This window comes from Luteibacter sp. OK325 (assembly GCF_003050935.1).
Taxonomy (GTDB): domain Bacteria; phylum Pseudomonadota; class Gammaproteobacteria; order Xanthomonadales; family Rhodanobacteraceae; genus Luteibacter.
In genome coordinates, this window is the sequence record NZ_QAOX01000001.1 from 690,088 (window position 1) to 805,430 (window position 115,343).

The 115,343-nt window shown below is 63.0% G+C and carries 95 protein-coding genes, 1 tRNA gene, 2 pseudogenes and 1 riboswitch (1 of these 99 running past the window's edge); of the genes and pseudogenes, 49 read left to right on the plus strand and 49 right to left on the minus strand.

The window, feature by feature from the left end; all coding sequences use genetic code 11:
- The 4 genes from fmt to C8J98_RS03045 form a co-directional block, all read left to right on the plus strand.
- A protein-coding gene (fmt, locus tag C8J98_RS03030; RefSeq protein ID WP_107911143.1) for a methionyl-tRNA formyltransferase crosses the window boundary here: on the plus strand, positions 1-313 show its end. The gene continues 617 nt to the left of window position 1, outside the view; the window shows 313 of its 930 coding nt (coding positions 618-930); its start codon lies beyond the left edge, outside the window; the stop codon is at positions 311-313.
- Complete coding sequence (rsmB, locus tag C8J98_RS03035) at positions 310-1,614, plus strand: 16S rRNA (cytosine(967)-C(5))-methyltransferase RsmB (protein WP_233260081.1); 1,305 nt, start codon at positions 310-312, stop codon at positions 1,612-1,614. The genes fmt and rsmB overlap by 4 nt, the downstream gene beginning before the upstream one ends.
- Before the next feature lie 95 nt (positions 1,615-1,709).
- Entirely contained in the window at positions 1,710-2,984 is a 1,275-nt protein-coding gene (locus C8J98_RS03040; protein ID WP_107910749.1) for an O-antigen ligase family protein, read from the plus strand.
- 2 nt (positions 2,985-2,986) lie between these two features.
- A complete protein-coding gene (locus C8J98_RS03045; RefSeq protein ID WP_233260082.1) occupies positions 2,987-3,955 on the plus strand; it encodes a glycosyltransferase in 969 nt (322 codons plus the stop codon).
- Here the strand turns inward: C8J98_RS03045 and C8J98_RS03050 are convergent.
- The gene (locus C8J98_RS03050) at positions 3,947-4,777 is read right to left on the minus strand and encodes a glycosyltransferase family 2 protein (RefSeq protein WP_107910751.1); all 831 of its coding nucleotides are present in this window, start codon (positions 4,775-4,777) and stop codon (positions 3,947-3,949) included. The two genes, C8J98_RS03045 and C8J98_RS03050, sit on opposite strands and share 9 nt — an antisense overlap.
- 44 nt (positions 4,778-4,821) lie before the next feature.
- On the opposite strand from C8J98_RS03050, the gene C8J98_RS03055 reads away from it, so the two are divergent.
- From C8J98_RS03055 to C8J98_RS03070, 4 genes are all read left to right on the plus strand, one after another.
- The gene (locus C8J98_RS03055) at positions 4,822-5,655 is read left to right on the plus strand and encodes a glycosyltransferase family 2 protein (RefSeq protein WP_107910753.1); all 834 of its coding nucleotides are present in this window, start codon (positions 4,822-4,824) and stop codon (positions 5,653-5,655) included.
- A complete protein-coding gene (locus tag C8J98_RS03060) occupies positions 5,652-6,683 on the plus strand; it encodes a CDP-glycerol glycerophosphotransferase family protein (protein ID WP_107910755.1) in 1,032 nt (343 codons plus the stop codon). The genes C8J98_RS03055 and C8J98_RS03060 overlap by 4 nt, the downstream gene beginning before the upstream one ends.
- A gap of 109 nt (positions 6,684-6,792) precedes the next feature.
- On the plus strand, positions 6,793-8,760 hold the full coding sequence (locus tag C8J98_RS03065; RefSeq protein ID WP_107911147.1) for a glycosyltransferase family 39 protein: 1,968 nt from the start codon (positions 6,793-6,795) through the stop codon (positions 8,758-8,760).
- A complete protein-coding gene (locus C8J98_RS03070) occupies positions 8,757-9,080 on the plus strand; it encodes a tetratricopeptide repeat protein (RefSeq protein ID WP_107910757.1) in 324 nt (107 codons plus the stop codon). Before C8J98_RS03065 ends, C8J98_RS03070 begins: the two co-directional genes overlap by 4 nt.
- Here C8J98_RS03070 and C8J98_RS03075 read toward each other — a convergent pair.
- Complete coding sequence (locus tag C8J98_RS03075) at positions 9,055-9,957, minus strand: lipid A biosynthesis acyltransferase (RefSeq protein WP_107910759.1); 903 nt, start codon at positions 9,955-9,957, stop codon at positions 9,055-9,057. The two genes, C8J98_RS03070 and C8J98_RS03075, sit on opposite strands and share 26 nt — an antisense overlap.
- Positions 9,958-10,024: 67 nt before the next feature.
- Between C8J98_RS03075 and dtd the strand changes: the two genes are divergently transcribed.
- The 3 genes from dtd to C8J98_RS03090 all read left to right on the plus strand — a co-directional run bounded on the left by dtd (position 10,025) and on the right by C8J98_RS03090 (position 13,063).
- Positions 10,025-10,468 carry a D-aminoacyl-tRNA deacylase gene (gene dtd / locus C8J98_RS03080; RefSeq protein WP_107910761.1) on the plus strand — a complete coding sequence of 148 codons (444 nt, stop codon included), beginning with the start codon at positions 10,025-10,027 and terminating at the stop codon, positions 10,466-10,468.
- 178 nt (positions 10,469-10,646) lie between these two features.
- Positions 10,647-12,518, plus strand: coding sequence for an RNA polymerase sigma factor RpoD (gene rpoD / locus C8J98_RS03085; RefSeq protein WP_107910763.1), 1,872 nt, complete (start codon positions 10,647-10,649; stop codon positions 12,516-12,518).
- Positions 12,519-12,700: 182 nt separating this feature from the next.
- Complete coding sequence (locus tag C8J98_RS03090; RefSeq protein ID WP_107910764.1) at positions 12,701-13,063, plus strand: hypothetical protein; 363 nt, start codon at positions 12,701-12,703, stop codon at positions 13,061-13,063.
- Between the two features lie 159 nt (positions 13,064-13,222).
- Here the strand turns inward: C8J98_RS03090 and C8J98_RS03095 are convergent, their stop codons facing one another.
- The 3 genes from C8J98_RS03095 to C8J98_RS03105 all read right to left on the minus strand — a co-directional run bounded on the left by C8J98_RS03095 (position 13,223) and on the right by C8J98_RS03105 (position 15,245).
- Complete coding sequence (locus C8J98_RS03095) at positions 13,223-13,546, minus strand: helix-turn-helix transcriptional regulator (protein ID WP_107910766.1); 324 nt, start codon at positions 13,544-13,546, stop codon at positions 13,223-13,225.
- Between the two features lie 2 nt (positions 13,547-13,548).
- Positions 13,549-14,838, minus strand: a complete 1,290-nt coding sequence (locus C8J98_RS03100; RefSeq protein WP_107910768.1) for a HipA domain-containing protein — start codon at positions 14,836-14,838, stop codon at positions 13,549-13,551.
- A gap of 197 nt (positions 14,839-15,035) precedes the next feature.
- The gene (locus tag C8J98_RS03105) at positions 15,036-15,245 is read right to left on the minus strand and encodes a hypothetical protein (RefSeq protein ID WP_107910770.1); all 210 of its coding nucleotides are present in this window, start codon (positions 15,243-15,245) and stop codon (positions 15,036-15,038) included.
- A 159-nt stretch (positions 15,246-15,404) separates the two neighbouring features.
- On the opposite strand from C8J98_RS03105, the gene C8J98_RS03110 reads away from it, so the two are divergent.
- Positions 15,405-15,480: transfer RNA gene (locus C8J98_RS03110), tRNA-Ile, on the plus strand.
- Positions 15,481-15,613: 133 nt separating this feature from the next.
- Here the strand turns inward: C8J98_RS03110 and C8J98_RS03115 are convergent.
- From C8J98_RS03115 to C8J98_RS03125, 3 genes are all read right to left on the minus strand, one after another.
- A complete protein-coding gene (locus tag C8J98_RS03115; protein ID WP_107910772.1) occupies positions 15,614-17,569 on the minus strand; it encodes a UvrD-helicase domain-containing protein in 1,956 nt (651 codons plus the stop codon).
- Entirely contained in the window at positions 17,562-19,655 is a 2,094-nt protein-coding gene (locus tag C8J98_RS03120) for an AAA family ATPase (RefSeq protein WP_233260083.1), read from the minus strand. The genes C8J98_RS03115 and C8J98_RS03120 overlap by 8 nt, the downstream gene beginning before the upstream one ends.
- Before the next feature lie 662 nt (positions 19,656-20,317).
- Complete coding sequence (locus C8J98_RS03125) at positions 20,318-20,887, minus strand: DUF6119 family protein (protein WP_158272579.1); 570 nt, start codon at positions 20,885-20,887, stop codon at positions 20,318-20,320.
- Positions 20,888-21,448: 561 nt separating this feature from the next.
- Here C8J98_RS03125 and C8J98_RS03130 point away from each other — a divergent pair.
- The 5 genes from C8J98_RS03130 to C8J98_RS03155 all read left to right on the plus strand — a co-directional run bounded on the left by C8J98_RS03130 (position 21,449) and on the right by C8J98_RS03155 (position 30,111).
- Positions 21,449-23,152 carry an AAA family ATPase gene (locus C8J98_RS03130; RefSeq protein ID WP_158272580.1) on the plus strand — a complete coding sequence of 568 codons (1,704 nt, stop codon included), beginning with the start codon at positions 21,449-21,451 and terminating at the stop codon, positions 23,150-23,152.
- Positions 23,149-24,000, plus strand: coding sequence for an HNH endonuclease (locus tag C8J98_RS03135; RefSeq protein ID WP_107910779.1), 852 nt, complete (start codon positions 23,149-23,151; stop codon positions 23,998-24,000). The genes C8J98_RS03130 and C8J98_RS03135 overlap by 4 nt, the downstream gene beginning before the upstream one ends.
- Positions 24,001-25,149: 1,149 nt before the next feature.
- Positions 25,150-26,793, plus strand: a complete 1,644-nt coding sequence (locus tag C8J98_RS03145) for a multicopper oxidase domain-containing protein (RefSeq protein ID WP_107910783.1) — start codon at positions 25,150-25,152, stop codon at positions 26,791-26,793.
- 774 nt (positions 26,794-27,567) lie between these two features.
- Positions 27,568-29,604, plus strand: coding sequence for an alkaline phosphatase family protein (locus C8J98_RS03150; RefSeq protein ID WP_107910785.1), 2,037 nt, complete (start codon positions 27,568-27,570; stop codon positions 29,602-29,604).
- 75 nt (positions 29,605-29,679) lie between these two features.
- Complete coding sequence (locus C8J98_RS03155; protein ID WP_146171496.1) at positions 29,680-30,111, plus strand: DUF3617 family protein; 432 nt, start codon at positions 29,680-29,682, stop codon at positions 30,109-30,111.
- Positions 30,112-30,203: 92 nt separating this feature from the next.
- Here the strand turns inward: C8J98_RS03155 and C8J98_RS03160 are convergent, their stop codons facing one another.
- A complete protein-coding gene (locus tag C8J98_RS03160; RefSeq protein ID WP_233260084.1) occupies positions 30,204-31,289 on the minus strand; it encodes a LacI family DNA-binding transcriptional regulator in 1,086 nt (361 codons plus the stop codon).
- A gap of 342 nt (positions 31,290-31,631) precedes the next feature.
- On the opposite strand from C8J98_RS03160, the gene C8J98_RS03165 reads away from it, so the two are divergent.
- The 8 genes from C8J98_RS03165 to C8J98_RS03200 are packed head-to-tail and all read left to right on the plus strand — an operon-like array spanning position 31,632 to position 40,008.
- Positions 31,632-32,828 carry a Gfo/Idh/MocA family oxidoreductase gene (locus tag C8J98_RS03165; protein ID WP_107910789.1) on the plus strand — a complete coding sequence of 399 codons (1,197 nt, stop codon included), beginning with the start codon at positions 31,632-31,634 and terminating at the stop codon, positions 32,826-32,828.
- Positions 32,825-34,042, plus strand: coding sequence for a nucleoside permease (locus C8J98_RS03170; RefSeq protein WP_107910791.1), 1,218 nt, complete (start codon positions 32,825-32,827; stop codon positions 34,040-34,042). The genes C8J98_RS03165 and C8J98_RS03170 overlap by 4 nt, the downstream gene beginning before the upstream one ends.
- An 18-nt stretch (positions 34,043-34,060) precedes the next feature.
- Entirely contained in the window at positions 34,061-34,948 is an 888-nt protein-coding gene (locus C8J98_RS03175; RefSeq protein WP_107910793.1) for a sugar phosphate isomerase/epimerase, read from the plus strand.
- A 16-nt stretch (positions 34,949-34,964) separates the two neighbouring features.
- The gene (locus tag C8J98_RS03180; RefSeq protein WP_107910794.1) at positions 34,965-36,656 is read left to right on the plus strand and encodes a GMC family oxidoreductase; all 1,692 of its coding nucleotides are present in this window, start codon (positions 34,965-34,967) and stop codon (positions 36,654-36,656) included.
- Positions 36,657-36,666: 10 nt separating this feature from the next.
- Positions 36,667-37,257 (plus strand): gluconate 2-dehydrogenase subunit 3 family protein, encoded by a 591-nt coding sequence (locus tag C8J98_RS03185; RefSeq protein WP_107910795.1) that lies wholly within the window; start codon positions 36,667-36,669, stop codon positions 37,255-37,257.
- A 29-nt stretch (positions 37,258-37,286) separates the two neighbouring features.
- A complete protein-coding gene (locus C8J98_RS03190; protein WP_107910796.1) occupies positions 37,287-38,342 on the plus strand; it encodes a sugar phosphate isomerase/epimerase in 1,056 nt (351 codons plus the stop codon).
- A gap of 2 nt (positions 38,343-38,344) precedes the next feature.
- The gene (locus tag C8J98_RS03195; RefSeq protein WP_107910797.1) at positions 38,345-39,247 is read left to right on the plus strand and encodes a TIM barrel protein; all 903 of its coding nucleotides are present in this window, start codon (positions 38,345-38,347) and stop codon (positions 39,245-39,247) included.
- Positions 39,244-40,008 (plus strand): DUF1080 domain-containing protein, encoded by a 765-nt coding sequence (locus C8J98_RS03200; RefSeq protein ID WP_107910798.1) that lies wholly within the window; start codon positions 39,244-39,246, stop codon positions 40,006-40,008. Before C8J98_RS03195 ends, C8J98_RS03200 begins: the two co-directional genes overlap by 4 nt.
- A gap of 9 nt (positions 40,009-40,017) precedes the next feature.
- Here C8J98_RS03200 and C8J98_RS03205 read toward each other — a convergent pair whose 3' ends face one another.
- The gene (locus C8J98_RS03205) at positions 40,018-40,869 is read right to left on the minus strand and encodes a methyltransferase domain-containing protein (RefSeq protein WP_107910799.1); all 852 of its coding nucleotides are present in this window, start codon (positions 40,867-40,869) and stop codon (positions 40,018-40,020) included.
- A 234-nt stretch (positions 40,870-41,103) separates the two neighbouring features.
- Complete coding sequence (locus tag C8J98_RS03210) at positions 41,104-42,207, minus strand: J domain-containing protein (RefSeq protein ID WP_107910800.1); 1,104 nt, start codon at positions 42,205-42,207, stop codon at positions 41,104-41,106.
- Between C8J98_RS03210 and C8J98_RS03215 the strand changes: the two genes are divergently transcribed.
- Together C8J98_RS03215 and C8J98_RS03220 are read left to right on the plus strand one after the other, a co-directional pair.
- Entirely contained in the window at positions 42,161-43,750 is a 1,590-nt protein-coding gene (locus C8J98_RS03215; RefSeq protein WP_199229783.1) for an aspartate aminotransferase family protein, read from the plus strand. The two genes, C8J98_RS03210 and C8J98_RS03215, sit on opposite strands and share 47 nt — an antisense overlap.
- 24 nt (positions 43,751-43,774) lie before the next feature.
- Positions 43,775-44,638, plus strand: a complete 864-nt coding sequence (locus C8J98_RS03220; RefSeq protein WP_107910801.1) for a type II CAAX endopeptidase family protein — start codon at positions 43,775-43,777, stop codon at positions 44,636-44,638.
- Positions 44,639-44,656: 18 nt separating this feature from the next.
- Here the strand turns inward: C8J98_RS03220 and C8J98_RS03225 are convergent, their stop codons facing one another.
- Entirely contained in the window at positions 44,657-46,588 is a 1,932-nt protein-coding gene (locus C8J98_RS03225; protein ID WP_107910803.1) for a CocE/NonD family hydrolase, read from the minus strand.
- Between the two features lie 200 nt (positions 46,589-46,788).
- Between C8J98_RS03225 and C8J98_RS03230 the strand changes: the two genes are divergently transcribed.
- On the plus strand, positions 46,789-47,646 hold the full coding sequence (locus C8J98_RS03230) for a LysR substrate-binding domain-containing protein (protein WP_107910805.1): 858 nt from the start codon (positions 46,789-46,791) through the stop codon (positions 47,644-47,646).
- Here C8J98_RS03230 and C8J98_RS03235 read toward each other — a convergent pair.
- Both C8J98_RS03235 and C8J98_RS03240 read right to left on the minus strand, forming a co-directional pair.
- The gene (locus tag C8J98_RS03235) at positions 47,643-50,351 is read right to left on the minus strand and encodes an alpha-L-rhamnosidase (RefSeq protein WP_107910807.1); all 2,709 of its coding nucleotides are present in this window, start codon (positions 50,349-50,351) and stop codon (positions 47,643-47,645) included. The two genes, C8J98_RS03230 and C8J98_RS03235, sit on opposite strands and share 4 nt — an antisense overlap.
- A 64-nt stretch (positions 50,352-50,415) precedes the next feature.
- Complete coding sequence (locus C8J98_RS03240; protein ID WP_158272581.1) at positions 50,416-51,600, minus strand: M23 family metallopeptidase; 1,185 nt, start codon at positions 51,598-51,600, stop codon at positions 50,416-50,418.
- Between the two features lie 265 nt (positions 51,601-51,865).
- Here C8J98_RS03240 and C8J98_RS03245 point away from each other — a divergent pair, with 265 nt between their 5' ends.
- Positions 51,866-52,267 (plus strand): hypothetical protein, encoded by a 402-nt coding sequence (locus C8J98_RS03245; protein ID WP_107910810.1) that lies wholly within the window; start codon positions 51,866-51,868, stop codon positions 52,265-52,267.
- A 58-nt stretch (positions 52,268-52,325) separates the two neighbouring features.
- Here the strand turns inward: C8J98_RS03245 and C8J98_RS03250 are convergent, their stop codons facing one another.
- From C8J98_RS03250 to C8J98_RS03260, 3 genes are all read right to left on the minus strand, one after another.
- Positions 52,326-53,897: a glycoside hydrolase family 30 beta sandwich domain-containing protein gene (locus C8J98_RS03250; RefSeq protein WP_107910812.1), complete on the minus strand. Its 1,572-nt coding sequence runs from the start codon at positions 53,895-53,897 to the stop codon at positions 52,326-52,328.
- Between the two features lie 129 nt (positions 53,898-54,026).
- A complete protein-coding gene (locus tag C8J98_RS03255; RefSeq protein ID WP_107910814.1) occupies positions 54,027-54,263 on the minus strand; it encodes a hypothetical protein in 237 nt (78 codons plus the stop codon).
- Positions 54,264-54,392: 129 nt separating this feature from the next.
- Positions 54,393-54,974, minus strand: a complete 582-nt coding sequence (locus C8J98_RS03260) for a glutathione S-transferase family protein (protein ID WP_199229784.1) — start codon at positions 54,972-54,974, stop codon at positions 54,393-54,395.
- A 619-nt stretch (positions 54,975-55,593) separates the two neighbouring features.
- Between C8J98_RS03260 and C8J98_RS03265 the strand changes: the two genes are divergently transcribed.
- Together C8J98_RS03265 and C8J98_RS03270 are read left to right on the plus strand one after the other, a co-directional pair.
- A complete protein-coding gene (locus C8J98_RS03265; protein WP_107910818.1) occupies positions 55,594-55,866 on the plus strand; it encodes a hypothetical protein in 273 nt (90 codons plus the stop codon).
- Positions 55,867-56,003: 137 nt separating this feature from the next.
- The gene (locus tag C8J98_RS03270) at positions 56,004-57,632 is read left to right on the plus strand and encodes an alpha/beta hydrolase-fold protein (RefSeq protein ID WP_107910820.1); all 1,629 of its coding nucleotides are present in this window, start codon (positions 56,004-56,006) and stop codon (positions 57,630-57,632) included.
- Positions 57,633-57,637: 5 nt separating this feature from the next.
- On the opposite strand, the pseudogene C8J98_RS03275 reads toward C8J98_RS03270, so the two are convergent.
- The 5 genes and pseudogenes from C8J98_RS03275 to C8J98_RS03295 all read right to left on the minus strand — a co-directional run.
- A pseudogene (locus C8J98_RS03275) lies at positions 57,638-57,952 on the minus strand (DUF2894 domain-containing protein); the annotation flags it as partial.
- A 52-nt stretch (positions 57,953-58,004) separates the two neighbouring features.
- Positions 58,005-58,655, minus strand: a complete 651-nt coding sequence (locus C8J98_RS03280) for an OmpA family protein (RefSeq protein ID WP_107910823.1) — start codon at positions 58,653-58,655, stop codon at positions 58,005-58,007.
- On the minus strand, positions 58,652-60,715 hold the full coding sequence (locus tag C8J98_RS03285) for a DUF802 domain-containing protein (protein WP_107910825.1): 2,064 nt from the start codon (positions 60,713-60,715) through the stop codon (positions 58,652-58,654). The genes C8J98_RS03280 and C8J98_RS03285 overlap by 4 nt, the downstream gene beginning before the upstream one ends.
- Positions 60,716-60,725: 10 nt before the next feature.
- On the minus strand, positions 60,726-61,376 hold the full coding sequence (locus C8J98_RS03290; RefSeq protein WP_233260085.1) for a DUF3348 domain-containing protein: 651 nt from the start codon (positions 61,374-61,376) through the stop codon (positions 60,726-60,728).
- 189 nt (positions 61,377-61,565) lie between these two features.
- Positions 61,566-62,084 carry a DUF2127 domain-containing protein gene (locus C8J98_RS03295; RefSeq protein WP_107910829.1) on the minus strand — a complete coding sequence of 173 codons (519 nt, stop codon included), beginning with the start codon at positions 62,082-62,084 and terminating at the stop codon, positions 61,566-61,568.
- A 126-nt stretch (positions 62,085-62,210) separates the two neighbouring features.
- Between C8J98_RS03295 and C8J98_RS03300 the strand changes: the two genes are divergently transcribed.
- Together C8J98_RS03300 and C8J98_RS03305 are read left to right on the plus strand one after the other, a co-directional pair.
- A complete protein-coding gene (locus C8J98_RS03300; RefSeq protein WP_107910830.1) occupies positions 62,211-62,654 on the plus strand; it encodes a DUF2231 domain-containing protein in 444 nt (147 codons plus the stop codon).
- Positions 62,655-62,679: 25 nt separating this feature from the next.
- On the plus strand, positions 62,680-63,963 hold the full coding sequence (locus tag C8J98_RS03305; protein ID WP_233260104.1) for a sorbosone dehydrogenase family protein: 1,284 nt from the start codon (positions 62,680-62,682) through the stop codon (positions 63,961-63,963).
- A 264-nt stretch (positions 63,964-64,227) separates the two neighbouring features.
- Here C8J98_RS03305 and C8J98_RS03315 read toward each other — a convergent pair whose 3' ends face one another.
- A complete protein-coding gene (locus C8J98_RS03315) occupies positions 64,228-65,124 on the minus strand; it encodes a LysR family transcriptional regulator (protein ID WP_107910834.1) in 897 nt (298 codons plus the stop codon).
- Positions 65,125-65,324: 200 nt separating this feature from the next.
- Between C8J98_RS03315 and C8J98_RS03320 the strand changes: the two genes are divergently transcribed.
- The 10 genes from C8J98_RS03320 (at position 65,325) to C8J98_RS03365 (ending at position 76,157) form a co-directional block, all read left to right on the plus strand.
- The gene (locus tag C8J98_RS03320) at positions 65,325-66,308 is read left to right on the plus strand and encodes an aldo/keto reductase (RefSeq protein WP_107910835.1); all 984 of its coding nucleotides are present in this window, start codon (positions 65,325-65,327) and stop codon (positions 66,306-66,308) included.
- 40 nt (positions 66,309-66,348) lie between these two features.
- Positions 66,349-66,570, plus strand: a riboswitch (cobalamin riboswitch).
- A gap of 125 nt (positions 66,571-66,695) precedes the next feature.
- The gene (locus C8J98_RS03325; RefSeq protein WP_107910837.1) at positions 66,696-68,219 is read left to right on the plus strand and encodes a CoA-acylating methylmalonate-semialdehyde dehydrogenase; all 1,524 of its coding nucleotides are present in this window, start codon (positions 66,696-66,698) and stop codon (positions 68,217-68,219) included.
- An 11-nt stretch (positions 68,220-68,230) separates the two neighbouring features.
- Entirely contained in the window at positions 68,231-69,409 is a 1,179-nt protein-coding gene (locus tag C8J98_RS03330) for an acyl-CoA dehydrogenase family protein (protein WP_199229785.1), read from the plus strand.
- Positions 69,406-70,200 (plus strand): enoyl-CoA hydratase, encoded by a 795-nt coding sequence (locus C8J98_RS03335; RefSeq protein ID WP_107910841.1) that lies wholly within the window; start codon positions 69,406-69,408, stop codon positions 70,198-70,200. The genes C8J98_RS03330 and C8J98_RS03335 overlap by 4 nt, the downstream gene beginning before the upstream one ends.
- On the plus strand, positions 70,197-71,378 hold the full coding sequence (locus C8J98_RS03340; protein WP_107911153.1) for an enoyl-CoA hydratase/isomerase family protein: 1,182 nt from the start codon (positions 70,197-70,199) through the stop codon (positions 71,376-71,378). Before C8J98_RS03335 ends, C8J98_RS03340 begins: the two co-directional genes overlap by 4 nt.
- Entirely contained in the window at positions 71,375-72,265 is an 891-nt protein-coding gene (gene mmsB, locus C8J98_RS03345) for a 3-hydroxyisobutyrate dehydrogenase (protein WP_107910842.1), read from the plus strand. The genes C8J98_RS03340 and mmsB overlap by 4 nt, the downstream gene beginning before the upstream one ends.
- A 91-nt stretch (positions 72,266-72,356) precedes the next feature.
- The gene (locus tag C8J98_RS03350) at positions 72,357-73,505 is read left to right on the plus strand and encodes a Fic family protein (RefSeq protein WP_107911155.1); all 1,149 of its coding nucleotides are present in this window, start codon (positions 72,357-72,359) and stop codon (positions 73,503-73,505) included.
- Entirely contained in the window at positions 73,502-74,506 is a 1,005-nt protein-coding gene (locus C8J98_RS03355; RefSeq protein WP_199229787.1) for an iron ABC transporter permease, read from the plus strand. Before C8J98_RS03350 ends, C8J98_RS03355 begins: the two co-directional genes overlap by 4 nt.
- The gene (locus C8J98_RS03360; RefSeq protein ID WP_107910844.1) at positions 74,503-75,291 is read left to right on the plus strand and encodes an ABC transporter ATP-binding protein; all 789 of its coding nucleotides are present in this window, start codon (positions 74,503-74,505) and stop codon (positions 75,289-75,291) included. Before C8J98_RS03355 ends, C8J98_RS03360 begins: the two co-directional genes overlap by 4 nt.
- Positions 75,288-76,157: a cobalamin-binding protein gene (locus tag C8J98_RS03365; RefSeq protein WP_107910846.1), complete on the plus strand. Its 870-nt coding sequence runs from the start codon at positions 75,288-75,290 to the stop codon at positions 76,155-76,157. Before C8J98_RS03360 ends, C8J98_RS03365 begins: the two co-directional genes overlap by 4 nt.
- Before the next feature lie 20 nt (positions 76,158-76,177).
- Here C8J98_RS03365 and C8J98_RS03370 read toward each other — a convergent pair whose 3' ends face one another.
- Positions 76,178-78,088, minus strand: coding sequence for an LTA synthase family protein (locus C8J98_RS03370; RefSeq protein WP_107910848.1), 1,911 nt, complete (start codon positions 78,086-78,088; stop codon positions 76,178-76,180).
- A gap of 96 nt (positions 78,089-78,184) precedes the next feature.
- Between C8J98_RS03370 and C8J98_RS03375 the strand changes: the two genes are divergently transcribed.
- Positions 78,185-78,805: a YrbL family protein gene (locus C8J98_RS03375; protein WP_107910850.1), complete on the plus strand. Its 621-nt coding sequence runs from the start codon at positions 78,185-78,187 to the stop codon at positions 78,803-78,805.
- A gap of 341 nt (positions 78,806-79,146) precedes the next feature.
- On the opposite strand, the gene C8J98_RS03380 is transcribed toward C8J98_RS03375, so the two are convergent.
- Positions 79,147-80,856 carry a glycosyltransferase family 39 protein gene (locus tag C8J98_RS03380; RefSeq protein ID WP_107910852.1) on the minus strand — a complete coding sequence of 570 codons (1,710 nt, stop codon included), beginning with the start codon at positions 80,854-80,856 and terminating at the stop codon, positions 79,147-79,149.
- A 215-nt stretch (positions 80,857-81,071) separates the two neighbouring features.
- On the opposite strand from C8J98_RS03380, the gene C8J98_RS03385 reads away from it, so the two are divergent.
- Genes C8J98_RS03385 through C8J98_RS03395 form a run of 3 tightly spaced genes read left to right on the plus strand, consistent with a single transcriptional unit; the run spans position 81,072 to position 85,148 of the window.
- Positions 81,072-81,638 (plus strand): RNA polymerase sigma factor, encoded by a 567-nt coding sequence (locus C8J98_RS03385; RefSeq protein ID WP_233260086.1) that lies wholly within the window; start codon positions 81,072-81,074, stop codon positions 81,636-81,638.
- Entirely contained in the window at positions 81,635-82,645 is a 1,011-nt protein-coding gene (locus C8J98_RS03390; protein ID WP_107910855.1) for a FecR domain-containing protein, read from the plus strand. Before C8J98_RS03385 ends, C8J98_RS03390 begins: the two co-directional genes overlap by 4 nt.
- Positions 82,646-82,655: 10 nt before the next feature.
- Entirely contained in the window at positions 82,656-85,148 is a 2,493-nt protein-coding gene (locus C8J98_RS03395; protein WP_233260087.1) for a TonB-dependent receptor, read from the plus strand.
- Here C8J98_RS03395 and C8J98_RS03400 read toward each other — a convergent pair.
- The 6 genes from C8J98_RS03400 to cyoA all read right to left on the minus strand — a co-directional run bounded on the left by C8J98_RS03400 (position 85,145) and on the right by cyoA (position 91,120).
- On the minus strand, positions 85,145-86,074 hold the full coding sequence (locus C8J98_RS03400; protein WP_107910857.1) for a DUF535 family protein: 930 nt from the start codon (positions 86,072-86,074) through the stop codon (positions 85,145-85,147). The two genes, C8J98_RS03395 and C8J98_RS03400, sit on opposite strands and share 4 nt — an antisense overlap.
- 123 nt (positions 86,075-86,197) lie before the next feature.
- Complete coding sequence (locus tag C8J98_RS03405; RefSeq protein WP_107910858.1) at positions 86,198-86,971, minus strand: SURF1 family protein; 774 nt, start codon at positions 86,969-86,971, stop codon at positions 86,198-86,200.
- A gap of 2 nt (positions 86,972-86,973) precedes the next feature.
- Complete coding sequence (gene cyoD, locus C8J98_RS03410) at positions 86,974-87,378, minus strand: cytochrome o ubiquinol oxidase subunit IV (RefSeq protein WP_107910860.1); 405 nt, start codon at positions 87,376-87,378, stop codon at positions 86,974-86,976.
- Positions 87,375-88,013, minus strand: coding sequence for a cytochrome o ubiquinol oxidase subunit III (gene cyoC / locus C8J98_RS03415; RefSeq protein ID WP_107910862.1), 639 nt, complete (start codon positions 88,011-88,013; stop codon positions 87,375-87,377). Before cyoC ends, cyoD begins: the two co-directional genes overlap by 4 nt.
- Positions 88,006-89,979 carry a cytochrome o ubiquinol oxidase subunit I gene (cyoB, locus tag C8J98_RS03420; RefSeq protein ID WP_199229802.1) on the minus strand — a complete coding sequence of 658 codons (1,974 nt, stop codon included), beginning with the start codon at positions 89,977-89,979 and terminating at the stop codon, positions 88,006-88,008. The genes cyoC and cyoB overlap by 8 nt, the downstream gene beginning before the upstream one ends.
- Before the next feature lie 67 nt (positions 89,980-90,046).
- A complete protein-coding gene (gene cyoA, locus C8J98_RS03425) occupies positions 90,047-91,120 on the minus strand; it encodes a ubiquinol oxidase subunit II (protein WP_233260088.1) in 1,074 nt (357 codons plus the stop codon).
- 142 nt (positions 91,121-91,262) lie between these two features.
- Here cyoA and C8J98_RS03430 point away from each other — a divergent pair, with 142 nt between their 5' ends.
- Positions 91,263-92,615, plus strand: a complete 1,353-nt coding sequence (locus C8J98_RS03430) for an MFS transporter (RefSeq protein WP_107910865.1) — start codon at positions 91,263-91,265, stop codon at positions 92,613-92,615.
- 151 nt (positions 92,616-92,766) lie between these two features.
- Here the strand turns inward: C8J98_RS03430 and C8J98_RS03435 are convergent, their stop codons facing one another.
- Positions 92,767-93,753, minus strand: coding sequence for an NAD(P)-dependent oxidoreductase (locus tag C8J98_RS03435; RefSeq protein WP_107910867.1), 987 nt, complete (start codon positions 93,751-93,753; stop codon positions 92,767-92,769).
- Positions 93,754-93,766: 13 nt separating this feature from the next.
- Positions 93,767-94,309 carry a DUF2058 domain-containing protein gene (locus C8J98_RS03440; RefSeq protein ID WP_107910869.1) on the minus strand — a complete coding sequence of 181 codons (543 nt, stop codon included), beginning with the start codon at positions 94,307-94,309 and terminating at the stop codon, positions 93,767-93,769.
- Between the two features lie 105 nt (positions 94,310-94,414).
- Here C8J98_RS03440 and C8J98_RS03445 point away from each other — a divergent pair, with 105 nt between their 5' ends.
- Complete coding sequence (locus C8J98_RS03445) at positions 94,415-97,528, plus strand: discoidin domain-containing protein (RefSeq protein WP_107910870.1); 3,114 nt, start codon at positions 94,415-94,417, stop codon at positions 97,526-97,528.
- A gap of 43 nt (positions 97,529-97,571) precedes the next feature.
- Here C8J98_RS03445 and C8J98_RS03450 read toward each other — a convergent pair whose 3' ends face one another.
- The 16 genes and pseudogenes from C8J98_RS03450 to hmpA form a co-directional block, all read right to left on the minus strand.
- Entirely contained in the window at positions 97,572-98,597 is a 1,026-nt protein-coding gene (locus C8J98_RS03450) for a fimbrial protein (protein WP_146171500.1), read from the minus strand.
- A 33-nt stretch (positions 98,598-98,630) separates the two neighbouring features.
- Positions 98,631-99,077 (minus strand): annotated as a pseudogene (locus C8J98_RS03455) (hypothetical protein); the annotation flags it as partial.
- On the minus strand, positions 99,074-101,137 hold the full coding sequence (gene trbL, locus C8J98_RS03460; RefSeq protein WP_158272583.1) for a P-type conjugative transfer protein TrbL: 2,064 nt from the start codon (positions 101,135-101,137) through the stop codon (positions 99,074-99,076). The gene trbL and the pseudogene C8J98_RS03455, both read right to left, overlap by 4 nt.
- Before the next feature lie 184 nt (positions 101,138-101,321).
- Positions 101,322-102,116 carry a hypothetical protein gene (locus C8J98_RS03465; protein ID WP_107910878.1) on the minus strand — a complete coding sequence of 265 codons (795 nt, stop codon included), beginning with the start codon at positions 102,114-102,116 and terminating at the stop codon, positions 101,322-101,324.
- A gap of 71 nt (positions 102,117-102,187) precedes the next feature.
- Entirely contained in the window at positions 102,188-103,444 is a 1,257-nt protein-coding gene (locus tag C8J98_RS03470; protein ID WP_233260089.1) for a TrbI/VirB10 family protein, read from the minus strand.
- A gap of 5 nt (positions 103,445-103,449) precedes the next feature.
- Positions 103,450-103,779 carry a hypothetical protein gene (locus tag C8J98_RS03475; RefSeq protein ID WP_158272584.1) on the minus strand — a complete coding sequence of 110 codons (330 nt, stop codon included), beginning with the start codon at positions 103,777-103,779 and terminating at the stop codon, positions 103,450-103,452.
- Between the two features lie 74 nt (positions 103,780-103,853).
- On the minus strand, positions 103,854-104,747 hold the full coding sequence (gene trbG, locus C8J98_RS03480; protein ID WP_107910881.1) for a P-type conjugative transfer protein TrbG: 894 nt from the start codon (positions 104,745-104,747) through the stop codon (positions 103,854-103,856).
- 13 nt (positions 104,748-104,760) lie between these two features.
- Positions 104,761-105,480: a VirB8/TrbF family protein gene (locus tag C8J98_RS03485; protein WP_107910883.1), complete on the minus strand. Its 720-nt coding sequence runs from the start codon at positions 105,478-105,480 to the stop codon at positions 104,761-104,763.
- Positions 105,481-105,483: 3 nt separating this feature from the next.
- Positions 105,484-108,015, minus strand: coding sequence for a VirB4 family type IV secretion/conjugal transfer ATPase (locus C8J98_RS03490; RefSeq protein ID WP_233260090.1), 2,532 nt, complete (start codon positions 108,013-108,015; stop codon positions 105,484-105,486).
- The gene (locus tag C8J98_RS03495) at positions 108,012-108,323 is read right to left on the minus strand and encodes a conjugal transfer protein TrbD (protein ID WP_107910884.1); all 312 of its coding nucleotides are present in this window, start codon (positions 108,321-108,323) and stop codon (positions 108,012-108,014) included. The genes C8J98_RS03490 and C8J98_RS03495 overlap by 4 nt, the downstream gene beginning before the upstream one ends.
- Positions 108,323-108,724, minus strand: a complete 402-nt coding sequence (locus C8J98_RS03500) for a TrbC/VirB2 family protein (protein ID WP_107910886.1) — start codon at positions 108,722-108,724, stop codon at positions 108,323-108,325. The genes C8J98_RS03495 and C8J98_RS03500 overlap by 1 nt, the downstream gene beginning before the upstream one ends.
- A 21-nt stretch (positions 108,725-108,745) precedes the next feature.
- A complete protein-coding gene (gene trbB, locus C8J98_RS03505) occupies positions 108,746-109,714 on the minus strand; it encodes a P-type conjugative transfer ATPase TrbB (protein WP_107911167.1) in 969 nt (322 codons plus the stop codon).
- 104 nt (positions 109,715-109,818) lie between these two features.
- On the minus strand, positions 109,819-112,464 hold the full coding sequence (locus tag C8J98_RS03510) for a fimbria/pilus outer membrane usher protein (protein ID WP_146171502.1): 2,646 nt from the start codon (positions 112,462-112,464) through the stop codon (positions 109,819-109,821).
- The gene (locus tag C8J98_RS03515; protein ID WP_107910890.1) at positions 112,461-113,186 is read right to left on the minus strand and encodes a fimbria/pilus periplasmic chaperone; all 726 of its coding nucleotides are present in this window, start codon (positions 113,184-113,186) and stop codon (positions 112,461-112,463) included. The genes C8J98_RS03510 and C8J98_RS03515 overlap by 4 nt, the downstream gene beginning before the upstream one ends.
- A gap of 101 nt (positions 113,187-113,287) precedes the next feature.
- Complete coding sequence (locus C8J98_RS03520) at positions 113,288-113,848, minus strand: fimbrial protein (RefSeq protein WP_107910891.1); 561 nt, start codon at positions 113,846-113,848, stop codon at positions 113,288-113,290.
- A gap of 257 nt (positions 113,849-114,105) precedes the next feature.
- A complete protein-coding gene (gene hmpA / locus C8J98_RS03525) occupies positions 114,106-115,287 on the minus strand; it encodes an NO-inducible flavohemoprotein (protein ID WP_107910893.1) in 1,182 nt (393 codons plus the stop codon).
- Positions 115,288-115,343: the final 56 nt, after the last annotated feature.

Genomic DNA, 115,343 nt, shown 5'->3' on the forward strand with positions numbered 1-115,343 from the left:
TAAGGCCGAGGCCCGGCTGGACTTCCAGCTTCCCGCCATCGCCCTTGAACGCAAGGTCCGCGCGTTCAATCCCTGGCCCGTTGCCGAGGCCGATGTCGCCGGCGAGCGCCTGCGCATCTGGTCCGCGCGCGCGATCGATATCACCTCTGGTGCCGAGCTCGGCCAGGTCATCGCCGCGACACGGGAAGGCATCGACATCGCATGCGCCGGTGGCACGCTGCGCCTGACCTCCGTTCAGCGCCCGGGCGGACGCCCGATCGGCGCGGCCGACTACCTGAATGCCCGGCCGGAACTGAAGCAGGCCGCCTCGTGAACAAGCCCATCTCGGTCCGTGCCCTGGCTGCCCAAGCGCTGGCCGATATCGCCCTGTCTGGACACTCGCTGCGCGACGTGGCCGACCGGGCGTTCCCGCGCCTTCCCGATTCGCGCGACCGCGCCCTGCTCACCGCCCTTCTTAATGAGGGTGCGCGCTGGTGGCCCAGGTTCGACGCGGCAATCGACCAGCTGCTGGACAAGCCGATCCGGCGCAACGCGCCGGTCATCCACGCGCTGCTCGTCATCGGCCTGGTCCAGCTGGAAGTGCTCGAGTTGCCAGCCTACGCCGCCGTCGCGGCCACCGTGGAGGCCGTGCGTGAGTTGGGCCGCCCGCGACTCGCGGGGATGGCCAATGCGGTACTGCGGCGCTGGCAGCGTGAACGCGAGACGCTGAATGTGGCGCTGGACGCCACGCCGTCAACGCGCCATGCGCACCCGGCCTGGCTCGCCGCCGCGATCGCCCGCGACTGGCCCGGACAAGCAGAGGAGATCATGGCCGCGGCCAACCAAGAGCCGCCGCTCATGCTTCGCGTCAATCGCAACCGCGCGACCCGCGAGGAAGTCATCGAGCGCCTGACGGGCGCCGGCCTGACGGTCGCACTGCACCCCTGGCTGGCCGATGGCCTGGTGCTGCCGCACAGCACCGAAGTCACCCGGCTACCCGGCTTCGCCCAAGGCGACTTCGCGGTCCAGGACGGCGCCGCCCAGGTGCCCGCGGATCTTCTCGGCCTTGTCGACGGCCAACGTGTGCTCGATGCCTGCGCCGCACCCGGCGGCAAGGCCTGCCACGCACTGGAGCGGGCCAATGTCCATCTGGTCGCCGTCGAATCCGAAGCAAAGCGGGTTCCACGGATTCGCCAGAACCTCGAGCGCCTCGGCCTGAGGGCCGACGTGGTCACAGGCGATGCGGGCGACGCCTCCGCCTGGTGGGACGGCAAGCCGTTCGACCGGGTCATGATCGACGCGCCGTGCTCGGCCACGGGTGTGATCCGACGCCGGCCGGATGTACGCCTGCATCGTCGCGACGCGGATATGGCGGCACTGGTCGTGCAGCAGGGACGCATCCTGGCCGCCTGCTGGGACCTCCTCGCACCCGGTGGCAGTCTTCTCTACGTGACCTGTTCGATCCTGCGGAGCGAGAACGACGGCGTCGTGGGCGCGTTCGTGGCTGGCAGGTCGGATGTCATGGCCATGCCGCTCACGCTGCCGGTGGGTCAGCCGACCGGCAGCGGATGGCAGATCCTCCCGGGCGACGGCGATCTCGACGGCATGTATTACGCCTTGCTCCGCAAGCTGTAACATCTTGGGCAATTCGCGTGCCCATGCGAACCCGAACCGCAGCCTGGCATTGCCGTGGCCGCGGCGTCCCTTACGGGCGCTTATGGAAGTTATGCATGACCGCAGCCACCCCGGCCGCTGATCCAACACGCTCCTGGCGAGCGCTTCTGCTGAGTGCGCTCGTGGCGATCATACCGATCGCCGTGTCCGTTCCCTGGAAGATCAAGGCCCTGCCGATCCTGGTGCTGGTCATCACCGGCATCGTCATGCTCATCACGCGTGCGGAAACCCGCCTCCGTTACCGGGTCGCCTGGGCGATCGTGGTCATCTGCGTTCTGCGCTTCGCCTACGCCGTGTTCAATATCGCCTTCCATCGACTGGGCTGGAACGAACTCGACCTTCCCGCGCAGACCCTGGTGTTCCTCGTCACCGCCGCGGTGTTTACCGGGCGGCTGCACTGGCGTGGCATCTGGACCTTCTTCGCGGTAACCACCCTCGTGCTCGGCGGCTCCTGCATCGTCCAGCGCCACATCATGGGGGTGGACCGGGCGTATGGCATCAACGGCGGCGACTGGAGCGCCATCGAGTTCACCATGGTCACGCTGTGCATGACCCTGTTCTCGATCATCCGGCTGATCCAGCCGCGCATTGCCCAAGGCGAGCGCTGGCTGCACGGCGTCGCCGTCGCGGTGGGCGCCTACGGCGCCATCCTGACGCACAGCCGCGGGCCCATGCTGGCCTTCATACCGGCCCTGCTCATCGTCATCGCGGTGCACATCCGCCGCACCGGCAAGTGGCGTGGCGCGCTGGTCTTCGTGGGCGTGCTGGTCGTCGGCGTCGTGACCGCCACGACCGCCCTGGACCACGAGGTGGTGCGGCGCTTCAGCGAAGTCAGCGGTGAGATGTCCACGTTCAGCAAGGACAATTCGGTGGGCCCGGTGCGCGAACGCATGGCCATGTGGCAATCCGCCTGGGCCGCCTTCTGCCAGCACCCCCTCGTCGGCGTTGGCGTGGACCAGTTCGGCGCCTACACGCGCGCCAGGGTCGCGAGCGGCGAGGCGAGCGAATCCATCGCCAAGTACGACCATCCGCATAACGAATACCTCGAGGCCGCGGCGACCGGTGGTGTGCCAGCGCTGCTGATCGTGCTGCTGTTGTTCGCCTTGCCGGCGGTCCACTTCATCCGCCGCCTGGGCGATCGCGACGAATGGGTGGCCACCCTCGCCACGGCCGGCCTGGCGGTGGTCACGATGTATGTCCTGTCGGCCATGACCGACAACGTGTTCTACCGGGCCATGCCGCATTCGTTCTTCCTTTTCCTCGTGCTCGGCTTCGTCATGGCCACGGCGCTGCCGGTGTCGACGCGGCGCGGCACCGCCGCGAGCGACTGATCTTGCGTATCCACCTGCTCGCCTGGGACAACCAGCGCGGCCTGTCCCATGACATCCGCGTGGTGGAAAACGCCTTGCGCGAGCTTGGCCACGAGGTCACCGTTTCCCGGCTCGGCTCACGCCGGCATGACGGCGCCTGGAAGCTCCGCAGCATGCGTCTGCGCATGCTCCTGGGCGCGCCGCGCTTCGACATCAACCTTTCCCTGGAACATGTGCGCCCCGCCAGTTTCGGGCTGGCCCGCCGCAACCTGCTCATGCCTAACCCCGAGTGGGTCTCGGCGCGCGGCCAGCGCTACCTGGGTCGCTACGATGGCCTGCTGACCAAGACCCATGAAGCGACGAAGATCTTCACCGATCTCGGCCTGCGCGCGCTGGAAGTCGGCTTTCGCAGCCCCGACCGTTACGACGCCGGCGTGCCACGCGATCCGAGGGGATTCCTTCACGCGGCAGGTTCCAGCCAGCTGAAGGGTACGGCGCGCCTGATCGAGGTGTGGAAGCGTCACCCGGAATGGCCACTGCTGACCGTACTTCGCGGGGGCGCCACAGCCGAAGACGAAGGTGGCGCGACCAACCTGCGGATCGTGCGTGAACATTTGCCCGATACGGAAGTCCACCGCCTGCAGAATGCCTGCGCGTTCCACCTCTGCCTGTCGCAAACGGAAGGCTGGGGTCACTACCTGGTCGAGGCGATGAGCTGCGCCGCGGTCGTGCTGGCCTGTGATGGCGCACCCATGAACCAGATGATCGACGCCAGTCGCGGTTTGCCCGTCCGCGCGACCGAGGGCGAACCGTTCAATCTCGCGCGCACGTGGCAGTTCGACGAAGCCGCGCTCGAGCAGGCAGTGGAACGCGCTATCGCCATGCCGGCGAGCGAGCGGGAGGCCCTCGGCGCCAACGCGCGCCGCTGGTACCTCGACAACGAGGCGAGGTTTACCTCACGCCTGGGCGTAGCGTTGGACGCCCTACGCTGAAGCGGGACGTACGTCCGGCGGCGGCGTGACAAACTCCGCCAGGTGCTGGTCGATGCCGAGCTCGCAGCGGACCAGGCCGAGCTTTCGTGTCTCGTCGAGGATGCGGTCGTTCGGATTGTCGACGATGTTCTTCCGGGTGCGGTGGTAAAGGTGCGTCGCCAGCGCACTGAAGCGCAGCTCGCGCCGAAGCATGCCCGCGTGGAAGGCGCGCGTGACCAGCTCGGTGTCCTCGCGGCCCCAGCCCGTCATGCCCTCGTTGAAACCATTCAACATGAGCAGGTCTTCGCGCCAGAATCCCATGTTGCAGCTCTTGATGCCGCGCGTCTTCTGGCTCGGTTTGGCATACCAGCGCGCCAGCACGGGCATGCGCAGGGTGTGACGGCGGCGTTCGATGCCGGGGGTGAAGAAGGTGGCGCGGACCGAACTATCGGCGAGCATGCGTCGGGTCAGTGCTTCGTCGCTGAGCACGCGCGAGCCCTGCACGTAGCAACCCCGCGTGGCAAACGCTTCGTGATCGGCGACGAAGTGCGGCTCGGCCACCATATCGCCGTCCAGGATGATGATGTAGTCGCCCGTGGCCGCGGCGATGGCACGATTGCGCGCGCGACTCATGCGCGCCCCGTCGTCGGGCTGCCAGAGGTGGACCAGGCGTACCGGGAAGGTCGTCGCCACGCGCTCGATCACGCGGCGTGTTTCGCCGGTCGAGCCGTCGTCGGTGACGATGACCTCGTCAGGCAGACGGGTCTGCCGGGCCAGAGATTCGAGCACGCGCTCGAGGGCGCCAGGCCAGTTGTAGGTAATGATGGCAACGGTAATGCGCATGGGGGCGAAGGATAGCTCACAGGCGATTCGGTTAGACTTTCCCGATGGCGAGCCATTCCCTGACCCTTGTAGTGATCACCTATAACGAGGCGCACACGATCGCCCGCTGCCTGGACAGCGTGCCGTTCGCGACCGAGAAGGTGGTGGTCGACAGCGGCAGTACGGACGACACGGTGGCCATCGCGCAGGCGCACGGCGCGCGCGTGGTCCATCAGGACTGGCTTGGGTTCGGCCCCCAGCGCAATTTCGCCACCACCCAGGCCAGTCATGACTGGCTGCTCGCCCTGGACGCCGACGAGTTCCTCTCGCCGGAGCTCGCCGCCGAACTGGAATCGGCGTTGCCGTCCATCCAGGCCAGCGGTGACGCGGCCGCGTTCCTGCGCCGGCGCACCATCTACATGGGCGCGCCCATGCGCTGGTACCGGCCTGCGGTCGGCGAAAAGATGGCGCGCCTGTGGCATCGCGAGCGCGCCCGCTGGACGGACGCCCGTGTGCACGAATCGCTGCGTTTCGATGGCGCGGCACGCACGCTGCGCGCGCCGTTCGACCACGTGAACAACCCCAGCCTGGTCGAGAAACAACTCAAGGTGCTGCGCTATGCCGAGCTGAAGTGCCGCGACTGGTACGACAAAGGCCAGTCGCCGCGGATGTGGCAGACGCCGTTCGTCTTCCTGCTCGCCTTCATCAAGGATTACGTGTTCCGCCTTGCCATGTTCGACGGCTGGCGCGGCTTCATCATCGCCCAGACCGCAGCCAGCTACGCCGTCTACAAGCGCATGCGTTACTACGAAATGCGGCACAACCCTGCCTCACGCGAGTCCGCCGCCACGGCCCTGCACCGTCACGGCCTGGACCGTGGCTCGGAAACCCCCACATGAAGAAGCACTACCTCCTCTACGGCTCGGAGCGTTACGCGCTGGCTATCCTGCGTCCGTTGCAGGACGCGATCCGCGCGCGCGGCGACGAGGCGGCATGGTTCTTCGACGGTCCCGGCGGCGAAGACCTCGTGGCCGGCGAGACCTGGCTGCGGACGACCCAGGAAGTGCGCCACTTCAACCCGATCGCGGTCGTGACCTCGAGCAACGCGGTGCCGCATTTCTTTCCGGGCGTGAAGGTGGAAACCTTCCATGGTTTCAATGCCGGCAAGCCCCGGCACATCTATATCCGCGGCTTCTTCGACCTTTACTGCACCACCGGCCCGAAGGACACGAAGGCGTTTGGCGACATCGCCGCACAGATGGGCCATTTTGCCGTGAAGGAAACCGGCTGGCCCAAGCTCGACCCCTTCATGGGCGAGATGGGTGCGCGACCGGTGCCGCCGTTGCGCCAGCCGCCGGTGATCCTCTATCACTCCACGTTCTCACCCTCGTGGAGCGCCGCGGAGATCCTCTACGACAAGGTGCGCGAGCTCTCACGCAACGGCCGTTACCGCTTCATCGTCACCTTCCACCCGAAGATGAACCCGGAAACCACGGCCAAATACCGCGCACTGGCGAACGAGTACCTCCGCTTCGCCGACGACGACAACATCCTCGACCTGTTCGGCCAGGCGGACATGATGTGCTCGGACACCTCGTCGGCGTTGAGCGAGTTCCTGCTCACCGGCAAACCCGTGGTGACCTTCAAGAACCGGGCTCCCGGCCCGCAGCTGATCGATATCGACGACGCGGAGCAATTCGAGCCGGCCATCGAGCGTGCCCTGGCCCGTTCGCCGGAGCTGATGAAGGCCATCGACGACTTCGGAACCAGTATCCACCCGTACCGCGACGGCAAATCCAGCGAACGGGTGCTCGACGCGATCGACCAGTTCATTGCCGAAGGTGGGCGTAACCGCCGGCGCAAGCCCCTCAATCTGTGGCGCAAACTGAAGATTCGACGACGCATCGGGTATTGGGGCCCGGCCTGACCGGCCGCGGCGTCCACGTTCCGGCGACGACAGGGGCGGTAGGAGTGGAGTCAGCCATTCCACCGATCGTACGTTTAGAATTCATGATCCTTTAACGGTGACGACGCCCTTGTCCAATAGCGCCTATATCCGCTCGGAACATCTTCGCGCCCTCTGGCCATGGCTGCCGCTGTGGTCGGTGATGGCCCTGCTCGCGATTTTCTCGCACGGCCCGATGCCGATGTTCTCCACGCGGACGCTCGCCGTGGCGTGGGAGATGTGGGCGCACGGCCACTGGCTGGTGCCGCATATCAATGGCGACCCGTACAGCGAGAAGGTGCCCCTGCTGTTCTGGATGATCCATGCGGGCTGGGCCGTGTTCGGCGTCAACGATGTGTGGCCGCGCATCCTCGAGGTGGTCTTCGGCGCCGTGCAACTGGTGCTTGCCTCCGTACTGGCCGGCCGCCTGTTTCCCACGCGTCCATGGGTAGCTAAAGCGACGCCATGGCTGCTGATGGCCTTCGCCTACGCCTTCCTGTTCGGCCTGCAGATCATGTACGAGGTGCTCCTCGTGGTCTGGGTGCTGGCCGCCCTGCTCTGCCTCACCCCTACCGCAACCCGTGCCGAGCCCCGCTGGTGGCTGTTCGGCCTGATGGTCGGCCTCGGCCTGCTGACCAAGGGGCCGGTGATGGTGGTGCATGTACTGTTTCCGTTCCTGCTCGGCCCGCTGTGGAACACCTGGGCACGCGAGAACCGCGCCCGCTGGTACGGTTTCGGCTTACTCGGCCTGGTGCTGGGTTTCGCCATCCTGCTTGCCTGGGCGATTCCCGCCGGCGAGGCGGGCGGCGAGGCGTATCGACAGCGCCTGTTCTTCACGCAGACCGCCGGACGCGTGGCCACCAACCATACCCCGGGCCTACAGAGCCATCCGCGGGCGGCCTGGTATTACCTGATCTACCTGCCGGTCATCGTGTTCCCGCTGAGCGGCTGGCTGCGTGGCATCGTCGCCTTGCCGATGACCTTGCTCCGTCGCCCCTGGCGCGCAGGCACGGGTGCGGCGCTGATCGTCGCCGGCGTGGCCTTGCTCCTGTTGCTGGTTTCGGCTGCCGTCGCACCCGTCAATGCACACGTGGACCAGATCCTCCTGGTGGTGGACCGGATCCTGCTGGTGCTGGTGCTGGTGCCGCTGTTTGTTGCCCTGATGCGCCAGCCACTCGAGTCCGGCCTGCAGTTCCTCATCGTGTGGTTGCTGCCGGTCCTGCTGACCTTCTCGCTGATCGGTGGCAAGCAGCTCTACTACGCACTGCCGGAGCTGGCGGGCGTGACCATGCTCGTGGCGGCCGCCGTGGCCGATCTGCGCGAACGTCACAAGGGACTGGCCTCGAACTACGCCCTCGGCACGTGGCCGCTGTCGCTGGGCGCCTTCCTGCTCGCTATCGTGCTGTTCGCCATGCCGTCGGTCGTGCCGACGCACTTCCCGGACAACATCTGGCTCACCGGGATGGCACCGTACTCGCGCTTCTTCGGGGTGATCTTCGTCGTCCTCGGCGCGCTGCTCCTGCTCCGCGGTCGCGGTGAAATGCGCCGGCTGGCTTTCGCCGGCCTGATCGGCACCGTGGCCCTCAATGCCTTGTTCACCATGGGCCTGTGGTATCGCTACGACCTCGCCCCGGCGTCGGCCTTCCTGGCCCAGGCCGATGCGGCCGGGCGCCCGATCGGCAACCTGGGCACCGAGTACAACGGCCAGTACCACTTCGCCGGACGCCTGATGCACCCCATCGCGCGGCTCAACGAGCTGCCGGGTTCCGCCCCGCAGGCGGACGATGACGACGATGACGACGCCATCCACGACGGCGACAGCCTCGACGACTTCGCCCGGCACCACCCGGACGGCTTGGTGGTGTCCTATGCCAAGCATCCGCCGGCGAACGCCTTCCGCTTCGCCCGGCTGATCCAGCCTTCGCGCACCGGCTGGCTGATGATCTGGGACGCCCCCACGCTCAATGCGCTGCACATGGGTCACCTGCCCCCCGAGCCGAAGCAGCCGACCCTGCTCTACCCACAGGATTACTGGCGCACGCGGACCGCCGCGCGATGACCGACCCCCTCGTCGAACGGCTGCGTGCACAGATCGGCGGCGTTCGCGACGGGGCCCTGCTGCGCTTTTCCATCGGTAACGCCCATCTGGGCGATGGCAGCTACGCCGAGGCGGCCACCGCCTTCCGCGAGGCGCTAGGCTTCGACCCCGCGTATTCCGCGGCCTGGAAACTCTTGGGCAAGGCGCTGCTGGCCATGGACGACGATGCCGGCGCCGCTGAGGCATGGGGCCAGGGCATCACCACGGCGACCGGCCGCGGTGACATGCAGGCCGCGAAGGAAATGACCGTCTTCCTCAACCGCCTTTCGCGGAACGGTTGATCCAGTAAGGGTTACGGCCGGACGCGTTGAAACGCTTGTAGTGCCACTGGTACTGCGCGAAGGCACGCTCCGCACACTGCTCCACGCCACGATTGAGCGCGACACAGGCCACGTCGAGGTCGGCGCTGTCGATGCCTTCCGGGGCCGGCAGGACATGGATGCGGAAACCGGCACCCTCGGGCAACCGCTCGGCAAAACTGAAGAGCACCGTGGCTCCCGTGCGCGCCGCCAGGCGCGGCAGGAGAACCATGGTCAGCGCTTCCTCGCCGAAGAAGGGGGCGAACACACCCTCGCCCTCACGCGGCCGCTGGTCCGGGAGAATACCGACCGTACCGCCGGCGCCGAGGCGCTTGAACAGCGTGCGCACACCGGCACCTTCCGCCCTTACCTGCTCGGGCGCCAGCTTGCCGCGCACCTTGCGCAGCAGCGCTTCGATCGCCTGGATGCGCGGTGGCCGGTAAAGGATGGCCATGGGTGTCTTGCTGCAGAGCCAGTAATTGAGTAGCTCCCAGCATCCCAGGTGGGGGGCGGCGATGATCACGCCTTTGCCCGAAGCCAGCGCAGCTTCGAACAGCTCGCCACCGACCACCTCGCGCACCAGGCCGAGCGAGCGGTCGGCGCCGGCGCCCCAGATCGCGGCTACTTCGGTCACGGACTTGCCGGCCTCCTCCATGGTCTCCTGCAGGAGTTCAGCCCGCTTGGCGTCGGTCAGTTCCGGGCGCGTCAGACGCAGATTGACGGCGGTGACGTGCGTGCTGTGCGAGTGGGCGCGCAACGCCCGCCGGCCCATCCAGGCACCGACCGAATGCACGGTACGCAGCGAAAAGAGGCTGACCAGCCGGAGCAGGAGGTAGAGGAGGTAGATATCGGGGCGCATCCGGAGAAGTGTACCGCCGCGTGCCAGCCTCCTTTAAGCTTGGCCGCCGTCCGCCGTTAGCCTTTCCATGATTGCAGTGATCCAGCGTGCGGAGTCCGCGCGTGTCGATGTCGAGGGAGAAACCGTGGGTGCCATTGGCGCCGGCCTGCTCGCGCTGGTCGCGGTCGAGCCGGGCGACGGTGAAGCTCAGTGCGTCCGCATGCTCGAGCGCCTCCGTGGTTACCGCCTATTTTCCGACAGCGAGGGAAAGATGAACCTCAGCCTCGCCGATACCGGTGGCGGCCTGCTCCTGGTCAGCCAGTTCACTCTTGCCGCCGATACCCGCAAGGGCATGCGCCCCAGCTTCACCACGGCCGCCGCCCCCGCTGAAGCCAGTCTCTGGTTCGACCGCCTTGTGGCCCTGGCGCGTGCCGCGCACGCCCCGGGGGTGGAAACCGGGCGCTTCGGTGCCCATATGAAGGTACATCTCATCAACGATGGCCCGGTCACCTTCCGTCTGGAGGTGCGCTGAGGCGTCCTTACGGGGTCCCATTGGCCCTTTCTTCTCATCGCGACGCTCGACGCCCGGCCGGAAACGGCCATCTGGCGCGATTCTTGCGTCCCCTCGATGAGCCCGATCCACTTGAAAACTGGTCAAAAAATCATCAAATGACTATACTGATCGGTTCCTGTAACCCGCGGCGGTCGGCATGACTAATAAAGCTCACGAGCAGCAGTCTGAAATCAAACAGCTCATCTCCAAGGGTTTGGAGCAGGGCTACCTGACCTACGCGGAAATCAACGATCACCTGCCCGACGACATCGTCGATCCGGAGCAGATCGAAGACATCATGGCGGTGCTCAAGGGCGTCGGCATCGAGGTGCATGATTCCGCGCCCGACACCGACACCATCTCCGACGGCGCTGCGCCGGGCTCCAGCACGGATGACGAATCCGCCGCTGAAGAAGCCGTGGCCCTGCTGTCGGCCGTCGACGCCGAAGTCGGCCGCACGACCGACCCCGTGCGCATGTACATGCGCGAGATGGGCACGGTCGAGCTGCTGACCCGCGAAGGCGAAATCGCCATCGCCAAGCGTATCGAGGAAGGCCTCAACCAGGTCCAGACCGCGCTGGCCAGCTTCCCCCTCACCATCCAGCTGCTGCTCGAGGAATACGACCAGCACGTGGAAGGCAAGCGCCGCCTGAGCGAAATCCTGGCTGGCTTCACCGACCTCGAGGAAGCCGCGGACGCCGCCAAGGCTGAAGCTGCCGAGGCCGCCGAAGCTGCCGCCGCCGAAGCCGATGGCGAGGAAGAGGAAGAAGTCGAAGGCGCTCCGGCCGCCGAGGAAGAGGAAGCCGGTCCGACCGGTCCCGATCCGGAAGAAGTGAAGCGCCGCATGGAAGAGCTGCGCTCGCTCCATGGCAAGTTCCAGAAGACCGCGCCCAAGGCCGAGATCAACGACAAGAAGCTCGCCAAGATCCGCGAGCAGATGTCGGAAGCCTTCCTCAACCTGAAGCTCCCGTCGGCGCTGATCGACAGCTTCGTGCGCAAGCTGCGCGAAGTGGTCAACGACATCCGTCACCACGAGCGCGTGCTCATGGACATCTTCGTCAAGCAGGTGAAGATGCCGCGCGCGGAGTTCCTCAAGAGCTTCCCGTCGAACGAAGGCAACCTCGAGTGGGCCGCCGAGCTGGGCCGCAAGCGCCAGAAGTGGTCGCCGAACATCAAGAACTACCGTGAAGTGATCGACGGTGAACAGGAAAAGCTCGCCGCTATCGAGCGCACCCTGTACCTGCCGCTGACCGACATCAAGGAAATCAATCGCGCCATGTCCGTCGGCGAGGCGAAAGCCCGTCGCGCCAAGAAGGAAATGGTCGAGGCCAACCTGCGCCTGGTCATCTCCATCGCGAAGAAGTACACCAACCGCGGCCTGCAGTTCCTCGACCTCATCCAGGAAGGCAACATCGGCCTGATGAAGGCCGTGGACAAGTTCGAATACCGCCGCGGCTACAAGTTCTCGACGTACGCGACGTGGTGGATCCGTCAGGCCATCACCCGCTCGATCGCCGATCAGGCCCGCACCATCCGTATTCCGGTGCACATGATCGAAACGATCAACAAGCTCAACCGCATCTCCCGCCAGATGCTCCAGCAGTTCGGCCGCGAGCCGACGCCGGAAGAACTGGCCAAGGAAATGGAGATGCCGGAAGACAAGATCCGCAAGGTCCTGAAGATCGCGAAGGAACCGATCTCCATGGAAACCCCGATCGGCGACGACGAAGATTCGCATCTTGGCGACTTCATCGAAGACACCAACGCCAGCTCGCCCGTCGAGTCGGCGACCGAAACCGGTCTCATGGAAACCGTACGCGACGTACTCGCCGGCCTCACCCCGCGTGAAGCCAAGGTACTGCGCATGCGCTTCGGCATCGACATGAACACGGATCACACGCTGGAAGAAGTCGGCAAGCAGTTCGACGTCACCCGCGAGCGTATTCGTCAGATCGAAGCCAAGGCCCTGCGCAAGCTGCGTCACCCGAGCCGTTCGGAGACGCTGCGGTCGTTCCTTGATATCGATTGATCGGTAGCGACATCTGGTTAGACGAAAACGCCCGCGCAAGCGGGCGTTTTCTTTTGTAGGAGCCGATTCATCGGCGATAACCAGATCACCCCACCCCATCAAACCTCCGGCTCCCGTGGATGCACGGTAGCAGCCGCCCCAACACCTGCGCTCTAATCCCCACAGCAAAAGGGAATAGCGAAATGGACAGCCTGTCGACCAAAGACGTAGTCGGCGTGATCCTGGGAATCATCGTCCTGGGCACGATCGTCTTCGCGCTCACGAACTCAAGCCCCCGATCCCCAAAGGAACGGTTCTTCAACTGCTGGCGCTGCAAGGCGCTCACCCCGCACACGCAACGAACCATCGACGCGTGGCGTATCGGCAAGACGCGCCTCTTCTGCGGCGCATGTCATGCGAAGTGGCTGCAGACGCATCCTGCACCGATAACTCCGCTGAGACCGACGAGCGAATACAGGCCGCGGCGGAGGTCGAGCAAGGCGGGAGGACTCGTCGTCCTCGCGGCCGTCGTTGTGATCGGCCTTCTCGCACGCTCATGCTCCTAAGGAAACCGGACCCCATGCGACACGGCTGGGCGGAGCCGGTGACGGCTGCTCCGCCCACCGGTCCCGCGTGTAGCCTGGCCGTGGAACCAGGGGATCGCTTCTATGGGAGCTGCGGGAAGCCGCTGCGGTCCTGACCCTGCGCAAAGGCCTAAGGCGCCCTCAACTTTCGCGCGCTTTCGCGGCCGCCTCCGCACGCGCCACCGCATCACGCGTCACGACGCCTACCCGCAAACCCAGCGGGCGCAGCAGCTTCGCTACGGTTTCCAACGTCGGACTTTTGATGCCACGTTCGATGTCCTGAAGGCCGCGCGCCGATACGCCACACAACTTTGCGTATTCGGCGATGGTGAAGCGAAGCGTCGTCCGTATGAGACGAATCACTTCGGGGACCGGACGCCCCGGATGTGATTCGATGTCGTCCAGAAGGGCCCGACGCATGTCGAGCTCTTCGGCGGTCGTTAACGTTTTGAAGCGCTTGTCCACGCTCAGAGGGCCTCGAGCTGGGAGACGATATCGTCGATGGACGCACGTTGCATATCCATGATCGCCTCGTCGACACCGATCTCCAGGGCCCGCTGACGCAGGCGGCGCAGCGGCCCCACCATCTCGATGAGCGCGCGGGTCAATGCGGCCGCTTCGATACCCGTCGCGTCCACCGCCTGCCGAATAACGCTCGCCCAGCGCGGTGCACCACCATCGTCACTCTCCCAGCGCATACGGCGAGCGATGCCGTCGGGATGCAGCATCATCGGAACAAAGTCAAAGAGCGGCGTCAGCCCGACATAGCCATCCGCGCGCCGCTGGATAGCCGTATTGCGCGCGTGGTTGTCCTTATTGCCCAGTGCGATGTTGGCAACATCGCGGCGCACGTACTCGACGACATCGCGCTCCCGGTGCGAACACACTACCGCGAGGCGCCGGAGGGCGACATTGTGTGACGGCGCGAGCCCGAAGCCTGCCAGACCACACAGTGACGCAATGCTCTCCTGCGCATAACGGAGGACGCCTGCCGTGGTAACTGCCCGATCGAACCGGGGAATGAACAATGTTCTCGGGCCGCCTCGCATTCTTCCGTAGACGTCCAGACCGAGATGTCTCGCCAGCTCCATGTACGGTGCCTCAAGGCGAAGAATGGTCGCCAAAGCGGTGCTCGGCCCTCGGGAGAACTTGACGAGCCAGTGAGCGGCGACGTCCTCGTCAGGGAGCGCATGATCGAGGTAGTAGAGGCCGTCGTGCCCTTCCGCCAGAAGAAGCTTCGGCCACTCTCCCTGCACGCCCGAGGACCCGGCAACGAACAGGCCGTGCCTTACCAGGTGCTCGGTGAACGCGTCGCCGCGTTCGACGACCTCGCCTTCAGTGAAGCCCCGGCGATCGCGGAGCGCATGTTCCTCCAGGCGAACAGCTGCCTCGCGTACGCGAATGTTGCCAATGGGATTGCCCGCGCCAGCGAGCAGTAAGCGCCAGTCAGCCGAAGCCGCCGATGTCTCCGGCATACCAAGCTGTCGCAACAGTTCCTGCCTGCCGAAACCCTGGGGAAGCATATCGGCGAGGAACGGCGGCCAGGTCTCCCCTCTGGTGGATTCCAACGAGACAGGCAGATTGACGCTTAACGCCGCGGCATCCGTCCGGCCTTCGTTGTCGAGTGCATAGCCGGCGCTATACCCCACGTCCGTTCCGGCTTCCCAGCCGCGCTCGGCAGCACCAAGGACACGGACCGAGGCAACAGCGCGCCAGGCGCCGTCCAGGTAGATCTCAAGATTGGCGACATCGGTCATATGCACACTCTTGTATCATAACAACGCGAACTAGGTGTCATAGTAGTGATACTTTAACGTGTATGTATAGGAAAACGTGTGCGGTCCACTCTCGGAAGCTGTCCACGGCATCCGTGGATTTATGGTAGGCGTTGATGAGCCTGGGCTGAAAAAACGCGCGCTAGAGCGGGCGTCTTCTTAAAAGCCGTAGCTACGACTCAGCGATGGATAACCACGACCGGGTGATGCTGGTGGTGGTAACGACGCGGCGGCGGGCGGTGGTAAACGTGGCGATGGTGAACCGGGTGATACACGCGGTGGTGCACCGGGTGATGCACGACAACCACGCGACGCGATTGCGCCATCGACAGTGCCGGCAACGCCAGGGCCGCGACGGCCAGTGCTGCGGAAATCAGAATCCTCTTCATGGAACCCCCTTGCTGTTGGAAACCCGTCAAGCATGAGGGGGGGCCTGCTGAACTGTCGACCATCCGATAACGCGCCTAGTCACGCCACCTTGCCATGCCACATGGATGTGCGCCCATCGTCGAACGGACATCCATTGGTTACACTTGGCCGCCCCGCACGGGCCTATAGCTCAATGGTTAGAGCAGAGGACTCATAATCCTTTGGTTCCAGGTTCGAGTCCTGGTGGGCCCACCAACGGTTTCTCGTTATGCGCTTCTGCTGGTAGCCACCGGCGCATAAAATGGCCGGATTGACACGATAGGGTGCAATCCAGAATGATATTTTCTGCCTTTTTACGGCTGAACAGCCTGGCTAAGTGCTTCTAGGGCTACATCCCCTCGAAGACGGCGTTTGTGTGAATGGCGCCATCCTCAAACAGGTTAAGTTGACGCACGTGCGCCTCAGCTCTTTCGGGATCCGCCGTGAAGAGGACGACCGCTAGGTCTCTCAATGCCCTAGTGCAGCTCACATAGAAGAGACGGCGCGTTCGATCAACCGTGGTCTCCTCACCAGCGGCTATGTGTTCTCGGTCCTTATCTGAAAGCCCTTTGAGCCCAAGATATTTTTCGTAAGAGAACTGAAAGTGGGTACTCTCCGCATCGTCCAAGACGACGAGCACCCTAGCGAACTCTGCACCCTTAATGCCCTGCTGAGTCCGAAAGGGCGATCGTTCGGAGATGTACGCCTGGTACGCGAAAAGCTGACTAGCGGGACAAGCCAGAAAAGCATCCATTGATGCCAGTTCCTTCTCAGACTCGTCCTGCTCTCGACCTTCGTCGTCCTGGTCTTCCCGCTGGTCGGGCAAGGGCTCAGCAGGTCCGATCGAGTCCGGATCTAAGTACGAGACCAACCTAGGGTCGAAAGAGAGTAGGTCTCCGACATGAACCAGTTTCAGAAGGTCTCCAATCGTTGCGGCAGAGGCACCGGATATTGCGTCTGCAATCGAGGCGACCAACGCTCCCACGGTTTTAAGTCGCTCCGCGATGTCGACACCCAAGAGGGAATCTTTGTCGAAGAGAGGAGAGTGCTCGCGGACGAGACGCATCACTTCAAGCTGCTTGCCGCTGGCGTGAGCAATCGCTATAGGGATCAGGAACTTCACGCATGGCGAAATCGGCCACGCGGTCCCGTCCAAGAAGCCGTCTTTAAACGCCGACGGCGCACTAGAGTTAAGCGCCGAATACAGGTCTCCGAACCCGAGCCGCCTTGCGGCCATCTGGTGAACAATTACGAGAAGCTTCACGCGCGCTTGGTCATCGGCGCCTGGACGCCATTGATCATCCCCGGTCTGTCCGGCCATCCACCCTCGTACTAGGTCGAGGTTGGCATCCCGCGTACCGTCAGCAGGAAGAATAAAGAGATGAGCGTTCCCCACTGGGGTAGGAACAGCGCCCTCGGGGCCGAGCCGTTCGCCGGAAACTTGAACGAGATCGTCCCCACCGCTGCGAATGGCGTTAGCGAGAGCCAAAACCTTTGTTGAGCAGCGAAAGTTCTCAGGCTTCGGAATATCGATCCAATTGGGCTCCGCTTCTACTAACCCAGTGCCGGTCGCATAGATTCTTTGCATCGGATCGCCGAAGAAACCAAGGCAAAATGGAACTCCGGCCTCACGCCCGACGATCTTCAACGCTTCCACAACTTCGGTCGTCGTGTCTTGGCTCTCGTCAACAAACACGAAGGGAAACTGACGCGCTAGAAGAGCCCGGAACAGGCGACGGTCGGCAATAAGGCTGGGCACGAGCTTCAAAATGTCGTCATGACCGAGAATCCCCTTTGCGTAATCGCTACCCGTCCCGTAACGGAAGCTTTTTACTGTGGAGACGCGAGCCGACTGTCGACGGAGGCGAACGAGGTCCCGGCTGTCTTTGTCCTTCGTTCGCTGTTGAACTCTAGCGCCATATTCGGCCTGCTTCCGTTCAAGCGCCTCAATTTTCTCCAAGATGCGCCTTGACACCCAAATACGAATATCACTCTGGAAGGGCTTCGCCAGAAGCCACATGAAGCTGTGGATAGTCGAGACGTGGACCAGTGCGTCACTGCCCACATCCTTCCATATCTCCCCGGCTGCGACCTCCGTGTATGTAATGCAGGCGACACGCTGTCGGGCCCTCCGTAGTTTCCCACCGTGCATGCGGACAACCGACGATAGACCCTTAATGAGGGAGGTGGTTTTACCCGAACCTGCGCCGGCCTTCATTATGAAGCTCCTCGGCGGGACGTGCTCAATACAGGCGCGTAGGTCGATGTCAGCTTGGGTATCCGGCTTGTTCGCCCGACTATTCACGCCCGCCCCCTAAAGCCGAGTCTTCGGCGATGAGGGCGGCAACGGGAAGTACGGGTTCCAGTTCAATCCGCACCTCGTCCTTCAGCCAAACGAGGCCGTCACGAATGTACGCGGGGACGTGCCACGAGCCCTCGTCTTCCGTGAGGACAGCGAGTGCGAACTTGGTCTTATCGAAGGCCTTGCGCGAAACCTTTTCATGTAAACCTTTAGCAAGAGCCGCAGGCCCAGCAGTTTCCCCCTTCACTATCAGACCGAGTTGCTTGCTGGCCACCGCTTGAGACCATTCCGGATTCTCGAGACCAAAGTCCTCTTCAAGGGTACGTCCACAGAGCGCTTCGGTAGACCCTTGCCACGTGACGGCTCGCTCAATCTGATACGCCACGCGAACCTTCGCCCCGTCCTTGAGTTCGTGAGTTTTCTCAGCGTCAGATGCAGCACGCAGCTCTTCGACCGTGAGCTTGCCGGGAAGCCACTTTATGAGTGTCTGATTCGAGGTCGCAGCTCCTGGCTCGGCAGGCAAACAAGCTTTGCCGTACTTCTTCTTAGGCGCTGGGGCTACTTGCTCGCCGGCCTTGCCTAACCCGTCAATCTCCCCGTCCATCCCGGCGTCTTCTCCCGAGTCGGTCGGGACTTCGAACTCCTCCACCTCATCATCGTTGGCACCGTCTCCTTCTGGATCCACGAGCGCGACGCTATCGATGTCGGTGATAATGAGCGTGGTCAGGCCAAGAAACTCGATGAGCGCCTGGAAGCGATGTCCGAATGCGCCTCCTACTTCCAGAATGCAGAGGCAGGCTGAACGGAGGGACTTTGCCACCTTTCTAATCATTACAGGTAACAGCAATCTCTCAACGTTGCCTTCCACCAGGATCGCGGCATCGGAGAAGAACAGGTCGCAGTGCGTCAGCTTTAAGTATCGCTCGAGAAAGTCACGATCATCTGACTGGTTTTGGTAGAAGGCAGAGAGGTTAAGTACCTCCGTCAGCTGCTCGTCGCCAATCTTCTTGCGCCTGAAGTAACGAATTGGCCGAAACCCTCGTTCGTAGAGGATATGGGGCGAGTGCGTTGTGATGACCATCTGACTGCTAAAGATGCTATCTCTATCATCCTCAATCTTGACTAGGTCAAGGACGTTGCGGATGAAAACCTGTTGCAGCTGAGCATGCAGATGTGCCTCCGGCTCCTCCACGAAGATTAGATGTAACGGCGGACGATCTTCCATCGCCGCCCACTTAGCTTGCGCGTCAAGAATCTCCACGACCATGTAGATCAGGTTCTTGAATCCGAGCCCGTTATAACTGTCGGGAAGCGTCGCTGCGACGTCGTCATCTCCGATCTGGTAGTGGACACGCGCATCCTGGCTCATCACATGAGCAGGATCTAACGCGGACATGATCTTCAGCTTGGGGTTGTTGATCCCGGGGTAGCCAAGCTTAGCCAGCCGATCAAGCATCGGCTTGAACACCCCATCTAGGTGGACGTTCAACGCCTGCTCCGACTCGAACAGCGCCTTTAGAGCCGTATGGTCATCCCGCCTCTGATTGAGGTTACGTTTGTAGAAACGACTTAGCCGCTTTGACAAGTCTTCTGACCTACCACCAGCCTCGGGATTAGGATCAGCAAGGTGTCGCTGAGCGCCAAGATTGTCGATCTGGACAAGCGATCTCAGAATCGTACCGCCGCCCGGTTCGCCACCTAACTCATCTGGAACATAGTCGCCAAGTTCATGGAAGCTCTCGTCAAACTGCGTCCGGTCCAAGATGTAGTAGCGCAGCTCATACTCACTATGGAGCTCCCGCTGGAGAAAGTCCGCCATGGAGTGAGGCCAAGGCACATATCCTGACCCGGACGGCAGGTCGGCAGCCTGCTCGGCACCCCGAGCCTTGGCCTCCTGGTAGTTTCGAACGACGTCAACTGAGCTTCGAGCTGTCAGCGAAACTCGTATGCCGACTTTGGTGCCCTCCCAAGCTGTGCTGGGGAGCAGTGGAATCACTAGGTAAAGATCAGGCGCCGCAACTTCGAACCAAAGATCGAGGTCTATGCTCGGTAGGGAGAAGCCATCAGGTACCGGGTCGGCCAGATTCATATTTCCGGCTTCGTTAAACTCTTTCCAGCACGAGGAACTGAAATCGTAGAGGCTAAATCGACCCTTTCCGCCCGCAATAAAGGAATGGATTGCCTGCGTCGCGGAAGTCTTTCCGCTGTTGTTCGACCCAACAAATATCGATATCTCGCCATCTAGCTCAAGATGAGCATCCCTTAGCCGACGAAAGTTCCTCAGGCGATACGAATGAAGATGCAAGCTAGCCCCCTGGCTGCGTTGAAATCGATGAGTTATAGCAGTCTAAAGTTGAAGTCGCCAAGCGGCCGATCCATCTCGATCGGAAACAGCAACGCTGGGATTCTTCGTCATATTGACCGATGCGCCACGGGGCCCGTGATAGTAGCGGCCAGAGTTCGATTTGCCGGAAATGCCTAGCGATTACACGCTTTCATTTCCTTGCCTGAAACGTTCCAAGCGTAGTTGTGAAGTACGTGGGTCGCCTTTAACTAAATGGTTACTTGGACGGCATGTTCCGCACCGCGTAACTGACTTCTCCCGACAGTCATGGTTTGCCGTCTTGCTTAGGTTTCGGAAGTTGACGACCGATGCCTCTCCCGCCCAGTAGTCGACCATGGGCGCCGGTGCATCGCGGACGAAATGAGTAACCCCGGCGTAAGCTTCCCCAATAGGCAGACACACAAGAACTAGAACGTCAGGTTGATATCCCTGCTCACCGTCAGTGCATCGTCACCGGACATGCGACGACCGAGCATCTTCGTCTCTTTTGGAAAACCGACAATGCCCTTGATGAGGTCACGCTTGATGTCGACGCCGAAATCCTGGGCGCTGCTGTTAAACCTACCTGCACGCGACTGTTTTGGTCGGCGGCATCGAACGTTCTCTTTGTCGATACTCCTCAGCGCATCCGATTCCAAAGAGTTGAGGGTGGCGAGTAGACCAAAGCGCTCCTCAATCATGTCCTGGTTGAGAATGAATTGCCCTTGCCCGAAGGTCAGGGCAAAATGCCGGCTCTCGGTGTGCACGATGAGGACAGCGCCCGTCGACTTGACCTTGCCGAGCACACTCAGGTCGTCGACATACCCCTTGAAGAAAGCCGCCCACGGCGGACTCTTTTCCTGCTTGGGGGCGACATAGAGATCACCAATGTGCCGCTCTCCAATGTCGATGGAGTAATGCCGGGCGTCGCCGTAGCCGACAGCATCGGAAAAATGCTTCAGTCCTTTTCTGAGCAGATGGATGGTCAAATTCGGCACGCATTCCCTCCCTGAGATTCCTTGCGCTAAACACCGCTTTGTCTATCTGTGTCGGACAAGGGCCACTCCCCTTGAGGAGGTTCCCCATACACTTCGCCCCCGCCCCTCCCCTCTGGCGCTCAGCTTACTTCGCCCGGCGCCCATCGGCCTCCCGGGACTCGGCGAATGCTGGGTCTTCCAGGCGCCTCTCGAACTCCCGAATCATCTTCTCCAAAGTAGTGCCGCTGGCGCCGCACCAGTCCCGGATTTGCACGATATCGAGACGCCCGATGGCGCGCTCGGCCTGCCGAGGTTGATCGGTAGCGACAATGGAAGGAGTCCGGCGACAAGACGATGGTGGCTTGCCCGACACGTACTTGGGCAGAATGGGGCGCCTTGGTAAACTACGTCCGATCGCATACGGCCGCGGTTCGATGCTAACTTGTGAGAGTGCTGTCGGCGTACAGTCAGCCGTGGCGAGTTAGTCAGGCGACCATAAACCGAGAGGCGGCCCCGTCCTGCCGCCGGTTCAGGGTTATGCCGTCGGAAGAAGCACAACATCGTCGGAATAAGGTCAAGGGTATGACCCAAAACTACAAGCTCTTCTTCGCCAAAAATCGCGAAGCTGCGGCCAGCCATCTCGTCGAACGATCGGTTTTCATTTGGCCAGCAATGGATCGATGGAACGACCACGGCTTCAGGCTACTCACTGACTATGTTGTATGCGGGCCGAATGGCACGGCGAGGCATGAACCGAGCCTTTTCGCGGCACTCGCATGTTCTAGTCATGCAGATACGAAGGAGTTTATCGACAGCTACGTCGGTACTGCGCCGGTCGCGGAGTTTCCGTCGGATGGAGGCGATTCATCGCACCACGGCCCTTCGACGTGGTTCGCAACACTACAAGGTGACCTGAGCCAATATCGACTGCTAGTTGATTCACTCGGTCTCGATGAGGCGCGGGCAGTATTAAACGCCATGCATGATATTCCAGATGCCGAGCTCAGGGAGCCGCGAGCGTTGTGGCTTGCATCGGCGATCGAAGGGGATGCTTTCAGCACGGCCGTTCTTCGCTCCTCGACGCGATACTTTGCGTATCGCAGGGCTCGACACGTCCTCCAGGGCAACGAACAAGCTTCGATGGAAAAGGCAGAGGCGTCTGCGCGACTGACGTTTCAACTGGACTCCTTCTCGACACCACACATCGTTGATCTCGATTTCGGCAGGAGTAGATTCTTCGATCGCCGAATCAATGTGTTGATCGGGGAAAACGGTGTCGGCAAGTCCCAGACACTATCGCAACTGATCAAGGCATTGGCGCACGGCCGACCGAAGGCTACGCTCACGCCGAAAGGCGAATTTAGCCGGGTGATAGCTTTCTCTGGAATCGCGAGCCAGACGTCGCTTCCGACGGGCCTGTCACATACGCGTCGCCTCCAGTACCGGTTCTTTCCACTATCGCCGAGGTCGAACTCCAATACCAGGAGGGTCTCTCAGACAGCCGCGTTGCTTGATCTAATTCGCGACACCGAGATGATTGGCGGCATGCCACGCATAGATATCTTTCAGCAAGCATTGAACGATTGGCTTGACCTTAAGCGAATCGCACTTCCGCTGAAACAATCGGCCGCAAGGTCGAGAGATGAGATCGAAGTCGGAAAGGGAACGAGGTTTCTTCCGATCACAACTCTCGTAGGCGACGACAGGTTCTTTCTCAAGCGACACGCATCGATCGACGTCACTCGGCCGCCAATTTTTCTAGACGCGCGTTCGGGCATAAGCATCCCATTGAGCAGCGGTCAGGAGATGTTCTTCCGCTTTGCATTGAACCTGTGTGCATTTATTGAAGTAGGAACGCTCGTCCTGGTCGACGAACCGGAGAATCACCTTCATCCCAACTTCATTACTCGCTTTATGAGTCTGCTTAGAGAGATCCTCAAACTCACCGGCTCATTCGCTCTGGTCGCAAGCCACTCCCCGTTCGTCGTTAGGGAAGTTACCCGCCGCGACGTGTCCATTATGAGTCGAACCAAAGGTGGCGAATCGATCATCCGTCGACCGCGACTTCAAACGCTTGGCGCGAGCGTCGCCGCGGTGTCGGCGTATGTGTTCGGAGATGAGACCGTACCCACGCTGGCACGCTTGACCATAGATGCTTTGTCGGGAAGGGGTGCGCCCGACAACATCAGCTGGCTTGAGGATCTTCGCGAAGACTATAGCAACGAAGCCATAAGCCATGTGCGCGCGTCGCTCCAGGTAACGGCAGAACAAGAAGGTGATGCGTGAAGAAGGTCTCACCACTTCCCATCGAAGATCGCCGCAACATGAGCGCCATGAGCAGAAACAAGGCGCTGAGCTCCTACCCTGACTTGAAAGTCTTCCGCGGCGTAGTCGCCTTGGCGTACAAGCACTACATGGCGGCGCCAGGGCTCGCTCCTCCGTGGCATCCTGTCTTCCCGAGCAGTCTCCGCGAGGCGATGAAGGCCCATTACCGGAGCGAGTGCGCGCCCCTAGAGTTCATATCTGAGATAAGAGACGCCTTGTCGCCCGGCGTCTGCCCTGTCTGCGGATCGGCGTGCTCCGCGACTGTGGACCATTTCTTGCCCAAGAGCTCGTGGCCCGCGTTCGCGTTCTTTTCACCGAATCTGATTCCCGCCTGTGACCAGTGCAATCGAAAGAAGGGCGAAATCTACTCTGGAACATCCCCCGACGAGAGAACCATTCACCCCTACTTCGATAGTTTCTTGAATCAGAGGCTTGCCATAATCCAGTTCATCCCACCCTATTCCATACCCGTCCTCAGACTGATCCCGCACCCGAGTTTGACAGATGCAACACTGACCACAGTTGAGTGGCATTTGGAGAATGTAGTACGGAAGACGAGTATCTGCGCGACGCTTGGGGAACGCTGGACGAACATGGCACGTGATCCCAAGATCGTTCTCGAAGGCTTGAAATATGGCGCAACTATGCATGATGCGCTGAAAGGTAAGCTGGAGTCGCTGGACTCAACTTACGGCACACCCAATAATTGGGAATCCATGCTGGTCGCGGGCATCCTCGACGACCCGCAAGCGATTCAATACCTTGAGGCGGTCGTCGCAACGGGACTCGTGCAAGAGAACCCGGTGTGACAGTCGACAGCCAGCGCACGGAACCTCTCGGATGTTGCCCCTAGGGCAAAAGGACTCCTTTACCTCCCGTCATCACCGTCGTCGTCTGCATCGCCCGTTGTCGAACGAGTCTCTCCCTGCAGGCGTGTCGTCAACCTAGATGTGTGGCAGCGCCGACGACGTCATTGCCCGGAGACCTCGGTTTATGTCTGGAGTAAGTTTACGGGGGTCGACGGTTGACGGATCCGCCTGGCAACGGACCCCAAGGGCCTGAACACAACCTATTAGGTTCCGTCAATTTAGCAATGCAGAACCTATTATTGATAGCGATGTGGGTGCCCATGATCGTCCTCGGGCATCTTCTTTCAGCAATCTTCTTCAAACCGGGAGCGCTAGTCAGTTATATATTCTTTGTAGCGTGGCCCTTTCTTAATTTTTTCCTCGCTTACCGTGTGTGCCAAAAGAACGGAAGAATCCTTGTCGTTCGGTTGGTTTCGTTCTTCTTTGTCGAGGTCGCTGTGTTGGCAATCCTCCTTCTGTATGTCGGATAGGCAGAAATCAACGGGGTACGAGCACAACGAAGGTTCCGCAGACCGGGCAATCGCCCGCCGCCAAAACCTGTCGAACTACGCGGCAGCCTTTTCATCGAATTTTTCAACGGCTCTGTCCGCCAACCGCCTGCTCGATGCCTTAAGCGAGGATGCGAACGCGCTCGTTCGAACCGAACCCACCCGATCTGGCATGCATCGGCCCAAGACCCGCTCCAAGGTCCGGGAAACTGTAACGCCGGTCAACCCGCCGTATCAGGGGAATCGCAGTCCAGGCCAGGGCCATCATCGTTCTCGTCCGTGCTTATCGGGTGCGAATTCGGTGATCTCATCAAGATCTATGACGGACCAATCGGGATTCTCGGTCGACTTTCCCATCGTCCCCACGATGTCGATATCGCCTGAAATAACGCACACGAAAAGAGCGCGACGTGCGGTGCAAGTGTTCTTCATCTCAGCATAGAACGCTGCCACCGAGTCGGAATGGCCATGCCTTCCAATCTCGATGAGACGCTTGCCGCTGCCACATGAAGGAACATGTGTAATGACCCAGATTGAAATGTCCTTGTCATTCAGCCGACCTACGGTGGGCTGCACGACAGGCAATCAACGATAACTTCCCATGGATACTTCCCGACGCCGTTTCCTGGGCGTTGCCGGCGGATTCGCCGGTGCATGCGTTTTCGTCGAACCATGGCGCGTGGCCCAGGCGATGGATACGCCGATGGCCATGCCGATGAAGCAACGGATGGCCATGCCGGCCCTGGCCGCGCCGAACGTGCCGCTGGTGAACCCGGTGACCATGGCAAGGTTTGTCGATGCCCTGCCGGTGCCACCGATTGCCCTGCCCACGGGCAAGCGTACCCACGCCGCGTTCGGAGGCCAGCAGCTGCCGCTCTACCGCATGCCGATGCAGGCATTCAGTGCCAGGGTGCACCGGGATCTGCCGCCGACACCGCAATGGGGTTACGCGGGATCCACGCCGGGCCCCACGATCGTGACGCGCCGTGGCGAGCCGGTACTGGTGGAATGGGCCAACGAGCTTCCCACCCGGCATTTCCTGCCTATCGATCACGGTATTCATGGCGCGGAGAAATCCAAACCCGACGTTCGCACCGTCACCCACGTGCACGGTGCGCGCGTTTCCGCGCCGAACGACGGTTGGCCTGAAGACTGGTACGTGCCGGGTAAAGCGGTGACTGCTCTTTACCCGGGTGACCAGGACGCCACCACCTTGTGGTACCACGATCACGCCATGGGCATCACGCGGCTGAACATCTACGCGGGCCTGTTCGGCAGCTTCCATGTGCACGACGAAGACGAGCAAGCCCTGGGGCTGCCCTCGGGCGAATTCGACATTCCGTTGATGCTCTACGACCGCCTGCTCGCCAAGAGCGGCAAGCTTTACTACCCGGTTTCGGAAGATCCCGAGGCACCCTGGGTGTCCGAATGCCGCGGCGATGCGGTGCTGTGCAACGGCAAGCTGTATCCGTATCTTGAAGTGGAGCCACGCCGCTACCGCTTGCGGCTGATCAACGCGGCCAATACCAGCTTCTTCAACCTGTCGCTGTCACATGGCAAGCCGTTCCAGCAGATTGGCAGCGACCAGGGGCTGCTGGTAGCGCCTACCGATCGCCTGAGCATCGAACTCTACCCGGCCGAACGTGCCGAGGTAATCGTCGACTTCAGTGCTTATGCGGGCCAGTCGGTGCAGCTGCGCCACCAGGCCGACGGCATCGTCGAGTTCCGCGTTCGCGCCAAGGGTCGCCGCGATACCTCGGTGGTACCGGCCGCGTTGCGGCAGATCCAGCGCATCGATCCATCCATGGCCGTGCTGGATCGCGTGCTTGCACTGGGCGAGCAGGACGATTCGGGCGGCAACCCGATGACGATGCTGCTCGATGGAAAGATGTGGAGCGATCCCATCAGCGAAAAACCGAAGAAGGGCACGGTCGAAACCTGGACGTTCGTCAACGTGACGGGCGACGCGCATCCCATCCACCTGCACCTTGTGCGCTTCCAGGTACTGGAGCGCCGTCCGTTCGACCTCTTCGCGTGGAACGCCCGCAAGGAACTGAAGTTCACCGGTCCATCGATACCACCGGCAGCGCACGAAGCCGGCTGGAAAGACACCGTGCGCTGCGACCCCGGGATGGTCACCCGCATCATCACGCGCTTCGACGGCGAGCCAGGCAAATACGTCTGGCACTGCCATTACCTCGAGCACGAAGACAACGAGATGATGCGCCCGTACGAACTGGTCTGAACCCTGAGGGGGTTAGGCTCAGAGCCTTCGGTGCCCACCCTCGCTGCTCAGACAGTCCTCCGCGTTTCGTACCGGAAAGTCCGCTGCGCGGACCATGTTCTGTGTGGCCTACGGCCGCTCCACTTGTGCGGAACTCGCCTCGAGGGTGGGCACCGAAGACTCTTCCCAGCGCTGAGGTTCGTGTGGGTCGAGCCGACGAAGCGCCGCTGCTTCGGCTGCTGGCTCGTCGCCATCGTCATCGCAAGACGGTCACCCGCGTCGCGCCAGTCGCGATCGTCCTCGCGAGGCAGCGCAGCAGCTACGAAGGCGCTGACGGAGCCGGAAATGATGTGCCGGCAGGACCGCCGTAACGGTCCGCTTCGGCAACCACACCCACGCCAACGGCTCGCCTTACAGCTAACCGTATCGTCGTGAGAGACCTGGGTGCCCACCCTCGAGGCGAGTTCCGCACAAGTGGAGCGGCCGTAGGCCAGATAGATACACGGGCCGCGTTAGCGGCCTTCCGGTACGAAACGCGGAGGACTGTCTGAGCAGCGAGGGTGGGCGCCCAGGTCTCCCCCGCGAGCCGCCCCCGCGACGCTGAAAGCCAAACCCGCGAAGATTGTTCGCAATATCTTGCGTTGACACGTGAGCGTCATCACACCCTCGCGCATTGTCGCCTGCGTGCCAACGATTCGTCACATGCGGGGCAGATGCTCACGACGGTCGACGGGCCACCCACAACCTTAGTCGACAAGCATCAGGGGGAAGACTTCCAGTAGGGAGAGATTCACAATGGTTACGTCGTTGCGCCGCACGCGGCTTTTGCCGCTGTTGATGGGTGCGCTTTCCGTCGGCCTCGCCGGCATCGTCAGCGCCCAGGACACCACTCCGCCCGACCACGATGCACAGTTCCGCCAGAATGTGCCCGTGGCTCCCTTCAAGAACCAGGTTGGCCTTCCCGGCGGCGTCGTCGTACTGCACAAGCCGACCCAGGGCCAGGACAACAGCAACAATACCGCCACCCCGATCAAGCATGTGATCCTGCTGATCGGCGAGAACCGCACGTTCGACCACGTTTATGGCACCTACACCGCGCCGAAGGGGCAGTCGGTGGACAACCTGCTGTCCAAGGGCATCGTCAATGCAGACGGCACGCCGGGTCCGAACGTGGACCTTGCCACGCAGTTCATGGCCTCGAGCACCGGCAAGTTCGACATGTCGCCGAAGAAGGCCGGCAAGTACAAGACGCTTCCGCAGATGAACACCGGTGGCGCACCCACCGCGGCACCCTTCGCTTCCGCGGCGCAGGCGCAGGCCCTTGAGCCGGCCCTGCCCGATGGCACCTACGACATGCTCGCTGCCGGTGGCACGGGCCTGCCCAACGGCGTGGTCGATACTCGCTTCCCGGCCAGGCTAGTCAACGCGCCGGTGGACATGCATGCATCCATCAGCTACGACGCCTACGCCAACAGCCCCGTGCACCGCTTCTTCCAGATGTGGCAGCAGCTCGATTGCGACACCAGGGTAGCTACCGCCGCCAACCCCAGCGGTTGCCGCAACGACCTGTTCCCGTGGGTTGAAACCACCATGGGCGCAGGGAACAACGGCGCTCCGCTGCCGGCGAACTTCAACGACCAGACCACCGGTGAAGGCTCCACCGCCATGCAGTTCCTGAACATGGCCCAGGGCGATGCGCCTTACTTCAAGAAGCTGGCCCAGAAGTACGCGCTGAGCGACAACTTCCACCAGTCGGTGATGGGTGGCACGGGTGCCAACCACATCATGCTGGGCTTCGGCACCTTGATCTACTACGCCGACGCCAACGGCAACCCGGCCACCCCGCCGGAAAACCAGATCGAGAACCCGGACGCGCAGTTCGGTACCAACAACTGGTGGGTGCAGGACGGCTACGGTGGTGGTTCGTACGTCAATTGCGCTGACGAAAGCCAGCCGGGCGTGAAGCAGGTCAAGAACTACCTGCGCTCGCTGCCGTACCTGACGTTCAAGGGCACGGACTGCAAGGCCAAGGCCTACTACCTGGTGAACAACTACAATCCAGGCTACATGGGTGACGGCACGCCGGCTCCGCTGGGCGCCGACCAGTTCACCATCCCACCGACCACGCAGGAGAACCTGGCGCTGCTGCTGGAGAAGCACAAGGTTTCCTGGAAGTACTACGGTGAAGGCTTCGGTGGCGGCAAGGAAGACGGCGAGGCCGGCACCTTCTGCAACATCTGCGATCCGTTCCTGTACTCCACCCAGGTCATGACCAACCCGGAACTGCGCGCCAAGAACCAGGACATCAACGACCTGTACGACGACATCCAGAACAACACGCTGCCGGCCGTTTCCATCGCCAAGCCGGACGGCATCCTCGATGGCCATCCGGCCTCGTCGAAGCTGGACCTGTTCGAAGGCTACGTGCGCAAGATCGTCGAAATGGCCGAAGCCAACCCGAAGGTGTGGGACGACACCGTGATCATGGTGACCTTCGATGAAGGTGGTGGCTACTACGACTCCGGCTACATCCAGCCGATCGACTTCTTCGGCGACGGCACGCGCATCCCGCTGCTGGTGGTGTCGAAGTACTCCCTCGGCGGCAAGGTCGTGCACACGTACTACGACCATGTCTCGTTCGACAAATTCGTCGAGGCCAACTGGAACCTGAAGGACCAGATCTCCGCCCGCAGCCGCGACAACCTGCCTAACCCGGTGTCGTTCAAGGAGAACCCGTATGTACCGGTGAACGCACCGGCCATCGGCAACCTCATGGACATGTTCAACTTCACCAGGAAGGACGTCAGCGACACGACCGCGATCGTTGACTGATCGCTCACCGTTCGCTCGATACCGACCCTGCCCGCGAAAGCGGGCAGGGTTTTCGTGTTCGCAAGGAGTCAGATGATGATGAAGCTTTCCCTGCTCACCGCTGCCGCCGCGTGTGCATTTGCCATAACTGCGACCACACCTGTCCACGCCGATCCCGGTGACTTCGGCGCCATGCCCGGGCTGTGGAAGATCCTTGTGCGGCACGTGGCCAACGGCAAGACAGGTGCACCGGAAGTGCATTGGCATTGCGTGGATGAAGGTGCCGATCCCTGGACCACGTTCGCCGCGTGGACGCCGGCGGAGGGTGAGTGCACCGCCACGGACAAGCGACGCCGCAGTACCTCGCTGGCGTGGAAGCTCACCTGCAAGGCGGCCCCGCCGGCTTCGGCGCATGTGGATTTCGACAGCGCCAAGCACTACACAGGCAGCGTCACAGCCGAAGGCCGCGGCGAGGTTACGCAGGTGGAGGGCGACCGTTACGCCGCCTGCACCAGTCCGCAAGATTAACGCGGCGACGGCAGCCACAACTCCATTTGTCGCCACGTGCAGCCGAGCATAAGGCTCGCCGAATCCAAGGTTATCTGGTCACAGTGGCCAAACTACGTGAGATCGCGCCCGGTCACACGCGGCGCAGTCGATCCCCGCACCACCAGATCAGCCGACAGCACTCTCTTCCGCGGGGGCACCGCGGGATCGTTGAGCAGTTCGATCATCATGGTCATCGCTTCGCGCCCCAAGGCATTCTTTGGCTGGGCAACGGTAGTCAACGGCGGTGACGTATAGCGCGCGAAGCGGATATCGTCGAAGCCGACCACGGAGACATCTTCCGGCACGCGCAGGCCATGCGAGCTCAATGCGCGCATCGCCCCGATCGCCATTTCGTCGTTGGAACAGAACACGGCGCTGAACGGCTGTCCTCGCGAGAGGAACAGCTCGATGGCGCGCTCGCCCGCTTCGGTCGAGAAGTCACCGACGGTGGTCAGTGCGGGGTTGGCGGAAATCTTCGCCCGCTGCAGGGCGAGGTGGTAGCCGCGCTCACGATCCACGCATATCGGGCTCGACGACGGACCAGCGATGAAGGCGATATCGCGGTGCCCCAGCGTAACGAGATAGTCGACCGCGAAGCCCGCGGCGGCGACGTTGTCGATATAGACACTAGAGATGTTGCTGTCCTTGACGTACTCGCACGCATTGACCACAGGCAGGCGGCCGTCGATGGGGATCGCCGGTACACGGTGGGACATGGTGATGATGCCGTCGGCCTGGCGCGCCGCGACCATGTCGGCATACGCCTGCTCGCGCACCAGGCTGCTCTGTGTCTCACCCAGGAGCACCGAATAACCATTCTCGTACGCGACCTGCTCGATGCCGCGAATCACCTCCGAGAAGAACGGGTTGGCGATGTCGGGGAGCAAGGCGATGATCAGTCGCGTACGCGCCGTGCGCAGGTTGCGCGCGAGCGCATTGGGCGTATAGCCCAGACGCTTGACCACCTCATGGATGCGCAAGCGCGTCGCTTCGCTGACCAGCTCGGGCCGCTGCAAGGCGCGAGAAACAGTTGCCACTGAAACCTTTGCGATGGTCGCGATTTCCTTGACCGTCCGGACACGCGCAGGCTGCAGCGCAGCATTCGCACCCTCGCCCTTGGCGCCCTGCCGCTTACGCTTGGATCCGTCGGCACTCACCCGTTCCAGTCCCTTTATCGCCGTTGTGCCTCGGACGATACCAGTTGGCAGCGCCCAAGACGGATATGTCCGAAGCGGTCGTCCCGCCTGGTATTTGTGCAGTGCAATGTAATGGATTACATAAAATCGTTGCATCGGCGTTTGCACATCTGCTAAACACTTTGCCACGTTTAAGGCGCTCAGCGGGAACGCGCCTGATGTGTTGAACCAAAACTCCATACATGTAAAGCGACCAACGTCAGTGTTTATACCGATGTAATCGAATACATTCGGTTGCTATCGACGCATCGGAGGGGAAATGGCAGGCCAGTCCATATCGACCAGCGCCAGGGCGCAAACCCGATGAAGAAGCTCGGCATGGGGCTCGTCGGCCCCGGCTTTATCGCCGCGCATCACCTCGATGCCGTACGTCGTCTGGGAAGCGTCGATATCGTCGGCATCGCCGGCTCCAGCCCCGAATCCGCAAAGAAGCGGGCGCGCGAACTCAACGCCGGTCGAGCCTACGCGAGCTACCAGGAACTGCTGGCCGACCCCACCGTGCAGGTGGTTCACAACACCACGCCCAACCATTTGCACAGGGAGGTCTCATTGGCGGCGCTTCGCGCCGGCAAGCATGTGATCTCCGACAAACCGCTGGCCAGCAGCACGCAGGAAGCGCGTGAGCTGTACGAAGCCGCGCGAGAATCCCATGTCGCGCACGTCGTCACCTTCAACTATCGCGGCTACCCGCTTGTGCAGCAGGCACGCGCGATGATCGCGAAGGGCAAGGTCGGCCCGGCGGTATTCGTCCATGGTTGTTATCTGCAGGATTGGCTGACCGACGAGCGCGCTTATTCGTGGCGCCTCGATCCCAAACGGGGTGGTGCCAGCTCCGCGCTTGGTGACATCGGCTCGCACTGGTGCGACCTGGCCGAACACGTGACCGGCGCGCGTATAACCGCGGTACTGGCCGACCTGCACACGGCCGTGCCGGTCCGCGAGGTGCCGGCGGCTTCGCCGAAGGCTTTCGCGGGCGCAGCCAAATCGACATCACGGCGCAAGATCAAGATCACCAGCGAGGACCTGGCCAGTGTGCTGCTGCGCTTCGACAACGGTGCGCGCGGCTGCGTCACCGTCGGTCAGGTGCTTCCCGGTCACAAGAACGATCTGCGCCTGGAGGTAAGCGGGCGCCTGGCTTCACTGGCGTGGCGACAGGAGCAGCCCAACGAACTCTGGATCGGCCACCACGCGCAGGCCAATGCGCTACTGACGCGAGATCCCGCGCTGCTTGATCCCTCTGCGCGCGGTTACGCGCACCTGCCCGCAGGCCACCCGGAAGCCTGGGCAGACGCATTCGGCAACCTGATCGCTGACGCCTATAAATGGATTCGCCGCGGTGGCACGCCCGAAACCAAACCAGCCGCGCTACCTACTTTCGCCGACGGCTATCGCAACAGCCTGCTGGTCGACGCGATGCTCAAGAGCCATGCCGCCGGCGGCGTATGGCAGCACGTCGAAGACCCTCTCGGACCACTACGCACAAAGGGGAAACGGGGATGAAATGGCGCCTTAGATTGATGATGTTGTTCGAATTCGCGATTTGGGGTGCCTGGTACGTCACCGTCGGCACCTGGCTTGGACAAACGTTACATTTCACCGGCACGGAAATCGGCGCCGTCGCGGGCACCACCGCCATCGGCGCGATGATCTCGCCGCTCTTCGTCGGTCTGCTCGCCGACCGACTATTCGATACGCGCCGCGTGCTCGCCCTCTTGCACATCGTCGGCGCCGTCCTGCTGGTGGTCGCCGCCCAACAGAGTTCGTTCGCCGTGTTGTACGCCACCCTCCTGGCTTACAGCCTCTGCTACATGCCGACGCTGGCGCTGACCACTTCGCTGGCCATGCGGCATATCGACGATCCGCAGGAAGAGTTCGGCGCGATCCGCGTGTTCGGTACGCTCGGCTGGATCGTGATGGGCCTGATCGTCGGCGCCTGGGGCGTGGAGGCGACGGCGTCGCCCCTGCTCCTGGCCGCCGGCCTTTCGGTCGTGATGGCGGGCTATTGCTTCACGCTGCCGCCGACGCCGCCGCTCGCGCGCCACAAGCAGTTCGAGATACGTCATGTCCTCCCGCTCGAGTCCCTGCATCTGCTTCGCAATCGGTCGATGGCGGTCTTCGCCCTCGCGTCGTTCCTGATCTGTATTCCGCTGCAGTTCTATTACGCGTTCACCAACCTGTTCCTCAACGAGATCGGCGTGGTCAACGCCGCTGGCAAGATGACCGGCGGACAGATGTCGGAAATTCTGTGCATGTTGCTCATCCCGTGGTTCTTCCGGCACCTTGGCGTGAAGTACATGCTCGCCGTGGGCATGCTGGCCTGGGTGTTGCGTTATGCCATGTTCGCCTTTGGCGGCACGGGCGAGCTGATGTGGATGCTCTGGCTCGGCATCATCCTGCACGGCATCTGCTTCGACTTCTTCTTCGTCGTCGGCCAGATCTATATCGATCGCGAGGCGCCGGCCGCCTTGCGCGCGGCAACGCAGGGACTGATCACCTTCCTGACCTACGGCCTCGGCATGTTCGTCGGCTCCTGGATGTCCGGTCTGGTCGTCGATACCTACGCACGAACCGATGCCCAGGGCGCCGTGACGCACGACTGGTACGCGATCTGGATGATTGCCGGTGCTTGCGCCGCGGTCGTTCTGGTCCTCTTCGTACTGCTATTCAAGGACCGCAAGGCGACGGCAAGCATCCCTGTCGCCGACGCCAACTGATTCCCCGGAGAACCATTCATGATGACTCGCAGGCAGTTCCTGGCTCGTTCCGCGCTTGGTGGCACGGCGGCGTGGCTCGCCCTTGGCGCGCCAGGTCAAGTCCTCGCCGCCGCGGCGCGGGGCAAGGCGCTCGGCATTCAGCTCTACATGGTGCTGAAGGCATACCAGGATGACCCCACCGGCACGCTCAAGACGCTCAAGGCGATCGGCTACACGGAAATCGAAGCCATCATCACCAGCACGGCCAAGACGCTGCGTGATCAGTTGAACGAGGCAGGCCTGCGTTGTCCGAGCATGCATTTCGACAGCCTCGGCTTCGAGCCCGGCATCGAAGCCGCACATGCGCTTGGCGCGAAGTACATCGTCAGCAGCATGCTCCCGTCGATCATGCAGAAGGAGCAGGCAGCAAAGGGAGGGAGCGCGCCGGAACCGGCCTACTCGCTGGACGATGCCAAGCGCACCGCCGAGTATGCGAATCGCCTCGGCGAAAAGGCCACGCAAGCGGGACTGCAGTACGCGTACCACAACCACCATCTCGAATTCACCGACGTCGGTGGTGGGCAGACGTTCTACGACGTGCTTCTTAAGGAAACCGATCACAAGCTCGTGCAGTTCGAGCTCGACTGCGGTTGGGTCCATGCGGGTGGCAAGAGTCCCGTGGATTACTTCAAGGCGAACCCCGGCCGCATCCCGCTGATGCATGCCAAGGATTTCCTGCCGGGCGGAGCGAAGGACTATCCGGGCGCGGAACTCGGGCGCGGCACGCTCGACTACAAGCCGATCATGGCGGCGGCGGACACCTCCGGGCTGAAGCATTGCTTCGTCGAGCAGGAGGGCCCGTTCGCCCGCATGAGCCAGCTCGACGCTGCCCGCGTCGACTACGACTACCTGCGCCCGCTGCGCTGACTCCCAAGGGATACGCATGGAAAAGAACACATTCGACGCCATCGTCGTTGGTACTGGCGTCAGCGGCGGTTGGGCCGCGAAGGAACTGACCGAGAAGGGACTCAAGACCCTCGTTCTCGACCGCGGTCCCATGGTCAAGCATGGCGATTACCCAACCGCCATGAAAGCACCCTGGGAACTGCCGTACGCCGACGAACCGACGCAGGAAGACATCGCGCGCCATCAGAAACACACGCGTCCTTCGTTCTACGGCATCACACAGTCCACCAAGCACTGGTTCGTCGACGATGTCGACAACCCGTATGAAGAGACCAAGCCGTTCGACTGGTTCCGTGGTTACCATGTGGGCGGACGCTCGCTGATGTGGGGTCGACAGAGCTATCGCTTCAGTGCCATGGACTTCGAGGCTAACGGTAAGGAAGGCGTCGGTGTGGATTGGCCTATCCGCTACGACGACCTCGCTCCCTGGTACGACTACGTCGAACACTTCATCGGCGTCAGCGGGTCCACCGAGCATCTGGCGCAATTGCCGGACGGCGAGTTCCTCAAGCCGATGCAACTCAACTGCGTCGAGAAAGATTTCCAGGGCAAGCTGGACGACAAATTCAAGCGCAAGCTCATCATCGGCCGCACCGCCAACCTCTCCGAGCCGCTCAAGCACGACAAGAGTCCGCAGCGTGCGCAGTGCCAGTATCGCAACCTGTGCATGCGTGGCTGCCCTTTCGGCGCCTACTTCAGCAGTAACTCCTCAACCCTTCCCGCCGCCGAAAAAACCGGCAACATGACGATCGTCACCAACGCCATCGTCTACGAGGTGATCTACGACGACACCAAAGGCAAGGCGACGGGTGTGCGTGTACTGGATGCGGAGACCGGTCATCAGACGGAGTACTTCGCGCGCGTGATCTTCCTCAACGCGTCCACCTTTGGCACCACGCATATCCTGCTCAACTCCGTGTCCAGCCGATTCCCCAACGGCTTTGGCAACGACAGCGGCGAAGTCGGCCACAACATCATGGACCACATCTTTGGCAACGGTGCGCGGGCACGGGTCGAAGGCCATGAAGACCGCTACTACTCCGGGCGCCGGCCCAACGGCTTCTACATTCCACGCTACCGCAACGTCGGCACGGACAAGCGCAGCTATCTGCGTGGCTTCGGCTACCAGGGCGGCGCGAGTCGCAGCGACTGGACACGGCTCGTCAACGCGCCGGTACTAGGCGACGAGCTCAAGCACGCCGCCGAGAAACCGGGCCCCTGGTGGGTCTCGATGATGGGCTTCGGTGAAATGCTGCCCAATCATCAGAACATGGTGACCCTCGACCGCAATCATAAGGACAAGTACGGCATGCCCGTGCTCAACTTCGATGCCGCGCACAGGGAGAACGAGAGGCTGATGAGCAAGGAGATCATCACCGATGCGATGGAAATGCTGAGCTCCGCTGGTTACCGCGACGTGAGCTCCTTCACGATGCAGGCCAACGTCGGCGCCGGCATCCATGAAATGGGTACCGCGCGTATGGGCCGCGACCCGAAGACGTCGGTACTCAACGAATGGAACCAAATGCATGCATGCAAGAACGTCTTCATCACCGACGGCTCGGCCATGGCGTCGTCCGCCTGCCAGAATCCGTCACTGACTTACATGGCGCTGACCGCACGCGCGGCCAGCCACGCCGTGGAAGAACTCAAGCGCGGCAACATCTGAGGATATGCCCATGAACCGTCGCGAATGGTTGAAAAGCATGTCCGCGCTTGCCGTCAGCGCTATCGCCGCGCCGTCCCTGTTGGCTGTCTTTGATGCCCATGCCGCTTCACAGAACCCGGGAACGGCGCCCCTCTTCTTCAGTCCGGCGCAAAGCGGCCTGATCGCTGCGGTGGTCGACATTGTCATCCCGCGCACCGATACCCCGGGAGCCCTCGATGCGGGCGTGCCAGCCTTTATCGATCAGATGTTCAAGGCCGTCTATAGCAAGGCCGATCAACAGCGGTACCTCACCGCGCTTGCCGCGTTCGACAAGGCCGGTGGCAAACCTTTTCTCCAGCTCGACGACGCGCAGCGCAAGTCCCTGGTGACCAGGCTACACAGCAAGGCGATAGAGACCCCGCAGGGTCACACGCTGACACCCGAAGCCAACTTCGTGCTGATGACCAAGAAGCTGACCATGCTGGGCTTCTTCATGTCCCAGCCCGGTTGCACGCAGGTGCTCCAGTATGTCGCCGTCCCCGGTGGCTTCGAGGCCGACATACCGCTGTCCCAGGCAGGCAATGGCAAAGCCTGGGCTGTGGAAACGGAACTGAAGATCTGACCCATGAATCCAATGCGGAGAGCATGCGCATGAAAACGCTCAAGGGGCCAGGCATCTTTCTCGCCCAGTACGCGGGCGATACGGCGCCATTCAACACGCTCCCCGATATCGCCCGGTGGGCGGCATCACTCGGCTTTGTCGGCGTGCAGATTCCCACCAACGATCATCGCCTGTTCGATCTGGAACTGGCCGCGACAAGCAAGGCTTATTGCGAGGACATCGCGGGCATGCTGGCCGGGCACGGGCTCGCGGTGACCGAGCTGTCTACGCATCTGCAGGGGCAGCTCGTCGCCTCGCACCCCGCCTACGACCGTTTGTTCGATGGTTTCGCGCCAGCGGCACTGCGTGGTAACACGCCGCAACGCCAGGCCTGGGCCGTGCAGCAGCTCAAGCTTGCGGCAAAAGCGAGCAGGCATTTCGGCCTGACCGCACATGCAACGTTCTCTGGTGCGCTTGCCTGGCATCTGTTCTACCCGTGGCCACAACGCCCTGCCGGGCTGATCGAAGAAGCCTTCGCAGAGCTCGGGAAACGTTGGCGGCCCATCCTCGATGCGTTCGATGAGGTCGGCGTCGATGTCTGTTATGAACTTCACCCCGGTGAAGACCTCCATGACGGCGGTACCTTCGAGCGCTTTCTCGAGGCCGTAGGGAACCACCCGCGCGCCAACATCCTCTTCGACCCCAGCCACATGGTCCTGCAGCAGATGGACTATCTGCAGTTCATCGACATCTATCATGAGCGCATCCGTGCGTTCCATGTAAAGGATGCCGAGTTCCGTCCCAGTGGGCGCGCCGGCGTCTACGGCGGCTACCAGAACTGGATTGACCGGCCCGGACGCTTCCGCTCGCTGGGCGACGGGCAGATCGATTTTGGCGCGATCTTCAGCAAGCTTGCGCAGTACGACTATCCGGGCTGGGCCGTGCTCGAATGGGAGTGCTGCATCAAGGATGCCCTGCAAGGCGCAAAGGAAGGCGCGGTCTTTATCCGTGACCACATCATCAAGGTGACCGAGCGCGCGTTCGACGACTTCGCCGCGACCGGCGGCGACCGCGCATTTAATCGCGACATACTGGGGCTCGACTAACCATGACCACCTCTCCCGGCATCAGCCGCCGGACCGTACTCGGTCGCCTCGCCGCTGCTGCGGCGGCCGTCGGCACGCTGCCCTTGCTCGCCTCTGCCGATACCGTGCGCGGCAAGACCGCTCCCGAGAAGGCACACCCGGGGCGCCTCAAGCAGTCGCTGAGCCGCTGGACCTCCAAGGCGCCACTTCCCGAACTGTGCAAGCACCTGAAGACCATTGGCTTCTCCGGCGTCGATCTGCTGTATGCGGATGAATGGGCCGTGGTGAGCGACAGCGGCCTGGCGGTATCGATGGGCTACCCCGCCAAGCGGGATAACTTCATCGCGATGGGTTTCAATGACCCGGCCAACCACGCCACGCTGCTGAAGGAACTGGAGGCGACGATTCCACTCGCCAAGCGTGCCGGCGTGACCAATCTGATCACCATGTTCGGCAACCGCACGGCGGGCATCGACGAGCGCCAGGCGGTCGACAACTGCGTCGCGGGTCTCTCCAGAATTGCGCCCTACGCAGCCGAGAACGGCATCACCCTGTGCGTGGAGCTGCTGAACAGCAAGGTCGACCACCACGGCTATCAGGGCGACAGCACCGCGTTCGGTGTTGCGGTGATGAAAGGCATCAACTCGCCTAACGTCAAGCTGCTCTACGACATCTATCACATGCAGATCATGGAAGGCGATGTGATCCGCACCATCCGCGACAACATCCAGTGGATCGGTCATTTCCACACCGGCGGCGTACCTGGCCGACATGACATCGACGGCACCCAGGAGCTCAACTACCACGCTATCGCGAAGGCGATCGCGGATCTGAATTTCCAGGGTTTCATCGCACACGAGTTCATGCCTTCGCGAACCGACCCTTTCGACTCGTTTGCCGAGGCACTCAGGATATGCACGGTATGAATTTTCATCGAGCCCTTTTCATTCTTGCCGCCATCGGACCATCGTCCGCATGGGCACAGACCGATCCCAAGGCGACCGAACAGTGGGAGCCGGTGCCCAGGATCGTGGCGTCGGGTAATCAGGACGGCGCACCTCCCTCCGACGCCATCGTGCTGTTCGATGGCCGCGACCTCGCGCAATGGGAATCATCCAAAGACCATTCCCCGGCACACTGGAAGGTGCACGACGGTGTGCTGACAGTCGACAAGGCCGCAGGCAACATCCAGACCAAACAGCGGTTCAAGAACTACCAGATGCATCTGGAATGGCAGATACCCAAGGACGTCGCTGGCGAAGGCCAGCTGCGCGGCAACAGCGGTGTGTTCCTCGCCTCGACCGGGCCGGTGGACGAAGGCTACGAACTCCAGATCCTGGATTCGTGGAAGAACAAGACCTATGTCAACGGACAGGCGGCCAGCATCTATAAACAGACGCCTCCCCTGGTCAATGCCATGCGCCCGCCGGGAGAATGGCAAACCTATGACGTGATCTGGACAGCGCCGAGCTTTGCCGCCGACGGTACGCTGAAGTCACCGGCCTATGTGACGGTGATCCACAATGGCGTAGTGGTACAGAACCACATCCAGCTTGCCGGCGAGACCTTCTACATCGGCAAGCCGAAGTACACGCCGTACGCCGATGCGGCGATCAAGCTTCAGGCGCATGGCGATCCCTCGTCGCCTATCAGTTATCGCAATATCTGGGTGAGGCCGCTGGATTGAACGGCGACGCTAGTGTGCGTCGACCGTCCCGACGGCCAGGGTGAAGCTTTGCAGGAAGTGGAAGTCCCGGCGACGTAGCGCGAAGTCGGGATGCTCGGGATCGCACAGTTGCGTCAGCTCTTCGAAATCCTCGTCCGACAGGTACGGGCGCAGTCGCTCGCCCCAGGTGTTCCGGAAGATCGTCTCCAGAAGGTAGCTTTCGTCCGCCGGGCGCAGCGGCGATGTGCGCTCGATCATCACCGTGCGCACGGTGACGTCGCGTAACCCGGATCGCTGCAACAGCCCCACGACGGATCGGACGGCGGTCAGGTCGCGTTCGCTGACCTGATAGCGGTCGCGGTAGTACTGGCGGACCGCTTCATTGGCCAACCGCTCGAGCCTGGCGTCCCAGGCGAAATACATGTCCGGCAACAGCGAGCTCTGCCCTAGTGCAATCCGGCCACCGGGACGGAGCAGGCCCGCCAGGGTCCGCACGCCCGCGACCGGATCGTGCAGATGGTTGACCGTGTTGACCGACCAGACCAGATCGACGGTGTGGCCAGCCAAGGGGGGCTTCAGCAAGTCCGCCTGTACTACTAGCGTGTCTGCCGGCGCCATCCTGCGTGCGGCTGCCGTGTGAGCCGCCGCAAGGTCGATCCCCGTGACTGATCCCTCTGCACCAACTTCGGCTCGGAACCATTCGAGCGCGTCTCCCGTGCCGCACCCTGCGTCGAGCACGTGCATGCCCGGCTTCAATCCCAGGCTGGCGATCGATTGGCGAAGCTCCGGTCCGGCGAACGCGTTGAACTGGCTGAGCTTGCGTGAGTAGTCGCGCGCTACGGTGTCACCGAGCAGGCCGGACGTGTCGATGGGTCGGGTCATGAGGTCCGGGACTGAAGAAGGGTGGTGGAGGCCGGGGGTATTCGATCATCGCCGCCCCGGTATCACGCATGGTGGGTCGACATACCATTTTGCGCAAGAGTGCATTGTGGGTAATCGACATTCCCCTCGGGGTCGACGGCAACCATGTTGCTTGCTCATCAACTCTCTTGAGGCCCGAGTGAGCCACAGGTGCATTTATGCCAAAGTCGTGTCGACGCAGGCATTCCTGGGCGATTAGATCTCGGCCAGATGCCACTTCATCTGTTTCAGCCAAGGCTTAAGGCCTCTGCCGTCATCGACCACGCGGACATACTGCTCGAATCCCTTGATGGTTTCGCGTATGTCGTTGATGGTAGCGGTGAGCGCGCGCTTGACGTTCTTCGGAGACACGACGAGCGCAGGGTTCATCCTACTTTTGATCAGGAAGCCGAGTTCTACCTCACCTAGCTCCATCTCAAGATCACTGAGTTGTTCTTTCAGGATCGTGTTCCAGCGCTTGAGCCTGTCCTCGCTGATGTTGTCCAACGCCGCCTGGTCGATGTGCTCCAGCTCCAGCTGAATCTCGAGTAGATCAAGCAGGCTTCGGCTGGCATAAGCGATGTTCACCCGTTGCATCAGGGCGGCCTTCCGTTCGCGCTCGACAGGGTCGATCTCGCGGTCGGGATGTAGCGCACTTGCCAGCTTGCGGTAGACCTCGCGTATTGATAGATGGACTTCCGCCTGCTCGGCGCGTGCACGCTCTTCAGCCGCCTCGCGCTTCGGCGACTTCTTACGGTTGGCGTGGTAGTTCTCGCGCGCCTCCTGGTGCTCGCGTTCGCGCTCGTACTGCTGATGCGTCTGCTCGCGCACGTACCGCATCACGTCGTCGGGAGAATCCAGGTCGACATCGTCTGCGATGCTTGCGCCGAACACGGCTTCCAGCATCCTGCGCCGATCGTCCAACGCGGCCGCCTCGGCTTCCGGATCGTGTGTTCTGTAACGTTGGTGAAGCTCTGCGATGGCGGGATCATCGATGGAGGCCATCAACTTGCCCGCGATATGCGTAATCAGCTCCCCGATTGTCCGGCGCTCGACTTTCGTCAGACCCTTCGTGTCGTATGCCTGATCGAGGCGATGCACCAGTTCGACGCGTACCGCATTGAAGCGACCCAGAAGCGGCGTGAATTCTTCGTTGAACCTCCGCTGAAAATCGGCGCCGAACACCTCCCACTCGGCCAGCGCGGCACGACGTTTTTCGATCCTGGCGATCAGTGCGTTGAAGGCTTTCTGGCTCTTCGACGGAGTCCGCGCGATGCCGTCGCTCGCCGTGCCAATGGCGCTCAGGGTTTTCTTCGCCATGGAACGGACCTCAGAGATCAATAAAGACGTATGCGGTGATTTTACGCCAGATTATCCCAGCGCTGTGGGACACGACGCCGGACAACATCGAGAGGCACGCCGGCTGCGAGGTATTCGAAAGCCTTATGTTCCCCATAATGAGTATTCGTTATCCGTATGGCCATCTTCTGTCTATGGTCGACGCGAGCCCGCTGTGGCGAGAGCCTCGAGCGTGGTGCGTCAAATCTCAACAGAGGTGCTCATGTCGAAGAATGAAGATACGCAGTTCTGGATAAAGGCGCGGCAACATCTCATTCGTTATGGCGGCCAGTTCGAACCGATGATCGTCGAGCGAGCGCAGGGTAGCTACGTTTACGACGCCGGCAACCGGGCCATCCTCGATTTCACCTCGGGCCAGATGAGCGCGATCCTCGGCCATGGCCACCCCGAGATCGTGGACACGGTCGCGCATCACGTCGCCCATCTGGACCATCTGTTCAGCGGCATGTTGTCGAGGCCGGTGGTCGAGCTCGCCAGTCGCCTGGCAGATCTCACACCGGGCAATCTCGAGCGCAGCATGTTGCTCAGCACCGGTGGAGAGGCCAACGAGGCGGCGATCAAGATGGCAAAGCTTGCCACGGGGAAATACGAGATCGTGGCCTTTGCCGAGTCGTGGCACGGCATGACGGGGGCGGCCTCGTCGGCGACTTACAGCGCCGGGAGGAAGGGTTACGGACCGGCGGCGGTCGGCTCGTTCGCCATCCCCGCACCCCACGCCTATCGCCCCCAATGGGTGTGCGAGGGAAACTGGAATTGGCAGGCGGAGCTGGACCATGCGTTTGCCCTCGTCGATCGTCAGTCCACCGGTAGCCTGGCCGCCTTTATCGCCGAACCCATACTGAGTTCGGGTGGGATGATCGACCTGCCGCCGGGCTACCTGACCGCGCTCAAGACGAAGTGCGAGGAACGTAAGATGCTTCTGATCGTGGACGAAGCACAGACAGGCATCGGCCGTACGGGGCTTATGTTTGCTTGCGAGCGGGATAACGTCGTGCCGGATATCCTCACCTTATCCAAGACCCTCGGGGCAGGCCTTCCCTTGTCGGCGGTCGTCACCACGTCCGACATCGAGCAAGCGTGCCACGACCGCGGGTTCCTGTTCTACACCACCCACGTTTCCGACCCCCTCCCCGCCGCGGTCGGCCTGAAGGTGTTGGAAATTGTCGAACGCGATGGCCTGGTCGGTCGCGCCAGGGTGTCCGGCGCGCGTCTCGAGCAGGGGTTGCGTACACTCCAGACACAGCATGAGTGCATGGGCGACGTGCGGGGACGCGGCCTCTTGCTAGGCGTGGAGATAGTGCAGGACCGCGCGTCGAGAGGACCGGCACCGGTTCTTGGCGCGGCGATTACCCGTCAATGCATGTCGCTCGGGTTGAGTATGAATATCGTGCAGTTACCCGGGATGGGCAGTGTCTTTCGGATCGCACCGCCGTTGAATGTGAGCGAGGACGAGATCGACCTGGCACTGGACATCCTCGATCGGGCCATCACGCAGGTCGCATGACATCTACAAGAGGGGAGAACAACCATGGTCATCGAGAAACCGCAGGCGAGAATCGCCGTCTTTCTGCTCCTGGCGTTCGGCATCAGCGCCATCTTCTACGCTTTGATCATCGCCTGCGGGCATGTCGGCGGCGCCCGCGGCATGTATGTCACCGGATTGATGTGGGCACCGGCAACCGCGGCGATCCTGACCTGTCGCCTGACCGGCAAACCCTTGTCGGAGCTTGGGTGGGGATGGGGCCGCTGGCGCTACGCCTGGATGGCGTACCTGTTGCCCTTGGCCTATGCGGGCATCGCCTATGTCATCGTGTGGGTGAGCGACATGGGTCACTTCGGCAACCCCGCCTTTCTTGAACAGATGAGCAAATCCCTCGGTTGGCCGTCCGCATCGCCATGGTTGATAGCGACCGGATCGTTGCTCATCTTCGGAACGGTTGGCATGGTCAGCGGTGTGGCTACCGGCCTGGGCGAGGAACTGGGGTGGCGCGGATTCCTCACCCCCGAAGTAACACGAGCCTACGGCTTTACGCGTGGCACCTTCCTCACCGGAATCATCTGGGCGGTGTGGCATTTGCCGATCATCCTGTTCGCCGATTACAACTCGGGGACACCGGTATGGTTCGCCATTGCCTGTTTCGCGGTCATGGTAGTTGCACTGAGTTTTGCATTCGCCTGGCTGCGGCTGCGTTCTGGCAGCGTCTGGCCGGCGGCTATCCTGCATGGCAGCCATAACCTGTTCATCCAGGTGTGGTTGACGCCGATCACCGCCCCAAGCGGTCGCATCACGCCGTATGCCATCGATGAGTTCGGCTTCATGCTGCCTGTCGCGTGCATCGTGATGGCCGTCGCCTTCTGGCGCGTGCGTGGTAACGCGCAACGCGCCCCTTGATCGGCCTCTCCGATCACCTCACTGATCGACAACCGGCAGCCAGACCGCCGATGGCTGCTGACTGGAACGCAGAATCGTGATGTTCGCCGGCTGATAGTCGGCGGCCTTCGCGTTGAAGATGTTGGGCACGAAGGTCTGCGGGTTACGGTCGTACAACGGGAAGAGCGTCGACTGGACCTGCACCATGATCCGATGGCCGGGCTTGAAGACGTGATTCACGTTGGGCAGATCGAATCGGTACCGCTGGGCCGCGTTCGCCGGTACCGCGGTCGGATGGTCGAAACTTTCGCGATAGCGGCCGCGGAAGATGTCCAGCGCAATCGGCATCTCGTAGCCACTCATGGTCGGATCGCCGGGTACATTCGCCGGATAGACATCGATCACCTTCACGACGAAGTCGCCGTCGGTTCCTGTCGTGATCGCGCGGATATCCGCGACGGGAATGCCGCGTACACGTATCGGTGAGGTCAGCACCGAGGTCTCGTACGTGAGCACGTCCGGCCGGCCGTCCACGAAGCGCTGGTCGTGCAGCAACCACGTGCTCCACGGTTTGTATCCGGCGTAGGTCGAGCCATAACCGTAGAAGGGATCCAGCACGGGACGCGGCAGGAAAGGCACCGGCTTGGCAGGATCGCTGACGTAAGTGTCACCGGCCTGCGATTGTGAAGGTGCAGCAAAGGACAGACCGAAGGCCTGGCCAAGGTAGAGCGGCTTCAGGCCGGCCGCACAACCCTTCTCACAAGCCACGGGCCAGTCCTGGAGGTGGTCCCAGTGATTGTCACCGGTGTTGTAGATCGACACCCGTGCGAGTTGCGCCGATGGGCCACCACGCAAGTGTTCATTGAGGAACGGCAGCACCATGTCGCGGTTGTACTGCAACGATGTGTCGCCCTCCGACTTCAGCGGGCCCACCGCAAAACCGGTGCCGTTCACCTGGCTGTGCGACCACGGCCCCATGACCAGCCAGTTGTTGGACGAGTGGCCCGCGGCTTTCAGTGCAAGCCAGGCGTGGTTCGCACCCCACATGTCCTCCTGGTCGAACAGGCCCTGCTCCCACAGTGTGGGTACCGAGGAGGGACGTGCAGCCAGCAAGCGGACGAGATCCTGTCCCTGCCAGAACGCATCGTAGGCCGGGTGCGCCATCATGCGGGTAATGAACGGCAAGGTGTCGAGCCCACGGCTGCGAACGTAGTCGCCTGTGGAGCCGGCGCGCAGGAACTCTTCGTACTTGTCGTAGGTATCGCTCGGCGTTACCGCACCGGGGCCTTGTTGCACGGTCTGCATGTGCACGTAACCGAGCATCAGGTTGCGAAAGGCGCCGTAGTGGAACCAGTCGTCGCCCATGTACGCATCCAGGACCGGGCTCTCGGGCACGACGGCCTTGAGTGCGGGATGGGGATCCAGAAGCGCCATGGCCGCCGTGAATCCCTCGTAGGACGAGCCGATCATGCCGACCTTGCCGTTGGATTCCGGCAGGTTCTTCACCAGCCAGTCGATGGTGTCCCAGGCGTCGGTGACATGGTCCACCCTGGTCGGGTTCAACGCGCCGCGCACCGGACGCATCATCACGTAGTCGCCTTCCGAGCCGTACTTTCCGCGTACGTCCTGATAGACGCGAATGTATCCGGCCTGCGCGAATACGGCATCGCCGAGCGGGAGCGACGCCAGTATCGATGAGCTCCGTGCGTTTCCGGCGCGCTCTTCCGCGTTATAGGGCGTACGCGTCAACAGGATGGGTGCCTCATGAGCGCCCTTGGGTATCACGATGACCGTATTCAGCTTCGTGCCGTCACGCATCGGGATCATCACGACACGTCGGAGGAAGTCCTGACCGCCGGGGACGATGTCGGTGAACTTCTTCGGGATATCGCTCATGCCGATGGACAGGTCCTGCCCCTTCGGAGGCGGCGATGCCGCGGTGACAGCCGTAACGGCCACTCCCAAGACCATGAAACACAGCCATCCTGCCCGGCTCGGCATTATCCTCATGCGTTTGTCCCTGCTTTATGGAAGTCTCGCGATCCTATCGATGCCTCGCCGGCGGCGATAACTAATAACTCTAATGAGCCTCATAAGGCGTGGTTATCCAGCTTGGCCGGGATTAAGAATTGCTAATATCGGGCTTCGGCCACATAACGCGGGGTGATGGCATGGGCGTTCGACTCGATATCGCGCTATTGCGGAATTTCGTCGCCATCGCCGACGCGACCGTCATGAGTCGCGCCGCGGAACAGGTCGGTCGAACACAGGCGGCGCTGAGCCAGCAGGTGAAGAAGCTGGAGGAGGCCATCGAACAGCCACTGATGATCCGGACCGGTCGCGGCGTGTCCCTTACGATCCATGGCGAGCGCCTGCTCGCCCATGCACACAAGATTCTCCGTGCGCACGATGAAGCCGTCGCGGAACTTACCGGCGCGACCCTCTCCGGACAGCTACGTTTCGGTTGTCCCGACGACTATGCACGGATCTTTCTGCCCGGCTTATTGCAGACGTTCTCGCGCCTGCATCCGCAGGTGTTCATCGAAGTGGTTTGCGCGTCCACGCCACGGCTTCTCGAACGCCTCAAGGGCCGGTCCCTGGATATCGCCATAACCTCGCAACCGGATAGCCCGCAGCGCGACCAGTTCCTGCGCCGCGAACCGTTCGTCTGGGTCGGCCGGAAAGGCAGCGATGCCTTTCATCTGGATCCGTTGCAACTGGCACTGTCCGATCCGGATGCCCTCGACCATGTGGCCGCCACATCCAGCCTCGATCGCGCGGGACGTCGCTATCGCATCGCCTACGCTAGTGGCAGCGTCTCGGGGCTGACCGCCGTCGTGCGGTCGGGCCAGGCGATAACGGTGATGACGCAGACCGGGGTGCCGCCCGATCTGGAGGTGCTGCCTGCTTCGAGTGGCTTACCCGCACTTCCCTCGGTGGGCATTACCGTTCAGACCGCCGACCGGACGCCGTCCAGGCTGCTTAGTCATTTTGAAGCGCATGTGCGATCGGTGTTGCCCACGCTCTAGTCGCTGACCTTGCCCGTCAACACGTAGTGCCCCGAGCCCAACGAGAGCATGGCACCCGCAGCCACAGGGTGCAGCTGGCTGATGCCCGTGATCGAAGCCGCCGACTGCCTCTGCTCCTGCACACTCGCTGCGTCGACCTTCGGCATCGTTACCTCAGCCGTGGTCCCCGGAGGCACTGTGACATCGAGACTGAAGCGACCGCCGTCGATCGTCCATGACGTGGCAATGCGCCCATAGGCGGACTCGAGGCTGCCACCGCCGTGCGTCACCCCGCCGCCAGGCGTGGGTGCAATGGCGAACCGTGCATAACCAGGTGCGAGCGGCGCGATGCCCGCAATGTGCCGGTACATCCAATCGCCCACGGCGCCGTAGGCATAGTGATTGAAGGAGTTCATGTCGACGTCACCGAAGCTGCCGTCGGGCTTCAGCGAGTTCCAGCGCTCCCACATCGTCGTTGCGCCCGCCTGTATTTCGTAACCCCACGAAGGGTAATCGCGGTTGAGCAGCAGCTTCCATGCGAGGTCGTTCTGCCCGATCGCCGACAGTGCTGGCAGAAGCCAGGGGGTACCGAGGAAACCGGTGGCCAGATGATCGTGTCTCGCATGGATCGTTCGTACAAAGGCATCCGCGACCATGGCGGGCGGTACCAGGCCCATGCCGATAGCCATCGCGTAGCCGGTCTGGCTATCTGTGCCGAGCGTCCCGTCAGCATGCAGATAACGCGCGGCAAAGGCACGCTTCGTGCGCTCAGCCAGATCAGCATAGTGCGCCGCGTCCGCTGCATGACCCGTCGCCGCTGCCATCTCGCTCATCAACCGGGCGTCGTAAGCCAGATATGCCGTACCGAGAAGGTCGGGGGGCGTCGGATCGTCCAGATGCAGCCAGTCGGCCCAGGGTCCATGTACACGTTTCAGATCCGGGCCGGCCCGACGTTCTATCAGTGCCATGAAACGGCCCATCGACGCGTAGCCATCGTCAATCACCCGGCGGTCGCCATAGGTGTGCCACAGCGTGTAAGCCACCGTGATCCCGGCATCCGACCAGCCGGCACCGCTTTCCATGTGAACCGGATTGGGTGCGATACCGGGGTAATCGCCTTCGGGGGTCTGCGCGTCGCGCATGTCGCGCAGCCACTTCGACAGGAAGGTATACGTGTCCTGGTTGAAGCTCGCGGTAGGTGCGAATACGTTGATGTCGCCCGCCCAGCCCAGCCGCTCGTCGCGCGCCGGCGTGTCGGTGGGAATCGAGAAGAAGTTGCCGCGCTGCCCCCAGGTGATGTTGGACTGCAGTTGATCGAGCATGGTGTTGCCGGCGTCCAGCTTGCCGGTCCAGGCGAGGTCGCTGCCCTCGACGAGGCCGGTGACCGCCAGCACATCGGCCGGGTCATCCAGGCCGGTAACCTCGACATAGCGGAAGCCGTGGTAGGTGAACGTTGGCGTGTACGACTGCTCGCCGTCCTGCGCCGGGGTGAAGCGGTCAGTCGCCTTCGCGGTGCGGAGATTGGCCGTGTACAGCGAACCATCCGGATTGAGCATCTCGCCGTAACGCAGCTGTATGGTTTTGCCAGCGCGGGCCTTCACTCTCAACTCGACCACGCCAACCATGTTCTGGCCTAGGTCGAAGAGACGCGCACCCGCTGTCGGCTGACGCGGAAGCAACACGGCCGGGCGCTTGCCCGTCACACGCACCGGTACGTCATCCTGGGGATGCAATAGCTGCGTATGCGCATCGCCCCCAGCAGGTACGCGGGCCGCCTCCCACGCCGTGGAGACTGTCCCTATGTCGTTCCAACGCTCAGGCAAGGCACGCGCGTCGTACGTCTCACCCATGATGATGTCAGCCTGGCGGAACGGACCGGACGCTGCCTGCCATGTTCCATCCGTCTTCACCCATGTGTGAGTGCCGTCCGCGAAATCGAGCCGCAGTTGTGCGGAGAATAACGGTGACTTGCCGTACTTCTCCGGACCGAAGCTGGCGATGTGACCGGCATACCAGCCCGGTGCCAGCATGGCCGCGATAACGTTGTGCCCCGCGTGCAGCTGTGCGGTGACGTCGTATGCCTGATACGGGATGCGCTTGTTGTAGTCGGTCCAGCCGGGGGCGAGGATGTCGCCGTCCGTTCGCTGGCCGTTGAGATACGTGCGATAGACACCGAGCGCCGAAACATACAGGCGCGCGCGTACTGGCGCCTGCGACAGATCGAACGCCTTGCGGAGGATCGCGCTGGTGCCGGCAGGATCGGCAGGGCCGATCCACGACGCGTGCCAGTCATTGGGAATGTCGAGGTCCGTTTCGAAACGCGCCGACGAGCTCCAGGCGGATGTCTTCCCGTGGTTGTCACGCACGCGCACCTGCCACGCATACGCCTGCCCATGCGTCAGTGCGTCTCCTGCATAAGGCACGCCGATCTGTTGGCTATCGTCGACCCATCCCGAATCCCAGAGCGTGGGGGAGTCGCCATCCTTTGCGAGCCTGACTTCGTATGCAACCTGGGTAGTGCCGCGGGCGTTATCGACGAGCTTCCAGGAGAACGATGGAGCCGCTGTGACAAGAGCGAGCGGATGGTTCAGCTCATTCGTTCGCAGGTCGGTGACCTGGATGTCGTTCTGCTCACTGGTCGAAGAGGGCTTCGTCGGCGACGCACACGACGCGAGCATCGTGGACAACACTACGCCCACACCAATCACCGAATACTTCAAGGCCATCCCCAGGCTGTCGTTATCAGCCTAACTTGGTCAACGGCGGAAACGTTGTCAATGAAAAACGTCGCTATCTCGTCACAGTTCCGAAAGAAACCACCGTGCTCGCGCCAGGCCACTCATCGTGGCGAGTCATCGGATCGCCTGGCCCCGACGGTGTCCATGGATTCCCGAGCCGGGACACGTCGTCGTACCTCCCCACTTGCCTGAAGGATTGGATCTCGAAGGGCAAGCCCTCCGCATCGAGCGGGGAATCCGAATCCGCGATGTGAAAGTGAAGGTGCGGTCCGGTCGATTCACCGGAGAAGCCAAGCGACGCCATGGCCTGCCCTTTCTTGACCCTGTTGCCGGTTTGCACCGCGATGCTGCCTTTCTTCAGATGCTCATAGAAGGCAAAGCGCCCGTCGGGAAGCTTCAATACAAGGTAGTTGCCAGCGTCTTCCGCCAGGGGGTGCGTCGTACGCTGCGAAATATGCGCAGGTTCGTCCATGCCGTCGCGGGTGGCCACGACGACGGCATCGTCCACCGCCAGCACGGCATCGCCATAGCCGAATGTCTGCGTGGCCAGATCCGGATCACCCTTCGCGGTGCGACCGCGTTCGTCGACCTTGACCCAGTCGATGGCAAATCGCCCGGGAATCTTTGCGTGACCCGCCACCGCATTGAACACGCGGCGATGCCCGCGCGCCCACAAGGGACTGTGTATTGCCACCCAGGGACCACCACTCAGCGGTGGTCCGATGAGCGACGGTTTCGATGAAGTCACCGCGATGGCTTCGGACAAGAAGCTATGCGTGGCAAGAGCGTCCGGTATGCGATAGCCGATTCGATGCCGAATGGACTCGACATGACGCGAAGCCGGCACGGCCAGGTCAATGAAGAGCACAACTCGGCGCCCGGGTTCGACCTGCACGGTATTGTCCTTACGTCCCGCCGTTTCGCCAACAACATGGGCGACCGCAACTAAGGCATCTCCGGAAAAGGAGGCCAGATCGTCTCCATCAGAACCGTTGACCAGGCTGACGTCGGTTATCTCGAGCTTCTCATTTGAGAAGTTAGTGAGATGAACCTCGTAACTGATCTGGACCATGCCGTTAGTTCGAACCGGCATCGGCCGTACCGGTGTCTCCACGTCGAAGGCGTTCATGACATCGGTGTGCTGCGCGCCGGCATGAGCCGGTATGGAGAACCAGGCGATCCAGGACAGCGTCATGACCAGCGCCGCCATACCCTTGGTCTTGCGCGAAGGTTTCATGCGATATCTCCGGCTGAGGACCAGAGGGTAGCAACAGCGACAGCGGTTGCCAGGGTACAAAGTCATCCTCGCGGCCCGGCGCGCACTCAGCGCTTCACCCTCAGCTTTTCGCCCCCCGATTCTCAGCAATCGACCGATAGGCCGCACAACTCGCGAGAGGGATTCTGGCGGCGGGCGCATGGCCGTCGCGTCGGCCAGCCATCGCCCGGGCGGGGATTTCCTTTGCCATCCATGGCCGCGCGAAACACGATATCGAGGAAATCCCATGAAGAATACGATTCTCACCGCAGCGCTTCTTACGTGCCTGTTGGGCTTGCCCTTCTCCGCCGTTGCACGCAACGGCGATCCCGCTCCGAAGGGCTGGCTGCTGATACGCAGTGGCGTGGCCAACGACAATAACAACTACGGCAAGGAAGACAGTGACAGCAATGGCAAGCTTCAGGGGGTGTCGGTGCTGTGCGCCGACACCAGCGAAACGGCCGTCAACGTAACGAATCTTATCGGTACCGATGGTACACGCGTGTGGGGCCCGAACCGGGGAATAGCCAGGGCATCCACGGTCATCAACCTCGGTGGCAATGTGGTTATCGACGCGCTGCAGAACAATCCCAACCACTGCCTGATCAACGGCCTCACCGTATCGCAGATCAAGGGCATCTGGCACTGATCCACGACGAAGTGCAAGCACGCAAAAGACCTCCCCTGCACGCAGGGGAGGTTCGTAGCTATTCGACGGGGATCTGAGCGCGAGTCCCGCTCAACCACCGCTGGGCCCGTCGTATCCAGCCGGTAGCCAGATCCGGATCCCACACGAACGTCGCCACGCTTTCCGCCGGCATCGCGTACTCGAAGCGGTTGCGTCCGTCAGTGACAGAGAGACGGCGTTCGTCCTTGTTGAGGTTCACCACCACAAGCACGAGCGATCCATCCGACACATTCTGAAAGGCGACGTTAGCGATACCCTTGTCGTCGACGTCGGTGTCGGTCGAGTTCACCCGGAACGCGCCTGGCTCGACGAATCGACTGAAGTGCGCAAGCGCGTAGTACTCCTCGTTACGTGTCACTTCGCCTGTCTGCGAATCGATCGTGATCACGCCTTTGCATTTGGAACACCCGCCAAAGTGCGGGCCATGATTCTCATCAAGGGCCAGGTTCCAGTACACGACGCCACGCGCCCACTGCCTGATGCCCGTCACCAACAGGTTTCTGCTGAACCACAACAACTCACCGTTAACGGATAACGGCCAGTCGCCGCCGGTGCACTCCGTTATGTAGGCATCCTTATCGGGGTGCGCGCGATGCACCTTGCCTTGTTCGTGCTGGCTTCCTCCGTAGCAGTGCCATGCCACGCCGTCGATGTAACGCGCGGCGTCGGGATCGGCCAGCACGGCCAGGGGTTCCTCGACGGGGGTCCAGTTGTGATCCCATTCGAGGATTTCGGTTCTTGGCTTGCGGCCTGCCAGCTTGGGCCCAAGGTACTTCGAAACGATGCGCGCGCGCGTTTCGGCGCCCACCGTCATACCGGGGTAGCTGATCGGCGCGTACGCGGGCTCGTTTTGCAGCGTCAACGCGAAGATAGGAATGCCATGGCTGCGGTAGGCGTCAAGGTATTTGACGAGGTAGTCCGCATAAACACTCTCGTATTGCTCCAGCAGTTCTCCGCCGAGGAGATTCTGGGTCGTTCTCATCCACGCCGGCGCGCCCCATGGTGACGCGATGGTGAGCATGCCGGGGTTGACGGCCATCACCTCCTGCATCATGGGGATCACGTCCTGCAGGTTCGACGCGACATTGAAGTGCTTCAACTGCGGGTCGGCCTGCCCGAAGGGAATGTCGTCAAGCGTAAAGACGTTCAATGAGAAATCGGACGAACCGATGGTCAGCCGCATCATGTTGAAGTTGAGGTTCGGCGGCGGACCATACAGTTCGGTCAACAAGGCCTTGCGTTGCAGCGCGCTCAATTTGGTATGGAGCAGCCACGCCGACGAGTCGGTCATGGCCGCGCCAAACCCGGTGATGGTCTGGTACCGGGTCTTGGCGTCGATGACGATATCGGCGGTCGATGCGTCCCGGGCTGTCGTTTCGATATCGGGCTGCGGCGTCAGCTTCAGTCGGTGATCGGTCGTGCTGAGCCAAAGCTCGACGGCAGGCATGATCTGCCGCACTCGCGCGGTGGCTTTGATTGCCGCCCGGGGCTGGACGAACCGCGGCGCATAGAGGGCGGCAAGGGTAACCAGGGTGATCAAGGCAATGGAGCCGCCGACCAACCAGCTGGGTTCCGACCTTCGCTCATCCATGGCGATCGCAATTCCCTTCGCTAACGTTGCGGCTCACCTGGATCACGACGGTTCTGGGCTCTCGCTGGATTTCGACTGTGAATTCAGCATAGCGAACCTGCCGTGGGGCCGATAGGCCAAATGGCTCCATCAAGCGTCGAGTCCACTCCCGATCAGGCGACCGAGCGGCTTGGATGCGGCGGCGATGACGATGCCCAATACGATGTAGCCGACATTGCCAATGATCGTGTGCGCGGGGTAGTGCTGCACTTCGATGCCGAAGGCAAGCTCGACGGCGTACATGCCCCACATGAAAGCAAAGAAGACCGTCCAGACAAGGCCAACAAGCCGCAAGATGAAGACAGCAGTCCTTTGATAGGTTGTCACGGGCCGTTCCTTTGGTGGGTTGATGTGGTTCGCGATGTGCCGGCTCCGGTTTGTCTAATTTGACCACTCAGAGCCCTTGATTGGTCAAATTAGACTAGTTTATGACCCGCTCCGTCGCAGAGAACAACCTCAGTCGGCAGCAGCAAAATGCGCCATCTGGTCTGCATAGGCCTTGGAGAAGGCCGGCCGGGATGTGGCTCGCGCGACATAGTCGCGGCATGCGGGATGTCCCGCCAGGCCATCGAATCGATCGACGACGCGCAACACATCCGCCATGAGTATGTCGGCAACCGAGAACGAGGTCGCCAACCATTCGCGACGGGCGAGGATGGGCTCCAGGTGTTTAAGCCGCGCCCCGAGAAAGTCATCGAGTAGTTTCCACTCGGGCGTCTCGTTTCTAAGACCCGAGAACGCGAAGAGCGTCCAATGCTGGCTGGCTGCCTCAACCGAATTGAGCGCCGCGAAGAGCCACTCCGTAACCTCGGCGCGACCTTGTGAATCCGCAGGCATCAGCGCCTCGCTGCGCTCACCCAGATGAAGCAGGATGGCGCCACTCTCGAAAAGAGAGATGTCTCCGTCGATCAGCCAAGGCACCTGGCCGAAGGGTTGGTGCCGAAAATGTTCCGCGCCTCTGTTGCCGAACGGCACGCTCTGGACTTCATAAGGCAACCCGGCTTCTTCCAACGCCCAGCGCACGCGGATGTCGCGCACATAGCCTCGCGGAAGCTCGGGGACCCAATGGAAGGTGGCTAGAATGAGCTTGCTCATGACGCATGATCCTCACGGCAAAGTGTGCAGCAGTGCGTCGCGAATAAAACCATCACTCGGGACTACAGACAACCCAAGGTTGTTTTGCTACGGTCATACCGTTGCCTGCGTCATCGCTAACCGTGCTGCGCAGACAACCATCGCTTCAAGCGGTGAAGAAGCGCGAGCCAGAGGTGGTACAAACACCCCTGACCCGCTAACCACAACCAACTAGAAAGGAGTTGATATGGCTGCGCCACATCATACGGCACCCGCTCGCCCGCCGAATCCCCTCGGCGACACACCCACCGGTTACCGAGCGTTCTGCCCACACCGCAGATACGGTTGACGAACCGCGGCGGCAGCCGTCCCCCTGAGCTTTTTCTCGGCCGAGCAACGCGGCGCGTCGCCGTGTGACCCGAGAACAGGGCTGCTTCCCGCAACACATTTCATCAAGGCAAACCACTCGGCGCCCGGTCACGGGCCGCCGGTGAACCCGTGAGTCCGTTTGATCCGCGGTACGCCATGCCATGCATGGTGTGCCGCACCTTGACGCGATGCAGCGGCACCCAAGGAAAAGACCATGCCTGACTCGAACGACATCGATGCGGACGCGAGCCCGCATGACCTGCTGAATGAAGCCACGGAGTGGATGCGGTATGCCGGCGGCATCGCCGAACTGCTCGGCGAACTCGTCCACGAATCGGATGCCGTCGATTGTCGACGGATGGCGCTCGCCCTCGAAGCGATCGGTGCGATCGCTCGTGTTGGCGCCCAGCGGACGGCGCAGGCACATGCCCTCGTGCATTGGCAGCGTGCCAGGGCCGAGGGAATGCCAACAACGCAGAATATCTGATGCCGTTCTCAACGACGCGCCCCGAAAATCCTTACGATCTTGCTGCCTCCGAATGAAGCGCATCACCCCAGCACACGTTCGGTATTACGATGCCCCTACCGGACAGGGAACCGTCCGCATATGGAGAGAGCCTTACGATGCGCACCGCCCTCTGGATAGTGGCCCTGATCGCCGCGGGCCTTCTAGGCAGCGGCATCGCACTACGTTGGCGGGCCGCGCATACGCCGCCCATCATCATGGTGAAGCTCGACGGCGCCGCGACCCATGCCGTCTCCGGGCGCCTGCTCGTCTTCGCGACACTGGCCAGCTCAGCCAAGGCCCTGACGAGGGATGGCAAGGTGACCCAGGTCGACGCCGACCCATGGCACCCCAAGCGCACCGCCGTGGCGGCGCGCGAGATCCTCAGGCTTGCACCGGAACAGGCTGCCGAGATCGACACGGATGCGATCGCCTTCCCCGAGGGTTTTTCGCAACTGCCGCCGGGCCAATACCTGCTGCAGGCTGTGCTCGACCAGGATCACAACTACAACTACAGCGGCCGCGACACCGGCGACCTGATCAGCCCGGTGGTCAGCGTACGACTACCGCTGGTGCTTCCTGCCACCCTGCCCCTCGTTGCCGTGCGATCGAATCCCGATCCGTGGCGACTGGAGTGGGAGACACCGGACATACAAGCCGACGCACCGGCGGCGCGTGCGAGCACCCGGCCTCTCGATATCACGAGCCGGCTCCTTTCCGCCTTCACCGGGCGCCCGATACACATGCGCGGATGGGTGCTGCTGCCGCCCGGCTACAACAAGACCGACGGCGCACGCTATCCCACGGTCTACTTCACCCATTCTTACGGAGGCGACAAGGACAGCCTCGTCGATGATGTCGTCACCGTGCACCTTGCGATGACCAAGGGTGAGATGCCGCCGATGATCTGGGTGTTCCTGGATCAATCGGGTGCCACGGGCACGAACGAGTTCGCCAACTCGGTGAACAACGGACCGTGGGGTGACGCCATCACCAAGGAGCTCATTCCCGACCTCGAAGCGAAGTACCGCATGGATGCGAAGCCCTCCGGCCGACTCCTTACCGGGCATTCGTCCGGTGGTTGGGCAACGCTCTGGTTGCAGACGCAGTATCCGAAAGTATTCGGTGGCACGTGGTCGACATCGCCCGACCCGGTCGACTTCCACGACTTCTCCGGCGTGGACATCTACACACGCAACGCAAATTTCTATCGACGCCCGGATGGCGAGCTCTGGCCAATCAGCCGCGTGCACTTTCACGGCGAAGGATCCTTCGCGGATGCCGCGCGACTCGAGCGCGTCCTGGGCCCGTACGGCGGCCAGGTGTCGTCGTACGAGTGGGTGTTCTCGCCGAGGAATGTCGACGGCACGCCGATGCTGCTGTTCGATCGCTACTCAGGCCAGATCGATCCCCAGGTGCAGGCGTACTGGATCGAGCACTACGACATTGCCCGATACATCCGCCTGAACTGGCCAACGCTGAAGCCCGACCTGGACGGCAAGATCCATATCGTCGTCGGTACGGAAGATTCCTGGTACCTCGACGGCGCCGTGCACAAGCTCAAGGCCGTGCTCGACGGCCTTCACGCGAGGTCGGATATTCGTTTCCTTCCCAACAAGGCGCACATGGACCTCTACGCCAAGGGCGACGACCCGCATGCACTGCTCAAGGAAATGAGCCAGCAGATGTATGTGGTCGCGCGTGGGGAGGCTTCAACGATGCAGACCAAGGCGGTCGAGGCGCAGTAACCGCTTTACTCGCGGCGTGACCGCGCCTTGGCCCTGGGCCGCTTACCGATGGTGGCGGCCTGGGGCACATCCCTGGGCGTCGCGGCAGCACCGCGGCCGAGCTGTTCGAGGGACGACAGGTCGTCGACGTAGGACACGAAGTGCTGGAGGTACCCCGGCGACAGGTCGCGCATCAACGCGATCGACCGGTGGACGAGGGCACTCGAATTGAGCGGACCGGCGTTCTCCGGCGCGTTTTCGAGGGACTGGCGCAACTGACTCTCGGTGCGCATCCGCGACCAGAGCTTCTGGAAATGGTCGAGCGCCGCCAGCTCCGGAAAGGACGACGAGCGAGCGACGATTTCATCGGCGATGCGTCCCAGCGGCCCGCGATCAGGGCGCATGGGGGGTCGCGTTGTTCGACGACGGCTTCGGAATCGGAGCGATCTCCACGCGGCGATTCTTCGCACGTCCTTCTTCGCTGTCGTTCGCGCCAACGGGTTGCTCCGAACCGAACGCTGCGGCGAACACCGACGGCGCCGGCACACCGTCCGCGATGAGCGCACGCGTGACGGTCAGGGAACGCTGCGCCGAAAGCTCCCAGTTGTCGGCGAAGTGACGGTTGCCATCGTGCACCTGCTGGTCGTCGGTGAAACCGCTGACCATAAGGACTTCGTCGCGCGTGGTGAGGTAGTTCGACAGCGGGCCTGCCAGGCTCTTCAGCACCTCGCGACCTTCCGGCTGCAGCTGGTCGGAGTTCAACGCGAACAGGACGCTGCCGCGAATACCGATGCGTCCGTTGACCAGCGTTACGCGCCCTGCCGCCAACGGCGCGGCCAGCGCCTGCTCCAGTGTCATGCGCCGCTGCGCTTCGGCCTGCCGCTGCTTGACCTCTTCGTCCAACCGATGCGTCAGCTGCAACTGCATGCCGATCACGCCCACCAGGATGAGCACGAAGGCACCCAGCAGCACCGACATCAGGTCGCCGAAGGCGGCCCAGATCGGCGCGACCGATTCCCCTTCGAACTCGATGTCGTCACTCATGCCGTTTCCGCCCCGGCGGCTGCGCGATGGCGGGCAAGCTGCTGCATCTCTTCGATGATCTGCTTCTGCGAGAGCATGCTCAGATCGACGACTTCCCTTGCCTGCGCGACGTAATAAGCGAGTTGCTCATCGCTACGGGCAAGCGAGTTATCCAGTGCGGTGGCAATGACCGCCAGGCGCTCCATGAGCGCGTCGTTGGACTTGCCGAAAAGTTGCACGCCGGTACCGAACGCTTCGCCCAGGCTCGCCACGTCGCCGGCACTCGCGGCAACCTGCGCACCCACGACTTCGAGCTTGCCGGTCTCGGCCTCGATGTGATCGGTGAAACGCGTGCTGACGCGTTCGAGAAGGTCGGCCGACGTGGTGACCAGCGCGTCCACGGCGACGCGCTGCTCGGTCGAGGCGTGGTTCACGGCGTCGAGCAGGGTCTCCAGCGTCGCAAGCAGACGGCTGCGCTCGTCGAGCATGGCGGTGTCGCGGACCATGCTGTCGGAGAGTTTCTGGCGCAGCTCGGCAACGATCTCGGCGGCCGCCTTCGGCGCTTCGGAGGCCGCGTCGACGAGACGGGAAATCTCGGCGATGGTTTCGCCAGCCGTGCGCGCCAGCGTGTCGCAGATGTCCTGCTGGCGAGTGGCAACGTTTTCGCCGGCCTGCTCCCAATGGGCGTTCAGTGTGGAGACCATCGCGGTGAGCGAATCGGTCCAGGTCGTCAGTCGTTCTTCGTCGCGCGCCTGGAGCTTGGCCTGCAGGTCTTCGTGCGAAACATGCACGACGCGCACAAGCGAGGACGCGTGTTCCTCGAAGGTTGCCGAAGCGGCGACGAGCGCTTGCTCATGGCGCGCAGCCAGGTCTTCATGTGCCGCCCCCTGTTTCGCCAGAGCGTCGTTCCAGGCTTCGGCGACGTCGCTGGCTGTGGTGTCGAGACGTGCCGCGACGCCATCGATCAATGCGACCGAGCGCTGCTCGAAGGTCTCGGCGAAGCGCCCCTGCGAAGTGCGTAGCTCCTGCGCCAACGTCTCGTTCGAACGCTGCTGTTCGGTGACCGCGCTCTTCCAGATAGCCGCAACGGCGGTCGTGCTCGTCCCGAATGCGGAAGACAAACCTTCGAGCTGCTGCTTCACGGCATGCGTCACCGTGTCGTGCAGCGAGGCCGTTTCCCGGGCGAGGCCGGCCATTGTCGATTCCATCACCGGCTGGAAGGCCGCGCTCGCGGCGCGTGCGCTTTCGGTCACGCTTTCCTTCAGCGACTGCTGCACGGACGACGCAAGCTTCGCGTAGATCTCACCGGTTGATGCGTGGAAGGCGTCCTGGCTGGCGCGCTGCCGCTCACTCGCTTCCCGGCTGTGTTGTTCGATGCCTGCCATCATCGTCTGCAGGCGGTCGATCAGCGCAGGCATCACCTCGGTCTGCTGCTGCAGAAGCTTGAATGCCTCCTCGCGTTGATGGGTCTGCGAGTAGATGCGCAACGTGGTCGCGATCTTCACGTCCAGCAGCTGCACGGTTTCCAGCCGCTCGCGGCGGCAAAGGGCCGACAGCAGTCCCAGCATCGCCGAGGTGGCGACGCCGGCGATGGACGTGCCGAAGGCGAAGCCGAGCCCCTTCACCGGAGCGGCCAGCGAGCCGCGGATCGCCTGGAGGTCCGAGGCGCTTTCCAGCGCCAGACCGGTGCCCCGGAGTGTCGCCATCATGCCCAGCAGCGTGCCGAGCATGCCCAACAGAACCAGCAGGCCGACCAGATACGGGGTAAGCGACGGCGCAGGCAGCGCCACGCGCTCGCCTTCGACGCGCAGCCGCACGGCGTTGCGCAGGCTGGGGTGCAGCCGCTCGAGGAAACCACCGAGACTCGGCGGTGCCGCGGACAGATCGGCGACGGCGGCCTGAAGCGTGCCCGTGGCCTGGCGATAACGATGTAGTTCCAGCGCACCCGCGACGTAGCAGGCACCGATCAGCAACGCGACGGCGGCGCCCAGCGGGTTCGACCCTACATAGCCCGCGCCGATCCAGCACACGGCGACGAGGCCGACGATGAACACCGCAAGGTTGAGAAAATTTCTGAACATGACTTTCCAGTTAGCTGGCACGAAGCGCTGCAAGCAGGCCTTCGACCGGTTGAAAACGAACGTCCAGTTCGGCGAGCAATACGCTCTGCATGTCTTTGCGGAACACGTCCAGCCACGCGGCGGACGGCTCGGCGGATGTGGTTTGCGCGCGCTGGCGCAAACCATCGAAGTACTCGCCCAGGAGCGTGGGCAGCTTGCCAAGGAGCGACTGCTCGCGCGGGCTCAGCGCCAGCTCCATCACCGCATCGACCTCCGCCAGCCGGGCCATCTCGGGTGATGCCTGGGCGAGCATGTCGCGCAGGTTGCCCCGCAGGCTGCCCGTCGTTGCCTGGATCTTTCTTTGCAGGGCGATGTAACGCTGTCGAAGCGGCGCGTAGTCGTTTGCGGCGTCGATACCCGGCATGCCCTGGGCTTCGCGTTGTGCCGCCGTCACGAAGGCACGGTCGGCGGCGATCGCCTGGATCAGGGCGTCACGCGAACGCAGACACTCGTCCTCCGCAGCCTGTCCGAAGGCAGGCACGTCGTCAGGCGGCTCCGAAGGCTTGCCATCGAGCGCCGTGGACAGGGCAATCGCCTGCTTCCAGTCGAGCCAATGGCTCAGCCGGTCCGGAAGGGAGGCACCCGATTGTGGGGCGTCGACATCGGTAAGCCGGGTGAGCATGCGAATGAACGCCGGGCCCCGGACCGTCGACCGTTGAGGTGCTGCTTGCACGGTTCTACTGGCTAAAAGACGACCATTTTACACGCGAACGCCGACCGGGCTGTTTCGCCGGCATGGCGACGTGAACCCGGGTGCGGAAAGAATATCAAACGCCTTGAGAATGGACCGGCGTGATGGCCCCCGAGGCCGTCAGGTTGCGGGAACGGCCTCGGCCCCATGCCCCTCGCGAGGCCGCATCGCCATGCGGACGAGGTAGATCACGATCAGCACATTGGCTACCAGGACCGCCAGCTTGAGCCAGTTGAAGCGCTCGATACACTCGTAAAGCTCGAACGGCACCAGCGAACCCGTCGCGATCACGGTGAACCATTCGGCCCAGTGCTTGCGCAGCCACAGGCCAATGCCCTCGGTGGCAAAGATGGCCGCATAGACCAGCGCCACGATGCCTACCGCGACGAATTTTGCCGGGCCCATGGCCTCGAGCAGGTGGACCAGGCTCCAGCGCATTTCGTTGCTGTCGGTCAGCTGCAGGTGCTCCAGCCACTGAACCAGGTGCTGGAAGCTTTCCTGGCGATCCAGCCGGAACGCGGCGATGGCGATAAGGATGAGCCCGATGGTCTTCACCGCCATATAGACCGCGATAATGCGCAGGCCGGCAGGGTAATGGGGCGTTGCGTCCGGATCGTTCGAGGTACTTACAGAGGCCATGAACCGATCTTAGTCGGGCTGGGCCGCCGGCGGGAGGGGTCCGGTCCAAGACATAGTCTCGACACCGCGCAGACTAGCTTGCAGCGTCAGCCCGCAAGCCCCTTCCTCCCATCGAGACAGCTGCCCATGAGCTACCGTGCCGCACCGCGTCGCTCCGTCGTGGCCAATGCCATCTACGGCCTCCTCAATCCCATCCCCTTCGGTTTCTTCGTCGCCGCGCTGATCTTCGACATCGTCTACGCCCGCAGTGGCGAGATTCTCTGGATGAAGGCCGCCGCATGGCTCATCGTCATCGGCCTGGTCTTCGCGATCATCCCGCGGCTGGTCAACCTCGTGCAGGTGTGGATCACCTCCCGCCGCAGCGCGCTTAGCGGCGACCGGCTCGATTTCTGGCTCAACCTGCTGGCCATCATCGTGGCCACCATCAATGCCTTCGTGCACAGCCGCGATGCATATGCGGTGATTCCCGCGGGCGTGTGGCTTTCGGTCGCCACCGTCCTCCTCCTGGCTATCGGTCACATCGTCATGGCGGTGCAACAGTCCGCTCCGGGGAACCTCATCCATGAATAAGATTCCCTACCGCAGCGTTCTCGCCATGGCCTGCGTCGCCGTTCTCGGCGGGTGCGACCAGAAGGCTTCGTACCAGCCGGACCAGCAATCAGGCAGCAATCCGGCCCTGCCCAGGGCCCAGCGCTTTCTCGTGCCACCCATGCAGGTGCCCGACAAGGCCGGCTGGAAGCAGGGCCAGACGCCGACGGTCGCACCAGGATTGAAGATCGAAAGCATCGCCACCGGCCTGATGCATCCGCGCCAGCTCTATGTCCTGCCCAACGACGACATCCTCGTCGTCGAATCCAACAGCCCGGGCACGGAGCCGCTGACCACGCCCAAGCAGCTGATCGCCGGCATAGTGAAGAACCAGTCCGGCAAGGGCGGCAAAGGCGGTAACCGCATCACCCTGCTGCGCAAGAACGGCACGAGCGGACAGTGGGAAAAACATACCTTCATCGAGAACCTGAACTCGCCCTTCGGCGTGCAGCTGATCGGTGATTCGCTCTATGTGGCCAATACCGACGGCATCGTGAAGTTTCCCTATGTGACGGGGGAAACCGAGATCAAGACACCCGGCGTCGGCTTTACGGACCTGCCCAATACCATCAACCACCACTGGACCAAGTCGCTCCTGGCCAGCCCGGATGGCAGCAAGCTATACGTGGGCGTGGGCTCCAACAGCAACATCACCGAGAACGGCCTGGCCGTGGAGTACCGCCGCGCGGACATCCTCGAGGTGGACGTCGCCACGGGCGCGAGCCGCATCTTTGCTTCGGGCTTGCGCAATCCGACCGGCCTGCAATGGGAGCCGACCACCGGCAAGCTCTGGGCCATCGTGAACGAGCGCGACGAGATCGGCGCCGACCTCGTGCCCGACTACATGACTTCCGTGCACGAGGGCGCCTTCTACGGCTGGCCTTATAGCTACTACGGCCAGAATGTGGACACCCGCGTCAAACCGCAGCGCCCCGACATGGTCGCCAAGGCGATCAAGCCCGACTACGCCCTAGGCTCGCACGTGGCCGCGCTCGGCCTGCTGATGTCCGCCAGCAACGCGCTACCGGCGAAGTATCAGGGCGGCGCCTTTATCGGCGAACACGGCAGCTGGGATCGCTCACCGCTGAGCGGTTACGAGGTGGTGTTCGTGGCATTCAAGGACGGTACGCCGGTCGGCAAGCCGCAATCCGTCGTCAGCGGCTTCTACTCGAAGGACGAGAAGCAGCTGTTCGGCGCCCCGGTGGGGCTGGTGCAGGACAAGGAAGGCGCGATTCTGGTCGCGGACGATGTCGGCGACACGGTTTGGCGGGTGACGGCAGCAGCAAAATAAGAAGTTTCAAGCCCACTGTGGGACCCACTGTGGGAGCCGCTTAAGCGGCGATGGCAGGTTGACTCAACCCCCATCGCCGGCATAGCCGGCTCCCACACAACGCTCGGATTAACGGGCGTTCTTTTTCTTTTCGTCCTTGGCGGCCTTCTTTTCTTTCATGGTCTTGGCCGGCTTTTTCTTGTCGCTCTTCTTTGAATCCATACCCTTGCTCATAACGCCTCCTCGGTCAGGGTTACCGCGCGTGCTGCGCGCCTGATGCGAAGATTACGCCAATCCGCGGTAACGAAGCGCGTCGACGAACAGCGTTAGTGCCGACGAGGTGTGCCGCCGGTTGGGGTAGTAGAGGTGGTAGCCCGGAAACGGCGCGCACCAGTCCTCCAGCACCGGCACGAGGTCGCCCCGCTCGATGTGGGGCGCTGCCATATCTTCGGGCACCCAGGCCAGACCCAGACCGTCCAGCGCCGCGCGCAGGATATGCGCCGTGCTGTTGAGGGTCAGTTGCCCTTCCACGCGAACCTTGATCTCGCGCCCATCCTTCTCGAACTCCCACGGAAACAGCGTGCCGTAGGTTGGCAAACGGATGTTGATGCAGTTGTGCGTGGTGAGGTCCTGCGGCACGGACGGCCGGCGGTGATGTTCGAAGTACGACGGCGCGGCAACCACCATCATGCGGAAGTCGGGGCCGACGCGAACCGCGATCATGCCGTTGCCGACCTGCTCTCCGAGCCGGATGCCGAAGTCGTAGCGCTCGGCAACGATGTCGACCAACTCGTTGTTGGCCGATACCTCAACCTGGATATCCGGATACATCGGCAGGAAGGTGGCCAGCATGGGCTGGAGCACGGCCTCGACCGCATGGACCGACGTACTGATGCGGATCGCTCCGGCCGGCTTTTCCCGGAACGAGCTCAGGCCCGCCAGCTCCACTTCGATGTCATCGAACATCGGACCGATACTGGTCACCAGCCGCTGCCCTGCTTCGGTGGTCGACACGCTGCGTGTGGTGCGGGCGAGCAGACGCACGCCGAGGCGGCCTTCGAGCTTGCGGATGGTGTGGCTCAGGGCCGACTGGGTGGTGTCCAGCTTGGCCGCGGCGCGCGTGAAGCTGCCTTCCCTGGCGACGGCAAGGAAGGCGACGAGGTCGTGGAGATCCTTGCGCATGACACGTGAAGCCTGATCATGAGTGATGGCGAAACTTTAGCACCACGGACGAAGCAAGGTGGTCGAAAGCCTTGGTGCAGGCCATTCCGTCAACGAAAGTCCAGGGATTCATGAATTCCGACTATGAGAGCAAGGCCGTTTGGCCGCCTAGTCGCGCGCGCGTGGGGACCCTAGATTGCTTCTCTCAAAGAGGACATGACATGCAGACACGCAAACTTGGATCCACCGGTCTCGAGGTCTCGGCCATCGGCCTTGGTTGCATGGGGCTGAGCTTCGGCTACGGCCCCGCCACCGAACGCGAAGCCGCCATCGCCCTGATCCGCGCAGCGGTGGAGCGTGGTGTGACCTTTTTCGATACCGCCGAGGTGTACGGACCGTTTACCAACGAGGACGTGGTCGGGGAGGCGCTCGCCCCGTTCCGCGACCAGGTGGTGATCGCCACCAAGTTCGGTTTCGATGTCGGCGGCGTGCAGGGCGCGCTCAATAGCCGCCCCGACCACATCAAGGCCGTCGCCGAGGCATCGCTGAAGCGGCTCCGCACTGACGTCATCGACCTGTTCTACCAGCATCGCGTGGACCCGTCCGTGCCGATCGAGGACGTCGCTGGCGCGGTCAGGGACCTGATCGCCGAGGGCAAGGTGAAACACTTCGGTCTTTCGGAGGCCGGTGTGCAGACGATTCGCCGTGCGCACGCCGTGCAGCCTGTGGCGGCACTGCAAAGCGAGTACTCGCTGTTCTGGCGTGAGCCGGAGGTCGAAGTCATCCCCACGCTCGAAGAGCTCGGCATCGGCTTCGTGCCGTTCAGCCCACTGGGCAAGGGCTTTCTTACCGGAAAGATCGACTCGGACACGAACTTCGACAGCAAGGACTTCCGCAACAGCGTGCCGCGCTTCTCGGCGGAATCGCGCAAGGCCAACCAGGCGCTGGTCGAGCTGCTCGGCACGATCGCAAAAGCAAAACAGGTCACGCCAGCCCAGATCGCACTCGCCTGGCTGCTGCACCAGAAGCCGTGGATCGCCCCGATTCCCGGCACGACCAAGCTGCACCGCCTGGAAGAGAACCTCGGTGCGGCCAACGTCGTGCTCAATGCCGCCGACCTGCGCGAGATCGACGATTCGGTTTCGAAGATTCCGCTGCAGGGCGAACGCTATCCCGCCCACCTGCAGGCACTCGTCGGCCGCTGAGTTCTACCGCAGCGCAGCTTGAGCAATCCCGCCGCCCGGCTACACTGGGGAAATCACAGGTGTCCTGCCGTCGCTTACGCGGCGCGCAGGGTGAAACGGGAAGCCGGTGCGGATCGCAAGATCCTATTCCGGCGCTGCCCCCGCAACGGTAAGCGAGAACACCCGACGAAGAGACCACTGCGCCTGGCGCGGGAAGGTGTCGGGGTGGTGCGGTATGCATCGCTCGCAAGCCCGGAGACCGGCCTGTGCAGGTGCCTTCGGGTGCCTCCTCGGGTGTTGCGGCGGGCAACCGGACGGGCTGATACGGCGCGGCTGTCCCCTGCTGCTCCGCGTCCTCTTGTCTGCTCCGCAGCACCCATTTCGCGGGTGAGCGTACGGAGCAGGACCATGAACAAGCTGGACTCAGTTGCGACCGATGTCGCGACCGTTAAATTGCTGATCGACGGCGTCTTCGTCGAATCCCGAACCACCCAATGGCGCGATGTCGTCAACCCGGCCACGCAGGCGGTGCTCGCGCGGGTGCCATTCGCCACCGCCGACGAAGTGAACGCCGCAGTGGCCGCCGCCGCGCAAGCGTTCAAGACCTGGCGCAAGACACCCATCGGCGCCCGCGCCCGCATCTTCCTGAAGTACCAGCAACTCATTCGCGAGCATATGGGCGAGCTCGCCGCCCTGCTCAGCGCGGAGCAGGGCAAGACCCTTCCCGACGCCGAGGGCGATGTATTCCGCGGCCTGGAAGTGGTCGAGCACGCGGCGGCGATCGGCAACCTGCAATTGGGCGAACTGGCCAACAACGTGGCCGGCGGCGTCGATACCTATACCCTGCTGCAGCCGATCGGCGTATGCGCAGGTATCACCCCGTTCAATTTTCCCGCGATGATTCCGCTGTGGATGTTCCCCATGGCCATCGCCACCGGCAACACCTTCGTGCTGAAGCCGTCCGAACAGGATCCGATGGTGACGATGCGCCTGGTGGAACTGGCGCTGGAAGCCGGCATTCCCAAGGGCGTGCTCAATGTCGTGCACGGCGGCGAAGACGTGGTCAACGCGATCTGCGATCACGCCGATATCAAGGCGGTCTCCTTCGTCGGCTCCACGCGCGTCGGCACCCACGTCTATCACCGCGCGTCGCAGAGCGGCAAACGCGTGCAGTGCATGATGGGTGCGAAGAATCACGCGGTGGTGCTGCCGGACGCAAACAAGGAACAGACGCTCAACGCCCTCGCTGGCGCGGCGTTCGGTGCGGCTGGGCAACGCTGCATGGCGGCATCCACTGCCGTGCTGGTAGGCGAGGCGCAGTCCTGGATTCCCGACCTCGTGGCCAAGGCCAAGACACTGAGGGTCGGTGCGGGCAACGCCGCCGGGACCGATGTCGGCCCGCTGATTTCCTGCGCGGCGCGCGAGCGCGTCGAGGCCTTCATCGCCTCGGGCGTGGCACAAGGCGCGACGCTCGAGCTCGACGGCCGCAAGCCGCAGGTACCCGGCTTCGAGGAAGGCAACTTCGTCGGCCCGACCATTTTCTCTGGCGTTCGTCCCGGCATGCGCATCTACGACGAAGAGATCTTCGGGCCCGTGCTGGTCATCCTAGCCGCCGACTCTCTCGACGACGCGATCGAACTCGTCAACGCCAACCCGAATGGCAATGGCACCGCCGTGTTCACCCAGTCCGGTGCCGCCGCGCGTCGCTTCCAGGAAGACATCGACGTGGGCCAGGTAGGCATCAACGTGCCGATCCCCGTTCCGGTGCCGCTGTTCTCGTTCACCGGCTCGCGCGCCTCGAAGCTGGGCGATCTCGGTCCGTACGGCAAGCAGGTCGTCATGTTTTACACGCAGACCAAGACGGTGACGCAGCGCTGGTTCGACGACGACACCCTGCATGTCGGCGTCAACACCACCATCAGCCTCAAGTGATGGTGGCTGTGATGGATATCCCGCGGATTCCACCACCCCAGACGGACCTGACCGAGGACCAGCTGGCCTTTCGCGACGCCGCCCACGCGTTCGCGCTGGCCGAGCTTGCCCCGCATGCGGCACGCTGGGATGCCCAGAGCGAGTTCCCGCGCGAGGCGATCGGCAAGGCCGGCGAGCTGGGCTTCTGCGGCCTCTATGTCGACGAGCAGGCCGGCGGCACAGGCCTGACCCGCCTGGACGCGGCCATCGTGTTCGAGGAGCTGGCTGCCGTCGATCCGTCGACAGCGGCCTTCATCAGCATCCACAACATGGCCACATGGATGCTTACCGCGCACGCCACCCCCGCGCTACGTGACACCTGGGGACCGCTTCTGGCCAGCGGTGCGAAGCTCGCTTCGTATTGTCTCACCGAGGCGGGTGCCGGCTCGGATGCGGGCTCGTTGAAAACCCGCGCCGAGCGTGACGGCGACTCCTACCTGATCAGCGGCAGCAAGGCCTTCATTTCCGGTGCCGGCGCCACGGACATGCTCGTGGTCATGGCGCGCACGGCCGAGGGTGGCGCTCGTGGCATCAGCGCGTTCGCTGTTCCTGCGCATTCGCATGGTATTGGCTACGGACGCAACGAGGAGAAGCTGGGTTGGCACAGCCAGCCCACGCGCAGCGTGAGCTTCGACGGCGTGCGCATTCCCGCGGACCATCGCCTGGGAGCGGAGGGTGAAGGCTTCAAGATCGCCATGAAGGGTCTCGATGGTGGCCGATTGAATATCGCCGCCTGTTCACTGGGCGCTGCACAGGGTGCCCTGGATGCGGCCCGCCGCTACATGGGCGAACGCAAGCAGTTCGGCAAGAAGCTGGGTGAGTTCCAGGCCTTGCAGTTCAAGCTGGCCGACATGGCCACGCAACTCGTCGCCGCGCGGCAGATGGTGCACGCCGCCGCACGCAAGCTCGACGCCGGTAGCAGCGACGCGACCGTCTGGTGCGCGATGGCCAAGCGCTTCGCCACCGACGCGGGCTTCGCCATCTGCAACGACGCCCTGCAAATCCATGGTGGCTACGGTTATATCCGCGAGTACCCGATCGAGCGTCTGTTGCGCGATTCCCGCGTGCACCAGATTCTCGAAGGCACCAACGAAATCATGCGCGTTATCATCGCGCGTCACCTGCTCAATACCGAAGAGGAACTGCGATGAGCGACACCGCGACGCGCTACACCGGACTTACGCTGGAGATCGACGGTCACGTGGCCGTTGTCACGCTTTCCAACGCGCCGGCCAACGCCTGGACCCGCGACAGCCTGGTCGCCTTGCGCAACCTCGTCCACGACCTCGACGCCAACCGCGACATCTACGCGCTGGTAGTCACCGGCGAAGGCGAGAAGTTCTTCTCGGCCGGCGCCGACCTCAAGCAGTTTGCCGATGGCGACAAGGCCGTGGCCCGCGAAGCTGCACGTCGCTTCGGTGAAGCGTTCGAGGCGCTTTCCGCCTTCCGCGGCGTCAGCATCGCGGCAATCAACGGCTACGCAATGGGCGGTGGTCTCGAGTGTGCCCTGGCGTGCGACCTGCGCATCGTCGAAGAACAGGCTCAGCTGGCGTTGCCCGAGGCCGGCGTCGGCCTGCTCCCATGCGCGGGCGGCACGCAGAATCTCGCCCGCCTTGTCGGTGAAGGCTGGGCCAAGCGAATGATCCTCCTCGGTGAGCGCGTGGATGCGGCGACGGCACTGCGCATCGGCCTGGTCGAAGAAGTCGTGCCGAAGGGCGAATCGCGAACGCGCGCCATCGCCTGGGCGCTGCAGGCGGGCAAGCAGAGCCCGACCAGTGTCGCCGCATGCAAGCGACTGGTGCAGGCCACGCGCACGCAAAGCCACGCGACGGCCCTGGTCAGCGAGCGCGAAGCCTTCGTCGACCTGTTCGACAGCCAGGACCAGAAGGAGGGCGTGCTCGCCTTCCTCGAAAAGCGCGCGCCCCAGTGGACGAACGCATGAGTGACGCGACCCTCCCGCAGGTGGATGAAGCACCGGTGCTTTTCGAAGAACACGCCGGCGAGAACGGCAAACGCATCGGCATCGCCACGCTCAACACGCCGAAGACCCTCAACGGCCTTTCGCTCGAGATGGTGCGACTGCTCGACGAACGGCTGCGCGCGTGGGCGGCGGACGATGCGGTCGTCGTGGTCGTCCTGCAGGGTGCGGGGGAGAAAGCATTCTGCGCGGGCGGCGACCTGCATAGCCTGTACAAGTCCATGCGCGCTTACCAGGCCAGCGGTAGCAGTGACGTTCGGGACAATACCTATGCGAGCGACTTCTTTTCGGTGGAGTACCGGCTCGACTACCTGATCCACACCTACCCGAAGCCGATCCTGTGTTGGGGTCACGGCATCGTCATGGGCGGCGGCATCGGCCTGATGGCCGGCGCGAGCCACCGCGTGGTGACCGAACGCTCGCGGCTCGCGTTTCCGGAAATCACCATCGGCTTGTATCCGGACGTCGGCGGCAGCTACCTGCTGCACCGGGTTCCGGGGAACGCAGGCGTTTTCCTTGCACTCACCGGCGCACCGCTCAACGGCGGCGACGCGATCCATGCCGGCCTTGCCGACGTGCAGCTGCCTGCGGAAAGCCGCGAGGCGCTCGATGCGGCGCTCCTGCTGGTGTCATGGGCGGACGATGCGAAGGCCAATGCGGCCATGCTCACCGAGGTTCTGGCGCGCTTCGCCGTGCCGGCCACGGCCGGGCCGCTGCAGACCCATCAGGCCCCCATCGCTTTCGCCTGTTCACACGGCGCCCTCGACATGGTCGTTGCCGCGATCCAGGCCATGCCTGGCGACGACCCGTGGCTGGCGACAGCGCGGCAGACCCTGGACGCCGGTGCACCGGGTTCGGCACGCCTGGCGTTTGCGCTGCAACGGCGTGCCGGACTCCTGTCCCTGGCTGACACGTTTCGCCTGGAATACGTGGTCTCGCTTCACTGCGCCGGCTACGGCGACTTTGCCGAAGGCATCCGTGCCTTGTTGATCGACAAGGACCGCACACCGCACTGGCGTCCGGCGACGCTTGCCGACGCAACGCCGGCATGGGTTGCCCCCTTCTTCATTGAGCCCTGGCACGCTGGGGAACACCCGCTGCGTGACCTGGGCACCGACACGCATCGAGGAACGCAACGATGAGTAGCATCGCCTTCATCGGCCTGGGCAACATGGGTGGCCCGATGGCCGCCAACCTGCTCAAGGCCGGGCACACGCTGCATGTTTTCGATCTGGCCGCCGACGCGATCGCGCAGGCCGTGTCACAGGGGGCCACCGCGGCGAGTACCGCCATCGAGGCCGTCCGGAGCGCCGAGGTAGTGATCTCGATGCTGCCGGCAAGTCGCCATGTGGAGGGCTTGTACCTCGGTGAGGGCGGTCTGCTTTCGCATATACCCGCCGGGGCGCTGGTGATCGACTGCAGCACGATCGCCCCGGCGTCCGCGCAGAAGGTGGCCAAGGCGGCCAACGCGCGCGGGCTGGCGATGATCGACGCCCCCGTGTCCGGTGGCACCGCCGGCGCGACCGCCGGCACCCTCACCTTCATCGTGGGCGGTGACAGCGATGCGCTGGCGCGTGCGCGCCCCGTGCTGGCGAACATGGGCAAGAACATCTTCCACGTCGGCGCCAGCGGCGCGGGCCAGGTGGCCAAGCTGTGCAACAACATGGCGCTGGGCGTCATCATGGCCGTCACCGGCGAGGCCATCGCACTGGGCGTCGCACACGGCCTCGACCCGGCGGTGCTGTCGCAGATGATGGCCGTGAGTACCAGCCGCAGCTGGGCGACCGAAGTATGCAATCCCTGGCCTGGCGTTCTCGAAAACGCGCCCGCCTCGCGTGGCTACACCGGCGGCTTCGGCAACGATCTCATGCTCAAGGACCTCGGGCTCGCAGCCGAAGCGGCGATGGGCATAGGCGCATCGATTCCGCTGGGTGAACTCGCGCGCAACCTCTACGCGATGAACAGCCAGGCAGGCAACGGCGGGCTGGATTTCTCCAGTGTCGTGAAGCTGGTGGCGAAGGGTTCTTAAGTAGCGGATGAGCCGATTAGAGGATATATTCGGCTCACCTTATGAGCCGAATAGCGGCCTTATTCGGCTCATGAAGCCCGCGCGAGGCGAAATGATCGACCCAAAATGGATCTGGCAACACGCTGACTGGCCTGCCTTTCGCTGGCATGGCGACCGCGTGCCCGCACTTCTGCGGGCCTGCCAGCTCGCCCAGGGACGCCTGCTGGGAGCGGTAGATTCCGCCGGCACCGAGGCCGGCCTCGAGACCGAACTGGATGCCCTGCTGCAGAACATCGTCACGTCCTCGGCCATCGAGGGCGAGGAACTGAACGCGGGTTCGGTACGCTCTTCGTTGGCGAAGCGGCTGGGCGTCGACGGGGACGCGGATGGACGCCGCACGCCACGCAGCGAAGGCCTCGCCGAGCTGATGGTGGACGCGACGCAGCACTATGCCAGCCCACTCGATCTCCCGCGGCTGTTCCACTGGCACCGCCTGCTGTTTCCTGCCGAGGAAACGCTGCTACCCGTGCGCATTCGCGTCGGCGAACTTCGCGGCGACGAACCCATGCAGGTCGTATCCGGCCGCCTCGACAAACCGACCGTGCATTTCGAAGCGCCGCCACGCGCCGGCCTCGACACGCAAGTCGACACGTTTCTCGCCTGGTTCGACTCCAGTGCGAAGGCGTCCACGCTGGATCCCCTCCTGCGCGCCGGCATCGCCCACTTCTGGTTCGTCACGCTGCATCCCTTCGACGATGGCAACGGACGCCTCACGCGTGCCATCACCGATCTTGCCTTGGCCCAGGCGGAACACCAGGCGATTCGCTTCTACACGATGTCGGCCAGCATCCTGGCCGATCGGTCGGGCTACTACCGCGTGCTCGAAGAAAGCCAGAAGGGTGATCTCGACATCACGGCGTGGCTGTTGTGGTTTCTGCAGACCTTGCTCGACAGTCTCGAGCAGGCGTTGTTGCGCATCGACCGCGTGCTCGGCAAGGCGCGGTTCTGGCGTCAACACGGGGAGTACGTACTATCTGCCGAGCAGCGCAAGGTCATCAACAGGCTGCTTGACGGCGGGGAACGCGGCTTTGCCGATGGCATCAATGCTTCGCAGTATCAGGCGGTGGCCAAGGTATCCAAGGCCACGGCCACGCGTCACCTGGGCGATCTCACGGAGAAGGGTCTCCTGCGCCGGCTTCCCGGCGGCGGCCGCAGTACCCGCTATGAGATCGACTGGCCCGACGGGCGTGCCACACGATGATGACGACATTCGGATCGGCGGTCCGCCTATGGCTTGGCATGCTGATCGTCAGCCTTGCCGCCGTGCTGGCTTCGGTGCTGCTCGGTGGCGGTGACTCGACCGTCGCGGCATCGTGGCAGGGCCTGGTGTCTTCGGCCGATACGCCGATGCACTCGATCATCTGGGAACTGCGCCTGCCCCGCTCGATCGCTGCATACGGCGTGGGCGGCCTGTTGGCGATGTCGGGTTGCCTGATGCAGATCCTGGTGCGCAACCCGCTGGCGGATCCCTACACGCTCGGCCTCTCCGGCGGCGCTTCCGTCGGCGCCCTCGGTGCGATGCTCGGCGGCCTGGGTGCGGTGCTCACGGCGGCGGGTGCGGCATCGGGGGCCTTGATTGCCTGCCTGGCCGTGTTCGTGCTCGGCCATCGTGACCTCCTCTCGCGCCAGCGTGCGGCGCAGCGCGAAGACTCCACCGACTTGATCCTGATCGGCGTGATGCTGGCGTCCGGCTTCGGCGCCATCGTCAGCATGATGCTGGTGCTGGCACCGGACAAGAACCTGCGCGGCATGCTGTTCTGGATGATGGGCGACCTCAGCGGTGTCGCCAACCCGCTGCTTCCCGTCATCGCGTTGCTCCTTGGCGTGTTGTTTGTCGTACCGCTCGGGCGACAGCTGAACCTGCTCGGCCGCGGCGAAGAATCCGCAAGCGCGCTGGGTGTACGCCCCAACGTGGTGAAGTCTGCGATCTTCGTCATCGCCTCGCTGGCGACGGCCGTGGCGGTGACCACGGCCGGCACGGTGGGATTCGTTGGCCTGGTGGTGCCGCATGCCCTGCGCCGGGTCATCGGCAACGACCAACGTGTACTGATTCCCGCGTGCGCCATCGGCGGCGGCATCGTGGTCGTCGTAGCCGATACGATCTCGCGCATTGTGGCCGATCCCATCCAGTTGCCGGTCGGTGCGGTCATGGCGGTGATCGGCGTGCCGACCTTCATGTTCCTGCTGGTGAAACGCCGATGAGCAGCGTTCTCGCCACCGAAGCCATCAGCCTGTCCATACGTGATCGGCTGCTCGTGCGCGAGCTGAGCATGCGCGTCGAGCCAGGCCAGGTCTGGTGCGTACTGGGGCCGAACGGCGCAGGGAAATCGACCCTGCTGCGCACGCTAGCCGGCTTGCGTGACCCCGACCACGGTCGCGTTGCCCTGGGTGGACGCGACATCGCCAGCTACCGCCCGATCGAACTCGCGCGCCTGCGCGGATTCCTGCCCCAATCCATCGTCGACGCCTTCAGCCTCACCGTGATGGAAGCGGTGATCGCCGCACGCCATCCGCGCCTGCCGTTCTGGGCATGGGGTGACGAGGATCTCGAACCTGCACAGCGCGCCCTGCGTACCTTCGAACTCGAGTCGCTGGCGGAACGCGATGTCACCACGTTGTCCGGCGGCGAACGCCAGCGCGTGAACATCGCAGCGCTATTCACCCAGAATGTCGATGTGATGCTCCTGGACGAACCCCTGTCGTCGCTGGACCTTCATCACCAGATGAAGACGCTGCATGAATTGCTGCACACGGCGGCGCACGACGGGAAATCCGTGGTGTATACCGTGCACGACATCAACCTGGCCTTCCAGCATGCAACGCATGCCGTGCTTCTGGACGGCAACGGTGGCGCGCTCGCCGGTCTGAAAGACGACGTGATCACCAGCGATCACCTGTCGGCGGCATTCCACCATCCTATCCACGGCGTCACGCTCGACGGGGAACGCTTCTTCCGCGCCGGACGCCTCAACGGACTCTCCCCATGATTCGCCGTTTCGCCCTGCTCGCGCTTCTCATGACGGGCACCGCCAGCGCCGCCGTTACCGTGACCGACGACGCGGGTCGCGTCGTGACCCTGAAGGCGCCGGCGCATCGCATCGTCAGTCTTGCCCCGAACATTACCGATGCGCTGTTCGCCGCCGGCGCCGGGGCCTATGTCGTGGGGACGTCGCGCTTCAGCGATCACCCGGCCGAAGCGAAGAAGGTAACCATCGTCGGCGATGCCACGATGATCGACCTGGAGCGGATCGTTGGCCTGAAGCCGGATGTCATCGTCGTCTGGCGCAGCGGTACGCCGGCTGCGCAGGTGGAAAAGTTGAGCCGGCTCGGCATCCCGATCTTCTATTCGGAAACGACGCGGCTTGCCGATGTCGCCCCGGCGACCCGGCGCTTCGGCACGCTGGCCGGCACCCAGGAACAAGCCGACCGGAACGCCGCCGCGTTCGACGCCTCGCTGGCAAGGCTTCGCAGCGACTATGCCGGCAAGGCGCGGTTGAAGGTGTTCTATCAGATTTGGGACCGCCCCCTCATGACCATCGGCCGCGCACAGATTATCGACGACGCGCTGGATCTCTGCGGTGGCGACAACATCTTCGCCGACCTCTCGCAGGCGGCTCCCACCGTCACCCGCGAGGCCGTGCTGGCACGTGACCCCGACGTCATCATCGGCGGTGACGGCGGCCGCGATGCACTGGCCAGCTGGCGCCAGAGCGGGTTCCTCCGCGCCGTGAAGCACGACAACGTGATCACCATCGACGCCCCGACCCTCGCCCTGCCCTCGGCCTCGATCCTCGCCAGCGTGGATCTGCTCTGCCACACGCTGGACGAAGCCCGCGCGCGAAACCAGCACTGACCAGTGACACGGTGGCGCCTTCAGGGCTTCGCGGCGGTGGCTCCCGGCGGCAAACGATAGCGCTGCTGAGCGTATGCCCAGCTCGGCCACAGCGCGTGCGCCAGCGCTTCTTTCTCCAGCGTCGGGTCGATCGATACCGGATCGAACTTCTCGCCGTCGATCAGGTAGTGATACTGCGCCGCCGGCTGATTCGGCCGGAGCACGATGAGGCGATCGCCCTTGAGGTAACCGTAGTTGTCGCCGTACTGCATGATGGCGCGGTCCGGGTAGCGCTGGGTCAGGTCGGCGCCGAGCATCGGATGCTCGCTGCTGATGCCGATGAGCGAAAGCAGGGTGGGCGCAAGGTCGACCTGGCTGACGATGTGGTCGTCCTTCTTCACCGGCACGCCGGCGCCGAGGATCAGCGCGGGAATGTGGAAATGGGTGACCGGCACCAGGTTGGCGCCGAACACGCGTGCATCGTGGTCCGCGACGATCAGGAACACCGTGTGGTCCCAGTACGGCGACTGCTTCGCGCGGTCGAAGAAGCGACCGATCGACCAGTCCGCATAGCGCACCGCATTGGCGTTGCTGGCGGGCTCGCCTTCCGGCGTGATCCGGCCTTTCGGATACTCCCACGGGGTGTGGTTCGAGACGGAGAAGGCCACCGTGAGCGTCGGCTTGTCACTGTCGTCCATCAACCGCTGGTGCAGCTCGTTGAACATGTCCTCGTCGGACGCACCCCAGGAACCGATGAAGCCCGGCTTGGTCTTGAAGCTCGCGCTGTCGACCACTTCGTTGAAACCGTTGCCGAAGAAGAACGAACGCATGTTGTCGAAGTGCGCTTCTCCGCCGTAGAGGAAGCGCGTGTGGTAACCGAAGGTGTCGAGCAAGGCACCGAGGGTGAAGAAGTCGCGCTGGCTGCGCGGCAGCTTGAGCACGGCCTCGGCCGGCGTCGGCAGGAAACCCGTGGTGACGGCTTCGAGACCGCGCGCGGAGCGCGTACCGGTGGCGTAGGTGCGGGTCAGCCACCAGCCTTCGTTGGAAAGCTTGTCCAGTTCGGGTGTGTAACCGTCGCCACCGAGACTGCCGACGAACTGCGCACCCAGGCTTTCCTCGAGGATGATCACCAGGTTGTACGGTTTGTCGCCCTTTCGCGTGGCCTGCTGGCGATGCAGGCTGGGATAAGTGGCATCGAGCGGCGGGCCGTCCAGACCAGCCGCCCGGCGCACGATCGACTGCATCTCGTCATCGGGCAATTTGCCGTAGACCGCCGATGCGGAGCGCTCGTTGCCCAGCGCGATCGCCGCGTTGAGTACGTTGTAGAGCGAGTTCAACGGAAGGGTGTTGACCATCGCGTCGTTGGTGAAGGCGACCTGCGAGGCGTTGAGCGGACGATGTTGCAGGGTGCCGCGGCCAGCAAGGAAGAGCACGGCGAACAGGACCACGGTGGCCACGGGGCGCATCCAGCCGCGCACGGGAGCGCGATCGGGTTGCCGCGTCGGCAGCAGGCGGAAACCGAGCCAGCCGATCAGTGCGAACGCCACCAGACCCGCGGCGACGGACAGCTTGTAGCCGTTCCACAGCATGGAGGCTACTTCGTGTGGGCTGGTCAGGTACTCGAAATACAGGCGGTTCGGACGCGTGTCGTATTCGACGATGAACTGCGGTGTCGAGACTTCCAGCAGGACGAAGGCCAGCCACCAGAAGCGCAACCACCATGCCGCGATGCGGGTGGGCCATGCCCGGTGTCCGAGCCAGGGCGACAGCAGTGCGGGCAGGGCGACGATCATCGCGATGAGCGAGAGGTCGATGCGCCAGCCACCCAGCAGCACCGGCCAGAGGCCACCGCCGTCGTGGACGCGCGACCATTGCCACACGGACAGGCCGACGCGGGAAAGCGTCAGGAAGACGAGGGCGGCAACGATGAAACGCCAGGTGAGCTTGCGCACGATGGAGTATCCGGGCAGGTTACGACCCGAAGACTTTACACTGTGCGCCCAAGAAACGACTTACAGCAGCCTTTCAGGCCCGCACGAGGACCGACGATGTTCAGACTGGCCGACACCAAGCCGATCGCCAATGGGCACATCCGCGAGGTGTACCAGCACCCGGACGACCCCGACCTGCTGATCAAGGTGATCACCAGCGCATCGATCGAAGAGCGCTGGAACCAGGCACCGTGGTATCGCCGAATTGCGCGCAGCGGGCCGTACAAGGACTTCGTGCGCGAGTTCAAGGAATACGTCACGAGTATCTACGTGGGCGCGTATGCAACCTCGCCGCTGGCGCGCATCGTCGGCCTGGAGATGACCGACATCGGCATGGGGCAGATCGTGGAGAAGGTGCGTCGTCCGGACGGCCAGCTCGCGCCGACGCTGCATGCCTGGGTCCAGGCCGAAGGCTTCACCGAGAAGACGCGGGTCGAGCTCGAGGAATTCTACGCTCGCCTGCTCAGCCACAATGTCATCGCCGCCGACCTGCATGCGTGGAACGTGGTGTATGGCGAGGACTCACGCGGTGGCCCGCGCCTGGTGATGATCGATGGCTTCGGCGAGAAGAACATCGTGCCGCACTGTTCGATGAATCGTGCGCACAATGCGTCGCGCACGAAGAAGAAGTACGAGCGCATGTTGAAGCGAACGATGGCCGAGGCGCCGAAGCGCTAGGGCGTCGCCGCTGAAGCGGCTCCCACAGGGACAAAGAAAGCATCGCCGCTGAAGCGGCTCCCACAGGGGCAAAGAAAGCATCGCCGCTGAAGCGGCTCCCACAGGGGCAAAGAAAGCATCGCCGCTGAAGCGGCTCCCACAGGGGCAAAGAAAGCATCGCCGCTGAAGCGGCTCCCACAGGGGCAAAGAAAGCATCGCCGCTGAAGCGGCTCCCACAGGGGCAAAGAAAGCATCGCCGCTGAAGCGGCTCCCACAGGGGCAAAGAAAGCATCGCCGCTGAAGCGGCTCCCACAAGGAGCAGGCGGTCGCTCCTTGTGGGAGCCGCTTCAGCGGCGATGCTCTTATTCCTCCAACACCGGCGCCAGCGGCAAAGCCTCCGGCACGCACCCCGCCCGACTCCCATCCCCCGGCAACAACGCCGAGCGCACGCGATTGGCAAGGCCCATATCCACGACCTTCTCGCGAATCACGCAGCTATCCAGCGCGTCCTCGTTGAGAAGAATCCAGCGATGCGTCGGATCAATGCGCTGCCACGCACGGGCGTCGGCCATCTGCAATGCGGCGTCGCGCGTGAAGCCAAACTCGGCCACGGGGCGTCGCGCCTGGTAAAGCACTTCCTCTCGCCACGAGACCAGGGCGAGCTGGCCGTCCGGACCAATGCGCGCATCGGCCTCGCTCATCAGCTGGGTGGCGGACTGGTTGGCATTGAGCAACGGATACGTCGCGACCGGCCAGACGATCCACGCAAGACCGACACCGAGCATGAGAGCGAGGGCGCCGCGCCGCGGACGGTACACCGCGGCGGCCAGCAGAAAGGCGACGCCGACCGCGACGACGCACAGCCACAGCGACTGACCGTTATCGGGCAGTTCGTAGCCCGCGGCGATGCGCCGCGCCGCCTTCGGCGCGGCCATCCAGGCCCAGGTGCCAACACTGGCGAACACCACGCCCGATGCCACCGTGATGCCGAAAGCCAGCCTCGGCAGCCAGCGCGTTTTCATCAGGTCGCCGAGGTAAGGCGCCATGGCCAGGGCCAGCATCGGCAGGCCCGGCAGGATGTAGATCGCGCGTTTGCCGCTGGGGATGGAAAAGAACACCAGCACCAGCACGAACCACACCAGCGGCATCCAGACACGTGGCTCGCGCAGGCGCAGCGCCTCCCGCCAGCGCGGGACGAGGAACGGGATCAACAGCCAGGTCGGCATCCACAAACGCAGGATCACCAGCAGGAAGAACCACGGGTCTTCCTCGTGCATCCATGAGTTGGCGTACCGGTCGGCGGTCTGGTGAAAGAGGATGTCCTGCACGTACGCCAGGTACTCGGGCGTGCGCAACCCGTAGGCCGCGATCAGCATCGGTCCCAGCCAGACGGCGATCGCCAGCAGGAAGGCCACCGCCCCACCGGCCCAGCGCCAGCCGTCGCCCTGGGTCCGCGCGAGGCCCGGCCACTGCCGCATGCGCATTACGGCATAGGGGATAAGCATGAGCAACGCGATTACCCCTACGCCCTTGGTAATCACCCCAAGGCCGGCGGCGAAGCAACCCAGCCAGTACATCTTCCAGTCGGGACCACGCAGGCAGTGCAGCAGCAGGCCCGTGTTGGCCAGGGTGATCCAGAACAGCTCGAGCGGGTCGATCTGGCCGTGCTTGACCACGTCGACAAAGGCCATCGTCGTCAGCACGATAGCCGCCGCGTGGAGGCCGACCCGTGCGTTCCACAGGCGACGGCCCAGATAGGCGACCAGGGCCAGGGTGCCCAGCCCGGAGAAGAGCGATGTCAGCAGGAACGCGCCACGCCAGCCGCCTGTGAGCCACATCCAGACCGCCTCGGTCCACATAAGCATGGGCGGCTTGTCGGCATAGAGTTCCGTGCCCCGGTGTGGGAAGAGCCACTGGCCGGATTCGAGCATCTGCCGGGCGACCAGGGCAAAGCGTGGCTCGTCCGGCGGCCAGGGGTCGCGCATGCCGATACCGGCCGCTAGCACCACCAGGGCGAAGAGCATGAACCAGCCGAACTCGCGGCGAAGGGATCGTTCGTCGGGGGAGGTCATCAAACAAAGGGGCATTGCCAGGTCGGTCCCCGATGCTAGTCGAGGCGGCTGACAGGTCCCTTACAACCGACGGAAGGGTATTGGGCCATTCCCATTTCAATTTTCCGGGGCTGGCACGTCTAGGGTGTTCGCCGGTGCGGAAATCGGCGCTCGTTCTGCCCGTACGGGCGTCGATTTCCCACCGTGCGAACCTATAGTGAACCCTTCTCAGCCTCATGAACGCGGTCAGACACACCATGGATCCCTCCGAGGCGGCGGGCACGCCAGCGGGCGGTAAACGTGCCGCACAGGTGGTTGCCCTGTTCCGTGAACACAATGCGGCGCTCGTGGGTTTCCTGCGTGCGCGGCTGAATTCGCACGCCGACGCCCAGGAAGTAGCGCAGGAGGTTTATCTCAAGCTGCTCTCGCTGGACGAGGCGACCCGGATCGACTCGCCGCGGGCCTTTCTTTTCCGGGCGGCCTCCAACCTGGCCGTGGACCGCCTGCGCATGCGCAACGTGCGCGCCGCCGCGCCGGTGGATCCGGACGACGACGACTGGCACGTCACGTCTATTCCCGAACAGCATGCCTCCGCCGTCGAGCAATGGCGCGGCCTGCGCCAGGCACTGGACGAATTGCCACCGAAGACCAGCCGGGCCTTTGTCATGCATGTGGTGGACGGGCGTGATTTCGCCGCGATTGCGCGGGACATGAAACTGAGTGAGCGCATGGTGCGCTATCACGTCGCCAACGCCCTTGCACACTGCCGTGAACGCCGTGATCGCGCGGAGAACCCCTTATGAATACCGCTGCCTCCGCCGATCGTCATATCGAGAACACCGCCGCCGACTGGTGGTCGCGTCTGCGCGACCCCGCGCTGCCCGAGCAGGCCATGCTGCAGTGGAGCGAGTGGCTCGAAGCCGATCTGCGCCACGCGACGGCGTTCGACCGCGCCTGCGCCGTGGCGGAATCGGTTGCCGTCATGGATGGTTCCACGCGCGAGGCCTTCGTGGCGCGCTATGCCCCCCTGACGATGCGTCGTGCGCCACCGCGGCTGGCCCTCGGCCTGGCAGCGGGCGTGGCCATCGTCGTGCTCGGCGCGGGCTTGTTCGTAGCGCTGCGGTCGACGGGTCCCGAGTCGACGCGCCAGTACGCCAGCGAACGGGCCGGGCACCGCGACATCGCCCTGCCGGACGGCTCAAGCATCGAACTGGGCGGCGCCACCTCGATCACCGCGAGATACGGCCGCGACGAGCGCGCCGTGGATCTCGAGGCCGGCGAGGCCTTCTTCCGGGTCGCGCATGCGGAGCGGCCCTTCGTGGTCACGGCCGGTCCGTTGCGGATCCGCGACCTGGGTACCGCCTTCAATGTCCGCCGGACGGGGAACCGCGTCACCGTGGCGGTGACGGAAGGTCGGGTACGCGTCTCGCCTTTGGCCACCGACGGCGACGCCGCCACGGTGGAGTTGGGCGCGGGCCGCGAAGTCTCGTACGACCCTGAGACCCAGGCGATGCGCATCCTCGACGTGACAGCGGCCTCGGCCACCGCCTGGCGCGGCCACCGGCTGGAGTTCGTCAACGAACCGCTGGCCTCGGTGCTGGACAACGTGAACCGCTACAGCGCGCGGCCGATCCGGCTGGCCGACGCCGATCTGGGCCGCCTGACGTTTACCGGTACCGTCGAGGTCGATACCATCGACAGCTGGGTATCCGCCTTGCCGCGGGTCTTCCCGGTTCGCGTGGACACCTACGCCGACCGGCTGGAGCTGGCTCGCCAGACATCCATGACGCGGAGTCAGAAGCCGCGCTGAAATTCACTCCTTGGGACGGCAGATCTTGCAGTACTCGCTTCGCGGGCGCCGGCGCGCATTCACCGGCGCTCTTGCGCTTGTGTGGGCGATTCGTGTTGCCTGTGCCGCCGACGCGCCGGCCGAGGGTTCCGGGAACACCGTCATCCCGTTCGACATCGCTCCCCAGCCGCTGGCGACCGCCCTGCTGGCCTGGGGCAAGCAGAGCAATGTGCAGGTACTGACCGCATCCGGCTCGATCGCCAACTGGCGCTCGTCCGGCGCCAGCGGCGTGCTCACCCCGAACGCGGCCCTCGACGAACTGCTTGCCGGCACCGATCTGGAAAGCGAGACCTACGACGCACGCACCGTGGTCGTGCGCCAGCGGCAGAAAGCCGACAACGCGACACCGTTGCCGCTCGATCCTTCCGTGGCGTTCGATCCGGGCAGCGTGGTGCCGCTGGCCACCGTGGATGTGCAGGGCCTGATCCAGGACAACGGATTCAAGGCGGATACCACCCGCACGGTGACACGTACCGAAGCACGCCTCAGCGATGTCCCGCAGTCGGTCACGGTGGTGACGCGCGATGTGATCGAAGCGCAGCAGGCGGTGGATATCGGCGACGTGGCGCGTTACGTCGCCGGCGTGCAGTACGTGGACGGCTATGGCGGCTCGCCACTGTTCCTGATCCGCGGCTTCGATGCCGGGCACGGGATGACCGACGGCATGCCCAACGGCATCGCCCGCACGGAAGACCTGCCACCGCTGATTGGTATCGAACGCGTTGAGGTACTGCGCGGCCCCGAGGCGATCCTCGGCGATGCATCGCAGAACAACAACTTCGGCGGCTCGATCAACGTGGTGATGAAGCGTCCGCAGGCTGAAACCGTCCGCACCATCGATTATTCGGTCGGCAAGTACGACGGCGCGAGGCTCGGCGTCGACCTCGCCGGGAGCGCGTCCAAAGATGGTGCCGTGACCTACCGTCTGGTTGCCTCGGGCCAGCGCGGCGCGAAGACGCCGCAGGGCGACGGTGGTGGCCGCGGTGCTTATCTCGCCCCCTCGCTTGCCTGGCAGGGCGACCATACCCGTGTCATGGGCGGACTGGAGTACGTCGACAACCGCGTGCCCGGTCCCGAGCACACGGTACTGCTCGGCCCTTCCCTGTCCTCGGCGTCACCGGTGCGTTCCGTGCCGGGTAATCCCGGTGATATTTCCACCTACCGCACCGTACGCGGGGTGTTCGAGGTCGATCACGACTTCGCGGACGACTGGGCGCTGCATAGTCGCGGCCAGTATGTTCGCCAACGTAGCGACGGCAGCAGCTGGTCGTATCTGGCGAGCCCGGAAACCATCTTTGGCGGTGGGTCGTCGGCGGTGGCGCGAAGCTTTCGCTACTCCGGCACCTACTGGACCTGGCAGAACGATCTCACGCGCACGTTCCGCACGGGTCAGGTCACCCATACCGTCCTGGTCGGCATGGACCTCGCCCGCACACACGCCGGTGACAGTGGCGGCGGCAGCATCACCGAAGGCACGTCGGTCGATGAAGCCGATCGCAGCGCGGTGATCGTGACCCGGCCACTGGCCTACGACCTGCGCACCGGCAGCACCATGTCGGCGAAGTTCAATGCGCTGCTCACGCCGGTCAACACCACCGTGCAGACGCTGGGTGGCTCCTGGCAGACCAACGCGGGGGTCTACCTGCAGGACCAGATCGCGCTGGGCGATCGCTGGAACATACTCGCCGCCGTGCGGCGCACCAGCTACGAACTCGATACCCGTTGGGAGGACGGTTCGCCGCGAAAAGTGCGCAAGCAACGCTGGATACCAAAGCTCGGCGTGGTCTACAAGCTGACGCACGAAGTCTCGCTCTACGCGGACAGCTCCACCGGTTTCCAGCCCGATCCGCTATTGGGCAAGGATGGCCAGCCATTACCGGTGGCGACGTCGCGACAGGTGGAACTGGGCAGCAAGATCGATCTCTTCGATCAGCGCGCGCGCCTGACCGCCGCGGTCTATCGCATCCGTGTCGACCACAGCGTGGACCTGGTCTCGCCAGAGCCCCCGTTCTTCGCCACACCGGGGCCCGGTCAGACCAATCGCGGCATCGAGCTCGAGTTCACCGGTCGTGTGGCGCCCGGTTTCGACGTATTGGCCAGCCTCACCGAGTCGCGCATACGCAATCACGACGACACCCGGCCCACCGGCGCACCGAAGCACCAGGCAGCCGCGTGGGCCAGTTATCGCTTCGGCAACGGGTCGATCAAGCCCTGGGGTGTCGCCGCCGGCATCCTTGCGCGCAGCCGCAGCGAAGGCCGCACCACGAACGACGGGCAATATTTCGGCATTCCGGGCCAGGCCAGCGTGGAGACCAACGTGTCCCGTTACGGCGAGAACTGGCGGGTGACCCTGGGCGTGAAGAACCTCTTTGCACGAACGCTGTACGCGGTGAACTTCGACGAGACCTTCGTGCCGATACGGCAAGGACGTGTCGTCCTGCTTACCGGCACCTACGACTTCTAACCCGTCGCGCGCGCGAAGGAGCGCAGGGTGACCTCGCAGGCCTCGTGCCGGAAGGCGTCGCGCTCGGCGCGCCCACTGGATACCCCGAGGCATGGAATCTCATAGCATCCGCCGTCACCCGGTGTGCCGCCATGACGTCGCCAGAACCGGTCGTACGACGCCGTGGTGACGCCGGCACGACGATCGAGCGGGTGGGCGCTTCGCGACACACCGCGCACCCGATCGATGCCGTAGTAGGTCGCCAGCGCACGAACGACTGCAAGCAGCAGGTCGCGCGGCCGCAACCCACCGGTAGCGCGAGTGAAGCGCGCGATGGCCCCGCGGCCCAGATAGGCCCATGAGCCGCGCATCGCACCCACCAGCAGGCCATCCACGCCGGCGAAGGTGATTGCGCAGGACGAGATCACTTCCTTGTCGGCATTGAGCAGATAAAGGCCCATCTCGCCCGTGGATTCGTTCTCCGGTGCACGCGCGTGCAGGAACGCCATCTCGCCATCGCCGAGGGGAAGCGTGGCCAGACGGACATCGTGACCCTTCAGCAGGCGCGTGCGCAGACGCTCCGGAAATTCGCGCGCGACGAACCGGTAGTGCGCCTCGATCACACGCGCACGCGTGGCCAGGTTGAACTCGCGCGAGATGTAATGTGGCTGCCAGCGCTCGTACACGCGGGGATTCAGCTCGGCGGCGTCACGCATGGCCCGCGACTTGCCGACCAGGCCCAGCCAGGTCGCCTGGCGGCGGAAGGAGACCACGCTGCGCAGCAGGTAGACCAACCGGCGCTCGCGCATCGTCCCAAGGCGCCGCAAGGCGGCGCGCCTGCGGGCATGGTCGACAACAAGCGCCAGGGCGCCTCGCACCGGCCGGGCGGATGCCCAGCCAAGCGTGGCGTCGTGGACCGTGGCGGGATCGGGGTAATGCAGAGGCATACCCTTAAAGACGTTCGGGGCCCGGGAAATTGAAACCGGACCCGGGAAAGGTCCCGGCGGCTGGTTATCGCCGATGAATCGGCTCCCACACAAGACCTGCGCAGGCTTTGTGTGGGAGCCGATTCATCGGCGATGCTTCCGTCTTTGGTCCTTCCACACCACCCAACCACCCACCAGCGTCAGCAACGCCAGCGCAAACCAGGTGATCGCATAGCTAAGGTGGTTATCCGGGAATGCAATGACCGTAAGCCCGCCCACCGGACCGTCATTGCCCTCGCCGCGCCCGGGCGATGAAGCCGCGTCGGCATCGATGAAATACGGCGCAGCGCCGGCCAGCCCCTTCGATGCGGCAATCGCCGCGACGTCGCGCGAGAACCAGCGGTCACCACTCGGGTCGTTCTTCTGCAGGAACGCGCCCTTCGGCTCGCTGATTCGCAACAGGCCGGAAATGGTCGTCGTGCCGATAGGGCCCGGCGTGCAGATGGCCTTGCCCGCGCACCACGTGGTCGAGACGAAGCCGCGGTTCACGATCACGATATCGCCCGAGAGCGTGCGCAACGGCGTAAGCAGCCACGAGCCCATGCCGAGCTCGGTGCTGGCACGAACGCGAACGCTCTTATCCTGGAGGAAGCTACCGGTGAGTTTTACGCGACGGTACTCGTCGTTGGCGGCGCTGACCTGCGGCCACTGGCCGCGACCGGGGGCATCCACCGGCGTCGCATGCACGCGCGTATCCACGCGGGCGATGAGGTCATGCTTCCAGGCACGGCGGTGCACCTGCCAGGTGCCGAGCGCGACGAACCCGATGAAGACGACGACTCCAAACACAGCCAGCAGGCCCAGAACGAAGACGCCGCGCGGTGAGCGCGGCGTCCTTGGTTCGTTTGTCGCGTCCATGCTCAAGGCAGGTTCTTCACCTGCTGCTCGGTCATGTCATGGGACATGCCCGGCATCATGTTCGAGTTGAGGTGGAACATGACCCATATGGAGCCGGTCAGCGTGATGACCACCAGGATGAGGGTGAACATCAGCGCCAGCATGTTCCAGCCACCCTGCGACTTCGTATCCATGTGCAGGAAGTAGATCATGTGGACCACGATCTGGATCGCCGCGAAGGTGAGGATCACGATCGCCAGCGTCTGCGGGTTCGGAATGACCTTGCCCATCACCAGCCAGAACGGGATCGCCGTCAGCACCACGGCGAGGAAGAACCCCACCATGTAACCCTTCAGCGTGCTGTGGCTGACTTCTTCACCGTGGCCGTGATCGTCATGGTGGTCGTGCGATTCGATGTGCGCGCTCACGGCAGCACTCCCATCAGGTAGACAAAGGTGAACACGCCGACCCACACCACGTCGAGGAAGTGCCAGAACATGGACAGGCACATGATGCGACGCTTGTTGGCCGGCGTGAGGCCGAAGCGGCCCACCTGCACCAGCAAGGTGATCAGCCAGACAATGCCGAAGGTCACGTGCAGGCCGTGGGTACCGACCAGGGTGAAGAACGACGACAGGAACGCGCTGCGCTGCGGGCCTGCACCTTCATGGATGAGGTTGGCGAACTCGTACAGCTCGATGCCAAGGAAGGCTGCACCGAACAGGCCGGTAATGATCAGCCAGGCCATCATCGTGCCGCGGCGGTTCTTCTGCATCTCCAGCACGGCGAAGCCGTAGGTGATCGAAGACAGCAGCAGCATCGTCGTATTGACCGCCACCAGCGGCAGCTCGAACAGGTCGGCGCCCGAGGGGCCGCCCGCGTAACTGCGGCCGAGAACGCCATAGGTGGCGAACAGGCAGGCGAAGATGAGGCAATCGCTCATCAGGTAGATCCAGAACCCGAGCAAGGTGCCGTTTTCCGGGTGGTGGTCTTCCTTCATCCAGAACTGAAGGTCCTGGGAGTCCGCGACGGCCGCGGAAGGCGTGGCATGGATATCAGACATGGGCGGCAAGCTCTTCCGTGCGGGCGGCCTCGGTCCGGGCCACGACGTCGGCGGGGATGTAGTAGTCGCGTTTGTAGTTGAAGGTATGGCCGATCGCGGTCACCAGCAGACCGAGGAAGGCGAGACCGGCGATGAGGAACATGTGCCAGATCATCGCGAAGCCGATGACGAACGCGAAGGCGGCGATATACACACCGGCCGCGGTGTTCTTCGGCATGTGGATCGGCAGGTAGCCTTCGGTACGACGCTCGGCGTTACGCTCCTTCATCTGCCACCACGCATCCTGTTCGTGGATGACCGGGGTGAAGGCGAAGTTGTAGGAAGGCGGCGGCGACGAGGTCGACCACTCCAGCGTACGTCCGTGCCAGGGATCGCCCGTCACATCGCGCAGCGCCTCGCGGCGCTTGATGCTGACGAAGATCTGGATGAGGAAGGCTGCGATACCGCCGGCGATGAGCACGGCACCGAACGCGGCGATGATGAACCAGATCTGCAGGGACGGGTCTTCGAAGTGGTTCATGCGACGGGTCACGCCCATGAAGCCGAGCACGTAGAGCGGCATGAAGGCGAAGTAGAAGCCCGTCAGCCACAGCCAGAACGACCACTTGCCCCAGTACGAATCGAGCTTGAAGCCGAAGGCTTTCGGGAACCAGTAATTGATACCGGCGAAGACACCGAAGATCACGCCGCCGATGATCACGTTATGGAAATGCGCGATCAGGAACAGGCTGTTGTGCAGCAGGAAGTCGGCCGGGGGCACGGCCAGCATGACGCCGGTCATGCCGCCGATCACGAAGGTGATCATGAAGCCCATCGTCCACAGCATCGGCACTTCGAACTGGATGCGGCCACGGTACATCGTGAACAGCCAGTTGAAGATCTTCGCGCCCGTGGGGATCGAGATGATCATCGTGGTGATGCCGAAGAACGAGTTGACGCTCGCACCGGAACCCATGGTGAAGAAGTGGTGCAGCCAGACCAGGTAGGAGAGCACCGTGATCACGACCGTGGCGTAGACCATGGACGCATAACCGAACAGGCGCTTGCGGCTGAAGGTGGCAACCACTTCGGAGAACACGCCGAACAGCGGCAGCACGAGGATGTAGACCTCGGGATGGCCCCAGATCCAGATCAGGTTCACGTACATCATGGCGTTGCCGCCGAAGTCGTTCGTGAAGAAGTTGGTGCCGACGTAGCGGTCGAGCGAGAGCAGCGCGAGCACCGCCGTCAGCACCGGGAAGGCGGCGACGATCAGCACGTTGGTGCACAGCGAGGTCCAGGTGAAGACGGGCATCTTCATCATGGTCATGCCGGGCGCGCGCATCTTGATGATCGTGGCGAGCAGGTTGATGCCAGAGAGGGTCGTTCCCACGCCGGCCACCTGTAGTGACCATATGTAGTAGTCGACCCCGACATCCGGACTGGCCGCCAACCCGGAAAGCGGTGGATACGCCAGCCAGCCTGTGCGGGCGAACTCGCCAACGAACAGCGAAGCCATCACCAGCATGCCGCCGGCCACGGTCATCCAGAAGCTGAAGTTGTTGAGGAAGGGGAACGCCACGTCACGCGCGCCGATCTGCAGCGGCACCACGAAGTTCATCAGGCCGGTGACGAACGGCATCGCCACGAAGAAGATCATGATCACGCCATGGGCGGTGAACACCTGGTCGTAATGATGCGGAGGCAGGAAGCCGGCACTGCCATTGAAGGCCATGGCCTGCTGGGCGCGCATCATGATGGCGTCGGAGAAACCACGCAGCAGCATGACGACACCGAGCACCATATACATGATGCCGATCTTCTTGTGATCGATGCTGGTGAACCACTCGCTCCAGAGGTAACCCCACAGCTTGTACTTGGTGAGCACCGCCAGCAGCGCGATGCCGCCGATGGCAACCGCGGCGAACGTGCCGATCAGGATCGGCTCGTGGTACGGGATCGCCTCGATGGTGAGGCGTCCGAAGATCAGTTTGACTAGATCGGGTGTGTTCATTACCGGACTCGGCGAGGCTTGAATCGGAAAAGGCGGCCGCTCAGAGCGGACGTCCGGCAGGTGTCACCGGCGCACCGGTAGCGCCGCGGGCGGCGCACAGGGCACCCACGTAGCGCTTGCCGTCGTCGGCGACACCCAGACGCGAGCGGGTACCGGCATCGAGCGAGGTGACGTTGTACGCGCCCACCACGCCCTGGCCGCCCTGCTGGTCGATCGCCATCATGTCGCTCATGCACATGCGGTTCGATTCGACGCAGCGGTTGAGGATGGCGTTGTACAAGCCAGGCGCCACGGTGTTGTAGTAGTGCACCGGCTCGCGCTCGCTGGGCTGTTCGAGCTTGAGGTAGTCCTCGCGGCTGAGCGTGTTGCCGTTCGCGCGGGCCTTGGCCACCCAGGTGTCGAAGTCGCTGTCGGACAGGCTATGGAAGCGGAAGCGCATGTCCGAGAAGCCAGCGCCGCTGTAGTTGGCCGAGATACCTTCGAAATCGCCGGTCTTGTTCATTACCGCGTGGAGCTTGGTCTCCATGCCCGGCATGGCATAGATCATGCCGGCCAGGGAGGGGACGAAGAACGCGTTCATGACGTTCGAAGCGGTGATGTGGAACTCGATCGGGCGATCCACCGGCGCGGCCATCTCGTTCACCGTGGCGATGCCCTGTTCCGGGTAGAGGAACAGCCACTTCCAGTCCAGCGCGACCACCTCGACCACGAGCGGCTTGGTGCCTTCGGCCACGGGACGGGACGCGTCGATCTGGTCGAGCGGGCGGTAGGGGTCCAGCTTGTGCGTGCTGGTCCAGGTGATGGCGCCCAGCGCGATGATGATCAGCAGGGGAGCCGACCAGATCAGCAGCTCCAGGACCGTGGAATGATTCCAGTCCGGGGCGTAGTCGTCGTGGCTCTTGTTCGATTCCCGGTACTTCCAGGCGAACATGAAGGTCATCGCGATCACCGGGATGATGATGATCAACATCAGCACCACGGAAATAATGATGAGATCGCGCTGCTGCCGGGCGATGTCGCCGGAGGGCGAAAACAGCACGGCGTCGCAGCCCGACAAGAGCAGGACCAAAGCGGGGATCAGCAATCCGCGCATCATCTTCATGGACATTCGCATGATGGAGGCAACCGTGGGGACACGAAAAAGTACGCCTAACTGCCTTTCAAGACCATAGGACACTTTGTCCCATGGCCCTACAAGCCGAGTGGTGCGATCCTTCGCTATCCTGCTATCCATTCCCAAGACCGGGCCGAATACGATGTCGAGCATTTCACACGCCCATCACAATGCCGCGGAAGGCGCCGAACAGGACGTCCGCCGCCAGCACGAAACCAGCCACGCCCCCGTCGCCCCAGGCGAAATCGCGGTCGGCGTCGTCATCGGCCGTGCCTCGGAATACTTCGACTTCTTCACGTACGGCATTGCGTCCGTCCTCGTCTTTCCGTCGGTGTTCTTTCCGTTCCTGAGCCAGCTGGACGGCATACTTGCCGCCTTCGCCATCTTCTCGCTCGCCTTCATCGCCCGGCCGATCGGCACCACGCTGTTCATGGCCATCCAGCGCAACTGGAGCCGTAGCACCAAGCTCACCGCGGCCTTGTTCCTGCTGGGCACCTCGACGGTGTGCATTGCCTTCCTGCCGGCGAACACGTCGCACGGGTACGCGGTCATTGTGATTCTCTCGGTGCTGCGCTTCTTGCAGGGCATTGCGCTCGGCGGTTCCTGGGACGGCCTGCCCTCCCTGCTCTCACTCAATGCGCCGAAGGGCCGCCGCGGCTGGTATTCCATGCTCGGCCAGCTGGGCGCGCCGGTCGGCTTCCTGATCGCCGCCTCCCTCTTCCTGTTCCTGCACACCCAGCTTTCCACGGAAGACTTCCTTAGCTGGGGCTGGCGCTACCCCTTCTTCGTTGCCTTCGCGATCAACGTGGTGGCGCTGTTTGCCCGCTTGCGCCTGGTCGTGACCGAGGAATACACCCAGCTTCTGGAAGAGCGCGAGCTCGAGCCCATCGGCATCATCGAGATGGTGACGGCCCAGGGTTACAACCTGTTTATCGGCGCCTTTGCCGCCCTCGCCAGCTACGCCCTGTTCCATCTGGTCACGATTTTTCCGCTGTCCTGGATCGCGCTTAACCGCTCGCAGGACATCAACAACGTGCTGGTGGTGCAGCTCATCGGCGCCTTCCTGGCGATCCTGGGCACCATGGCCTCGGGCGTGATTGCCGACAAATTCGGCCGCCGCAACACGTTGGGCAGCATGGCCGTACTGATCGCCCTGTTCGCCATCGCCTCGCCGTGGCTGCTCGGCGGCGGCAAGGTCGCGCAGGACGCCTTCCTGCTGATCGGCTTCGCCCTGCTCGGCCTGTCCTATGGCCAGGCGGCCGGTACCGTCACGGCGAATTTCGCCAAGCGCTACCGTTACACCGGCGCCGCCCTGACGTCCGACTTCGCCTGGTTGTTCGGCGCGGCCTTCGCCCCGCTGGTGGCCCTGGGCCTGTCGACCCGCTTCGGCCTGGGTGCGGTGAGCGTTTACCTGCTTTCGGGTGCGGCCTGCACGCTGCTGGCGTTGCGGATCAATCGGGCGCTGGAGACGGATCGGTCCAAGCCGGTCGCCTGATTCGCTAAGAGCATCGCCGATGAATCGGCTCCCACACAGGGCACCAGGAATCACAGCCCTGTGGGAGCCGCTTCAGCGGCGACGCCCTTTGTGGGAGCCGCTTCAGCGGCGACGCCTTTTGTGGGAGCCGCTTCAGCGGCGATGGAACCCCTCAACCGATAACAGGATAGGGCCCTTCCTCGAAAACGGTGTCGTGATACCCCTTCACCCCGATCGCCCGGGCCATGTCGCTGCGGAAATCGTCCCCGCGCTGCAAGCACTCCAGCACGAAGGCGAAGTCCCGCCGGGGCACCCAGCCCAGCTCCCGTGACGCCCGACTGCTGTCATAAACGCGGTCCAGGCTCGCCAGCAGCTTCCAGCCACGCGCGGCGTAAAGCGCATCCACACCGGGAAACAGCCTGCGCACCACGCCGGCGGCATCGGTACGCAAGGCCGCCACGTCGTTCCGGGTGAACGGAGGCGTGGCTGAAACGATGTAGCGCCCGAAGCCGAGATCCGGCGCCCGGGCGACCGCCAGCAGGTGCGCCTCAACGATGTCCTCGATGTCTGCCCGCCGGTAAAGCAGCTCGTTGGCCTGCATGTTCAGCGTGTCGTACTCGGCACGTACGCCGGCATTGTCGTCATCTTCAGGGAAGAAGCGCGACGTTCGCAGCACGATGACGGGAAGGCGATCCTTTCGCGCGACCAGCTCGCACATGCCTTCGGCGGCGATCTTGGTCGCGCCGTAGATGTTCTTCGGAATGGGGGTGACGTCTTCGTCGATCCAGGTAGCCGGTTCACCAGGTCCTGGCGACAATGCCGCGCCGAAGGCGCTGGTGGTGCTGGTAAAGACGAAAGCCCCCACGCCATGAGCCGCGGCGGATTCGAGCAAGGCGACCGTACCCGCCACGTTGGTGTCCACGAACTCGCGTTTCGAATGCGTGGCAACGTGCGGCTTGTGCAGGGTAGCGCTGTGGATCACCGACTTCGCACCCGCCATGGCGTCGCGAACGAAGACCTCGTCCGTGATCGACCCTACGTGATCGGTAAACGGCGAGGCCTTGATGTCGATGCCGCGGACCTCGCGGCCTTCGGCACGCAGGCGACGGACGATCGCCTCACCCAGGTGTCCGGCGCTGCCGGTGACCAGAACGCTCATCGGCAATCGCTCCTTACCAGATCAGGTCGTCCGGGACGACGAACTGCTTGTAATAGTCGTCATCGTCGTCGGCCGGGAGGGGTGCGCTGTCCTTGCGACCGTGATCGGAGACGACCACGTCGGAGACACGCATGTGGATCTTGTCCGCCGCCACGCGCGGAATGAGTTCGTAGCGTTCGTCCAGCTTCGCGATGGCCAGCACGCCGGCGGCAAGCTGGGCGCGGAGCGGCTCGCTCACCAGCAGGCTGGTGATCTTTTCACCATCGGTGAAGCGATAGGCGATGTCGCCGTCGCGCTTCACCCGGCTGGTTTCGACGATCTGGCGAACCTGGGCGCGGATTTCCTTCTTCCGTGCTTCGGCGTTGCGCTCGGCGGCGATGGCGCGATCCCGTTCGGCGCGATCGGCCTGAAGCTTGCGCGCATCCACCTGGGCTTCGTCGGCAGCGACCGGCGCCTTGCCCTGGCGCTGCTTGGCCTGTTCACGCACGACCTTGGCGATCTTGTCCTTCTTGACCAGACCGGCCTTGAGCAACTGTTCCTGCAGGGGATTACGCATATCGGGGCATTCGTAGAGTTCGCGAGACCATCGATTCTAGCGCCGAAGGCTTGGTTACATGGCGTTACGTGCCTAGGCTTGGTGACCTCCCCGGAGGTTTCTTACATGTCCTACCGCAGCACCCCGCGCGCCGCCCGCCTTACCCTGGCCCTTCTCGGCCTGTTGTCCGTTACCCCGGCTTTCGCCGCCGATGGACTGCCACCCCGTAGCGAATGGCGGGCGAGCAGCTCGTCGCAACAGGTGCCGGCACTGGCGCCTGCCCACGCCATCGACACGGACGAGACGACCCGCTGGGGCGGTGGCTTCAGCCCGGGCCAGTGGTTCCAGGTGGACCTGGGCAAAGTTGCCAGGATCGGCGGCGTGCGCATCCATTGGGATAGCGGCTTTGCCGCCTCGTACTCGATCCAGGTGTCGACCGACGGCAAGGCGTTCCACCCCGTCTATAGCGTCACGGACTCGCCCGGTGGTACGGAATACCTCGTCTTTCCTGCCGCTGAAGCCCGTTACGTGCGGCTGGCCGCGCCGGCTCGCACAGCCGACTGGGGCGTTTCCGTGTTCGAGTTCGAGCCCTTCGCCGCGAACGACGCCGCGCGCATCGCCGGGCTGGACGGCACGGCCGATGGCGCCTCGCTGTGGGCCGATGGCAGCACCCGGACCCTCGTCGGCAAGGGTCCGAAGGGGATGCGGCAGCTGGATATCGCCCTGCCCCGCCCGGTGAACATCGCCGGGCTCGACGTCGAGTGGGCAGGTCCGCGCGATGGTGCCGTGCTCGAAGGACGCGATACGAAGGGCCACTGGTCCTCGATCGACAGTGATCCGGGCAGCGCGGGGGATAGCTCTTACCTGGCCGCGCGCGAGCCACGCGACGTCGAGGCGCTGCGGCTGGTTGTCGGACTGAAGGGCGGAGCGGCTCCATCGGTGAAGCGGCTACGGCTGCTGGGACCGCTACGGGTGATGACGCCCATGAAGCGCTACCAGGTGGCCGCTTCCCGGGCGAACGCGGCGCTATTCCCTTCCTCGTTGCACATGCAGCAGGTGTACTGGACGGCGGTCGGCGTCCCGGCGGGCCTGCAAAAATCCATCTTCGACGAGTACGGCAATATCGAGCCCTACAAGGGCGGCCCGCAGGTGCAGGTGATCTGGCGCGACGCATCCGGCCGCGCGAGTATCTCGGACGGCTCGGAGCGAACGCACGCACTGCGTGATGGATGGAAACCGATGCCTTCGGTGGGCTGGGTGGCGCAGCCCGGGCTTGCTGTCACCAGCGAGGCCTTCGCGCTGCAGGAGGGTTCGCAGCCTGTCGTGATGCTTCGCCATCGGTTGACCAACACCGGCAGCACACCGATGGACGGTTCGTTGTCACTCGTCGTGAGGCCGATCCAGGTCAATCCGCCGTGGCAGAACGGTGGTGCGTCGCCCGTTCATGACATCGCCATCACCGGTGATGCGGCGAATACCGGCGTGCGTGTGGAAGGTCGGACGTTGCTTGCGTCGCTTACGGCGGTGGACGCTGCAGGTGCATCGCCGTTCGGTGCGCATGGCGAAACCGAGATCACAGGCCTGGTCGCCGCCGGTAAGGTTCCCACCACGCGCGAGGCGCATGACGACGATGGTCTTGCCGCAGCCGTGCTCGACTACCGTGTTCATTTGGCGCCTGGCGAGCAACGCGACATCGTCCTGGCGTTTCCGCTTGGGAATGCTCCCGCGGATACGAACGGGCATCTGCCCGAACCGCCGGCGATCGACCGCGGTGTCCTGAAGGCAGACGCGTTCGACTCGTTGTCGGCGGGCGTCTCCGGCGAATGGCAGAAGCGCCTGGGTGGTGTCGGCATCTCGTTGCCGGACGAATCGCTGGTGAACATCCTGCGTTCGCAGGCGGCGTACATGCTGGTCAACCAGACCGGCCATGCCATGCAGGCGGGTCCGCGCAACTACAACCGCTCATTCATCCGTGATGGCGCGGCGACCGCATCGATCCTGCTACGCATGGGTGAGACGAAGACGGCGCGCGACTATCTGGACTGGTATGCCGCGCATGCCGTGCACGAGAACGGCCTGGTCTCGCCTATCCTTAATGCCGACGGCAGCGTGAATCGCGGCTTCGGCTCCGACATCGAGTACGACAGCCAGGGCGAATTCATCAACCTCGTTGCAGATGTCGCGCGGTTCGGTGGGGGTGCTGCCAGTGTAAAAACGTTTGAGCCGAAGGTTCGGGCCGCAATGCACTTCATGCAGGAGTTGCGCGAACGCACCATGGTTCCGGGCTATCTCGCCAACCTTCCTGCGCCCGAACGGTTCCACGGCATCATCGCGCCATCCATCAGTCACGAAGGCTACTCGAGCCCCACCCATAGCTATTGGGATGACTACTGGGCGCTGAAGGGCTGGCACGATGGCGCGTGGCTGGCCGAGCAGTGGGGCGACAAGGAGCTGGCTGCTTACGCGCATGCCCAGTACACCGCGCTGCGCGAGTCGCTGCGCAAGTCGATCGAGGCGACGATGGCGTGGAAGGGTGTCGACACGATTCCAGCCGCAGCGGACCTTGGTGATGGCGATCCAACCAGCGTCTCGATTGCGCTCGACCCCGCGGGGCAGATGGACGTGCTTCCTCCCGAGGCGCTCGCGCGTACCTTTGACCGCTATCTTGCCGATGTGCGCAAGCGCGAGGCACCGGGCGAGTTGTTCGCGTACACCCCGTACGAACTGCGCAACGTGCTGACGTATGTGTATCTGGATCGACCGAAAGATGCCGAGGAGCTGCTAACGGACGTAGTGCGCGACCGCCGTCCGCCGGAGTGGAACATGTGGGCCGAGGTGGTGCACTCGCGGCTGCGGCATCCGGGGTATCTGGGCGATATGCCGCATACCTGGATCGGATCGGAGTACGCACGGACCATCTTCGGGATGCTGATGCGTGAGGCGGATGATGGGCTTTATCTGTTGCCGGGGGTACCACCCTCGTGGGTTGCCGGGAAGGGACTGTCGGTGACGAAGCTGCCGGTGGCTTATGGGGTGTTGAGCATGACCGCGCGGCGGGAGGGCAATACCTTTACCGTGACGCTGGGCAAGGGCATCCATGCCGACACGCCGTTGCGGGTCTTCTGGCCCGACCGGGTGAAGCCCGTGAAAGTAACCATCGATGGACGCGCGGCAAAGGGCTGGGATGTCGATGGGATAAAGATCCCCCGGCCCTTTCATACGCTGGTCGCCGAATACTGACGCCGCGAACGGCGAACCGCCACAGCTTTGAACCGGCTCGTGGTTACATGAAGTCGACCAGTACCTGCACGCCACGCCGGAAGACACCACCACGGACGGTGCCACCGGTTTCTTTCAAGCGGGCGTGGAAGAGATAAGCCTCGCCGGTGCCGAGGGCGTCGAAGGAAATCGGCTTGCCTACTTCCATCGACTTCTGGTCCTTATCCGACAGTTCCAGGCCGACATGCTCGGGGCCGTCCAGCGGATAGAGGGTCGGTTCGCCGCCGATAGCTTGCCCCATCATGCCGAAGGTAAACCTGGCGGTGATACCTTTCGACGCCTCGCATGCTTTCGTCGTCAGGTTGAATTTCACCCACGGCGTAGCCCGCTCGGGTGTTGCGAAGTTGCTAGCGTTGTAGGGACCCAGGGTGACCGTCTGGTTCAGATCGGCGACTGCGATGCTGCAGGTGGGTCGTACGAATGCCAGGTGGGTCACCTTGACGTGCCTGAATGCAAGTCTGGGCGCCCCACGCGGTGGATCTGCATACTGAATGGCGATGTCCTTTGCATCCACGGTGCCGAACTCCACATTTCCCGTCATGCGGACAATCCGGTATCCGACCTCGGCATCGGAACTCGTCACCGGATTGCACTCCTCGGGTGGAAACCAGTCTGGCACGCATTGCTCCGTGAACGTTCGCTGGTAGGTGCTCGGAATGTTGTGCAACCGGTCCTCGTTGAGCTCGTGAATATAGACCTCGATGCCGAACCCTGAGCGGGCGCCCCGGACCGTAAGCGGTACAAGCCCGCCTTCCACGGGCGCCCTGTACTCGCTTTTGAAGGTGGCATCCCCGGGAAGACACTCCAGTAGCGTGACGCCATCCCCGGCAGCCTTGCCTTCCCGAGGCGCGTGGCCAGGAGGCATGCCATTCCAAACGGGTGTATTGGCGGTCACCGCGACCGTGTAGGTTGCCGTGTTTCGCCACTCACACCCCCCTTGTGCGGCCAGTGCCTCGCCAGATGGCCAGATGGCGCACGCGGCAAGAGCGCACAACAGGTTTCGACGGGTCGTCACGCGACGGTATTTCATTGCTTACCTCGGTCCGTAAGGAGTGACATCCACGACGACGTCGTGGGTGGGAAAGTGGCTATCCAGCCATGTGGTCCAGCGCGTGGCGCGGCGGATCAGATCGGCACGGTAACGCGTGTTGTAGCGCGGCGTTCGCGAGTGGTAGTTCGATGCGCGTGTCCAGATGTCGCCGTGGTCGTTGCGCAGGTGTCCACGTATGCGCCAGGCGGCGAGCATGAAGGGGTAGCAGCCTGGGACCGCCACATCTTCCGGAGTGATTCCGAAGCGATTGAGTTCGCGCAGGTAGGCTGTGTTGAACTGCAGGGAGCCGACGTCGAAGGTTCCGTTTTCATTGCGGACCCATTGGCCGGGTTTGCCGGACTCCTTCTCGGCGATCGCCAGGAGCAGGTTGGCTGGGATGTCGTAGGCGAGTGCGGCACCTAGCGAGCAGCTCACCATTTCCTGGCGGTGCGCGGGGATGTCGGGGAGGGTGTCGATCATTTGTCGTCGTCCGATGGTGCGTTATCGAGAGGCGGCGGCACGACTTCGCCAGCCACCCCCATGTCACGGCTATCGACGGCAGGGCGCGGAACCGCAGGCTCGGTGTGAAGGACATCTCCGCCTTGGAGATCCAGGTCGCGTTGCACGACAACCGCATCCGATCTCGGGACATCGCTCGAGATCGCGGTCCGGTCGTTCATCAACGGCATCGGCGGGCTGGAATCGCTCGACCTCAACGTGGCGGGTTGAGCGGTCGCCGCGCTAATGTCGTCGTTACCGGGGACGTCACTCGCAGCAGTTTTCAGCCCACTAGCCTGACCAGTCGAGGTCAGTTGTCCGTCGTCCCCGAGCGCCGCCAGCACATTCGTACTACCGGGCCGATCAGTCGAAGCCAGTACATCCGGAGTAGTTTCGACAGCGGGTAAGAGCGACGTCGGCACGCTCTCAATCACCTGCAAGGGCTCCGCTCTCTGCTGCGCCACCAGGGACGAACTACCGGGCGTCGTATCGACCTGCTGGCGCAAGTCCGAGGGCTGCGTGATGGTGGCATCCGTGATGGAAGAACTTTGCAAAGCATCGTGCACAGAGCGATCGACCCGTTGCTCGTCTGCCGTCACCACATCATCGACCGTTGGATTCGCATGCTGCGCACCCGTGGAGAGGTGCGGGAGATCGGCGACATGGGACGGCGGCGAGCCGGCCGGTAGGTCAACGCTATTCGATAGAGCACCGTTTCGGGACGCCTCGATCGCACCGAGCTCAGCCTCGTAATCGGGCGTCGAAGCCGCTTCGTGGATGAACGTCGATGCGCTGCCATCCCGAGCGGCCACTGCGTCTGGCGCGTCTTCCATTGGAACCTCACGCACGTGCGGGCCAGAGCCAACGGTTCGCCCCTCCCGCGCAGAGGTCGGACGGATGCCGGCGGCGTCTTCGCCGGCCCGTAGCGGCGAATGCTTATCGCCGGCACTCGACGACGAAAATGCTTCCACGCCGTGCGTGCTGGCAAATACGCTTCCGCTAAGGGAATGCCGATAGGAGTCCGCAGTTCGTGTGACTCCGAAGGGGTCGGATCCCGAAGTGACATGGAAAGCATCCCCGGGTCCGCCCGTGGCCGCGGCAGATCGCTGCACGGCATCCATGACTGAGCCCGGACGATTCATACCGCCATTTGCATTGTCTCCATGATTGGCACTTGGAAGAGCGTTCATGGCTGACGCCCACACCGCACTCCCGCCGGTTGCAATCGCATGACCGGCCATGGTGGCGGTGCCTGTGAACAAACCGAGCGGCGAGCCCGTGACAAGGGTGTAGAGGAGTTGCGGAACTCGTATCGACAGTACCAACGTCAGAGTCAGCGCGGCCAACAGACTGCCGAGATAGGTGAACTGGCCCGGCGTCGGATCGCCGCCCGACGCGCCGTTGTACGTGTCGATGAGCCCTGATGCGACGGTGCCGATAAAGCTAAGTGCCAACAGCGCGACACCTACGGCAAGCACGTGTTTGTAGTAGCTCACCGCAATCGACGATGTCCAACGCGCGCCACCGAATCCGAGAAGAAAAATTCCTGCGTAGGAGAGCATCCAGCCCATGACAAGCGCGACGAGGAACTGTGCCGCCATAAGCGCGGAGGCAAGAAGCACGAGAATCGCCATGACGCCGGCCAGAAGCTGGTCTTCAGCATCGGCGCCATGCGTCTCCTCGATCACCCTATAAAATACGTTGAGGCCCCTGGAGAGTATTGCGGACGCATTGGAGCGAAAGGTCGCGTCTAGCTCGCTACCGTTCGACATCTGAAAGAACGACGACATGATGACCCTTACGAAGTCGCCACCACCGCCACGGGAGCTCGCATTGTCGAGGAACCAGAAGAAGGTGCCCGTCAACAACACAAATCGGAGCATCTCCATCAGCAGTTCTCCGATATCCTGCCGGACAATCAGCATTCCCAGGGTCCATACAAGGCTGATCGATGCGAGGGCCCAGAACAGTTTTCGGGCAGCGTCCAGTATCTGGTCTGCCGGCACGATGCCTTCGAACCTCTGCCATACCGCGTCGATCATCTCCGCTCCCTCGATCGGATTCGCGAGGGCCTTCGGGGCGACGACGACGAGCAGGACGGCGAACGCTATGAACCGCGCGAGTGTTCGTGAGTACATTTAACTCTGCTATGCGAAGTAGGAAGGATCAAATCAACTAACGTCAGGTAAATCGTCGCCACGACGGCGGGTCCGTCGTGGCTAGCCATCAGTACTTCGGGCGTGGCGCGACGCTTTGATTTGCCGCCGTCCCGAGGCCCGCGCGCATGTGCTTGCTAACGGCGATGGCGCGCGCATCCTTCTCGGCAGCAACCTGCGCCTCGGCTGCACGAGCAGCCTCTGAAACAACCATCATCGACCGTAACTTCATCATCTGATGCACCTGCGTGCTCGCCAAAGCATTCGCAACCTGGAGCTGATGTCCCTGGCCCTGTCCTTCCTTGATCCTGGCGGAGAGACTTCCGAGCTGAGTGAACTCACTTCCGATCGCCTCCCGCTCGAGATTGACCGACGAAACCAGCGCGTCATTGGCCGCTTTCCTGGATCGCGAGCCCTCGAATGCCACGTTGTCTTTGTATCCACCTTCGGGGAAATCCCCGAACCCATCTGCATCCCGGTAGTAAGCGGTGTATTTCTCGACGGAATTATTATTCAGGATATCTTTCAGCTTGCCTTGGATCAGCTTAGGTATCGGAATGATCTCGCCGCCGTTGTTGAATATCCACGTGAAACTGGCATCGATCGCGTAATTGTTCTCATAGCTCAACTGAACACTCTTGTTGACTTCAAGTGTGCTTTTATTGATTTCAAGCGTGTTGTAGTTAACTGTTCCCTTGTCAGTGTTGTGAAGCTCGTCCTTGATCAACTTAAGCTGGACCAGACTTAACTTGTTGACGACGAAGTTCGGAATGTCAAAGACAAGCATGGCCTGCGCAGGCAATGCCGTCGCCACGGACGCAGCGAGAGTGAAGCAGCGGATGGCTGCTTTTGTTTTTTCCTTCATGATGAAGCTCCAGGTTCTCTTGCCGGACGGGCCGGTCAGTGGCGGTGGTGGTGGTGGTGGTGGTGGAATGTTCAATAGTCGAAGGGCAGATAAGGCCTATCGAACGTGAGGTCTTTGACGGCTGTTACGTTGAAGCGATAGCCCGGTCGAATCTTCAACGTCGGAGCGATATCCAGATTGCGCTCGATCATCTTCGACGCCACTTCACCGATCTGCTGGGCAGTGGTCTGGCTTAGCGTTGCGGCATTCGATGAGCCATAGGGATCGTTCTCCGGACTGACGCGAGAGGATGTCAGGCCCGCTGCGATACCCGACATGAGAATGGCCGAGCCGAACACGCGGACGTAGTGACGATCGACCTGATCCTCGAAGCCGGCATATCCCGCGCTGTCCGCGCCACCCATTGAACCGATGTCGAAAGCCTTGCCGTCAGGGAAGACAATGCGCTGCCATGCCACGAGCACTCGCGATTGCCCCATCACCACGTTGTGGCTGTAGCGACCGACCAGCTTGGAGCCTTGCGGAATGAGCCGGTGTCGCCCGGTCGGCGTGTCGAAGACGTCCTGCGAGATTTGTGCGGTGATTTGCCCCGGCAGGTCGGAGTTGATGCCGGATATCATCGTCGCGGGGATGACCGACCCGGCGCGCAGTTCGTAAGCCGTGCGCGGAGTCTCGACGTCCGAGTCGAGGAGCCAGCGATCCTGCCTCTTACCATCAGCCCCGTGCGCCCGATCGAACTTCGAATAATCACCGTCGGCCGCGACAGGCACGCGCTGGTCCCGCGGCAGATCTCCCAACGAGTCGTCGTCCAGGTCGGATTTCTTTTCCTTCTTGTCCACTTGCGGGGTGACGGAGGCGTCTGTCAACTTGCCGATACCCGTCTTCGCATGGGTGGCCGTCTGGAACAGCTTCATGCGCTCCCTGGCCGCCTGGTCAGGTTCAGCCCTTACGATTCCCACGGCGGCGGTAGCGTCACCTGGAACGGGCGGAGAATCAGGGTCTGCCACGCGCGCAACGGGAAACGATCGCATGCGGTCTGCATCCGCATCGGGCACCAGGCCGGCCAAGGCTCCATTTGCGAGCATCTGATCGAGCACCTGACTGTTCTCAGGGAGCATCCCGGCACTTACCGCCGGTTCGGCTTCCTCCTGTTCGCCCCGCTGTGACGCCACCATTGCAACGAGAATCACGAACACGACGAGCACGCCGCCAACAATGAGCAGCGGAACGTTGTTCACGCGGCGGACGCCCGACGGAGCCTCGCTGGAGTGCGTAACCAGCTCGACATCCGGACTCGTGTCGCCTGGCTCCGGCTGGGGCTTCTCCACGCCACTCACTCCCGCCGCGCCCAGGCACCACCTGAGTAGGCGGTAGCCCCATCGAGAACCCAAAGGCGGGAGAGCTCCGTATCGCCAACGTGCACCGTGACCCGATACATGTTTCCCTCTAGCGGATCGACCCGGCAATCGAAAGCTTTACCACGCCCGACAGAGACCGCGACGGGAAAGCCCTTCGCTCGCAGTGCGGCCATCAACGCAGCGTCGAACGAGCCAGTCATGGCCCGTGATGGCACCAGGGTGGTGTCGGCCGCCTCGAAGATCCTGCTCATGCCATCGGCAACATCTTCGACGACGGCGCGACGCAGTGGATCGCGGTCGGCCATAGCGATCCTGGGCGACACCGGGACGCATCCTGTAAGCAAGGCTGTGTTCATCAGGACGAGGAGATGCGACCGCCTCATCGACGCCTCTCGATCGTGATCTTTCGCTGACCCAGGCCTACGCCAGCCACGAGCACTGCCTTCTCGAACAACGTGTCGACAATGTAACGTCCATCCTGGACGCGGTAGTTGACCATCACCTCTTCGTCCTTCTTGAACATACTTCCGCTCTCGCGGATCACCAGTAGGGTCGGTGCCTCGCCTTGCGAGAAGGTGGATGGCATCTCGATGATCGTCTTCACGCCATCGTTGTAGACCCGCGACGGTTTGAAAGGCGCATTGCCGTTCACCCGGTAGGCGAAGTCAAGGTTGCCCAGATACTCATTCTTCGCCGCACTACCCTTCCGTGCCTGCCGGGAAGCTGCCTGCTTCTTCACTGCAGCCCACTTCGATACCGCGGATTCCGGGTATGAGAAGGCCACGCGCGGCATGTATTCGGTGCGGTGAGATCGCAGCCGAAGGTGATAAGTGCGCCGATTGGTGGTAACCATCAACGACGTTTCCAGGCCCACGTCCAACGGCTTGATCACGAGGTGCTGGATAGCATCGTCACCGCCACCCGACAGTGCCGGCTCAACCAGCCAGCGAACGGCGTCGCCCAGATTGACTGAACTCACCTGCTCACCGGGCTGCAGCTCGACGTCGCACACCTGAAGCACGGCGCAGACAATGCTCGGCTGCGACTGGCCGAAGAGGAAGCGGATGGTGCCATCGGGTCCCGGCACCGGCTTGACCGACGCCGACGTGCTGGCAACCCACTTGCGCGAGATGTCGAGCCCAGCCTTCTCCTGCTCGGTGAGCCTGGGATTGTCGGTGGAGAAGAATTGATTGGCGAGTTCCGTCTCGGTGGTGGCGGACGCGGTGCCCACCACAAGCGTCGCCAATGCGGCGACGAAAAAGGTTGTTTTCATTGGACGTGCTCTGTCAAAACTGCTTCGACCAGGAATAGTCGGAAATGTAGATACCCATGGGGTTGAGGCGGATCTGGTCATCGGACGCGTCCGGCGGTACGGCATTGCTGTTCACGTTGAGCAGTGCCCGCATGCGATACGGCTTGCCCATGATCTCGCCCTTGCGAGTCCGCTGCGTCTCAATCCAGTCAACCTGCCAGGTGGTCGAGGTCTGCGGGATGGCGGAGACGATCTCCACGTTGACCGTCTGCTTCTCCGCTCGCTTGAACGGATTGGTGTCGGGCGTGCCATTGAGATATGCCGTCATCTTTCGGGTCGAGACGCTGCCCGATCCCATCAGGGCATACACCTTGAAGATCGCCCGCCGCTGCATAGCGATATCCGGCGTGACCGTACGTGCGTTGACGATGAACTCCGCCACCGAGGCACGAACGATGCGCTGGTCGACCTTGCTTGCCTCTGACGCAGGAGCGACGGCCATCGCCTCGCCCAGCGCGTTCACCTCGACCACGTAGGGCACGAACTTGGACTGGCTGCCGATGTACACCACGCCGCCGACGGCGGCGAAGGCGACCAACATGCTGATGAGTGCCATGGCCTGCCAGAGCGTGCGCGAAGCAATGAGGCTGCCGACGTGCGAGTTCCAGCTACGCCTGGCGTTGAGATACGGATGGGGAGTCCCCAATGGTGCGGGGGCCGGGCGTGGCCTCACTTTCTTCTTCTTGATGCTCATTGATCAGACTCCGTAATCGGCGAGTAGCAGGCCCTTGAGCTGCAGCCAGTCATGTACCCAAGCCTCACCGTAGCGGGCCTCCAGCGTGCGGATGGTGGCAATGGATTCCTTGTCGGTATTACCGATAAAGGCCAGCGCGAGGGGACCGAGCGCGAGGTCGTAGAGCCGGCGCCCCTTGTCCGACACGTAGTAGTAGTGGCGCTTCTGTACCGCCGTGGCGAGGATCTCGATCTGCCGGGTGTTCAGGCCCATGCGTCGGTAAAGCGCCGCCGCATCGTCGTCCCGGGCGAAGGGATTCGGCAGGAATATCTTCGTCGCCGTCGACTCCACGATCACATCGAGGATGCCTGAGTTCGCCGCATCGGACAGGCTCTGGGTCGCCATGATGACCAGGCAGTTCGATTTACGAAGTACCTTCAGCCACTCACGAATCTTCGCGCGGAATACCGGGTGCCCGAGCATCAGCCAGGCCTCGTCGAGAATGATCGCCGCAGGTTGCCCCTTGAGCGAGGACTCGATGCGGCGGAACAGGTAGAGAAGAACCGGAAGCGCGAACTTGTCGCCGAGGTTCAGAAGATCCTCGATCTCGAAAACCGCAAAGTCCGACAGGCGCAAACCATCGACCGACGCGTCCAGAAGATGACCCATCGCGCCGTCGGCCGTGTAGATCTTCAACGCCTCGCGAATCGATTCATCCTGAATCATCAGAACGAACTCGGACAATGTCGTGGCACCCGAGTGATGCATCGACAGGATTGCATTGCCAATCTCATTGCGCTGCGCCGGTGTCGTCTGCACACCATTGAGCGCAAGCATCGAGTCGATCCACTCCATCGCCCATCCACGATCGGACTTGTTCTCGAGGAACTGCAACGGACAGAACGCGAGCGTGTCGTCGTCGCCCGCCACATCGAAATGCAGGCCTCCGCAAGCCTTGACCAGTGGATAGAGGGAACGTCCCTTGTCGAAGCAATACAGCGACATGCCCTCGTAACGGCGCAATTGCGCAGCGAGCATGCCGAGATGCGTCGATTTACCCGCGCCCGTCGGACCGAAGATGAAGGTGTGGCCCAGGTCGTTCACGTGCAGGTTGAGACGGAAAGGCGTCGCACCCTGGGTCACGCACTGCATCAACGGTGGCGAGTTCGGCGGATACATGGGGCACGGGGCGTGTGCCTGCCCCGTCCAGATCGTGGTGCTCGGCAGTAGATCGGCCAAGTTCAACGTATTGATCTGCGGACGGCGAACGTTCTCCACGCCGTGACCTGGAAAGCTGCCCAACAGGGCGTCCATCGTATTGACCGTTTCGACCCGCGCGGCAAAACCACGAGAGTTGATCGCCTTCTCGATCTGGCGAACAGACCGCTCCAGTCGCGAGCGGTCTTCGTCCGAAACGACAACGACGCTGGTAAAGAACCCCTGGGCGACGAGGCCGCTGTTGATCTCGGCGATCGCCGCCTCTGCATCCTTCATCATTGAAAGCGCGTCGTAGTTGACCGAACCGGTATTGGTCTGAAAGATCTGGTCGAAGAAGCCGCGCACCTTCTGCCGCCACTTCTTGCGGAACTTCTCCATCTGCTTCAGCGCCTCATGTGGGTCCATGAAGATGAAGCGATTCGACCAGCGATACTCGCTAGGGAGTTCCGCAAGCGAAGCGAGAACTCCGGGGTAGGATTCCAGCGGAAATCCTTCTATCGCCACCACCTGAACGAAACGTCGGCCGATGCGCGGCGCAACACCCGCCCAGATCTCCTGACCGCCGATGAGACCATCGATGTAGATCGGGTTGTCCGGTAGCAGTATCGGATGGTCAAGCCCGGTCACGCAGAACTGCAACCAACGCAGGAAGTCGTCGTGCGTCTGCTTTCGACCTTCCTCTGTGTCACTGACATGACCCTTGAGTCGCGTCATGCGAAACACGCTGGACAGCCTGTTCTCCAACCCGCGGCACTCTCGCTGGAAGTCGCCGATCAGGCTGCGCGTCTGCTCGGTGCTTCCGGCGACCTCCGAGTCATCATCGAACATCATCTCGACGAACTTGCGCTGGGCTATTTGCGGCGGAAAGTAGGTGAGGGTCATCACGAGGTATCCCTCGTAGGTCGTGCCCAGGCTACGGAACAGACGGCGGCGCTCCTCGTCCATCGCGGCCGAGACCGGGTCCGGGAAGTGGGAGGTCGAGGCGTCCGCGTACCCGTTTGCCGGACGGCGCACCGCGTCAACGTGGAGCATCCAGCCATTGCCCAGTCGCGACATGGCCTGATTCACTCGCATGGAAGCCGTCTCGCGCTGCTCATCCGTGCTACTTGCCGCGTCATCGCCTTCAAACATCCAGGCGGCCATGAAGGCGCCGTTCTTGCAAACGATCACCCCATCGTCGGCGACGGCGGCGTAGTTGAGCAGGTCCGCTACCGCCTGGCCATGCGGCCGGCGGAAGTCCAGCTTCGGCTCCGCATCGAGACGACGGATACTCGCGATCAACAAGAGAGCGAGGACAGCCGTGATGATCGCCATCCCCGAGATGATCCAGACCATCATCGGTACTGCCTCTCCTCCGCCGGTCCGTTTTCACGGAACGGCGTCGAGCGCGGTGCGTAGTACTTCCGGTAAAGGCGCTGGCGAAGGTACACAAATCGCATCTTGGGGTCGGCTTTCGCCATCAGACGAAAGACCTGAAGGGCGACTACCCACATGGCCACCCCGAAGATGCCGGCCTTGATGTCGTGCGCCGAGAAGATCAAGGCGCCGGCAAGTAGTCCGGTGAACAGAACCAGCTCGCGGTCGCCGCCCATTAAAAGATTGTCGCGGTTACCCGCACGACGGATGGGTACGGTTCGAGTCGCCATCAGGCCACGTGCCGTAAAATCGTCGCCGGGACGCCCGAAGGCTCATGCGAAGTGATGCTCTCTTTGCCTCCGAGGAACCTCACCATGCTTCCGGCCTGGACGATGACTGCGATCACCAGAACGAGGAACACCATCGTGCGTAGAAATCCACTGATCTCACCGCCAAAAATGAGCATGGCGCCGCATCCCACGATTCCGACAAGCGAGATAGCGAAGGGAACCGGGCCTTCCAGGGTCTTCTGGAACTTGGTGAGATAGCTCACATAGGGCATCGCATCCCCGGTTTCGTCGGTGGCGTATGCCACATCCGGAAGCATTGACACGAACACGGCGCATACGATCAGAGCGCATACACGCAAGAAACTTGGGTTTACCAATAGTTTGGATATCGGAGAATGCATCGTGATTCCGGTAGGTAGTTGTCAAAGATCACGCAACACATAACGCCCATCCTCATAACCATCCACAGCTACGATTTCCTGGACGCGACGGCCGCTGGGGGTACGCGAGATATGCACGAGCATGTGAACGGACTCGCCGATCAGGGGCTCGATGGGCCGCGGTGCATCGCGGTGCATGCTGATGAGCATCGACAGACGCGATAGCCCGGCGCGTGCATCGTTGGCGTGGAGCGTCGCCGCTCCACCTTCGTGGCCCGTGTTCCAGGCCATGAGCAGGTCCAGCGCTTCGGGACCGCGCACCTCGCCTACAAGGATGCGATCGGGGCGCATACGTAACGAGGTACGAAGCAGCTGGGTCATGCTGACGTCGAACGACGTGCGGTACTGGACGAAGTTCTCCGCCGAGCACTGGATCTCGCCAGTGTCCTCGATGATGAAGACGCGCTCGTCGGCGTTCGCGTCCACCATCTCGCGAATGATGGCGTTGATCAGTGTGGTCTTGCCGGATCCAGTGCCGCCGATGACAAGAATGTTGCGATGCCGGTGGATAGCCTCAATCAGCACGTGACGCTGTTGCGCGCTCATCGTCCCGCTGGCGACATAGTCGGCGAGACTGAAGATAGAGACCGCTTTCTTGCGCAACGCGAACGTCGGCCCACTGACGATAGGTGGCAGTTGCGCCGCGAAGCGCGATCCGTCCAGAGGAAATTCTGACTCGAGCACGGGATTGGCGCGCGTGATTTCTTTGCCGTAGTAACCCGCCGTGGTTTTGATGACGGCCTCAGACTGGCTCGGCCGCATGGTTCCGATGCAGCGCATGCCCTCACCGAGCCTCTCCTGCCAGAGGCGGTGATCCGCGTTAAGCATGATCTCGACCGTCGTCGGGTCGTTGAACGCGCTCATGAATGTGTCGCCGAGGTCGCGCAGCAGCTTCTCGCGCGCGCGCTCCTTGACCACGGTGGACGTACCACCGCCTTGTCCCTTTTCCATGGTGTACTTCGATGTGTCGTACGCCGCGTGGACCTTCAATGGTCTGAGCGGTCGCCGGGTGCGAACGGGCGCCTCCGCGTCCCGATATGATCTGTCTGCGTTGGTCAGGCCGCTTTCTTCATCGCCAGTCCGGGACCGGCTTCCGTGCAGCGCGCACGAAGCGAACGATGCAAACCATGGGTTTCGAGCCCATCGAGCGACTCGGGGACGTCGATACGACAGCTTCCGCCTTCCTCGTCGCCCCAGTTCACCGTCAGCTTCGCGCCCGCCAGGGCGCCACGCACGAAGACCTTGCTGCCCTGCCCGACCACGCCAACCACCTGGCCGGCGGCATCGTAGACGGACGCGCCGAACGGAAGGGGCCTACCATCCGGGCGGGTCGCGTGAATCAACAATGCCTGCGCAACGGACGTGCGGTAGTCGAGCCGCGCAAAAGCACCGGCCCGGGGTGCAACGGTTTCAGTGGTGCTTTCCAGCTGCACGTCGTGCGATGCCCCCCGGGGATCGATCGACACCGTATTGAGCTGATAGGGCAAAAGGCTGCGTACGACGGCGTTGCCATAGCGGTCAAGGCGCGCACCCGCCTGGCTTTCGATGCGCGCACCCACCGCACCCGGCGCATGGATGATGGCATTGGTCTCGCCAAGTTCCTGCGCCAGCGTCACGCCGTCGCGGTGGGCGACAATCGCACCGCTTGCGCCGAGCGAGTATTGCGTGCCACCGCCGCTGTCGCGGCTGGCACCCGCCCGGTAACTTCCCGCGTAGGTGCGGTAGCCGAGATTGGCGTAGCCGGTACTCGACGTGGAACGCGCTGCCGATTCCGAGCGCCCCGCACCCAGGGTGTACGTCAGGTCGTCGTTGCGGGCAAGCGTGCCGTTCAACCTTGCCTGAATGCTGGCACCGTTGCCGCTGCCACGGTTGTATGAAGCGCCAAGATTTGGCGAAGAGGGCGCGCTCCCCAAGGGTACCGAGAACGACAGATAGACCGTCGTATCCGTCGCCCCTCGTCGCCGATCTCCGGATGCCGGTCCGAATACATCGCCCAGGCGCGACCTCTGCACCGATACGTTGTAGGAGAACGAACGCCAGCTGCTGCCATAGGCAAGCGTGTAGTCGACGCTCCGCGAGCGACGTCCCCAGTAATCGGCCAACGAGCCGGTCAGCGACACCTGACCATCACCCAGCGACTGGCCAATGTTGGCGTCGAAGTGACTGCGCTCGCCCCCAATCACATCACCGGAAATACCGCGTCGCAGGCGGCTACGAAGCCTGGCCGCATCAGTCACTCCAAGATAGTCCCGCGTGGAGAATCGCTGTGCCACCAGACCGAAGGTCGTTCCAGTCGAGGTGATCGAGCGTGAAAAACGCAGGCGCGTGCTCATGCCACGGCGAACACCCTCCCGGCGAAACGCAGCACGTGAGCCCATGACATCAAGAGCGATCGCGCCGAAGGGAAGGTTGACGGCGGCACCCACCAGGCCCGAAACGTAGCTGTTGGACGCCGTCCCGCCGGCGTACAGCGTGGTATTCGTCGTGGCCCCGTACTGCATGGTGCCCTGGAAGATGAAGGGCGTGTCGGGGAGGTTGGATTCCTCCACCTGGCCCGCCCAGAGGCCGAAGCGCGCCGTGCCCTCGCGTAGCATCTGTGGCACGGCGGTATACGGGATCATGATGGTCTTCGTCCGACCATCGGCCTCGGTGATCGTGACTTGCAGGTCGCTGCCATAGCCCGTCGGGTACAGGTCATCGATCTGGAAGGCGCCGGGCGCAACCGTCGTGCTGTGGATGACGTATCCGTTCTGGCGCACAGTCACCTGGGCATTGCTTTCCGCCACGCCGCGGATGACCGGTGCGTAGCCGCGCTGCGACGCCGGCAACATGCGCTGGTCGCTGACGATACCGACACCACGAACGCGCACGCTGTCCAGGATATCGCCGCTGGTATAGGCCTCGCCAACCGTCAGCTGCGCCCGGGCATCGGTGAGATCGTGCTGGGCGTAGACCTGCGTGTTCTGCCACCGGTTGCTGCCGTCTCGCAGCGACAGCGAACCGGCCTGGCGAAAACGCCAGCCGCCCAGGTTGGCGCCGGCGTTCAGGCTGACATAGCTATCAGTGGAGCGCTGACCGTTGCGACGCACCTGGAACGTGTTTGCGTTGTAGTTGAGCATGAAGGCCTGCTCGCCCTGATCCCAGAATTCGGGACTGACATAACCTCTCGCACGCGAGCGGAGGAAGGCCTGGGGCAAGGTGACATGCAGGATCTGTTCGCCATCGTCGAAGTCAACGGTGGCTCCGGGAACGTAGTTTTCGAGGTGACCACAGAAGGGCGCCTCACCGAGCGAGTGAACGGATCCGTCACCGGCAGTGCGGGCCTTGAGCTTCTCGGTGTCAAGACCGAATCGCAGCAACATCGCACGATCGAAGCACGGCTGGGCGCTCTCACTATCGGCCACCTGGCGGAACGCGACCTCACGGGTCCCGGGAATGGGCTCTCCGTTGACCAGTACATTGGGTCGGTAAATGCCCGCCAGCGTAACGTTGCCGCGTTCGAAGCGAGAAAGGTCGATAGCACCACCGGACGAATGGATGAAGTCGGCGTTGAACGTCGCCTGGGGCGTCGCCGGGTCGATCGCCGGATCAAGTCCGGCCGGGTCAATGGCCGCGGCTTCGACAGCTGCCGGCCCGAGCAGGGCGAGCGCCACCGCCAGAGGGCGACGAGCCAGCCGCATGCCAGTACGACGATGGCTCACGGCGAGCCGACCGTCTTGTCATACGTCACGAAGCCGCCGTAGTCGTTGATACTCTGGTAGCGCAGCTTGATTTCGCCCGCCGACGGAAGCGCCTTCTCGAGCTTACGCGTCGTCGAGGCGAACGGACCGATCGCAAAGGGCTCGACGGAAACGTCGCGTCCGTCTACATCGAGGCGAACATCATTCAGCGTCACGTGATACGCACTCGGATTGCTCACCGAGAGGCCCCCGTCCGCAGCTCGCGTCCATGACAGCTTGTTCGGCGCCGCGGCCGCCGAGCCTGGCAGGCCTTCCGGCCGGTAGAACAGTTTCAGGCGATAGCGGAAGGCCAGCTGCATCTTGCTGGTGTCTTCAGCGTTCTCAGCCTTCGGCGGCACTTCCAGCACGTTTATCCAGTATTGCGACTCCCGATCGGCTGGCATGGTGCCACCGGTGTGGGAAATACGAAGTGTCTGTGACTTCCCTCTTTCCACCCGCGCGATGGGCGGGGTCAGATTGAACGGGACATTGACGTGCTCCGGCGTGGACCGCGCATCGCCGTCGTCGATCCAGGCCTGGGTCAGCACCGGCAGCTTGCCGTTGTTGCTTACTTTCACCGTAATCTCTTTGGCGTTCGCGTCATAGATGTAGCGCGTCGCGTTCATGACCACGCCGGCCGAAGCGGGCCTGGCGCCAAGCAGGGTCGCCACGGCCCATAGCGCCAACGGCCACCGCCGAGTCATCCGGTTCGTTCCTTGCATGTTGGAGGCGTTCCTTCGTGTGGACGAAACGATCACCGGCATTCACCGGCGATCGCCTTTCTGGCTACTTACAACGCGAGGGATTACGGGCCGACCGGCTCGAACCGAACGCCGTACACCACGGAACTATCCGCCTCGCCCGCGACCACGTCGTCGGTCCGCTGGAAGCCGGACTCATAGACCAGCGTGGCCTGGTTGTTCGTGACCGTTTCCTGCACCGCGCCCTGGTTGTTACCCAGGATGTCGATCGGTGTGCCCGCCTTGTCGAACAGGCGGATCTGCACGCCGGATGCACCACCGGTCACATTGAGTGCACCGCTGGCCGGATCGACCGTCGAGCCGTTTTCGAATGCCGCCCACACCTTGGTGCCGTCTTTGCAAGACGCCTCACCTGAGGCGCCGACGTAGATGCGGAAAGGCGTTCGCCCGGCAACATCGCCCACATTTGCGAAGGCACCCGCGCTCACACCTTTCATGCTGACGGTGAAGTCCGGGCCGTTGCCCTGATCGCCGCCATGGACGGTACAGGTGACATCGGTAATCGAGCCATCGAACGTAATCGTGCCGCCCTCGGCGGCGGCAAATGCCGACGGGGCCGCCAGGCCTGCGATGAGCAGGGCGGAAAGTGTTGCCTTGAGGTTCATCCAATTAACCTTTTACTGTTTTTTGTGTTGATCAACGACCGGAGCGGTCGTCGGCTTGGGGGAGACACGGGATCATCCCCGCGCATCACGCAGCCGAGCTCGACCAACGCGAGCGCCAGTCGAAGTGTGTAGGAATCACCCTTCAATCCATATGGAAGATTACTCAAAAGTGGAGATTTCTTACTCACATCGAAGGGCGACGCCCTGCCCATTTGGCCGTCCTTCTCAAGACGAAACATCACACATGGTGATACGAGTCAGTCGAGGGACGAAGCCGGCCCGAAGAACTCGAACTTAGCCCGCACGTCCGGAACACCAAGATCTCGCAATGCCCGCCGAACAGCCTTCATGAATGGCTTCGGCCCGAGGTAATACGCGTCCATTGCATCCGTGGCTGGCAGCCAGGCGGCAAGCAGGTCCTTGTCGAGAAAGCCTGTGGCATCGGGCGCAGGATCGCCCTCGCGCGGTGTCTCGTAGCAGTAATAACGACGCAGCCTGGGGTGCTCCGCCACCAGCCCGTCGATCACGTCGCGAAAGGCGTGTACACCGCCGTGACGAGCCGAGTGGATGAAATGAATCGGGCGTTCGGTCGCCAGCGCGGCGTGCAGCATGGCAAGCGTCGGCGTGATACCGACACCTCCGCTGATCAGTACCAGTGCGCGATCGTTGTGCTCGAGCACAAAATGGCCGGAGGGCGGGAAGAGCTCGACCGCGTCGCCCACGTGTACGTGATCGTGCAGATAGTTCGATACCGCACCACCGGGTACACGCTTCACGCTGATCCGGTAGCCCCGCGTGTCCGAAGCCGCCGATAGCGAGTAGTTGCGGCGAGCGTCCTGCTGGCCCACCTGCACGCGCAACCCAATGTACTGACCCGGCTCATGCACCAACACGGCGCCACCATCGACCGGCACGAAGTGGAAGGAGGTAATTTCGTCGCTCTCCTGCACCTTGTGGGCAACGACGAACGCACGACCATCACGCCACCCACCCGGGCTCGATGCCACGCGGTCATAAATGACTTCCTCGGCATCGCCGAGGATATCGGCCAGTTGCTGGTAGGCGGCGCCCCAGGCCTCGAGCACCGTGTCGGTGGCGATGTCGGCCCCAAGCACCTCGCGAATCGCACGGAGCAAGGACGCGCCCACGACCGAATAGTGCTCACGGCGAATCCGCAAGGACACGTGCTTGCTGATGATGCCGCCGACGAGGCCGCCCAGGGCTTCGAGCTTGTCGATGTGCCGTGCATACATCAGTACGCCGTTGGCCAGAGCGCGTGGCTGCTCGCCGGTCGCCTGATTGGCCTGGTTGAAATACGGGCGCACCTCCGGGTGTTCGTCGAGGAGGATGCGGTAGAAATGCGTGGTCAGCGCTTCGCCACCCTCTTCGAGGAGGGGTACGGTCGAGCTGACGATGGCGCGGTATTCGGCGGAGATCATGTTGTCGGGTCTCTCATGTTTGGGATGCTTTCTTTATCCACGTCCCATGCCAGAGC

What these genes read in the sequence shown, in the direction of transcription:
- C8J98_RS03040 (WP_107910749.1), top strand. Translation starts at nt 1,710, where the DNA reads ATGACCGCAGCCACCCCGGCCGCTGATCCAACACGCTCCTGGCGAGCG.
- C8J98_RS03050 (WP_107910751.1), bottom strand. Translation starts at nt 4,777, where the DNA reads ATGCGCATTACCGTTGCCATCATTACCTACAACTGGCCTGGCGCCCTC.
- C8J98_RS03055 (WP_107910753.1), top strand. Translation starts at nt 4,822, where the DNA reads ATGGCGAGCCATTCCCTGACCCTTGTAGTGATCACCTATAACGAGGCG.
- C8J98_RS03060 (WP_107910755.1), top strand. Translation starts at nt 5,652, where the DNA reads ATGAAGAAGCACTACCTCCTCTACGGCTCGGAGCGTTACGCGCTGGCT.
- C8J98_RS03070 (WP_107910757.1), top strand. Translation starts at nt 8,757, where the DNA reads ATGACCGACCCCCTCGTCGAACGGCTGCGTGCACAGATCGGCGGCGTT.
- C8J98_RS03075 (WP_107910759.1), bottom strand. Translation starts at nt 9,957, where the DNA reads ATGCGCCCCGATATCTACCTCCTCTACCTCCTGCTCCGGCTGGTCAGC.
- dtd (WP_107910761.1), top strand. Translation starts at nt 10,025, where the DNA reads ATGATTGCAGTGATCCAGCGTGCGGAGTCCGCGCGTGTCGATGTCGAG.
- rpoD (WP_107910763.1), top strand. Translation starts at nt 10,647, where the DNA reads ATGACTAATAAAGCTCACGAGCAGCAGTCTGAAATCAAACAGCTCATC.
- C8J98_RS03090 (WP_107910764.1), top strand. Translation starts at nt 12,701, where the DNA reads ATGGACAGCCTGTCGACCAAAGACGTAGTCGGCGTGATCCTGGGAATC.
- C8J98_RS03100 (WP_107910768.1), bottom strand. Translation starts at nt 14,838, where the DNA reads ATGACCGATGTCGCCAATCTTGAGATCTACCTGGACGGCGCCTGGCGC.
- C8J98_RS03105 (WP_107910770.1), bottom strand. Translation starts at nt 15,245, where the DNA reads ATGAAGAGGATTCTGATTTCCGCAGCACTGGCCGTCGCGGCCCTGGCG.
- C8J98_RS03120 (WP_233260083.1), bottom strand. Translation starts at nt 19,655, where the DNA reads ATGAATCTGGCCGACCCGGTACCTGATGGCTTCTCCCTACCGAGCATA.
- C8J98_RS03130 (WP_158272580.1), top strand. Translation starts at nt 21,449, where the DNA reads ATGACCCAAAACTACAAGCTCTTCTTCGCCAAAAATCGCGAAGCTGCG.
- C8J98_RS03145 (WP_107910783.1), top strand. Translation starts at nt 25,150, where the DNA reads ATGGATACTTCCCGACGCCGTTTCCTGGGCGTTGCCGGCGGATTCGCC.
- C8J98_RS03150 (WP_107910785.1), top strand. Translation starts at nt 27,568, where the DNA reads ATGGTTACGTCGTTGCGCCGCACGCGGCTTTTGCCGCTGTTGATGGGT.
- C8J98_RS03155 (WP_146171496.1), top strand. Translation starts at nt 29,680, where the DNA reads ATGATGAAGCTTTCCCTGCTCACCGCTGCCGCCGCGTGTGCATTTGCC.
- C8J98_RS03165 (WP_107910789.1), top strand. Translation starts at nt 31,632, where the DNA reads ATGAAGAAGCTCGGCATGGGGCTCGTCGGCCCCGGCTTTATCGCCGCG.
- C8J98_RS03170 (WP_107910791.1), top strand. Translation starts at nt 32,825, where the DNA reads ATGAAATGGCGCCTTAGATTGATGATGTTGTTCGAATTCGCGATTTGG.
- C8J98_RS03175 (WP_107910793.1), top strand. Translation starts at nt 34,061, where the DNA reads ATGATGACTCGCAGGCAGTTCCTGGCTCGTTCCGCGCTTGGTGGCACG.
- C8J98_RS03180 (WP_107910794.1), top strand. Translation starts at nt 34,965, where the DNA reads ATGGAAAAGAACACATTCGACGCCATCGTCGTTGGTACTGGCGTCAGC.
- C8J98_RS03185 (WP_107910795.1), top strand. Translation starts at nt 36,667, where the DNA reads ATGAACCGTCGCGAATGGTTGAAAAGCATGTCCGCGCTTGCCGTCAGC.
- C8J98_RS03190 (WP_107910796.1), top strand. Translation starts at nt 37,287, where the DNA reads ATGAAAACGCTCAAGGGGCCAGGCATCTTTCTCGCCCAGTACGCGGGC.
- C8J98_RS03195 (WP_107910797.1), top strand. Translation starts at nt 38,345, where the DNA reads ATGACCACCTCTCCCGGCATCAGCCGCCGGACCGTACTCGGTCGCCTC.
- C8J98_RS03200 (WP_107910798.1), top strand. Translation starts at nt 39,244, where the DNA reads ATGAATTTTCATCGAGCCCTTTTCATTCTTGCCGCCATCGGACCATCG.
- C8J98_RS03205 (WP_107910799.1), bottom strand. Translation starts at nt 40,869, where the DNA reads ATGACCCGACCCATCGACACGTCCGGCCTGCTCGGTGACACCGTAGCG.
- C8J98_RS03215 (WP_199229783.1), top strand. Translation starts at nt 42,161, where the DNA reads ATGCCGTCGCTCGCCGTGCCAATGGCGCTCAGGGTTTTCTTCGCCATG.
- C8J98_RS03210 (WP_107910800.1), bottom strand. Translation starts at nt 42,207, where the DNA reads ATGGCGAAGAAAACCCTGAGCGCCATTGGCACGGCGAGCGACGGCATC.
- C8J98_RS03220 (WP_107910801.1), top strand. Translation starts at nt 43,775, where the DNA reads ATGGTCATCGAGAAACCGCAGGCGAGAATCGCCGTCTTTCTGCTCCTG.
- C8J98_RS03225 (WP_107910803.1), bottom strand. Translation starts at nt 46,588, where the DNA reads ATGGTCTTGGGAGTGGCCGTTACGGCTGTCACCGCGGCATCGCCGCCT.
- C8J98_RS03230 (WP_107910805.1), top strand. Translation starts at nt 46,789, where the DNA reads ATGGGCGTTCGACTCGATATCGCGCTATTGCGGAATTTCGTCGCCATC.
- C8J98_RS03235 (WP_107910807.1), bottom strand. Translation starts at nt 50,351, where the DNA reads ATGGCCTTGAAGTATTCGGTGATTGGTGTGGGCGTAGTGTTGTCCACG.
- C8J98_RS03240 (WP_158272581.1), bottom strand. Translation starts at nt 51,600, where the DNA reads ATGAAACCTTCGCGCAAGACCAAGGGTATGGCGGCGCTGGTCATGACG.
- C8J98_RS03245 (WP_107910810.1), top strand. Translation starts at nt 51,866, where the DNA reads ATGAAGAATACGATTCTCACCGCAGCGCTTCTTACGTGCCTGTTGGGC.
- C8J98_RS03250 (WP_107910812.1), bottom strand. Translation starts at nt 53,897, where the DNA reads ATGGATGAGCGAAGGTCGGAACCCAGCTGGTTGGTCGGCGGCTCCATT.
- C8J98_RS03265 (WP_107910818.1), top strand. Translation starts at nt 55,594, where the DNA reads ATGCCTGACTCGAACGACATCGATGCGGACGCGAGCCCGCATGACCTG.
- C8J98_RS03270 (WP_107910820.1), top strand. Translation starts at nt 56,004, where the DNA reads ATGCGCACCGCCCTCTGGATAGTGGCCCTGATCGCCGCGGGCCTTCTA.
- C8J98_RS03280 (WP_107910823.1), bottom strand. Translation starts at nt 58,655, where the DNA reads ATGAGTGACGACATCGAGTTCGAAGGGGAATCGGTCGCGCCGATCTGG.
- C8J98_RS03285 (WP_107910825.1), bottom strand. Translation starts at nt 60,715, where the DNA reads ATGTTCAGAAATTTTCTCAACCTTGCGGTGTTCATCGTCGGCCTCGTC.
- C8J98_RS03290 (WP_233260085.1), bottom strand. Translation starts at nt 61,376, where the DNA reads ATGCTCACCCGGCTTACCGATGTCGACGCCCCACAATCGGGTGCCTCC.
- C8J98_RS03295 (WP_107910829.1), bottom strand. Translation starts at nt 62,084, where the DNA reads ATGGCCTCTGTAAGTACCTCGAACGATCCGGACGCAACGCCCCATTAC.
- C8J98_RS03300 (WP_107910830.1), top strand. Translation starts at nt 62,211, where the DNA reads ATGAGCTACCGTGCCGCACCGCGTCGCTCCGTCGTGGCCAATGCCATC.
- C8J98_RS03305 (WP_233260104.1), top strand. Translation starts at nt 62,680, where the DNA reads ATGGCCTGCGTCGCCGTTCTCGGCGGGTGCGACCAGAAGGCTTCGTAC.
- C8J98_RS03315 (WP_107910834.1), bottom strand. Translation starts at nt 65,124, where the DNA reads ATGCGCAAGGATCTCCACGACCTCGTCGCCTTCCTTGCCGTCGCCAGG.
- C8J98_RS03320 (WP_107910835.1), top strand. Translation starts at nt 65,325, where the DNA reads ATGCAGACACGCAAACTTGGATCCACCGGTCTCGAGGTCTCGGCCATC.
- C8J98_RS03325 (WP_107910837.1), top strand. Translation starts at nt 66,696, where the DNA reads ATGAACAAGCTGGACTCAGTTGCGACCGATGTCGCGACCGTTAAATTG.
- C8J98_RS03330 (WP_199229785.1), top strand. Translation starts at nt 68,231, where the DNA reads ATGGATATCCCGCGGATTCCACCACCCCAGACGGACCTGACCGAGGAC.
- C8J98_RS03335 (WP_107910841.1), top strand. Translation starts at nt 69,406, where the DNA reads ATGAGCGACACCGCGACGCGCTACACCGGACTTACGCTGGAGATCGAC.
- C8J98_RS03340 (WP_107911153.1), top strand. Translation starts at nt 70,197, where the DNA reads ATGAGTGACGCGACCCTCCCGCAGGTGGATGAAGCACCGGTGCTTTTC.
- mmsB (WP_107910842.1), top strand. Translation starts at nt 71,375, where the DNA reads ATGAGTAGCATCGCCTTCATCGGCCTGGGCAACATGGGTGGCCCGATG.
- C8J98_RS03350 (WP_107911155.1), top strand. Translation starts at nt 72,357, where the DNA reads ATGATCGACCCAAAATGGATCTGGCAACACGCTGACTGGCCTGCCTTT.
- C8J98_RS03355 (WP_199229787.1), top strand. Translation starts at nt 73,502, where the DNA reads ATGATGACGACATTCGGATCGGCGGTCCGCCTATGGCTTGGCATGCTG.
- C8J98_RS03360 (WP_107910844.1), top strand. Translation starts at nt 74,503, where the DNA reads ATGAGCAGCGTTCTCGCCACCGAAGCCATCAGCCTGTCCATACGTGAT.
- C8J98_RS03365 (WP_107910846.1), top strand. Translation starts at nt 75,288, where the DNA reads ATGATTCGCCGTTTCGCCCTGCTCGCGCTTCTCATGACGGGCACCGCC.
- C8J98_RS03375 (WP_107910850.1), top strand. Translation starts at nt 78,185, where the DNA reads ATGTTCAGACTGGCCGACACCAAGCCGATCGCCAATGGGCACATCCGC.
- C8J98_RS03380 (WP_107910852.1), bottom strand. Translation starts at nt 80,856, where the DNA reads ATGACCTCCCCCGACGAACGATCCCTTCGCCGCGAGTTCGGCTGGTTC.
- C8J98_RS03385 (WP_233260086.1), top strand. Translation starts at nt 81,072, where the DNA reads ATGAACGCGGTCAGACACACCATGGATCCCTCCGAGGCGGCGGGCACG.
- C8J98_RS03390 (WP_107910855.1), top strand. Translation starts at nt 81,635, where the DNA reads ATGAATACCGCTGCCTCCGCCGATCGTCATATCGAGAACACCGCCGCC.
- C8J98_RS03400 (WP_107910857.1), bottom strand. Translation starts at nt 86,074, where the DNA reads ATGCCTCTGCATTACCCCGATCCCGCCACGGTCCACGACGCCACGCTT.
- C8J98_RS03405 (WP_107910858.1), bottom strand. Translation starts at nt 86,971, where the DNA reads ATGGACGCGACAAACGAACCAAGGACGCCGCGCTCACCGCGCGGCGTC.
- cyoC (WP_107910862.1), bottom strand. Translation starts at nt 88,013, where the DNA reads ATGTCTGATATCCATGCCACGCCTTCCGCGGCCGTCGCGGACTCCCAG.
- cyoA (WP_233260088.1), bottom strand. Translation starts at nt 91,120, where the DNA reads ATGCGAATGTCCATGAAGATGATGCGCGGATTGCTGATCCCCGCTTTG.
- C8J98_RS03430 (WP_107910865.1), top strand. Translation starts at nt 91,263, where the DNA reads ATGTCGAGCATTTCACACGCCCATCACAATGCCGCGGAAGGCGCCGAA.
- C8J98_RS03435 (WP_107910867.1), bottom strand. Translation starts at nt 93,753, where the DNA reads ATGAGCGTTCTGGTCACCGGCAGCGCCGGACACCTGGGTGAGGCGATC.
- C8J98_RS03440 (WP_107910869.1), bottom strand. Translation starts at nt 94,309, where the DNA reads ATGCGTAATCCCCTGCAGGAACAGTTGCTCAAGGCCGGTCTGGTCAAG.
- C8J98_RS03445 (WP_107910870.1), top strand. Translation starts at nt 94,415, where the DNA reads ATGTCCTACCGCAGCACCCCGCGCGCCGCCCGCCTTACCCTGGCCCTT.
- C8J98_RS03450 (WP_146171500.1), bottom strand. Translation starts at nt 98,597, where the DNA reads ATGAAATACCGTCGCGTGACGACCCGTCGAAACCTGTTGTGCGCTCTT.
- trbL (WP_158272583.1), bottom strand. Translation starts at nt 101,137, where the DNA reads ATGATCGACGCGGTATGGCAGAGGTTCGAAGGCATCGTGCCGGCAGAC.
- C8J98_RS03465 (WP_107910878.1), bottom strand. Translation starts at nt 102,116, where the DNA reads ATGAAGGAAAAAACAAAAGCAGCCATCCGCTGCTTCACTCTCGCTGCG.
- C8J98_RS03475 (WP_158272584.1), bottom strand. Translation starts at nt 103,779, where the DNA reads ATGGCCGACCGCGATCCACTGCGTCGCGCCGTCGTCGAAGATGTTGCC.
- trbG (WP_107910881.1), bottom strand. Translation starts at nt 104,747, where the DNA reads ATGAAAACAACCTTTTTCGTCGCCGCATTGGCGACGCTTGTGGTGGGC.
- C8J98_RS03485 (WP_107910883.1), bottom strand. Translation starts at nt 105,480, where the DNA reads ATGAGCATCAAGAAGAAGAAAGTGAGGCCACGCCCGGCCCCCGCACCA.
- C8J98_RS03490 (WP_233260090.1), bottom strand. Translation starts at nt 108,015, where the DNA reads ATGATGGTCTGGATCATCTCGGGGATGGCGATCATCACGGCTGTCCTC.
- C8J98_RS03495 (WP_107910884.1), bottom strand. Translation starts at nt 108,323, where the DNA reads ATGGCGACTCGAACCGTACCCATCCGTCGTGCGGGTAACCGCGACAAT.
- C8J98_RS03500 (WP_107910886.1), bottom strand. Translation starts at nt 108,724, where the DNA reads ATGCATTCTCCGATATCCAAACTATTGGTAAACCCAAGTTTCTTGCGT.
- trbB (WP_107911167.1), bottom strand. Translation starts at nt 109,714, where the DNA reads ATGGAAAAGGGACAAGGCGGTGGTACGTCCACCGTGGTCAAGGAGCGC.
- C8J98_RS03515 (WP_107910890.1), bottom strand. Translation starts at nt 113,186, where the DNA reads ATGACTCGGCGGTGGCCGTTGGCGCTATGGGCCGTGGCGACCCTGCTT.
- C8J98_RS03520 (WP_107910891.1), bottom strand. Translation starts at nt 113,848, where the DNA reads ATGAACCTCAAGGCAACACTTTCCGCCCTGCTCATCGCAGGCCTGGCG.
- hmpA (WP_107910893.1), bottom strand. Translation starts at nt 115,287, where the DNA reads ATGATCTCCGCCGAATACCGCGCCATCGTCAGCTCGACCGTACCCCTC.